Origin of the sequence: Stutzerimonas stutzeri KOS6, assembly GCF_000307775.2 — a bacterium.
In the GTDB taxonomy this organism is placed as follows: domain Bacteria; phylum Pseudomonadota; class Gammaproteobacteria; order Pseudomonadales; family Pseudomonadaceae; genus Stutzerimonas; species Stutzerimonas stutzeri_B.
Map to the genome: position 1 here is coordinate 521095 of NZ_KK020677.1, position 111992 is coordinate 633086.

Sequence of the window (111992 nt, forward strand, 5' to 3'; positions counted from 1 at the left end):
TGCGCCCGCCGCGTTGATGACCAACGGCACATCATTGCTGCCGGTGATCGTGATCGTGACGACTTGATCGATGTAAGCACCGAATTCATCGGTGACACGTGCCGTATAGGTCTGGGTGACTTCCTCGCCTTCCTTCAAGGCCTGCGTGGCGGCGAGGGTGTTATCGAGGGTATAGGTCCAGACGCCGGTCGCGGCATCGAGTACGAAATCGCCATAGGTGGTGCTCGGCGTGCCCTGCACGCTCCAGGTGCGGGTGGCATCGGCGTCCACATCGGTGGCGCTCAGCGTGCCGGTGGCGACGGTGCCATCGTCCAAGGGGCCGGCTTCGCTGACGTTGCCTACCAGCGCGCCGAGCGTATTGCTTATCACCGGCGCATCATTGGTACCGTTCAGGGTGACGGTGACGGTCTGGGGGGTGCCATCGACGGTGAGTGCCGTAAAACTGTCGTAATACACGACACCGGCGGCGAGTGCGTTGTTCGCATCGGCGCTATATGTCCAGACACCGTTGGCATCAATGCTGAATACGCCATGGCCGTTGCTTCCGGCGACCTGAGTCTGGACCTGAAACTGTCCGCTGCCTTTGTTGCTTGTCAATGCTGCGCCGACATTGAGGGGCGAATCTGTTTCAGTGACCTTTGCCGTGTTGATGCCGCCGATCAGCGTGATGACTTGCGGTTGCTCCGCTGGTGGGGGCAAGGGAGTGACGCTGGTGCTGATGGGCGCAAATGGCGCGGCAGGCAAGGGAGAGGAAAAAACCGGCGTTGTGACGGGGAGGGGGGCAGGGCTGGGGCCGGAAAAAGGCGCCGTAGCTGCGCTGTTGGAGAACGGAGCGCCCGCATTGAAACCGGAAAAAGGCGCGATCGAATGGCTTCCGAAGTTCGTATTGCCGAAGGAACTGCCGGGAGCACTGCCACTGGTGGAACTTGCGATAGTGAAAGACGAGCCAGGATCGGCGCCTGCACCCGTTGCGCCAGGCCCCTCGGTCAGCCGCGAGATCGCAGAGGTTTGAGCAGGAGTCGGAGCGCCGAGCTGCGCGTCCTGAATACCTCCGGCCTGCAATACGATCGCCTCGCCCGGTAGCGAGATCCGGGACACGATGCCGGCGCTCTGTATGAAGATTCCGCTATTGCCCTCGAGCGCCGACACGTTGGAGTTGAGCGCCATGACCGTGGTTTCGCCATTCGAGGCGTTGACATGAACGCCAAAGTTCTGGCCGCGGCCGTCCATCAGCCCCGCCGGGGTGCGAATGAAGATACGAGCGCCGCTGACATCCAGGTTTTCTAGGATGACCGCGCCGATACGGACATCCATGGTAAGCGTCGATGTATCCGCTCCCGCTTGTTCGATCAGTTCGTGCTGCAACTCCACGCTTGAGTTGGCGCCTATGGTTGCGGTAACTACCGGCTTGTTTGTGTCCTGAGGCTCGGTTTCGACGAATTCGAGTTTTGCCTTGCCGTCCCCATTGCTGTCGATGATGTCGCCATCCAATAAGGCATCACCTGGCTTGAGGTCAGTTTCATTGTTGTTGCGAACCAGCCGAATGCTGCCGGTCGCTTCCCTGACGTGGGCGACGATGATTTCTGCATCCGAGCCGGCGACGCTGCCGTCACTTCCGGACGATGTCGGAAGCGGCGCTGCCGCGAGGTGGGGGAAATTCGCGAGCAGTATTTCGCTACTGAGCGCAACAGATGAACCGGGAGCGGTAAATACCGCCTTGGGGTCATTGAAGAAGTCGGGGATGACGGTTGTCTCTCCATTGGCCGATGTGTATATCAGATTGTTGCCATCGCGCAACAATGTACCGCCATCCAGCCCTGCGAAATTGCGGCCGGAGTTGTTTTGTGCAGTCGACGGTACGGTATCTGTAATATTGTCGGTGGCCATGGACGATTCTATTTTTAGGTTTCGTTAGACCGAACTTGGTCATGTTTCGCGTGCTTACATGGCGCGCGGAAATTTCTAAGTGTCGAAGGCGGGACGCTTCGCTCCGGAAGGGAGTGCCGACATTTTTGCGCAGCGGCTTTGATGCTCGGTCATAGCGCTGCAGCTTATAGGCGGTTTGTAAAACAATGCCGTTCTGAAAAGGCGAGTTTCACGGCAAACGCACTTCCTCGGGAAATCACCTCGTCGCGAGGATATGAGTTTCCACTTGTAAAGTGTCTGAGCAAATCTGAGCAGGGAGGGCGCTCTTGCGTTCTTGTCAGGCTGACAAGGGTGAAACGCCGCTCGCCAGGGGGCGGTGGATGATCTTGATCTCTTCGTAGAAGCGGTAGCCAATGCCGCGAAGAGTCGTCACGGGCAACTGGAGGCCGCACGCCTGTTCCACTTTGCGCCGCAGTCGGCGCATCTGTGTGTCCAGGCGGCGTTGGTCATATTCAAGAAAGTCTTCACCTAGGGCGAGTACGATCTTCTTGCGGCTGACGGCTTCGCCGCTCGCCGCCAATGCCAGCATTACAGTGAGGTCTTGCGCGGAAAGTGGGATAGGTGGGAATCCGGGCGGGATCAGTCGCGGTGGCGCCGTCGATAGTTGCCAATGTTTCACGATCTCCGGAACGTCTTGCGGCAAGGCTTGCATGGCCTCGAGGCGTTTGCGCTCGGTGATGTCACGCGCTACGGCGATGCGCCTCTGATCCGCCTCCGACCATCGGGCCGACCAGTTTATATGGACAATCTCGCCGTCCTTGCGCACGTAGCGGTTTTCGAAATGAAATTGCAGATACCCGGCGTGGACTCTTGCGGCGGCTTCCAGTGTTCTCTGGCGGTCCTCGTGGAAGACAAAGTCGATCATCGGTTTGCCGATCATTTCTTCGGGGGTATAGCCGAAAATTCGCTCGCACGCACCGCTGACGGAGACGAAGCAGCCCGTCGCATGGTCGACGACGCAGATAGCATCAAGCAGGAAGTCCAGAATGTTCGAGTAATCGGCAAAGTTACTATTTTTCATGACATCAATGAAAAACGGACACAGAGGAGCCGAAGCGAGCAATCTGTCGGGGAGCGATGAAGGAGTTGACGAACAGGCATAAGTGAACTGCAGGATACTTGCCGTATTGTTTGCTCAGAAAGCGGAAGTCAAGGCGGCGCCCATATGAACCCCTCGGGGAGATCCCTTCAAGGGACAGCTTGGTTTGATGAAGCTGTATGGTCGTCTAAATTACTGGCTACTGAGCACAATTATTTTATTTATATTTATTTCAGGCACGGCAGTCTAACGTCGAGGTTCCAGGTAAACAAGCTGCGAAGATCTTCTGGAAAGCGTCCAGCAGCTGGACGAGATTCACCGTGGCGGACGTCAGCCCTCGCGTGAGTTCGTTGTCGAGTCGCTGCAGGTCAAAGAGATCCGCAAGCCGACGCGATCCAGTCGGACCGGCAAAGGCGTTGCTCCGCGCCATCCATAGCGATCCGAGGCTCGTCGTCCAGACGCTTTCTTTCGTCTGATGCTAGTACGGCTGGACCTTTTCGACACTTCTTCGACACCACCAAAAGCCAGAAACAATAAGGCCCTGTAAGCACAGGGCCTTATTGTGTGGTGTCTGGAGCGGGCGAAGGGAACAGCACCCGGTCGCTAACTCGTTTATTACGAACGTTTTTTCCGATCCAAGCGTCACGGAATGGACTCGATTGTGGACTCAAGTCTTCGGCCTGGTCAACGCAGGCCGTTGCGGGTGATCCAAAGCGAGCCAAGCACATCCATCAACAGCCAGAGCATCGGATTTCATACCGAAGTCTATCTGTCCACTGGCACATCACGCCACAGGCCGCTACGGACAGGTGAGCTGCGTCCTCAAAGGATTGACTCATCATCGACAGGCCCGGTCCCGCCCGCCTTTCGCCCGCTCGATGAACCGCTTCATGGGCTCCGAGGGTTCGCCCCGGCGGCGCAGCAGGTAGGTAGAGAGCACCGGTGGGCTGCCGGCCAAGGGACGAATGGAGATGTCCGGGCGCTGTAGCGTCTGCACCTGCGAGGCGATGGCGAAGCCGATGCCGTAGCCGGCACCGACCAGGGTCAGCATCACGCCCAGGCTGGTCACTTCATCGACCAGCTTGAGCGGCGTGCCTGCGTCCTGCAGCAGCGCTTGAATCTGATGGCGGCAGCCCGATCCCGATTCGGGATGGCACAGAACCAGCGGGAACTTCAGGGCTTCGGCCAGCGGCACCTGCACGTGTGCCAGCAAGGGGTGGCGTGCGGGCACGATCACCGACAGCGGATCGGTCCACACCGGCTCGGCGACGAGGCCATCATGTACCGCGTTTGACAACGCAAAGCCGATGTCCAGCAGATCGTCGTGCAGCGTCTTGAGCTGCTGCGCGAACGGCAGCTCGAAGACGCGAATCTCCATCTCGGGCTCCTCCTCGCGGCTGCGTGCCAGCAAGGTGGCGATGCGGGGCTGCGCCAGGCCGTCGCAGATCGCGATGCGCAGATGGCCCTGGTAGCCCTGTGCCGCCGCCTTGGCGCTCTTGACTGCCTGCTCCACGGTGGCCTGCACGCGCCGGCATTCGCCGAGGAACACCTGGCCGGCCCAGGTCAGCCGCGTCAGGCGTGTGCTGCGGTCGAACAACTGCACGCCAAGCTGGCTTTCTAGGTCGCGCATCGCACGTGACACAGGCGATTGCTCGATGCCCAGACGCTCGGCTGCCCGGGCCAGATGCAGTTCTTCCGCGACTGCGATGAAGTAGCGCAGCAATCTGAAATCCAAGGCCACCTCCTGTTCGTCTTCTTCTGGTTCGGCCTCTCGGGCGCCAGCATCTCCATCCACATCCCGCCCACTTACGCCCCGCCAGGCTTGCGATGTGCCGGCGCCCTTCCGCCAATGAGGTGCGGAGGGCGACGTTTGCGCCCGCTAGAAATCGACCGTTGGCAGCCGTCTGAGATAGCAGTTCTGCTGTTCATCGAGACCTCTTTTTCGTGCTTCCCCTCTTGCGGCCTGGCTGCACAGTGGTAAGATAGTAATAGATTACTCACTTTTTGGGATGCAAGCAATGAGCGGACGCTCCAGGCATCTACCGGCTGATGAGAGGCGCGCGGCCACCGTCGAGGCAGTGGTCGACTTGGCTGCCGAACAGAACCCCAGCGACATCACGACCACGGCCATCGCGCAGCGCATGGGGTTGACCCAGGGAGCACTGTTCCGTCACTTCCCGACTAAAGACGCAATCCTGCAGGCGGTGATGTCCTGGGTTACGGAACGCTTGCTGGCTCGAGTAGACAAGGCCGCAGAAGGTGCTACGTCCCCCCTCGCAGCTCTTGAAGCGATCTTCAAGACGCACATCGACTTCGTGGCCGAGCACCCGGGGGTGCCGAGGATGCTCTTCGGCGAATTACAGCGGCCGGGGGAGACCCTGCCCAAGCAAATGGTGCAGACCTTGACCCGTCAATATGGTGAGCGGTTGCGTCGACTGCTCGAAGCCGGTAAGGCGCGAAGCGAGCTGCATTCAGAACTGGATGTGGACGCGGCCGTCGTCTTGTTCATCGGCACAATTCAAGGGCTGGTGATGCAGTCGTTGCTGGCGGGCGATGTAGCACGCATCCGCCGCGACGCGCCAGCCGTGTTTGCCATCTATCTCCGTGGCATCACGCACACCCGATGAAACGCCTTCCATCCTGCCGCCACGCAGTTCCTCGGTCAGCCGAGAGGCACACCACGGTCATGCGATCGCGTTGCGCCTCCAGCGCGAATCCGCGTCATTCAACACTCAGCCCGACCGCCCGGCGGAATGCACACGCACGCCGCGACGACGAAGGCCTGGGAGTTTCCCCGATCAAGTAAAGGCCATGAAGATGACCACTCATCCACAACGCAGCATCTGGCACTGGCTGATCTCCCTGCTTGCGATCGGCTTCGGTCTGCTCACTCTTCGGGAGGGCGGCGCCGTTCTGTTTGTCGACGGCGCGGCGCGCCAAGCCGCCGGCCACTATGTGCCCTTCGTGCTCTGGTTCAATTTTCTGGCCGGGTTCGCCTACATCGTCGCCGGCGTCGGCTTGTGGATGCGCCGGCGCTGGGCCGCGTGGTTGGCGATTGTCATCACGGTGGCGACCGCACTCGTGTTCCTCGCTTTCGGAGTGCATGTGGCTCTGGGTGGCGCCTGGGAGCGACGCACGGTGGTCGCCATGACGCTGCGCACGTTGGTGTGGGCTGGCATAGCGGCCATCGCCTGGCGCCGGTCAGCGGCGAATGCGCCGGTCGCACGCGAGCACTGAGCACCTTTATCCAGCGGAAACCCATCGATGAAAACTCCAAACCTCCTCTTCAAGAAAACCCGTTGGGTCGTGATCGCCGTCGTCGTGCTCGCTCTTGGCGGCGCACTGGCGTTCTGGTTGTCGCGCGACCATGGACAACAAGATGCATTGCGCCTCTACGGCAACGTCGACATCCGCGAGGTGCAACTGGCCTTCCGTCAGCCCGGGCGCGTGATGCAAATGGCTTTCGATGAGGGCGATGCCGTCAGCGCGGGCGCGCGCCTGGCGGCGCTTGACGCGCAACCCTATCGGGAAGCACTTGCGGCAGCACAGGCCCAGGTGCAGGTGGCGCAGGCGGAACTGGCCAAGCTGCGCCGCGGTCTGCGACCGCAGGAAATCACCCAGGCGCGCGAAGCCCTCAGGCAGGCCCAGGCGCTCGCCACCGAGACCGAGCGCAATTTCCAGCGCCAGAGTGGCCTGCTGGCATCTGGCGCCAGCAGCCAGCGCACGGTCGATGCAGCCCGCACGGCGCGCGACCAGGCAGCCGCTGGCGTCGAAGCGGCCAAGGCGGCCCTGTCGCAAGCATCCGAAGGTTTTCGCAAGGAAGACATCGCCGCGGCAGAAGCTCGCCTTGCGGCCGCACAGGCTGCCGCAGCGCAAGCCACGACAGCCTTGGCGGACACCGAGTTGATGGCGCCCAGTAGCGGCACCGTCATCGCACGAGTGCGGGAGCCCGGCAGCATGGTCGCAAGCCAGAGCGCGGTCTACAGCCTGAGCCTGGACAAGCCGGTTTACGTGCGCGCCTACGTGGGCGAGTCGGACTTGGGGCGCATCGCGCCCGGTACTTTGGTGCGCGTCAAAAGCGATTCATCAGAGAAGGTCTATCGCGGCCAGATCGGCTTCATCTCGCCGCGCGCCGAGTTCACCCCCAAGACGGTGGAGACGACGGATTTGCGTACGGATCTGGTCTACCGCCTGCGCATCGTCATCGACGAAGCCGACAGCGACAGTGCCTTGCGCCAGGGCATGCCGGTGACGATCGAGGTCGATGCGAAAGCCGGCACCCGTATCCCGGCGGGGGAGCGTTGAAATGCAGGCAAGCCCTGCTATCGCCGCCGTGCCTGCGGGTGCGGGCGAAGACGCTGCCATCGTCATCGAAGACGTGGACAAGCATTTCGGCGACGTAAAGGCGCTGCGGGGCTTGAGCGCGCGCATCCACTATGGACGGCTGACGGGTCTGGTCGGCCCCGACGGCGCCGGCAAGACGACGCTGATGCGGATTCTGACCGGCCTCCTGGTGCCGAACGCCGGCCACGTCACCTTGGCAGGCTATGACGTGGTCAAGGACAACGACGCCATTCATGTCGCCAGTGGCTACATGCCGCAACGCTTTGGCCTGTACGAAGACCTGTCGGTGATGGAGAACATGCGCCTGTATGCGCAGTTGCGCGGCATGGATGCGGACCGCAACGCCGATCTGTTTGCCGAGCTGCTGGACTTCACGCGGCTCGGACCCTTCACCAAACGCCTGGCCGGCAAGCTCTCCGGCGGCATGAAGCAGAAGCTGGGCCTTGCCTGTGCGCTCATGGCGCGGCCGAAGGTGCTGCTGCTGGACGAGCCGGGCGTGGGTGTCGACCCGGTCAGCCGCCAGGACTTGTGGCGCATGGTGCAGGCGCTGACCGATGAAGGCATGGCCGTGGTCTGGTCCACCGCCTATCTCGACGAAGCCGAGCGCTGCGAGAGCGTGCTGCTGCTGAACCAAGGGCAGCTCCTGTTCGATGGCCCGCCGCAGGAGCTGACCGCGCAGCTCGAAGGCCGCAGTTTCCGTCTGGAAGACGTCGGTGCCGAGCGCCGAGCGGTCCTGACCCAGGCACTCGACCTGCCCAGCGTGAGCGATGGCGTGATCCAGGGCGCCGGCGTGCGCGTGGTGTTGCGCGAGGGCGCTCAAGCGGAGCAGCTCCAGGCCCTGTCCGATCAGGCGCGAGTGGAGCTGGCGCAGGTGCCCGCGCGCTTCGAAGACGCCTTCATCGATCTGCTCGGTGGCGGCCCCGGCGGCACTTCGACGCTGGCCGAGCGTCTGCCGCCGGTTGAGCTGGGTTCCGACATTGCCGTGTCGTGCCGAAACCTCACCAAGCGCTTCGGCGAGTTCACCGCCACCGACAACGTCAGCTTCGAGGTGCAAAAGGGCGAAATCTTCGGCCTGCTCGGCCCTAACGGCGCCGGCAAGTCCACCACCTTCAAGATGTTGTGCGGCCTGTTGAAACCAACTGCTGGCGAAGCGCATGTGGTGGGCCATGATCTGCGCCGCGCCACCGGCGCAGCCAAGAGCCGGCTCGGCTACATGGCGCAGAAGTTTTCGCTCTACGGCCTGCTCTCGGTGCAGCAGAACCTGGAATTCTCGGCCGGCGTCTACGGACTGGAAGGCAACACCCGGCGCGAGCGCATTGCCGAGATGATCGAAACCTTCGATCTGGGCGACTGGCTGTCCGCCACGCCCGATTCCCTGCCGCTGGGCCACAAGCAGCGCCTGGCATTGGCTTGTTCGCTGATGCACCGGCCGCCCGTGCTGTTCCTAGATGAACCCACTTCGGGCGTGGACCCGATCACCCGGCGCGAATTCTGGACCCACATCAACGGACTGGCCCGCAAGGGCGTGACCATCATGGTCACCACCCACTTCATGGACGAGGCCGAATACTGCGACCGCGTGGCCATGCTCTCGCGTGCGCAACTGATTGCGCTGGATACGCCCGACGCGCTCAAACGTTCGGCGGTCAGCTCCGAACGACCCGACCCGACGATGGAGGACGCCTTCATTCACCTGGTGGAGTCGGCGGACCGCGAGCTGGAGGCCGCCACATGAACGGCACCACAAAGCACAAGGACGGGAATGGACCACAGCAGACCGACCTGCGCCATTTTGATCTGCGGCGCTTGATCGCCCTGGTCACCAAGGAAAGCTACCAGGCGCTGCGCGACCCCTCGACGCTGCTGATCGCGTTCGTGCTGCCGGTGGTGTTGCTGCTGCTGTTCGCCTATGCGGTGTCGCTGGATGCGAAGGATGTCCGCGTCGGCGTGGTGCTGGAGTCGCCCGGCGCTGCAGCGCAGGAGCTTGCGGCGGCCTTTGCCGGCACAAAGTTCCTGGATGCCCACTTCGCCCATGACCGGCGCGAAGTGGCCGACCAGCTGGTCTCAGGCGACCTGCGCGGCTACGTGGTGATCCCGCAGGATTTCGAGCAGCGGCTGGCCCAGCGTGGCAGCGAGCCGCTGGTGCAGATCGTCACCGACGGCTCCTACCCCAATACCGCCAACTACGTCGAGAACTACGCCCGCGGCGTGGTCCAGTCCTGGCGTGCCGGACTGGACGTCGGAGCACCAGCGCAGGCCGTCATGCTGGAACCGCGCTACTGGTTCAACCCCGAGCTGGAAAGCCGCCGCGCACTGATTCCCGGTGCCATCGCCATCGTCATGACCATCATCGGCACCATGCTGACTGCACTGGTGGTGGCGCGCGAATGGGAGCGCGGCACCATGGAGGCGGTGCTGTCCACGCCCGCCTCGGTGGCCGAAATCCTGATCGGCAAGCTGCTGCCGTATTTCGTGCTCGGCATGCTATCCACACTGGGTGCGGCGGCGCTGGCGGTGTTCGTGTTCGGCGTGCCGATGCGAGGCTCGCTGGCGGCGCTGCTACTGCTGTCGGCGGTATTCATGGTACCGGCGCTGGGTCAGGGTCTGCTGATTTCCTCATTGGCACGCAACCAGTTCCTGGCCGCGCAGATCGCGCTGTTCACGGGTTTTCTGCCGGCTTTCATGCTGTCGGGCTTTCTATATGAGATCGACGCGATGCCCGCGCCAATCCGGGCCATCACCCGGCTGGTTCCGGCGCGTTACTTCGTCGATTCGCTGAAGACGGTGTTCCTGGCCGGCGACATCTGGGCCGTGTTCCTGCCCAACCTTGCGGCCATGGCGGCGATCGGGGTGCTGTTCTTCGTGATCGCCAAGCGCGCCACGCGCAAGAACCTGGAGTGACGCGATGTTGACTTCCGCATTCTCGTTCACCCGCCTGCGCGCCCAGTTCATCAAGGAAGTGCTCAGCGTCCTGCGCGACCCGCGGAGCCGGATGGTGGTGTTCGTGCCGCCGATCCTGCAGTTGCTGGTGTTCGCCTTTGCTGCGACGCTGGAAGTGCGCAACGTCGATATCGCCGTCTACGATCAGGATGCGGGGCGCTGGTCGCACGAGTTGGAACAGCGCCTGGACAGCGCGCGCTTCATCACCCACGTCCGGCATGTCGACAGCCAGCAGCAGCTGCACGAGCTGATCGACCGTGGCGAGGTGATCGCCGCGCTCGCCATCCCGGTGGATTTCTCGCGCTCCATCGCTGCCGGCGAAAGTGGCCGCGCCCAGGTACTGGTCGATGGCCGGCGCAGCAACTCGGGGCAGATCACCGTGGCCTATCTGTCTACCATCGCCGCCGATGTCGGCGCTGAGGTCGTGCCCGACGCCCAGGCACCGACGCCAGTGGTCGTGCGCCACTGGTTCAACCCGAATCTGGTCTACCGCTGGTTCATCGTGCCCGGCCTCACGGGCATCCTGGCGCTGTTCAGCGCGCTGCTCATCACCTCGCTGTCGATTGCACGCGAACGCGAGCTTGGCACCTTCGACCAATTGCTGGTGTCGCCCACTTCAACGCCGGAAATCATCATTTCCAAATCACTGCCGGCACTCGCAATTGGCACCGTGCTGGGCCTGTTCATGATCAGCGCAGGCGTATTCCTGTTCGGCATCCCGTTTACTGGCTCGTTTGCACTTCTGCTCGCCAGCCTGGTGCTGTTCATCCTGTCGGTGGTCGGCATCGGCCTGATGATTTCCGCGGTCAGCATGACCCAGCAGCAGGCCATCCTGGGTGCGTTCGCCATCGGCGTGCCGGCGGTGCTGATGTCCGGCTTTGCGACGCCTGTGGAAAACATGCCTGTCGTCCTGCAATGGCTGGCCCAGGCCATTCCGCTAACCCACTTCCTCATCATCGTCGAAGGCAGCTTTCTCAAGGCTATGCCGCCCGGTGACATTCTCGCCAGCCTGTGGCCGCTGGCGGTCATCGCCCTTGCCACGCTGACGATGGCCACCGTATTCGTCCGAGGACGCCTGCAATGAAATCCAAGACCCGCACTCCCTTTCTTCGCGCAACCGTCACCGGCCTGACCCCAGGGCGCGTGCGTCCGCTCGCGCTGGCCCTGTCCTGCGTGCTGCTGACTGCCTGTGCGACCGTGGGCCCCGACTACCGCGAGCCGCCGCCGGTCGACGTCGGCAGCGGCTGGACCTTGCCGTTGGCAAGCGAATCCCAGTCCGCAGACTTGAGCCACTGGTGGTCTGCACTGGACGATCCGATCCTCGACCGCCTGATGGCCACGGCGCTGGCACAGAACCTGGATCTGCGCCAGGCTGCGGCACGCATCGATGAGGCACGCGCCCTGCGCGATCGCGTGGCCGGCGAGGCATTGCCCACCGTCGGCGCTGGCACGAGCGTCAACCGGCGCCGTCAAAGCGAGAACGGCCCCTTGCCCATCGGCTCCATCCCCGGTCTTGACGCCACGCAGACCATCTACGATGCGGGCTTCGACGCGGCCTGGGAAGCCGATTTGTTTGGGGCCAAGCGGCGCGCCATGGAAGGCGCCAGCGCCCGCCTGGAGGCGACCGAAGCCGAGGCACAGGGCGTACGCATGCGCATCGTGGCCGAGGTCGCGCGCACCTGGTTCACCGCCGCCGGCGCCCGCTACGAGTTGCACACACAACAGGCCACGCTAGATACGCTGCAGCAGACCTTGGAATTGGTGCGCCTGCGGCATGCGCTGGGCGACGCGTCGGCCGCCGACGTGGAGGCGGCGTACGCCCAATGGACAGCAGCCAACGCGCTTATCCCGGATATCCAGGCGCGCCAGCGCGCCGCGGTGCTCAGCCTGGGCGTGCTGCTGGGCGCACCGCCGGAGCGGGAGCTGGCACTGCTTGATGGCCCCTTGACGCCGAGCACGCTGCGGGCGCTGCCGGTGGGCGAGCGCGCAGATATGCTGCGCCGACGCCCTGACGTGCTGGCTGCGGAACGTCGCCTGGCAGCGAGTTCCGCCGACATCGGCGTGGCCACAGCCGAGTTGTTCCCCAAACTCTCCATCGGTGTCGGCGGCGGGTTCCAGGCGCTCAGTACGGGCAATTGGTTCGATGCATCCAGCTCGCGTTTTTCCATCCTGCCGCTGATTTCCTGGCGCCTGTTCGACGGTGGCCGCGTGCGAGCCGAAATTCGGGCACGCGAGGCAGCCGAGCGGCAGGCTGCGCTGGCCTACGAGCAGGCGGTGCTGGCGGCGCTGGGCGATGCCGAGCGCGCGCTGGGCGACTATCACGGCGGGCTGGACACACTGGAGCGCCGCGGCATGGCACTGGATGCCACGCGCGTGAGCTACGGCCACGCCAAGGCCCGCTACGCCGCGGGCGACATCGCCCTGGTCGAACTGCTGGCAGCCCAGCGCAGCCTGCACGAGGCGGAAACCGCAGCCGCGCGGGCGCATACCAACGCCGCCGTGCAATTGGTGGCGCTGTACAAGGCCCTTGGTGGTGGCTGGGACGTATCCACGACGGCATCGACCGCAACCCATCCGCTGCGGGGCGCTGCCGCCCCCGTCGCGTTTTCAAGCCGCTGATTCAACACAAGGAGACCGTCATGCAAATCAACGTTGGAAATCTCGACCGCATTGTGCGCATCGTCATCGGACTGATTTTGCTCAGTCTCCCATTGTGGCTGGACTCATCCTGGCGTTGGCTGGGACTCATTGGAATCATGCCACTCCTCACCGGCCTGGCAGGCCGCTGTCCTGGCTATCGCCTGCTCGGCCTCAGCACTTGCCCGATGCGAAAACCCGAGTGAACGCCCTATGAAACTCAGTTTTTTGGGCGCAGCCCGAGAAGTCACCGGATCGTGCTTTCTGGTCGAAGCGGCTAATGTCCGCTTCCTGGTCGATTGCGGCATGGTTCAAGGTGGGCGTATAGCAGCAGCACGCAACCACGAGCCGTTCGCGTTCGACCCGGCGTCCATTGACTTCGTCCTGCTGACCCACGCCCACATCGACCACAGCGGGCTATTGCCCAAACTCACGCGCGCCGGGTTCAAGGGGCCCATCTACGCCACGCCAGCGACGGTTGATCTGCTCGGGGTGATGCTGCCCGATAGCGCTCACATCCAGGAAAGCGATGCCAAGCGGGTTGCCAAGCGGCTCAAAGAAAAGACCGTGCCGCCACCCCTGTATACCCTGCAGGATGCACACGAATGCCTGCAGCAAGTACGAGGTATCGAATACGACCGGGAGTTCGCACCCCGCGTCGGAGTGCGCGCCCGCTTTCGTGATGCCGGACACATCCTTGGTTCGGCCATCGTGGAAGTGTGGATTACCGAGTACGGTTACCCCACGAAGATCGTGTTCAGCGGCGATCTGGGTCAGCCGGGACGCCCCATCCTGCGCGACCCGACACCCATTGAGGAAGCCGACATCCTCGTCATCGAGTCCACCTACGGTGACCGCCGGCACAAGGATTTTTCGGCGACCGAAGCGGACATGATCGGCATCGTCGAGAAAACCCTGTTCGAGCGCGGCGGCAATGTCATCGTTCCGGCCTTTGCGGTCGGCCGAACCCAGGAGGTGCTCTACCACCTACATCGTCTCACCTGCGAAGGGCGTCTGCAGCGTCCAATGGTGTTTGTCGATTCGCCGATGGCCACCGAGGCCACACGCATCACGCGCGAGCATCTCGAATTGTTCGACGAACAGGCGAAGCGGTTGGCCGGCTGGCACGCGCGCGGCGAGAACCTCCCATACCTGAGTTTCACAGCGAGCGCTGAGGAGTCCATGGCGCTGAACCGGATCCGCTCCGGAGCCATCATCATTTCTGCCAGCGGCATGTGCGATGCGGGACGCATCCGGCACCACCTGCGGCACAACTTGCCACGCCGCGAATGCAGCATCTTGTTTCCCGGTTTCCAGGCGCAGGGGACGCTTGGCCGGCGCCTGATCGAGGGGGCCGAACGCGTGCGCATCTTCGGTGAGGACATTCCGGTACGTGCTGCGATCCACAGCGTGGATGGCCTCTCGGCGCATGCCGACCAAAAGGCGTTGCTGGATTGGGCTCGGGGTTTTATTCACCCCCCGGCGCAAACCTTCGTGGTGCATGGGGAACTGTCCGCCGCCCAGACCTTCGCCGAACTCTTGCAACAGCAACTCGGCTGGCAGGTCACGGTGCCTGAGTATGGTCATGCGCTGCGCTGGCCGGACTTTCTGGCGCACGAGTGATGAAGCCCGCCGAAGATCTCGATGAACGCCTGCGCGCCATCCGCGAGTCGCCAACGTACCGTCTTGCGTACGAAGACATCGAGCTGCTTGGCCAGGAAGAACTGCGGCCGCTGCGACTGCAGCTCGAACTGCTCAAGCCTGACCGCATCCTGCACGAGCAAGGCATTCGCTCGACGGTAGTGGTCTTCGGCAGCGCACGCGTGAGCGATGCCGAGACGGCAGAAGCCCGTCTTGGCGCGCTGGAGCGTCAGGCGCGCGTCACTCCGGAGGATGTCGGGCTGAGGCAAGAGCTTGCCCGAGCCAATCGCCGGGTCGAACAGGCACGTCACTACGAGCAAGCGAGGCGTTTCTCGGGCCTTATTTCGGCGCGTTTCCAGCAGCAAAACCGCCGTGATTTCGTCGTCGTCACCGGGGGTGGGCCCGGCATCATGGAGGCCGCCAACCGCGGTGCTTTCGAGGTCGGCGCACGTTCGATTGGCCTCAACATCACGCTGCCCCACGAACAGGCACCCAACCCCTACATGTGCCCAAATTTGGCGTTCCGATTCCACTATTTCGCGCTGCGCAAGATGCACTTCTTGTTGCACGCCAAGGGCTTGGTGGCCTTCCCCGGTGGCTATGGAACGCTCGATGAGCTGTTCGAGGTGCTCACCTTGATCCAGACCGGAAAGATGCAGCGTATTCCGGTGGGGCTGGTCGGCCGTGCATTCTGGCGTCGCGTAGTTGATTTCGATCTTCTGCTCGACGAAGGCTATGTCTCTCCATCCGATCTCGACTTGTTCACCTGCGTAGACGAAGCCGAGGAAATCGTTAGTGCTCTCGAACGCTTTTACGTCAACAGGGCAGCAGGCGATGGGGCGACATGATCGGCGTCGACGGGTATTGCCGGAGCCTGTGCGGCACCAAGGTGCGGCAGCCGATGCAGTGCGTCATCTTGTTGATTGCGGGTGCATTGTTCAGCCCGATTTCTGCTTTTGGTTCCGAAGTCTCACTCTCTGCAAATCCTCCCTCCTGCTCGCCAGAGCAATCCCTGCGCTGGCGGGGCGGCACCCTGCGTCTGGAGAACGATTTGTTCACCGGCTCCGATCGCAACTACACCAACGGTGTCGCGCTAACAGCAGTCTCACGTGATCTGCAAGGCGGGCTCCGTCCGGAGTGCCTGCCTCAGCCGATTGGTTTGTACGCCCGCTTCATCGGCTGGGCTGATCCCGGGTTCTGGCGCGATTCCGGCGCCCAGACATCGTCGCAAAACCTCGTCGTGCGCTTTGGCCAGTCCATGTACACGCCCGAGAACAAGACGCGCACCGACGTGATTCCAGATGACCGACCGTACGCTGGTTTGCTCTACCTGGGTTTGGCGTGGAATCGCCGCATCCACCCACAAGCCGCCAGCTACGAAATGCTTGACGTGCGTGAGCTGACCCTGGGCGTGATCGGCCCCTGGTCGCTGGCCGAGCAATCTCAGGATCTGGTGCATCGGGCACGCGGCATTGAGCGATTTCGCGGCTGGGACAACCAGTTGCGCAACGAGCCGGCATTTCAGATGGCCATGGAACGCAAGTTCAAGCCGTACACGGAGGGTGCGGTCCGCCCTGGATGGGGCAGCGACGTGATCGGCAGCTATGCCCTGCGGGTCGGAAACATCGAAACCGCCGCCAGTACCGGCGTGGAGTTTCGCGCGGGCTGGAACATACCGAACGACTTCGGCAGCTATCCGATCCGCCCTGGCGCGGAGAACCGCCCGCCCTCTGGTGTTGCCGATCTGCGCACGACAACGCCGCAATCGGTCCTGGCGCCCAAACCTGGGGCACATGTCTTCCTGAACCTGGAGGGTAAAGCCGTCGCCTGGGACTTCTCACTCGACGGAAACATGTTCCGGAATAGCCACCATGTCAGCCGGCGGCCTTGGGTCGCGCAAGCAGCTCTCGGCATCAGCAGCCAATGGGTCGTTGCTGGACGTGGCGTGCGGCTTGCCGTGATGCGCGTTTGGAGAACCCGCGAGTTCGACCAGCAGGCGGGCTATCACGCATTCGGATCGATCGCGCTGAGCTTGGAATTTTGAGGACACCTGCAACCATTCGTTAGACCCAAAGCATTCGTCACAACATCAATGGAGAAATTCGTGAACCAGCCCTTGAAACCCAGATCGTTCTTCACAGTCTCGCTGTCCGTGCTCTTGGCAACCTTCGCCACGGCACTCGGTGCGCAGTCCGCAGAGGCGGCAAAGCCAATGGCGCTTCGTACCATAATGGAAAGACTCGGGCGCGACATGCAAGTCGTCACGGGCGCGATCTCCAAAGAAGACTGGCCACTGGTCGCCGAGCTAGCACCACGAATCGCCAAGCATGCCGAGCCGCCCATGTCGGAAAAGATGCGCATCCTTGCCTGGCTTGGGGCAGACGCTGGAAAGTTTCGGGGTCTTGATGGACAGGTGCATGACGCCGCGACCGCCATGGGCGAGGCCGCAAAGCGGAGTGACGGCCAAGCAGTCATCGCGGCTTTCTCCAAGACCCAGCAAAGCTGCCTAGCCTGCCACCAGAGTTACCGTCGCTCGTTCGTGGAAAAGTTCTATGGAAGTCGCTAGCAGGGGATGGCTACACCTGCTGACGGAAGACTAGCCCCTATCCAATCGATATACCTCGACGAGTTCCAGGTTCCCAAGAAGCCACCCGTTCAGCGATCACGGGTTCCTGCTTCACCCGCCGCAGCACTCGTTGGATCTGACGTGCATGACTCCCGCATGCATGTGGGTCACACGGCACCATCGGATAACGCAGCACCTCGTCCAGTGAGATACGTTTGTGCTTGAGCAGCGGATGCCATGCCGGCACCGCGACCATGAGGGGGTCGCTCCAAAGCACCTTAGCCACGATGCCGTCACCCACTTCACCAGACTGGGCCCTAGGTCATACAGATCGTCATGCAGCCCCTTGATTTGCTGCGACAGTGGCACCTCGAACAGGCGCAACTCGACTTCGGGCTCCTCCTGCCGGCATAGCGCCAGCAAGGTCGGCAAGCGCGACGGGGTGATGCCATCGGACAGCGCAATGCGTTGCTGACCGTGAAAGCCGTTGGCCGCTGCCCTCACGCTGTCGCGGGCTTGCTGCAAGGCAGTGAAGATGCGCGGCACATGTTCCAGGAATTGCTTGTCCGCCCGCGTCAGCCGCTTGCTGCGGCTGCTCCGGTCGCAGTGCTTCAGCAGCGCGGTTACAGGTGGCGATCTCGAAGTCGCCGAACATGCCCATCGACAGTTCATCCGGCGCGATGCCCGCTGGCGCGAGCTTCAGACGCCGCGCCGCCGCCCGTGTCGACAGACCAAATCGCTCGCCCTCGGGGAGTGACGTAAGACGCCGCGACTGTCTTCCTCGGGTCGCTGCGGCCACAGAAGACTAGCCGAGGCGCGCTGGCGCGAGTGCTCTAGCCATCCGCCATGACCGCCGCCCGCGCTCAAGCAGCGTTGCAATAACTCCGGACACCATTGCCCGCGTGCTGTGAGCCGGCGACGGCAGGCGCTGCAAGACATGCCGGTCTCTTCTCCGCACGCATGCGGCTCCCTACGATCATAAGGACTGGTCACGTCACGAAGGACTGCGCATGAACTTACGTCATCTTCGCTGCTTCATTGCTGTAGCCGAGGAACTGCACTTCGGTCGAGCCGCTCGGCGGCTGCACATAGAACAATCTCCCCTATCACGCACGATCCGCAAGCTGGAGACAACTCTAGGCGTGACGTTGCTCAGTCGCACGCCGCGTGGCGCAACCCTGACCTGGGCAGGGCGAGTCTTCTTGGAGGACGCCCGCCGCGTCATGTTGAGCGTTGAGCAGGCAGTGGCCAGAGCGAAGGCTGCTGCCTCCGGTTTTCAGGGCACTTTGCGCATCGCGCTGTCGAGAGACATAGGGCGGGCGAGGCTATCAGCACTGCTTGCGCTGTGCCGCGAAGAGTCGCCGCAGGTAAACATCCGGCTCTCCGAAGTACCGCTGACCGAACTCGTGCAGGGGCTGAACGCGGATCTGTTCGACGCCGGCTTTGCAATGGTCGATGAAGTGGAGGCCGGGATCATTGCTCAGCCGTTGTGGGCCGACCCCTTGGTAGTGCTCCTGCCCGCACGGCACCCGCTTGTAGCCTTCAAGGAAGTGCCGTTGCAGGAAGTGGTGAGCTATCCGCTGGTACTTTGTGATCCACGGGCATGCCAAGGTTGCGGTCGGCAGAGCGAACGACTGTTCCGCTCTGTCGATGTCCAACCGATTGTGGCCGAGTACGCCGCTTCTCACGGGCTGATGCTGACGTTGGTGGCCGCAGGGTACGGGCTAGGTTTTTCCACTGCCGCGCACTTGGCAACTTGCCAGCCGGCGGATGTTGTTGTCCGCCCGTTGGCCGATCAGAGCGCATCGATAACCACCTATCTGTTACGAACCGAGGGTGGTATGACGGAGCCGTTGCAGCGGTTCATCGAACGCGCCGAACGTGTATGCCATCAGGACGCAAGCACATCACGCGCGATCTGACGCAGATCTATCGAAAGGTGCGCGGCTAGTTTTCTCGGATTGCGCGATTCATCTTTGGTCTTGCGGCTGACCCGATCTGCATGGCTCATGCGCTGTACTGATGCCAGTTTCGACGCAATTGCTGCGCCCTTCCGTCCTCCGGCACTCGCCTGCGGGCTCGCCGCCGCGGTCATTTCACTGACGCGGAACGCATGAGCTTTTGCTGGTTGCAAACCGGCTCATCCTGTTGACGCATTGGCACTTTACGCCGTTGGAATTCCTACGGAAAACTTTGGCCAGGTTTCGGGTAAAGCGCGGCACCCATGCTTGACTCCAGGGGAGCGCGACCACCAAGCCGCGTGCCGGTCCAAAGGCAAAGCGCCCGCATCATGGTTGAGGAGTTTCAAGCGTAGCAAGATGTAGTTCGCCCTTAGCCGGCCGTCAGCGCCGATGCAACGCTTCCTTCCACGATCCCGGCCGGTCCTGCGCTTCATCCGGATTTCTGGGCAATCGCCTCGCCCACTTGGGCGGTGCGCGTCTGCCAGAGTTCGATCCGACGATGGGACGCACGCGACATGGAGAAATCGAGTTGCCTTGCCTTTGGCGCCAGGATCTACTACCGCCCGATCGAGGCGGCCGTCCGTTGGGCGGGACTGTTGCGCTTTGAGCCGCGGATTCTGGAAACGCTCGGGCCACGTGCCATGCCTGAGCCGAACGACTTTCCGCGCTGGCCCTTGCTGCGCCTTTTCTCCGAGCGCATCTTCGACGCATTGGCACACGATGAGCTTTCTTACGGCAAGGCAGGCATGGCGCAGGAACCTCAGCGCCCCGCACTCGACGATCCTGCGTTGATCGTGCGCCACGTCGACCTGAAGGCGTGGATGTCGCATTACTACCCCGGTGAGCGGCCTCCATTCCTGTTCGACGGCATCGAGCGCGAACTGCATCCTTCGGTGAGCGTCGCCATGCTGAACGTGTTGCTGGCCGATCGCGAGGCCGCCAAGCTGCAGCTTGCCGAACTCGCACAACTACATGCGGCGCTGAAGGCACAGCACGAAGCGTTGGCGAAGGAGCATGCCAGTAGCATTCGTGAGGGCGATGCGAGTGAACCGGGCCTGCGCAGCGAATCGACTTACCTGAACATCATTGGCGGCCTGCTGACATTGCTGTTGGGCAAGTCCCCCGCGGGCTCTGCCTACTCGTCCTTCCGCAACATGGATGCGGTGATCAGTGCGCTACTGGCCCACCATGAAGGGCGGCCCGGCATCAGCGAGCGAACGCTGTGGAGCAAGCTGGCACAGGCGCGTCGCCACCTGGAGGCATCGCGCTGAGCCTGTAACAGCAGACTGCAATTGCAGTTGCGTGTTCTGCAGTTGCAGTGAATCTCGCAGCAGCAGCATATGGAATGCGAGGCACTTTCTGAACAACGCCATCGAGCGTCAAGGAGTGCCTCTCATGTCTTCGCAGACCATCGCGCCGGCCTTGCCGCCCGAGCACCGCGTCCTGCGCCGCGCCGAGGTCGAAGCCAAGACCGGCTTCAAGCGCGCGCACATCTACAGCCTCATGAAGGAAGGCAAGTTCCCCAAGGCGCTGCGCCTGGGCGTGCGCGCGGTGGGCTGGGACTCGGTGGAGATCGAACAGTGGATCGCCGATCGCCTCAAAGAACGCGCCTGACGCTTCTTCTCGGTTCATGCCATTCGACGAGGAGAAGCCCATGCAGGTGGTGTCCATCATTTCGACCAAGGGCGGCGTGGGCAAGACCACGACGGCGGCCAACCTGGGCGGCTTCATCGCCGATGCCGGGCTGCGCGTGCTGCTGCTGGACCTGGACGTGCAGCCCACGCTGTCGAGCTACTTCACGCTGGACGTTCGCGCGCCCGGCGGCATCTACCAGATGCTGGCCTTCAACGAGCGGCGCATCGAGCAACTGGTGTCGCGTACCGTGATCGCGGGCCTGGACCTGGTGCTCTCCAACGACGACCGCGGCGAACTGAACACGCTGCTGCTGCACGCTCCGGATGGGCGCCTGCGACTGCGCCATCTGCTTCCCGTCTTCCGCACGCACTACGACTTGCTGCTGATCGACACCCAGGGCGCGCGCAGCGTGCTGCTGGAGATGGCGGTGCTGGCGTCCGACCTGGCGCTGTCGCCGGTGACGCCGGAAATCCTCGCGGCGCGCGAGCTGCGGCGCGGCACGCTGCAACTGATCGAGGACATCGCGCCGTATCGGCACCTGGGCATCGAGCCGCCGCCGCTGCGTCTGCTCATCAACCGTGTACATCCTGTGTCGTCGAATGCGCGGCTGGTCCAGCAGGCGCTGCGACAGGTGTTTCAGGAACAGGCCGGCGTGCAGGTGCTGGGCACCGACGTACCGGCCATCGAAGCCTATCCGCGCGCTGCGACACGAGGATTGCCGGTGCACCGGGTGGAGCGCCGGCAGCCGGCTGGGCGCACGGCGCCCGCGGCGTTGGAGACCATGCGCACGCTGGCCGGCGAGCTGTTCCCCGTGTGGCGGGAGCGCTTCGCGCTGGTCACCGGTCGGGCCGATGCGGGAGGGGCCGGCCATGGCGAGCGCGCATGAACTGGCGCGCGGCCGCGAACGGCTGCGCGCGCTGATCGAGTTCGCGCTGGGCGAAGGCTGGCGCGTGGTTCGCACGTCCGGCGGGCACCTGGAATTCACGAAGCAAGGCTGCGCGTCGATCTACACCAGCTCGACGGCGAGCGACCACCGTGCCGACCGCAATGCCCGCGCACAGCTTCGCCGCGCCGACCGGCAAGCGCAGGAGAATGGCCGTGGCTGAGCTGACGCCGCAGGACATGGCTGCCAAGCTGCTGGCCACCGGCTTCGAGCGCAGCGGCCCTTCGGCCGCGACCTTGAGCGACCCCATCGCCGACACGCCGATGGTGGTGACGCTGGACCAGTTGCGGCCCTACGACCACGACCCACGCGTGACGCGCAACCCGGCCTATGCGGAGATCAAGGCGTCCATCCGTGAACGTGGGCTGGACGCGCCCCCCGCGATCACGCGCAGGCCGGGCGAGGCGCACTACATCATTCGCAACGGCGGCAACACGCGGCTGGCGATCCTGCGCGAGTTGTGGAGCGAGACCAAGGAGGAACGCTTCTTCCGCATTGCGTGCCTGTTCCGCCCGTGGCCGGCGCGCGGCGAAATCGTGGCGCTGACCGGGCATCTGGCCGAGAACGAGCTGCGCGGCGGCCTGACCTTCATCGAGCGGGCCTTGGGCATCGAGAAGGCGCGCGAGTTCTACGAGCAGGAAAGCGGCCAGGCGCTGTCGCAAAGCGAACTCGCGCGGCGACTGACGGCCGACGGCTATCCGGTGCCGCAGTCACACATCAGCCGCATGAACGATGCGGTGCGCTATCTGCTGCCGGCGATCCCGACGCTGTTGTACGGCGGATTGGGCCGGCATCAGGTGGACCGGCTCGCAGTGCTGCGCAAGGCGTGCGAGCGCACCTGGGAGCGGCGTGCGCTGGGCCGGCCGCTGACCGTGGACTTCGCTTCGCTGTTTCAGGATGTGCTGTCGCAGTTCGACACGCAGCCGGAGGGCTTCTCGCCCCAGCGCGTGCAGGACGAACTGGTGGGTCAGATGGCCGAGCTGCTGGAAGCGGACTACGACACGCTGGCATTGGAGGTCGATGACAGCGAAAGCCGTCAGCGAGTATTGACCAGCGAGCCGGCCGCGCCGAACCCGGCAACGCCTGTCGCACCTGCGGCGCCAGCCATCACGCCGCAACTGTCGCCCGCGGCGCCAACGCCACGGGACACCTCGCCCGTCGCGCCACCGGCAGAGACACCCTCGGCACCACCTGCCGCTGCACCAAACGCCCGGGACGGGCAGCGCGACGAGCGCCTGCAGGGGCACATCGTGACGCCGGCCCCAACCACCGAGCGCCTGCAGTCCATCCAGAGGATGGTCGCGGATCAGCTCGGCGACAAGCTACCCGACTTCGAGGCCGACGCGCTGCGTGCGATCCCGGTGCAGGTTGGCGGGCTCTTTCCCATCTCGGATGTCTGGTACATCGAGCCGGGCCTGGACGTGCCGGATCGCCTGCGCGTGCATATCGCGCAGTTCGCTCGCGAGATCGCGGGGGAAGCGGCGGTGGGCGACCACATCGAAGCCAGCGATGGCGGCATCGGCTTCGTCTGCGTGACGCCGGCCGTGGGCCAGGCGAAGGCGCTCCCGGCGTTCGCGCGTGCGATGCTGACCCTGCTGCACGCGCTGAGCACCGCGCCGGCACCCGCGACCGGGCTGGACAGCGCGCGGCTGGCCGATGACCTTGGGCCGCTGCTGCATGGTCACGGCGGCTTGGTCACGCGCCTGAGCGATGCCGGGCTGGTAAAGCTGTTCCGTCTGCTGCGCCTGGCGCGCCGGCTGCTGGATCTGGAAGCCGGCGTAGCGAGCCAGGATTCCTGAGCGCAGGAGGCTCCCGTATGTCGGCACCGCACCCGCTCAACCAGGCCGTGATCGCCCAGGCCCTGCATGACCTGCGCAACGGCCAGTTGCGCCGCTGCAAGGCCATGGGCTTCGGTGAGGAGGAGCTGGATGCGCTGAAGCACCCAGAACTCGTGAGCATGCTGGTGAATGCCACGGTGTCGTGGTGTTCGGTGTCGGTGAACCGGGAAGTGTTGAAGCGGCTGCTGAGCCAGGTGCACGACGTGGAGCGGGAGATCGCCACGGTAGACCGCATGCTGCGCCTGGGGGCGAGCACGGAGATGGTCAGCAAGTTCTACGGCCTCACGCATCAGGAAGTGGCGCTGCGCCGCGACATCCTCGGGCTGCCCAAGCGTAAGGGTCGGCATCCGGTGCTCGACGAGGCGCAGGACGTGGCCCTGTGGGAACGCTGGAAGGCCGGCGTCTCCGAGCGCCATATCGCCCTGACCGACGACATGGCGATGCTGGAGCTGACCATGGATCTGGCCGAGGCCATGACTCTGCCCATGTCGGTGCTCTGGTCGGCGATACGGAACTGGATCGACCAGGGGCTGGTGTAGGCCATGAGCACGGGTGGCGTACCACGGCGCGAAGGCCCCGTTGCGCTGTCCGCGCTCTTCGACGAGGCCCTGCAGCACCTGCAGCCGGCGCAGGGAACGGCGCCGGCCGCCGACGGTTTCCTCTACAGCGGCAACCGCCATGAGAGCGTGCCGCGCAGGCTGTTCCTCGACCGGCGCCTGACGCCGCTGGAGCGCAACGCCTGGCAGGTGTTCCGCCTGCAGCTCAACGACGACGGCGTGACCGCATTTCCCACCTACGACCAATTGCGCCCCTACCTGGCCTCGATGCCCTGCGCGGCGCAGGCATCGCACGAGACCGTGGCGCGCGCCCTGACGCTGCTGCGGCTGACGCGCTGGCTGAGCCTGGTGCGACGACGGCGCGACCCCAAGACCGGCCGCATCCAAGGCAACCTCTACGTGCTGCACGACGAACCGCTGTCGCCCTTCGAGGCGATGCAGCTCGATGCCGACTACCTCGGCCTGGTCAGCCAGGCGCTGACCCATGCCGCCAAGGCGGTGCAGATCGTGGGCATGAACACGCTCAAGGAAATTGCCGAAGACCCGCTGCTCAGCGGCCGCACGCTACCGACCCGCCTGCAGGTGCTGGCGCAGCGCATGACACGCCACGGCTTGGCGGCGGAGAGTTATCCACAGGAGGTCGCCGACTACGATTCCGAAGAAGGCCGAAATGCCTTTCTTCGGAATGCTGCGCGCCCGTCTTCGGAATCCGAAGCAGGGCCGGAACCCGCGCCGGACGGCTCTGTTGGGATTCCGAAGGAGGACCGTACAGTACGTAATGATCGTATAAATGAAGCACGTACAGTACCGTGCGCGAGGGCCTTGCAGAACCTGCGGCTGCCCGAGCGCTTCCTGCGCCTGAAGGACGAGCAGCAGGCGGGTGCGCTTGTGGCGCTGCAACAGGTGGACGAGGCGCAGCGCCAGGCGGTGCTCGACGAGTGGGCGGCGCGCTGTGGCGGCAGCACGGTGCGCAATCCGCCCGGCTACCTGTTCGGCATCATCCAGAAGGCGATCCGCGGAGAATTCCGTGCCTGGGCCGGGCAAGGCGATGCCCGCGCCATGTCCGGTCCGGCATCCGCTGTGTCAAAGGCCGCCGGTCCGGAGGTGGCACAGGCTCACATCACGCGCCTGCGCTCGCTGCTGGAGCGGCCATGAAGGCGGCACATTGCGCCATCCCCAAGGGATGGTTGCAACAGGAAGCCTTCCGATCAATACGGACCGGGCAAGGAAAAGCCTGCCGGACGCTTGCTGGCGTATTCATTTTTGCGTATGTTGAATACAACAACGGCAACAGGAGCCAGACATGCCCCGGACAACGACCACGACCATGACGGTTCGCCTCAGCGGACCGCTCAGCGATTTCGTCGCCGCCAACGTGGGCGAGCATGGCGACTACGAGAACGTCAGCGAATACATGCGCGACCTGGTCCGCCGCGACAAGGAACGCAAGGAGCAGGAAGCCTTCGACCGGCTGAAGGCCGAGCTAGCCCATGCCTTTGGCGCCCCGGAAACTTCGTATCGTCCCCTGACCGCCGCCGACGTGACCGCGCGCAACCAGGGCTGACGGTTGTGGCCAAGGTCCTGGTCCAGGAGGCGGCGTCCTGGCGGCTCGACGAGATCTACCGCTACACGCGCGATCGCTGGGGCACCGAGCAGGCCGATCGCTACATCGCCGGGCTGTTCGAGGCCTTCGACGGCATCGACACGCACCGGACATCGTCCAGGCCCGTCCCGGCCGAGTTCGGCATCGAAGGCTACTTCTTCCGCTACGAACGGCACTTCGTCTACTGGCGCCGGCTCTCGAATGGCGACATCGGCATCGTGACCATCCTGCACGAGCGGATGCACCAGATCGACCGATTCCGGGACGATTTCGGTTCATGACCGGACAGACCGACGGCGATCTCCTGGACCGCCAGCGCGAAGTCCAGCGCGTGCTCGGCCGTTGCATGCTCCGCCTCCAGCAATACGAGCGCCTGATCAAGACCATCGTGGCCCACCACGACCTTACGGGACCGGCCCACGCACTGGCGTCGACCCGCGCGGCGCGCATCGCCGATGCCGCAGGCAAGACGCTCGGCACCCTGGTCGGGCGGCTCTTGGGATCGTATGCCGTCATCGACGGAACCGACACATCCGCCGATTCGTTAGGCAACGCCCCGAAGACCTCATCTCGTTCAGCATGCGGATCCACCTGAGCCTGTCCGCGGAAGACTACGCCCAGACCCAGGACGGCCTGAGGGAATTGGTGTCGCTGCGCAACAATCTGGTGCACCACTTCATCGACCAGCACGACCTGTGGACTTTGGGCGGATGTCGTGAAGCGCACAAGGCGCTGGCCGCCGCCTACGCTCGCATCGACCAGCACTTCGAGCGCCTCCGGGGCTGGGCCGAACACATGGACCAGGCCAGGCGCCTGGCGGCAGAGTTTGTTCAGCCCGATACCTTCCGTGACCTGGTGATCCATGACATCGCCCCGGCTGACTCGGTGGATTGGCCGGCGGCAGGCATCGTCCGCGCCCTGCGCGAGGCCTCGGTCGAACTGGCCGTGGAAGGCTGGACACCCGTTGCCAGCGCAGGACGATGGATCACACAACGGTATCCCGAGCAGCAGCCTGCCAGGTACGGCTGTGCCGGTTGGCGGCAGGTGCTTGCACGAGTCGCGCCTGTTCGAACCGCGCCTGTTCGAACTGAGCTACCGTGACGTGGACGGGCAGCGTGCCGCCTGGTACAGGGCTCGCGCCCACTGTCGAAGTCGTGGTGCCGCATCGGCGGCTTTCCCCGTCCTGCTGTCATCTCATCAGGCTATCCCTATCCCCAGGGGATAGCCGGTACAGCCAGCCTTCCGGCAGCGAACAAACCGGGCGCACGCCGATTGCGGTTTGTTGACTTACGGCCTTCCGACCGATGCCGATGCTGGCGACTCGCCCCTTCACCGCGAGTCGCTCCCATGGCCAACGAACGCACAGAACCCCTGCAACTGAATCTCGGATCGCTGCGCAGCGCGATGTCGCTGACGCTGCACACGCACCACGCCTCGCGCATCTGGCACGGCCGTGCGCCGACCGAGGGGCGCCCCGGTATCATCGGACTCAACGGCTTCATCAGTGCGATGAACAGGATGAAGCGCGGCGCCGAGCAGGACGACCCGTACTCGGACTGGTGGATGTTGCGGATCGAGGACAAGCTCGCCGACACAAAGGCTCGCCTGCAAGAACTTCGCGAACAGGTGGACCAGGCCCTGGCCGATGTGCCAGCGGCGCTGTCCCTGGGCGAGAACATGAACGTGCAGCCGGTGAAGCTGCCGCTGTTCGTGAACGCCCAGCTCGGCTTCATGGCGGTGTATCTGCTGGCCGACTACGACGACCTGGCACGCAAACTCATCCTGGCGCACCACACGGCGCTGATCGATCGCAGCACCTTGGAGCGCTGGCTCAATGATGGTGCGCACGCGCTGCGCAGCCTGTTCTCGCTGGCCCAGCAGTACCGCTACTCGGGCACCACGCGCGACGACTTCGCGGCGAAGAACGCGGCGGCGCGAGCGGCGCTGGAGAAGTTCGGCGAGTTGCCGCAGGACGTGCTGGAAGGCACGCGCCGCTCGCGCTTCGCGCCACCCATCGCGCGGCGGTCGAACAAGCCCGGCACGCCGCCTGCTGAGCCTGCCATCGTGCCCGATGCGCAGGCTCCCACGGGTGGCGCAGCCGATGGTGCCGCGGGCGATGAGGGTGCTGGCGCATGACAGCATCGCCCCCTATCAGCCACTCCACGCGCTTCGTGGCGCTGGAACAGGCGGACTTCCAGCGGCTGGAACATGCAGGCTACCTAAAAGGCCTTTTACAGCCTTTTAAGGGTAAGGGGAGTCTGGAGACCTGGGCCAGCCAGTGCGCAGCGCTGCGCGACGACGTGATTGGCCTGGCGCAGCGGCGCGTGCTGCCCCAGGCGCGCGCCTATCCATTCAGTCTGCTCGACGTGCAACTGGCCCAGCAGGCCACTGGCGCAGGGACGACCTTCCTGCGCTGGCGCAACCTCGACCGTTCCTCCATGGGCGTGGCGTTGTGGGAGGCCCTGCTGGCCAACCCCGCGACGCCGGCCTCGCTGATCGACGAGCTGTACGCGATCGAACTGCAGCGCATCGTGCTGAACATGCAGATCAGCCTGACCCACAGCATCGCCCGCCAAGCCCTGGAATGCGCCAACAAGGCCGCGCAGGCCGAAGCGGCTTACCTGCGGCGCGTCCACGGGCATACCGCGTCCGTTCCACCCACCACCAAGGAGTCTCCATGAGCACGCACTTCGTCGGCGAGGGCAACATCGGTTCTGCGCCGGACTACCGCGAATTTCCGAACGGCAACGACGAGCCACGTCGGCTGCTTCGCCTGAACGTCTACTTCGACAATCCGATCCCGAAGAAGGACGGCGAGTACGAAGATCGCGGCGGCTTCTGGGCGCCCGTGGAGCTGTGGCACCGCGACGCCGAGCACTGGAAGACGCTATACCAGAAAGGCATGCGGGTGCTGGTCGAGGGCCGCACCGTGCGCGACGAATGGGAGGACGCCGACGAGAACGAGCGCGTGACGTTCAAGGTCGAGGCGCGGCGCGTGGGCATCCTGCCGTACCGCATCGAGTCGGTGGCGCTCAGCACCAAGCCGGCCGGCGGACAGTAATTCGCCCATCGCCGTTCCCCCGAGGGCGACTGTAGCAACCGTCATACGCCCACGATGCACCAGCGAGCTATCCCCAGGGGATAGCTCCAAGGTCGTCCACGGAGTTCCAGCCGCCCTCCCGAAACGACGCTCTTGCTGTGCCAGCTCCTACGATCTATGCACACCGCTGCGGCAACGAACCGCCTGCCGATCACAAAGCGGTGTCTGCATCAATCGACTTCCTTGCTGCCGGCATCTCCTGGCCCCGCCAAGCTGACGCCCATCCGATGAACCGCACATTTCCAAGGAGGCTTCATGCGCGTTTTCCTGTGCGAGAAGCCGTCCCAGGGCAAGGACATCGCCCGTGTGCTGGGTGCCGGTCAACGCGGCAACGGCTGCTACAGCGGCGCGGGTGTCGTCGTGACCTGGTGCATCGGTCATCTGGTGGAGGCGGTTCCGCCCGAAGGCTACGGCGAGCAATACAAGCGCTGGGCCATCGAGCAACTGCCCATTCTTCCTGAGCGTTGGCGTGTCGAGCCCAAGGCGGCGACCGCAGCGCAATTCAAGGTCGTGCAGCAGCTCGTCGCCAAGGCGGGCGAGCTGGTGATAGCGACCGACGCCGACCGCGAGGGCGAGATGATCGCCCGCGAGATCATCGACCTGTGCGGCTACCGCGGGCCGATTCAGCGCCTGTGGCTGTCGGCGCTCAACGATGCGTCGATCCGCAAAGCGCTGGGTGCGCTCAAGCCGTCCGCCGAGACGCTGCCGCTGTATTTCTCCGCACTCGCCCGATCGCGCGCCGACTGGCTGATCGGGATGAACTTGAGCCGCTTGTTCACACTGCTGGGGCGTCAGGCCGGCTATATGGGCGTGCTGTCGGTGGGGCGCGTGCAGACGCCGACGCTGAAGTTGGTCGTGGATCGTGATCGCGAGATCGCGCGATTCGTCTCCATGCCGTATTGGGCCGTGGATGTGCTGCTATCCCATGCCGGCCAATCCTTCACCGCGAGCTGGATACCGCCCGAAGGCAGCACGGATGCAGCGGGTCGCTGCCTTCAGCAGCCGGTGGCGCAGCAGGCTGCGGATCGCATTCGCGCGGCACGCGATGCGCAGGTCGTGTCGGTGGACACCGAGCGCGTGCGCGAGGCACCGCCGCTGCCATTCGATCTGGGCACCTTGCAGGAAGTGTGTTCGCGTCAGCTCGGCCTCGATGTGCAGGAGACGCTGGACATCGCGCAGGCGCTGTACGAGACGCACAAGGCGACGACCTATCCGCGCAGCGACTCGGGATATCTGCCCGAAAGCATGCTCGCGGAAGTGCTGGCGGTGCTCGATGCACTGCTCGCCACCGATCCCAGCCTGCGGCCCTTGATCGGCCAGCTCGACCGCAACCAGCGTTCGCGCGCCTGGAACGACGGCAAGGTGTCGGCTCACCACGGCATCATCCCGACGCTGGAGCCCGCCAACCTGTCGGCCATGAACGAGAAGGAACTGGCTGTCTACCGGCTGATCCGCGCCCATTACCTCGCGCAGTTCCTCCCGCACCATGAGTTCGACCGGACGGTGGCGCAGTTCTCGTGCGGCAGTCAGTCGCTGGCGGCCGTGGGCAAGCAGATCGCCGTCATCGGCTGGCGTGAGGTGCTGGCGACGCCGGGGCCGGACGATGCCGATGGCGAGGATGCGCAGCGCAGCCAGGTGCTGCCCGCCCTGCATGCGGGCCTGTCCTGCCCGGTCGGAAAGGTGGATCTCAAGGCGCTGAAGACGCTGCCGCCCAAACCCTACACGCAGGGCGAGCTGATCAAGGCCATGAAGACCGTCGCCAAGTTCGTGACCGACCCGCGCCTGAAACAGAAGCTGCGAGATACCACCGGCATCGGCACCGAGGCGACACGCGCCAACATCATCAACGGTCTGATCGGTCGCGGCTACCTGGTCAAGAAAGGCCGTGCCGTCCGCGCTTCCGATGCGGCATTCACGCTCATCGACGCGGTGCCCTCGGCCATCGCCGACCCCGGCACTACGGCGGTGTGGGAGCACGCGCTCGACATGATCGAGGCCGGCCAGATGGCGTTGGACACCTTCATCGAGAAGCAGTCCGTGTGGGTCGGTCAGCTCGTGCAGCAGTACCGCGGCGCGACGCTCTCGCTCAAGCTGCCGCCGGCGCCGGCCTGCCCGCAGTGCGGCGCGCCGATGCAGCAGCGCACGGGCAAGAGCGGCGCGTTCTGGTCCTGCTCGCGCTACCCGGACTGCAAGGGCACGCTGCCGATCGAGTCCCCGACGGGCCGGCGCAGCGCACCGCGCAAGCGGCGCGCTGCCTCCAAGGCGTCCTGATCCTCGCTTCCCCTGCCGCGCCGGCCACTTCACTGACGGCGAGGCAAACGTCCCGCACCGCGCGGGACTCCAAAGCGCGCGTCTCCTTCTGCAACGGTGTGCGCGCCCAGTCTGCCCGCCATCGGGCGACGGGGCGAGAAGGTCATTGCTCCACGAATCGCGCCCGCCGCCATTCCCTTGATCGGTGTGCCTTGCCTCGGTCACGAGGGGCTTCCTGACGCCTTGCCGCCGCGCGAGCCGTGAGGAGGCCCCTTGGGCCGAGGGTATTCCGTGCCGGTGCCCGCCGGCGGAACAACGGGCTCCCTTTGTGTGTGGATGCACGCCAGAGGTTTCCGGCCCCAGCCACGAAACGGGCCGGGTGCGATTGCTGACGCAGCGAACGGCTTTGACGACGGCCCGCGCTGACGCAGCCCACAGGTGGTTTTCCTTCCTCTCCAGCCGAAGGCCCGCATGGCCTTCGGCGCCCTGGTCCTTGCCTTGTCCCGTGACGCGGGCCTGCCCTAAAGCGGGCCGTCCGCGATTCGGTTTTCCCTGCGACGGCAGCCATGCCTCGCGCCCATCCTCACGCCATGCGTTGCTGACAGTCGTCAGCGGCATGCCCTGGCAGTCTCGGTCTTCAAGACTGCAACGCGGTTCGCCGCGTTGACCGATCCAGTCCGCTTCGCATCGCCCACCGCGGACGCTCGCCGGCCTGGCGACGATGCACTTTTCTCAACCACCCTAGGGGAACTCCATCCCCTGCGGGATGCGTGCTCCCCGACCCACCAAGGAGCACGGCATGTCTGAACCTTCCGCATCTTCCTCTGCAATCGCAGTACGCAGTAGTGCGCTGGCGCTGGCCTGGACCGGCAAGCGTTTGCCGCTACAGGTGCTGCGCAGCGCGGCCGGCCACTACATCGGCACGCAAGACGACGAAGGCCCGGTATCGCGGGAGTCCGTCGAGTATTTCCCGACCCACCTCGCAGCACAGCGCGCTCTGGATACCCATGCCTGGACACAGCGCGCTCACCCCTGATTCCCACCCTTCAAGGAGTTCTCTCATGAATCTGTCTTTACCCGAAGACGTGCTCGATCAGATGGCGCTGGAACAGGCGCACTTCGACGCTGCACCGCAGGCCTTCTTCGAGGCCTGGAAGCGCGGCGCGCAGATCGCCGGCCACGAGTGGTTCGGCGACGGCACACGCGAAGGTCTGCAGCGTGCCACCACCAAGTGGGACCTGCGGCCCAACATGCTGATGCTCAACGACGCCCTGGGCGTGCTGAGCAGCGGTCAACGCATGTTCCTGTCCGCGATGGTGAGCTTCTACAACTCCCGCGAGGGCGGCGCGATGCTCAAGCGTTGCGGCTTCGAGGGGCTGTCCGACTTCGGCGGCCTCGATCTGGAACGGCGCCAGGTCATCGCTGACCTCACGCTGCACTACAACGGCTGGTGAGCCGCGCCTGGCAACCCACCGTCCTTTCATCCCACCCCACGAGGGACATGCGTCCCCGTTCGGGGCCATGTCCCTCCTTCCTTTCGCAGGAGCGGCCATGTCCCGAATCACCATCTTCCACTGACCTGCACCGCCCGCCACCAGGGCGGCCCGACGCCGCGGCCGGCTGACCGGTTGCCACTTCATCCACTCGCTGGGGTTCAATCCCCGGCAGGGGATTGCCTCGGCCATCCTCTGCTGGAGGAATCCCATGTCTCATTCCAAAAACCCCTTCGTCCGCGGCTACGATGGCCTGTCCGTGCAGCGGCTGCTGGCGATTTCCTACGACGACGACTGCCCGCTGAGCTATCTGCCGCTGCACGTCTCGCAGTCGCACCTGCCGGACAGCGAGGTCGAGCGCCATGCCTGCGTCTTCTGCGACGACTTCGCGCTGATCACCGAGGGCCAGGACGTGCCGCCCGAGCTGGACGCGCAGTGCCCCAGCCACGGTCTCGCCCGAAACCTCGTCTACGCCGTCATGGCCGAAGAAGCCGGCCAACCGCTGCACGTCGCCGATACCTACTCCGAGGAAGCCGCGCGCGAGGTGGTGCGGCGCCTGCGCTTCGAGACCGGCTTCTACAGCCGTGCCTGGGAAATCAGTTCGGCGCACATCACCGAAGAGGCCGGCCGCTATCTGGCCAACCTGGCCGACATCGCCACGCCGAGCGGTTTTCTGTTCGTCGCCTTCCGCATCCCGTACAGCCCCGCGATCGGCGTGAAGTTGATCGCCACCCCCTGGACGGATGCGAACCTGCAGCATGTCGAGGGCATCACCGCCGAAGAGCTGCGGCAGGAGCACCGGGCCAAGGGCGTGCCGGAGTCCTTCGTGGAAGTGTTGCACCTGGCTGCGCTCGCTGACGTTCGCATGTTGGTGTTCGATGCCGACGCGCCCGTGCTGGACGGGCTGACGCTCTACGACGACGAGTAACCCGCAACCCATTCGAGCCCCACGTCGGGGCTCTTCTTTTTCGCGGAACGCGGTGCCGGCGCATTGCCGATTCCCAACGGACGGCCGCCGCCATGTGCCGCACGCTGGCCGCATGTTCGCTGGCGTTGCCGGCAGCATGCCCAGGTAGTCGAGACCTTCAAGACTGCGGCGCGGTTCGCCGTGCTGGTTGTTTCGTTCTCCGGGCGCATCCGCGTCCATCCACCTCACCCTCAAGGGACAGACCTCCCTTGCGGGCGGGAGTCCCTTGGTTGCCACAAGGAGTCTCCCCATGGATACCCAAGCCATCCGTGCACAGATGCCAACGCTTGTCGTCGGTCATGTGCCTTCCAACGTCCGTTCGTTCAAGTTCAACATCTTCGACGGCCAGCCCAAGGTTTCGACGCTGGGCTTTCACATCGACCCGAAGCCTTTCGAGGGCAAGGTCATCGCCACCACCGACGAGGCTATCGTCGTCAAGACGGGGCGAGCCGAGTTCGCGGTGCTCGATCGCACGCTCGTGACCCAAGTGCCCGACGAGGGCGCCAAGGTGCAGGTCGAACCCTATGTCAGACGCCGCTTCGACGGTCGGCGGGCGGACACGCCCGAGGAGCACACCGAGTTCACGGGCGACGGCCAGCCCTACACGGTGAAGCGGTTCGTGCTCGGGTCCGCACCGGCGAAGCTGCCGATCCCCGAGCCGCGCTGCCCCGACCTGCAGGAACTGATCGACCAACTGGAGCAGTTGCCCGCTCCCGACGGCTTCCGGCGCATCACCCACATGCTGGTGGACGCCGGTGCTCGGGACATCACCTGGGTCGATCCGCTGCCCGCCGACATCATCCGCACGCCACCGGCCATCGGCTTCACCGTCGCCACGATGAAGTTCCAGGGTCACGTCACCGTGCTGTATGAGCGTGGCCTCGACCTCTACGCGGTGGAGCTGCGCCGCGACGGCGAGCTGATTGAACGGGTCGATGAGGTGTTCTTCGACACCCTCGGCGAGACGCTGGAACGGCTGATCGACGACGGGAGCTGGCGCCGCATCCGAGTGCAGTGCCTGTTGTCGGGTCGCAAGGCTGTCCGGCACTGATCTCCCAGCAGCTTCCCGCCTTCGCGGCGGGAAGCCTCTCTTCCTGCATCCCTGGAGATCACACCCATGACTGTTCGATTCAAAGGCACGGAGCTGCGGCCCGTGCTCGCCGAAGCGGTGGCGAATCAATGCCGCGTCATCCTGGTCAAGGATCAGGGCGTGTACTTCCTGGCCGAGCGCGGCGAGCGCCGACCCGATGGTCGCCAGAAGACCATCGCCTATGCCGCCGGCTGCAACCCGGATGTCGATGCGTTCGATGACTGGTGGGAGCTGGCGCGCGCCGAGTTCGGCGGCGATGACTTTGGCGAGTTCTTCGATCCGCAGGAGGGCGTGTTTGCGCGCATCCTGCACAGCGAGGACGACCTCGACGTGTCCGCCACCACGACACACCTGTCGCTGCAGGCGGTTCCTCCGCCCAGCGGTAACTGACCGCCCATCCCTGGCCCCCGCTCCGGGGGCTTCTTTCTTCCCGGCAATGCGGACAGCCGCGAGTGCCGATTGCCGCTCGCATGCGCGCCGTCCTGGCGCCACGCTTCCGGCCATGTTCCGCTGACGTCCGTCAGCGACATGCCCAGGCAGCCACGATCTTCAAGGCTGCGATGCGGTTCCGACCGCGTTGATCACTCCAGTTCGCACCGGCATCCATGCGCGAACGGCCATCGGTTTTCGATGGCGATGCCACCAAGCTGTTCCATCAACCCACGCGGGGGTTCCACACCTTCCCCGCCTTGGGTCGGGTGTGTCTCCGCCTCTTTGTTCCCAGGAGATTCACCATGACCACTTCCAACGAAAAGTCCTACTTCGATCTGCACATCACCGGCCTCGGGTACCTCAATCGCATCCGCGAAGTGAAGCCCAAGAAAGGCGATGCGTTCCTGGCCTGCGACATCGCGGCTCTGAACGGTCCCAGCGATGACGTCTCGTATGTGCGTTTCGACACGCGCGTATCGGGTTCGGAAGCGCAGCACCTGGTGCGCCGCTGCATTCAGGCCGTCGACGCCGAGAAGAAGGTGATGATCGGCTTCCGCTTGGGCGACCTGTGGACCGACACCTTCACCTACTCCAAGGGCAAGCGTGCCGGCGAGCAGGGGGTGAGCCTCAAGGCCCGCCTGCTGTTCGTCAGTTGGATCAAGGTCGACGGCAAGCTCGTCTACAAGGCCGAACCCAAGCCGACCGAGACCGACGAGCGGGACCCGGAAGTCCCTGTGACGTCCGACGCGCCCGCCGCGCAGCAAGCCTCGGCACCGGAGCCTTCCAAGCCCCTCGCCGATGCTGCCGACGACGCTGCCGATGCCCCCGCATTGGCCGTTGCCGAGTCGTTCTGATCCGCAAGGCCCAATCCCCGGGGCCTTGTCTTCTCTTCGTCCCAGGAGACCTTCATGATCACCATCCCCGGCCAACTGGCCATCAAGACCATCCACGGCAGGAACGGCGACTTCAACGTCGGCCGCCTGGCGACCTCGATCGGCGAGTTCGTCGTGAAGAACGCCGAGCTCGATCAGTACCGCGAGGGCAAGTACGACGGTGATTTCGTCATCGTCGAGATTCGCCCCTCCACGTACAACGCCAACGGCCGCATGGTCATCGAGATCCGCGCCCATCTGGGCGGGATGACGCTGTCCAACATCGACGCCCTGAGCCGCGACGAAGCCCGCCGGCTGAGTCCGCAGGAAGTCGATCCGATCGACGAGGAAGCGCAGGCGCCCGTGCCGGCAACGCCCCCGGCCAAGCCGAAGGCGAAGCCGCGCAGTCCGCGCGATCCCCTGGTCGATACCACGCCGTTCGGCAGCGAACCGGCTCCCGTGTCCGCTGCGGCCTCGGCCGAGGCAGACGACGCGGCGCTGTTCGGTGCCTTGTGGCCCCTGGGCGAGACCGTGAAGCTCGATGCGACCGTGGATCGTCGTGTGCTGCGTCAGCAGCGAGACCGTCTCGACAAGCTGGGCTACGAGTTCGCTCCGTTGTCCCAGGACTGGCACCTCAAAGCTGCCTGATCCATCCGCCGCCTTGCGCGGCATACCGCCACCCGCCGGGGTTCTCCCCCGACGGGGAGGGCTCCGGCCTTTTCTTCAAGGAGACCCTCATGGGCTGGACCTTCGTTCGTCAGACGCGCGATCAGTTGATCCGCGAGCTGATCGCTCCGCAGGCGTCCGAACGCGCTTGCTGCGAAGTCATCGACCACACGCTGGACGGCGACGTTCTGTGGACCGTGGTTCGCGTCACCGCCAGGCAGGCGGGCGTCATGGGCCTCACGGCCGGTGAGTCCGTCTGCTACATCGGCTGCCACCTGCTGGAAAGCTCGGGCGGCGATTGGGGCTACAAGTCCCTCGATGAGTCCGTGCATCCCTACTACTACTCGTGCCCGCTGCGCTATCTCGACATGGCGCCGGTGCAAAGCCCCGAGTGGCGCGAGCGGGTTCACCGCTTCCACGCGGGCCGCGCTGTCTAGCGGAACGCATCTTCCTTCACCCAACCGGGGCGAGCATGGCCCCGCGGGCTGTGGTTGCTCCTTCATTTCCAAGAGGACATCACCATGCCTGCACCTTCTTCCGCGAAACCGCTGTACCGCATCGACGAATGCCCCGACCTCATGGCCGACGGTTGCGTCGGTGACGAGCAGGGCAATCTGGTCTTTCTCTCGATCTGGGCGCGCGACACCGCCGTTCAGGAGTTCCTCGCCCGTCTGACCCTCGGCCGGGATGAACAGGGGCTGGATCAGTTCCACGTCATCACCGAGCAGGGCGCATCCATCCCGGTCTTCGTCGGCAACGTCGAGAACCTGGAAAAGCGCATCACCCGCGCCTACCGGCGAACGCTGTTCGGTTCGCTGACGAATGTGTGGCTGTTCGATCGTCGCAGCGTGAAGCCAGACAAGGCCAACGCCAGCGCGCTGGCGCTTCTGCCCAGGGACTCCGCTCACCGGCTCGACCGGCTGTGGACGCTGGTGCAGGACACCTGCCCGCTGCCACTGCTCGACCACTGGCGCGACACCGTGCTGGAGCTGTTGCAGACACGGCGGATGCTGACCGGTCTTCCCTTGGCCCTAGGGCCACTGGAAGGCCATCGGCTGGCCCTCGATGTCCCGGCGCTGACGAAGGCGCTGGGCGAACTGATTCGCAACGGCACCCTCGGCGCCACGCAGTACGAACTGGCCGCGAACGCACCGCTTCGGCGTGTGGCGTGAGCCATCCCCACGGGCATGCGCGCCGCGCGTGCCCGCCTTCCCTCATCCATCATCAGGAGAAATCCATGGCACTCATGTTTCCGCGCCTGGCGCGCAATTTCATTCGTAACGGCTACTTCCCCACCGACGAGCCGACGCTGGAGCGGGCCTTGTCCGCACTGGCGCCGTCTCCCGGCTCCATGTCCATCCTCGATCCCTGCGCCGGCGAAGGCGTGGCGATTGCCGAAGCCGCCCACGCCCTCGGGCGCGAGCAGGTCCAGGCCTTCGTCGTCGAGTACGACGCCGAGCGTGCCCGCCACGCACGGCAACTGGTCGATCGCTGCATCCACGGTGACCTGATGGACACGCTGATCTCGCGCCAGTCCTTCGGGCTGCTGTGGCTGAACCCGCCGTATGGCGACCTGAGCAAGGACGTGAACGGCAACATCGGCTATCAGGGCCAGGGCCGTGCGCGGCTGGAAAAGCTGTTCTATCAGCGCGCGCTGCCGCTGCTGCAGTACGGCGGCGTGCTGATCTTCATCGTGCCGTCCTACGTGCTCGACCCCGAGCTGGTCGGATGGCTGACGCGCCACTTCGCCGACCTGCGCATCTACCGTGCGGTGGAAACGCAGTTCAAGCAGGTGGTGATCTTCGGTCGCAGGATTCGTCAACGCGACCAGGCGTCGGAGTCGGTCAAAGCCGTGCGCGGTCTGCTGCTGCAGATCGGACAGGGTGACGCCGAAGCCGAGGAACTGCCGCTCGAATGGCCGTTCCTGCCGTACACCGTCCCTGCCAGCCCGGCCGAGCCGGAGCACTTCTATCGCGTGACGATGGAGCCCGAGCAGTTCGCCGATGAAGTCGGCCGGCTACAAGGACTCTGGCCGGCGCTCGATACGCACCTGGGCGCCGCGCAGCAATCGCTGCGTCCGCCCGCGCGGGCCTTGTCGCACTGGCATCTCGCCCTGGCCCTGGCCGCAGGCGCGATCTCCGGCGTGGTGACGTCCAAGAGCGGGCGCGTGCTGGTCGTCAAAGGTGATACCCACAAGGAGAAGACCCTCCAGACGGAATACACCGAACGCGACGATGGCTCCGTGACCGAGACGCGCATCCTCACCGACAAGTTCGTGCCGGTCATTCGTGCATGGGACTTGACGCTGGGCTCGCCCACGTGGGGCGAAGTGCTGACCATCCGCTGATCCCTGTTCCCTGACGGTTCGCCGTCGCTTTCATCCACCCACCGGGGTCACGTTGCCCCGATGGGGTGCCGTGGCCCCTTCTTCCAGAAGGAGAAACCACCATGGCACTCGCAATCCTCAACCTCGCGTCACAAGCACGCTTTTCGCCCGGGCAGGTGGTCATGACCGCCGGCGTCGACGAGCTGGTCCGACAGGGCCGGCTCAACCCCACGCCGTACCTGCGCCGCCATCTTCATGGCGACTGGGGCGACCTGAGCGACGACGATCGGCGATTGAACGACGCTGCGCTGCAATCCGGTGAGGATCGTCTGTTTTCGTCCTACCAGGTCACGCGCGACCTGAAGCTTTGGATCATCACCGAATGGGATCGCAGCGTCACCACGCTGCTGTTGCCCAGCGAATACTGATCCGCATCCAGCGGCACCTACACGTTTCTTTGCCGCATCTTTCTTCCCACCCAGGGGCATGTCACCGCCCCGTGGGGGAGGTGCATGCCCCATTGCTCTGGAGCATCACCATGTCCCTCGATCTCGAAACCGTTCCCGAAACCGCTGTGCAGGGCGACCTGCTCGAAGCGGCCGCTTCACCCCTCACGCTCAGCCTGCAGGACTTCGTGTCCGAGTTCGGCGACGAGCTGCTCGACTCGCTCAACCGCGCCAATCCTCCGGTCTACACCGGCCAGGTGCGGGTGCATCGGCAACTGATCCTCGCCGCGCTGAAGCGCAAGCTGTTCCCGGCGCAAGCCGATGTGGTCCACACCGTCACCGAGCTGTTGGTCGATCGCGGCGAACGCGCCGCGATCGTCAATGGCGAGATGGGCTGCGGCAAGACGACGGTGGGTATTGCCACCGCCGCCGTGCTCAACGCCGAAGGCTACCGCCGCACCCTGGTGCTCTCGCCACCCCACTTGGTCTACAAGTGGCGGCGCGAAATCCAGGAGACGGTGGCCGGGGCCAAGGTCTGGGTGCTCAACGGCCCGGACACGCTGGTCAAGCTGCTGAAACTGCGTGAGCAGTTGGGCGTGCCGGCGCAGGGCCAGGAGTTCTTCGTCCTGGGCCGCGTGCGGATGCGGATGGGGTTCCACTGGAAGCCTGTCTTCGTTCGGCGGCGCACGCCTCACGGCGACGTGGGGGCCTGCCCGGCTTGCGGGCATGTCATCACCGACCTGGACGGCGAGCCTGTCAACACCATCGATCTAGAAGCGGAAGAGTCCCGCCGTAAATGCAGCCACTGCACCTCACCGCTGTGGACGCTGATCCGTCCCAGAGGTCTGTCCGCCAGCGACCAGTCCTCGACCGTGCTCAAGGCACTGAAGCGTATTCCAACCATTGGCGAAGTGACCGCGCAGAAGCTGATGCAGAAGTTCGGTGACGCCTTCCTCGCATCGATGCTCGGGGACAACATCCACGAGTTCATCAACCTGATGGATGGCAACGGCGAGCTGGTCTTCTCGGACCGGCAAGCCCATCGCATGGAACGTGCGATGGCCAACATGGAGTTCGGCTTCGGCGAGGGCGGCTACCAGCCGTCCGAGTTCATCAAGAGGCAGCTTCCCCAAGGCACGTTCGACCTGCTCATCGCCGACGAGGCACACGAGTACAAGAACGGCGGCTCCGCACAGGGCCAGGCCATGGGGGTGTTGGCGGCCAAGGCACGCAAGACGCTATTGCTCACCGGCACGCTGATGGGCGGTTACGGCGACGACCTGTTCCACCTGCTGTTCCGAGCCCTGCCGGGGCGGATGATCGAAGACGGCTACCGCCCGACGAAGAGCGGCAGCATGACCTCGGCCGCGATGGCGTTCATGCGCGATCACGGTGTCTTGAAGGACATCTACTCCGAGAGCACCGGCACGGCGCACAAGACGGCCAAGGGCACCAAGGTATCGGTGCGCACGGTCAAGGCGCCGGGCTTCGGTCCGAAGGGCGTACTGCGTTGCGTCCTGCCGTTCACCGTCTTCCTCAAGTTGAAGGACATCTGTGGCAATGTGCTGCCGCCCTACGACGAGGAGTTCCGCGAGGTCGCGATGGACACGGCGCAGGCCGCGGCCTACCGCGATCTGGCCGGTCGGCTGACCCAGGAGCTGAAGCAGGCCCTGGCGAAGCGCGACACGACGCTGCTCGGTGTGGTCCTCAACGTGCTGCTGGCCTGGCCGGACTGCTGCTTCCGGTCGGAAACCGTGGTGCATCCGCGCACGCGCAATACTTTGGCGTTCGTCCCCGCTCAGTTCAACGAGCTGGAGGTGATGCCCAAGGAACGCGAGCTGATCGAGATCTGCAAGCAGGAGAAGGCAGAAGGGCGCAAGACCCTGGTCTATTCGGTCTACACCGGCACGCGCGACACCACGTCGCGTTTGAAGGTGCTGCTGGAGCAGGAAGGCCTCAAGGTGGCGGTACTGCGCGCGAGCGTGGATGCCTCCCGCCGGGAAGATTGGATCGCCGAGCAGTTGGACCGCGGCATCGACGTGCTCATCACCAATCCCGAGCTGGTGAAAACCGGCCTGGACCTGTTGGAGTTCCCGACCATCGTGTTCCTCCAGTCGGGCTACAACGTGTATTCGTTGCAGCAGGCCGCCCGGCGCTCCTGGCGCATCGGCCAGAAGCAGCCGGTGCGCGTGATCTACCTGGGCTACGCCAACTCCTCGCAGATGACCTGCCTGGGGCTGATGGCCAAGAAGATTATGGTGTCGCAAAGCACGTCGGGAGACGTACCCGAATCCGGGTTGGATGTGCTCAATCAGGACGGCGATTCGGTGGAGGTGGCACTGGCCCGGCAGTTGGTGCATTGAGCGGTGCTGGACTTGGCGGCCCCTTCGGGGGCCGCTTTTCTTGTCAGGGTTCCTTTGGTGTTCTCACGGCGTACCGTCTTTGCCGCAGGGCAATAATAGTAGGTGCACACGGCGCAGATTTCTAAGCAATATGAACCCGCCGCGAGTGACCGTGAGCGCCAACCCATTATTCAGATTGAGACATCATTGAGCCGATTAACCGCATGTTACGCTCAAGCTCTGCCGTCGATTGATACTCGATCAGCTGAGTTCGTTCGGCGTCTTCTTCGACCGTCAGTCCACTCTGCGCTTGCTTGCGGTTCAGTATCGCCAGACGAAGGCCTCGGTGAACGGGCGTACTTGTGTCGCGAAGCCGACTCCAGAGTCCTTCAGCGGCTTCGACCTCACCAAATCGGATTTCGTATTTGCACCGTAGCCCAACCTGAGCGTCGTGGTTGATGGCACCAAATCGTTTCTGAAGTCGCCCGAGCGTGGTCAAAGCGCCTTCGCACTCTCCTGCCTCGATCTCGCAGTTCGCTAAATTGGCGAGAACCTCAAAGGGAGGGTGGGCTATCTTTTGGTCAGCGATACGGGCGAAGCGTAGTGCATCCTCAGGGCTCCCGTTTGCTTGTTCGAAGGTGGAGCGGCGATGCTCAGCGAATCCACTTGAATCAATGCGGTCAAGGATCTCAAGGGCGCGCTCAGCAGTAGGGAGATCGCCAAGCCTAAGCGCAATCGTGCATTTCAAATCAACTACATATGGGTTATGCGGAGACTGCTGCTCGGCCTGACGAATATACTCTTCGGCGGCTGGAAGATCCCCCGTTTCAAAAAAGCAGCTTGCCAGTTCCCGGTGGATGGCGACGCCTCGGCGGCCATTGGCGAGACTCTTCTTGTAAGCCTCGATCGCTTCAGGATACTCTCGCTTCCGTCGCGCGGCGAAGCCCCGCACGTAGTACGCCTCCTTAAGTTCACCGAGGCGAAGCAGCTCGCTGATATGCTGCTCTGCTTCATCATATCGCTCTTTCCGAATGAGAGCTTGCGCGACATAGCGTCGTACATCAACGCTATCGGGCCGCACGTCCAAGGCAGACGAACCGTACTTGATAGCGAGGTCGTAGTCTTGATCGTGATAGCTCCTAGTTGCTACGTTGATCAGATCTGCGGCAAATCCAATCGCGAATCGAGAGTCAGCCTGGCTTCCTGCAAGGAGGTTGGCTCGGAAAATCGTTTGCCCGAGATCAAGTCGTGCGTCATCGTCAGGCTCATCTGCCAGGTACGCTTCAAGAAGCTCGGCCACTTTCCTGGTATCGACGCGAAGTCCGCCAAATGCTCTGTATGCTGCATCACGGATGGGCTCTGAGATGCGATAGTGCATTCCGGCAGGCATAACAAACGCGAGGTCAAGTAAGAAGTTCAGATCATCGCTTGTATCGTGTGACGTTTGCGCGCAGTACGCCACAATGACCTGAAGTGGGAGAGGGCTGAAGCTTGATAGGATCTGCAGGATCGTCTGCATGCTCGGTGTTAGCGATCTGTTCTCCCTTAAGTGCCGGAGAAACTGTTCGGCATTAAAATTCACCAATGCACGTTGATCAGTTACGACTTGCGAGATTCCGCGAAGCCGAGCCTCATCAAGAATAAATCGTACAGCGGGAGGATAGCCACGAGCGTAGGTTGCGATTGCCGTAAGCGCGGTTCGATCGAATACCAAGCCGACGTCGCGTCCGGCGATACGCAACAGATTCTGCGTTGATGTTTGATCAAGTTCGGGGACGCGCACGGACGGGCACGGGTTTTCGGCAGGTCGATACAGCCTCCTGCTTGAAACGATCATGGCGTCAGTATCCCGATCAGACGAAATCGCGTTGTACAGCGCATCGAACTCGGGTCTCATCACGCCATTCTCGGCGGCTAGGGCGCCTTCGTCGACAAATATCGGCAACGTCCCCGCTTGGCAGGCCTGACGCAACAGAGAGGTTATCTCGTCGACCAAGTTCTCCTTCGCTTTTTGCTCTTGCTGCTTCAGAAAAGCCACCAAGTCGGAGATACCCCCTGGTGAAATCGCTTCGGCGACGCGGATCGATGTCTCAGGCAAGAGATCGCCCGCGTGGAGGTTAATTGGCAATATTGAGGCAAAGGATAGGTTGTCGCGTGCAATCGCTTGGACAAGCGAGCGTCTGCCGATACCCTTTAGGCCGTAAACGATTAGAGGCGGGCGGAAATTGGGATCTGTGAAGCCTGATATGGTTTCGAGCGATTGCTCGATCTCAGCCCTACGTCCGACAAAGTATCTCGGAATGCGCTCTCCAAGACGTTGACTGATGATACGCCGGATGTCGGTGGCGATCAGACCCGGCGATGCCTCTTTCCTGATGAGCGTTGCCCGCATCCATTCAGGAAGGTCGTCGTGGGTTAGCTCCTGATCAACGATATAGGTTGTCACCTTACTGAGTGCATTCTTGATGAGCGCTTCGGAAGCGAGTTCTATTTCTAATTTAACCCAATCTCGTTGGAGCGAGGCCCGGCTTGCAAACAGAATAAATACATCTGATCGATCGATGCCTTTGATGATGGCATCACGGAATTCATCGCCAACCGAAAACTCGAACTCGTCGTAAATGACGGCTGCGCGCCCGAGATTGCGCGCAACTTCTCTCACTATATGTTTGTCAACATGTCCGTGAGATAGAAAGGCTCTTGGGAACTTTGTCATTTTTTAATCTTAGTATATTTGGCTGCATGGCGGACGCTATTCGAAGCGCAAACCAAACAACCCTCCAGTATCGGTCGCATCAGTCAGCTTCGTGTCCATGACATGAGCGCGAATATCGAAGCCCGGCTTGAACCCCTCACGTGGCAGCACGTCCGAGTTCATCGTGACGATGTATTGAAAACCAGCCGCCTCCGCCCGTTCAGCACCAAGTTGCAATGCCTTTGCGATCTGACGCTCATCGACGCCGTCGAACAGATGACTGTCGTGAATCAGGAAGCCGGGGCCGCGCCCATTCTTCAAACTGATCTCAGTCAACATGAGATCGAAGCAGAAAATCTGCATGTTGGTGATGCCCTTGCTTCGCTGTCCATCGATATGGACCTCGAATTGCGGACCACCTCCAGTTTCGGAAATCGTCAGGCTACCGGCCTTTTCGTACAGGGATTCCGATAGCGACTCAAACGCAAGGATCGCTTCGCGGGTGATGTCGCTACGTTCATGGATGTCGTCGCGGAGCGCCTTGGTCAGATTGGCTCGCTTGATATCGAGTTCGGCCTTTGTGCTTTCTATCCGCTCGGCGGTTTCAAGCCGTTGGCGCAATCCTTCGACCTCGGCCTCGGCCCTTCCGGCTTCCTCACGCAAGGACACATAATGCTCAAGTGCCCCGCCGGAGCGCAGGACTCCCATGATCTGCCGGCGCCGACGGTCGCGCTCGGAGATCCTCTGATCCCGCTCGACAACCCGTGCCTCTGCCGAGGCGATCTCGGCATTCAAATGCGCGCGCCGGTTTTCGATGATGGCCCGATGGAAGAGTTCGACCTCATCAAAACGCCGCCGTACCATATCGGGCAGGACGACACCGGCTTCGGCATAGAGCTTCGTTACATCACCCAGATCCGGCGCGTCTTCGTCGGCCAACGATGCTCGAAGCTGTTGCAGGAGATTGCCATCGATCACGTTCTCTACGTTCAGGCTGTCGATCTCGCGCGTGATCTCATTGGCTTCCTGCTCAAGTGCCTTGTATTCAGGCACAACCTCAAACGTTTCGAGCTGGCTGCGGAGTCGTTTGGCGTGGGCCTCGGCGATAGTTAGCCGTGTCCGAAGATCGGCGGCCTTACCGAAGAAGCGGCCGAGGTCGCCGCTGCGGGCAGCCTTCCGTAATTCCTGCGCGACCTTTTCCTGCGCCCTCAGTTCCTGGAACCGGCCAGGAATGCTCCAATCGAGACCGAGCAAATAGCAGATCGAGACCTGCTGGTCCCAGCTTTGCTGCATCGTCGAATGCTGCATCGGCTGCTGGAAACCGCCGCCATTTTGCCGCCTGACAAAGTAGGAGAAGAGCGAACGGAACGACGGCTGGAAGCGCTCGACCTCATCGCCGGCCGAGATGGGCAAGCCAAACCAGAGATGCCCGAGATTGGCCTTCCAATTTTCGTTGGATAGCTCGAACAATCCGGCGCGCTGATCAAATTGCGGCGCGATCGGCCACGATTCCACAGCCCCGTTGACGAGGATGCGGCTAGGCTTGGTGCCACTGCGGGCGGCCGATACGGTCTCGCCGGCGATGTCGACGGTGACGTCGAAGGTCCAAGGTGCCAGCGCCTCCGAGCGGAAAATGTTCTCCTTGCGCACATCGGCTCCGAACAGGAAATGCACCAGTTCGATAAAGCTGGTCTTACCTGCACCGTTTCTCGACTGTCGGTCGTTCGCACCTTCGCTCTTGTCGGCGAGCAGGACGTTCAAGCCGGGCTTTAAGTTCAGCGCCTTGAAGGAAGCGAGATCGCTTCCAAAGCGTCGGATCATGGCCGAGTCCTCCGCACCAAGCCGCGATCGAACTCAAGCGCGCCGATCATGTAGAGCAGGTCCAGCGACAGGACGAACCACTGGTAATCAATTGGGGCATTGGGCGCGTGCAGGGAGCGACGGCCACGCACCTCGTCCCATAGCCGCGACATAGTCAGCGGCCGCTTAAGGATGTCGAGGACTTCTGCACCGACGCCAATGAGTGCGCGGTCGGAACGAACATGCTTCGTCGGCAGAATCATGACGCCTCCACGGAAGCAATCGGGTCTTCGAAGATGTCGCAGCTATCGAAGAAATAGGCGAGAACCGCTAGAGCTGCGCCCTGACGCTTGGGCTCGCCATTGAATCCGGCATAGTCCTGAAGATGCCTGAAGATCGTGTCGGCCGGCAGGTCGAGCGCCTTCAACTCCGCATAACGCAGACGGAAGGCTTCGGCGATGCGCTCACCGAGATCGGGGCGCGGGCTCTTGCGGAAGAAGGCATCGGCGAGAGCAGATTTGCGACGACCAATTCGCAGAAAGAGACCGGACTCATCCGAGAGCGCATTCTTCTCCAGCTTCTCTGACGAGGGCGGTGTCAGGGGTGGATCACCCGGATTAGGTTCCTGCCGTTGAAGCGCCTCGATAATTGGCACCAGATCAGACATGACAAGCCGGTCCACAATGGCGATTGAGGCGGCGGGGCCAAAGAGGGCCTGAAGGGCAGACAGATCAAGGCCCATGGCGAGCGTGAGCAGTTCTGGCTCGGACCAAGTCGCGATCTTGAGCGGCGCGTAGGCATTGCGAAGGCCATCGAGATGCTGAACGGCGTTAGGCGGCAGGCCACGGCCATCATTGTGGACGAGCACCCATTCCTGCATGTTGTCGGCCCAATGCACGCGGGCGCCATGGAAATCCTCATTGATCTTCGCGATAAGCTCGGTTTCCTTCATCGCCTCAGGCGCATAGCACTGGAACACCGAGCCCGTGCTAATCCGAAGTCCATCGCATTTCAGATCCCCATAAAGACCATAGGGGCGAACCTCCTCGAAATCGGGGCCGAAGGCGTAGCCCGCCAGACGCACGAACCAGTCCTGAAAAGCGGTACCCTTCTGGGTATGGAACGCCAAACGGAACCGATCGACGTAGATGGATCGCTGCAGTTCATCCATGGCGCCGCCTTGGCGACGATTCGTCATTTTTTCTCCGGGTCGACAGCTTTGCCGCCATGACAGCCGAAACTGTACCGAGATGATGGATGCGCAGCACCGGCCGTTCTGGCAGCTTGACAGTCAATTCCAGCTCCCCCCCGATGGCTTCGACATAGCTGCGTAACGTCGAGAGATACATGTCGGTTTGCTTCTCGATCTTGGATACCGATGGTTGTTTGATGTTCAGAGCAGATGCGATGTCGGCTTGCCCCTTGCCGGCGAGTTGCCGCAACTCTCGCAAACCTTCGACCTCGTGCGAAACCATAGGCTTGGGCGGCTCGTTCGGATCGCCTGATCCGCGGTTACGAGTAAAAGCCATCAAATTTCCCCATATTCAGAATCGAGGTACCAGCGATACAGAACCGCCACGACCCAGCCATGCAATCGACTCCAGCTCGGCCGGAGAAATATAGCCCGAAAGCTATATTGCAGTCAAAGAAAGAGGCTGATTCAAGTTGGCAATCCACTCTGGCTGCCTCAAATCGTCATCTATTGCTAATCATTAAATAGCGCGCATCATCTGGTTGGTTAGAAAGAAGATGGTTGAGCGCCGGTTCCCTTTCTTTGCTGCCTTCGACTTCTCACGCATCGAAGGTGTCGGCTCCGCTACAGGAGCCGAATCATGCATCGATCTTCACCTTTCCACCCCATTGTTCACCGACTGGCTACTGTCGGTCTACTTTCGGCTGGGGCTATGTTGGCGGCCGGCTGCGCCACCACGGAACAGCCGCAAGGACAGGCAGGGATCATCGAAAGCGCTGCGGACGAGCCTGCTCCGGGCCTGATCCTGATCGCCCGCTACGGCCGCTACACGCTGATCGAGCTGGTACCCGACGCCGCGCAGCGTGACCTGCTGCAGCAGGTCATCGACATCTCCATCCCCACCACGGCGGACGCAACCTTGGGCGATGCCATGCGCCACGTGTTGCTGCGCTCCGGCTACCGGCTCTGCGATGCGGCCGAGGCCGCCACGCTCTACGCGCTGCCGCTGCCTGCCGCACACCTGCGCCTGGGCCCGCTGATGCTGCGCGATGCCTTGCTGACCCTTGCCGGCCCCGCCTGGGAGCTGTCGGTCGATGACTTGACTCGCCAGGTCTGCTTCAGCCGGCGCGGTGCTCCCGCCTTCCTTTCCGCCAACCCGCCCGACACCGCCACGCCCGTGCCGGACGCCGACCGGCCCGACACCGCCACGCCCGTGCCGGACGCCGACCGGCCCGAGGAGCTGCAGCCATGACCTTTCCCCAAGCGTCATCCGAGCGCGATTCCCGCACGCGCTGGCTCAAGATCTCCGCGGCCTTCTGGCTGCTGCTCATCAGTGCCGTGGCACTCATCAACAGCGTCGGCTTGTCGCGGCTCGCCGAACAGACCCAGAGCACCGCACAGGATGCGCAGGTCAATGCGCTGGTCCTGCGCGTGGCCGATCTCGAACAACAGGCCGATGCGGACAAGCGCCGGCCGGCGCCGATCAGCCAGGCCGAATTCGCCACCGCGCGGCAGGCGCTGGACGAGCGGATGACGCGCCTCGAAGAGGCCGACGAGACGAGGGCCTTGGCCGTCGACCTGCAGACGCTGCAGGCGCGCGTGAGCGGAATCGAAACCCGCCTGGAGAAGACCCGGCAGGTGGCATCCGCCGCTCGCGCGCGCGCTCCGGTTGCGACGAAGCCCAAGGTGCCGGAGCCGCCGTTCCGGGTGCTCGGCGTGGAGCTGCGGGGAGGCGAGCGCTTTCTGTCGATCACCTCCACCGCCGCGGCCTCGCTCGCGGGCGCCCGGCTGCTGCGTGAGGGCGATGCCGAGGGCGGCTGGCAACTGCAGTCCATCGAGGCGCAGGCGGGCGTGTTCCAGGTGAACGGCCAGACGCAGCGCATCGCGGTGCCGTAGGAGGTGTCATGACCCCCACGCTCACTTCGTTCGCTGCCCCCCGAGGGGGCTTCAGCCTCCTTGAGGCGGCTCGGCGGAGGCTGACCATGATCCTGCGGTCGTTGCTCGCTGCCGTCGTCCTGTTCGCCGCCTTCGGCGCATCCGCCCAGCCGGCCCCGGTGACGAACTCGCGCATGGTGCCCGCCCAGGTGCAGCCGGGCGCCGATGCCGCGCTCGACGAGAGACAGGCGCGGGAGTGGGGGCTTCGCTCCGAGGAGTGGGCACGTTACCGGCAACTGATGCAGGGGCCGCTCGGGGTCTATTCGCCCCAGCTCGATCCGCTCACGGCGCTGGGCATCGAGGCCCGCAGCGAGGAGGAGCGCAGGCGCTACGCGGAGTTGCAGGTGCAGGCCGAGGCTCGGCGCGTCGGCAAGACGCTGGCCTACCAGCGGGCCTACGACGCGGCGTGGCAGCGCCTGTTTCCCGGCCAGCCGCGCGTGAGCCTGCCCGGCGCCAAGGCGCAGGGTGCCGGCAACACCGGCTCCGGGCGCCTGGCCGTCTTCGTCAAGGCCGACTGCGCACCGTGCGCGCAGCGCGTGCAGCAGTTGCAGGCGGCTGGCACGGCCTTCGACCTCTACATGGTCGGCAGCCGTCAGGACGACGCGCGCATCCGGCAGTGGGCCACCCAGGCGGGCATCGATCCGGCCAGGGTGCGCGCCCGCACCATCACGCTCAACCACGATGCCGGGCGCTGGCTGTCGCTGGGCCTGCCCGGCGAGCTGCCAGCCGTGGTGCGCGAGGTGAACGGCCAATGGCAGCGGCAATAGGTGCTCCGGGCCGGGAGCGTCGGCCGTCCCGCATCGCCATCCGCTGCGCCAGCGCCATGCTGCTGCTCACCACCGGCGGCTGGGCATTGGCCGCCCTGGCGCGGGAAGTGCCGCCGCCGGCCTATCAACTGGCGGCGCACCGTGCAGACGTGCCGGCGGCGGTGCTGTACGCGGTGGCCTTGCAGGAGAGCGGCGCCATGCTGCGCGGGCGCCTGATCCCCTGGCCGTGGACGCTCAACGTCGCCGGCTCGCCACAGCGCTATGCCACCCGCGCCGAGGCCTGCGCGGGGCTGCACCGTGCCCTCGCTCACACGCCGGCCAATCGCATCGACGCCGGCCTCGGCCAGGTCAATCTCGGCTACCACGCGCATCGCTACACGCAGCCCTGCGAGCTGCTGGACCCGTACCGCAACCTCGCCATCGCTGCGGAAATCCTGCGCGAACAGCACACGCCGGGCGAGGACTGGCTGCTTGCCATCGGCCGCTACCACCGGCCCGCCGGCGGGGCACCCGCGGCGCGCTACCGGCGCAGTGTGCATCGGCACCTGACCCGCGTGCTCGACCCCGACGTTCCCGTTCCAACCCTCCAGGCCACCACGCCATGAACCACATCGTCCTCATCGCCACCATCGGGCTGCTGCCCACGACCACCGTCTTCGCGCAGACCGCCTCTGCGCCGTTGATCGTCGACGAAGACCGCGGCGGCGACTCCGCGCTGCCGTACTACCAGTCGCTGAATCCTCAGCCGGATCAGGCCACACCGCCGGCCCCGATGCCGGCCCCTCGCGTGGGCAATGCGGCCGACGCCGAAGCCGCCATGCTGCCGGTGCGCTCGATGCAACTGTCGCCGGGCGAGGTGCAGCGCCGCGTCAACCGGGCGCCGGGCCTGACGGCGCTGTTCCTGATCGGCGACGACGAGCGTTCGCGCGCCTGGCTGCGGCAGCGGCAGACCGCGCTGCGCGAGCTGCAGGCCGTGGGCCTGGTGGTCAACGTGGAGTCGATGGCCGCGCTGACGGCGCTGCGCAGCCTGGCTCCCGGCCTGAGCCTCTCGCCGGCCTCCGGCGACGACCTGGCCCAGCGCCTGGGCCTGCGCCACTACCCGGTGCTCATCACGTCCACCGGCGTCGAGCAGTAGGTGCGCAAATGGCCCAACCGCATGCGGTCGAGGTTCTGCTGCGGCCAGCGGTGGAGCTTCATACCGTGGCGGTCTGCACCGGCGCCGCGATTCTGTGCCTGGTGGCACCGTGGTCGCTCGCGCTGAACCCGCTGCTCGGCCTGGGCTCGGCACTGGCCTTCCTGATCTTCGGCGCGATTCGCCTGCGCGATGCCTGGGCGATCCTGCGCTATCGCCGCAACATCCGCCGCCTGCCGCGCTACGTGATGACCAGCCGCGACGTGCCGGTGAGCCAACAGCGGCTGTTCGTCGGCCGAGGCTTTCGCTGGGAGCAGCGGCACACGCACCGGCTGATGCAGACCTACCGGCCGGGGTTCCGCCGCTATGTCGAGCCGACGGCGATCTACCGGGCCGCCCGGCGGCTGGAGGAGCGGCTTGAGTTCGCGCCGTTTCCCGTCTCGACACTGGCGCGCGCGTTGGCCTGGGACAGCCCGCTCAACCCGGCGCGGCCACTGCCGCCAGTCGGTGGACTGCCGCGCCTGCATGGCATTGAGCCGGCCGAGGTCGACGTCACCCTGCCGCTGGGCGAGCGCGTCGGCCACACCCTGGTGCTGGGCACCACGCGCGTGGGCAAGACGCGGCTGGCCGAGCTGTTCATCACCCAGGACATCCGCCGCAAGGTTGGTGGTCAGCACGAGGTGGTGATCGTCTTCGACCCCAAGGGCGATGCGGACCTGTTGAAGCGCATGTACGTCGAGGCCAAGCGCGCCGGGCGCGAAGGCGAGTTCTACGTGTTCCATCTGGGCTGGCCGGACATCTCGGCGCGCTACAACGCCGTCGGCCGGTTCGGGCGGATCTCCGAGGTGGCCACGCGCATCGCCGGACAGCTCTCGGGCGAAGGCAACAGCGCCGCGTTCCGCGAATTCGCCTGGCGCTTCGTCAACATCATCGCGCGCGCCCTGGTCGAGCTGGGGCAGCGGCCGGACTACCTGCTGATCCAGCGCCACGTCATCAACATCGACGCGCTGTTCATCGAGTACGCCCAGCACTACTTCGCCAGGAACGAGCCGAAGGCCTGGGAGGTCATCGTCCAGCTCGAAGGCAAGCTGAACGACAAGAACATCCCGCGCAACATGATCGGGCGCGAGAAGCGCGTGGTGGCCCTCGAACAGTACCTGTCCCAGGTGCGCGTCTATGACCCGGTGCTCGACGGCCTGCGCAGCGCCGTGCGCTACGACCGGACGTACTTCGACAAGATCGTCGCCTCGCTGCTGCCGCTGCTGGAGAAGCTCACCACCGGCAAGATCGCGCAACTGCTCGCACCGAACTATTCCGACCTGTCCGACCCGCGGCCGATCTTCGACTGGATGCAGGTCATCCGCAAACGCGCGGTGGTCTACGTGGGACTGGATGCGCTGTCCGACGCCGAAGTCGCGGCGGCGGTGGGCAACTCGATGTTCAGCGATCTGGTCTCGGTCGCCGGCCACATCTACAAGTTCGGCATCGACGACGGGCTGCCCGGCGCAGCGGCGGGCGCCAAGATTCCGATCAACGTCCACGCCGACGAATTCAATGAACTCATGGGCGACGAGTTCATTCCCATGGTCAACAAGGGCGGCGGCGCCGGCGTGCAGGTGACGGCCTACACGCAGACCTTGAGCGACATCGAGGCGCGCATCGGCAACCGTGCCAAGGCCGGCCAGGTGGTCGGCAACTTCAACAACCTGTTCATGCTGCGCGTGCGCGAGACCGCCACCGCCGAACTGCTGACGCGACAACTGCCCAAGGTCGAGGTGTACGCCACGGCACTGATGAGCGGCGCCACCGACAGCTCCGACCCGCACGGCAATACCGCGTTCACGTCCAACACCCAGGACCGCATCAGCAGCAACAGCGTGCCGCTGATCGAGCCGGCGCATGTGGTGGCGCTGCCCAAGGGGCAGTGCTTCGCGCTGACCGAGGGCGGCAACCTCTGGAAAGTCCGCATGCCGCTGCCGGCACCCGACCCCGACGAAGCCATGCCGAAGGATCTGCAGGAGCTGGCCGGCTACATGCGACAGCACTACGTCGAGGCTGGAGACTGGTGGGAGAACCAAGGCATCCCCGGCCTGCAGGACAAGGCGCTGCCCGACGACCTGCTGGACGACTTCAAGCAGATGGCCGCCGCTGAAGAGGCCGAACCATGAGCGATCCGGCCGTCGCGGCACAGCGCCAGCAGCAACGACAGCAGGGGCTGATCGCCGGCCTGGTCACGCTGCCGTTCCGCTTCTTCGGCGTGCTGTGCGGCGCGCTGCTGCTGTGCATCCTGATCGAATGCGTCGGCATGCACCTCTTCTGGCCCGATCAGGACTGGCGCCACGCGCAGGGCATGCTGCACTACGAGCTGGACCAGCTCTCCACGCATTTCACGCGCAGCGCGCTGGTGCAGGAGCCGGGGCGCACCGCGCACCGGCTGGTCGAGCAGGGCTACGACTGGCTGTTCGTGAAGAGCGGTCTGCTGGACTGGATACGCGACGCCTCGGCGCAGGCCAGCGCCGGCAGCCACCGCCCGACCAAGGATTTCCGCTACTACATCGGCTTGGTCTACGTGAACGTGGAGAGCTACCTGATCGCGGCGGCCTACACGACGTTGGTCTTCCTCGTGCGGCTGCTGGTGCTGTGCCTGACCCTGCCGCTGTTCCTGATAGCCGCCTTCGTCGGGCTGGTGGACGGCCTGGTGCGCCGGGACATCCGCCGCTTCGGCGCGGGCCGCGAGTCGGGGTTCATCTATCACCGCGCCAGGGCCAGCCTGATCCCGCTGGCCGTGCTGCCGTGGGTGACTTACCTGGCACTGCCGGTCAGCGTGAACCCGCTGCTGATCCTGCTGCCCAGCGCTGCATTGCTCGGCGTGGCGGTGTGCATCGCGGCGGCGACGTTTAAGAAGTACCTGTAGATCACTCTGGCTGCCAGGCGCAATCTGCCCAGTGCGCTTCGTAGCGTTTCATAAAGTCTTTCATCTCCCGGATGTTGACGGCAGGTTCGCGGCAGGCCCGGGCGCAGGTAGAAACGACATCCCGGTAGAACTCCGGAGCGACAGCCCTGATGCCGTCATAATTCATAAGCAAGTCCGGAAGACGCTCCGTGATATTTGCTCCGCGAGGTGCCATCACAATGCTCGGGGGCTCTCCATACGTATTGATCAACACGTATCGCCAGCTTGGGTCTGCAGCTCCCTGGCGAGGGACAATCTCACAGGGACGTGCGTCTCCGCCTTTGGAAATGGCTTCGTAGACCTCCTTGATGGCCTGGGGTTTGTGGGCCACCAGGACATAAGGCCCGGCCCCTACATAACTACCCATGCGTTCGTCGTATTCGATGCCGAGCAAGGCTTCGAGATCAAAGCGCGCATGCCGGTCCAGGGGAGCCTTTCCCGAGGTAAACCATTGAAGTTCCCGCAGGGTGATCCCGGCACACTTGGCAACGTCTGCAGGCGAATTGGGCCAGCACGCCACGAGGTTCTTGGCGATCTCGGCTGCGTAGTCATAGTCACTGTCGGCCCAGAAATCATCGTCCTCAACGATGTCCTCCGGTGCCTTCTCACCTGTCACCAGCCAAGTTCTGCCATCGAACCCGTCGAGGTTGAAATAACGGGGCTGATCGGGCGGCAGAGAGGTCTCCCAGGACGACATCCATGGACCGGGTTCCCAGTCGAGCCCAACTGTAATTGTTGGCACCGGTACTTGCGCCGGTAAGGCCAGCCACTGCTGGATTCTGTCCTCGACCTCGCGGCTGTTCACGCCTCTGTGACCATCCCTGAAACGAAAATCGTGGTTATTTTGAGCGTCCCGGCAAAGGGCCTGGATGGACCCGGTAAGAGACCGGTCTTTTCCGTCGTGCTTCCTCAGCAGCCACCGGCTGGAGTCCTGGGCTGAGCGCAGGGAAGCTGGAAGGGATTTCTCCTTGGCATCGGCGACCTCGACCTGGACTCCAATTCTTGCCATTTCCTCTACCAGTCCAGGGCTGGCCGTCGCGAGGTGGCGGTTGATCCGCAGAATGTCCGGTCGGCCACGCAAGCCCTCGGCGCTACGCCACGCATCCAAAAGAACATCCCGGAAGGCCCTGGGCTGATCGACCGGGGCAAAGGTCATCCACCGAATGGGCAACCCGGTAACGGTCAATCCATAGAGTATGAGGGGGCTGAGCCCGTACCGCTCTGCGTCCTTGACCTTGATCGGGTCCCGCACAGACACAATGCCGTGCTCCGGATGGCGAAAAAGGAACTTGGCAATCGCAACGTAGAAATGATGTTCTCTTGGTGAAAGCATCGCCTGTCGATTCATTCTCAAGTCAACCTGTTTCTACGGCCCGTTCTGTAGCGCTCAACCTGCCGCATCCAGGGCCGGATATCTGGCTTCCGCCACCGGTTTGAGACGTCACCTGGATCTGCGTGCTGATCCGCTCCTTCAAGGCGGGTACGTGTGAAATGAACGCCTATCAGCTTGCCGTCCTGCTGCAGGCCTGCGAGGGTTTCCAAAGCTGAAGTAGGCGAGTAGCCGCAATCTGGAGCCACTGGGGGCGCTCTGAAAACCATTTCGTCAGTGATGCCGATATCCCGCTCATGTTATTACCCCTCAGCTCGATTCGGCTTTTGTTTAATGAACGTCACCTCGAACGCCTTGCATGGCCGGTATTGCTGCAACCGATTTGCAAAGGTAAAGGCATCGTTCAACTCGTATCGCTGGAAAATATCGAGGCCTCGATCTAGGGAGATTTTCCAGCCGTGGTCGGTCACAATGTGGCGGGCATGGATAGTTCCGGTGCTGTCTAACTCCCAGGTGAAGTTCACGCCCACCGAGCTGGCGGACTCCTTCATCTTCTCGAAGTTTTCTTTCTGCTGTTCGCCTTTGAACTCGTCTTCCGTCGTCACCAGATGCACGGACACTTCCTCATCCGGAGCCTTGTGCTTGACCACGGTCTCCAAAAATTCCATGAAGTTGCGCATCTGGTAGAACAGGCGGATGTACGGATCGGTGACTGTGATTGCAGTCGCGTCCTTGAGATAAGGACCGAGCAGCGTATCGAAGGAGAGGCCTTTCTGGTTCTCCTGGAATGTAAGGTGCATTTCCTTGAGGACAGGCTCGGCCGGTGCCAGTGGTTCGGTTGGAACTGGCGGTAAGCTCGGTTGCGCAGCTTCTAAGATATTCCCGTCTTCACCCTCGGCGATGGTCTTGTGGTAGTAGCTGGGGTACCTCGTTACCGAGACCTTGCTTATTGAGAAAACGTTGGCCCGAGATCACAGCAAAGAGATGCTGAAATCTGTCCTGCATCGGCATTCTGGCTATATCTGCTGTCACCGCTTCATCCCCTTCACATCGGATTCAAATGCAGGGAAGTACAAAACATCCCTGCGGCTGCCTTGATGGATCAGATCCAACAGTCTCGGACTGGGCATGGCCGCATGTATCATGTTGTTGGCCGTTAGGAGATCGGCCTCGCGAAGTATCTTGAACAAGACCTGGCGCAATTTGCTTCGCGTCGCCGGGGTGATCTCATCCAGTTCTAAATGCCACTCGGATTTCCGGTTGAAGAAGGAATCAAAATCCTCGTGGGTCAGATCACTTTTCAGTGTGATGTATCGCTCTCGAAGCACTTCGACGGCAAAATCAGCGATGAATCTGTACCGACGGCAAACGGCGAGCCACAGGAGATAGGCCTGCTCTTGATGGCTGGCCTCAACAAGGAATTCAAGTTCGCCTTGAGTCAGCGCCCTAAGCCGAGAGACAACTTCGCGGCAGACTCGCTTGAGCGTATTCAGTGTTCTTGTCTGCAGTAAATTTTCTGCGATGACCTTGTCTCGAACAGAGTTCCAGTCGCCAAGATCAAGATACAGCGCGGCCAGCTTCACCGATTCGCGGTGAAAGAGACTGCCCGTTGTAAATGACATGCTGTATCTGTCGTTACTCATTCTTGGTCAGGATTCCTTTTTGTGATGTTCGGCAGCGCCACCGGCCTTCACCCATTCGTCCACCTCATCCTTCTTGAACTTCCAGAGGCGGCCCATGCGATGCGCGGGCATTTCATGTTTATCAATCCACTTGTACACGGTGTCATTGCTGACCCCGAGGTACTTGCAAATTTCACTTATCGATAACCAGCGGTCTTCCATCTCGGCCATTCCTCAAGCTCCTCGTGGGCGATTGGGGTTAAACCATGCGCTCGCCAGAGGCGAAGTAAGGGAGAGCAGGCGCAGTTCTCCCAGTTAAACCGCCTGAAAATATACCAGCCGGCAGACCGATGGCAAACGATCTTTGCCGATTAAAGCCGATTATCCGCTAACAGGGTCGATGCCAGGCGCCTGGTCCGAGCCGGCTTCCAGCGTCGATGCGCGGCATCCCGTAGGTTCAGGCAGGAATGAAGTGCGTCCGCACAGCACCGCCGCCATCACCACTGGTACGCCGCTACGCCAACCATCGAGGCAAATCGGGTGCACCGCCCGTTCCGATTCTTTGCGGCACACCCCGGCCCCACGCCGCAGCATCCCGCCATCCAGACGACTGCGGAACGGCGTGATGACATCCCTTGGCAACCCGACGACCCCTTGCCGCCGTGTGCCGGCCCTGGCCTTGGCGCTGATCATCGCGCTGGCCGGCGCATCGCCCGCATCGGCCGGCGATGCCACCGCTGAACACGAGCAACTGGCGGCCCTCGTCCGCCAGCTCAACCTGATCGACCGCCTCGCCGAGCACGCCGCCAATACCGCGCCGCAGGAACGCACCCGCTACCACTTCGACTACGCCCGACTGCGTGCCGACCTGAACCGCGTTCGCGCCGGCCTGCAGGACTACCTCGTGCCCCAGCGCGCCCAGCCGCGCGATCCCGTCCCGCTGGCCGGCGACTACGTCCGCCGCGACCGCGCCGACGACGAGGAGCCGTCGCCATGACGCCCTCTGCCGATCAGGTCGCCGCCTTCCAGGCCAACGGCGGCTTTGCGCCTTCGGCCGTCGCTGCCGTGGTGCTGGGCTTCGTGTTCGCCGTGTTGCTGCTGTGGGGCGTGTGGGCTATGCGCACCGCCTACGTCGGCTGGGCCGAGCACCGCATCACTGAACGTCAGTTCCTCGCCGTCGTCGTGCGCTTCGTGGCGATGTACCTGGTGCTGACCTTCTTCCTCCTCTCCTGACCGTCACGAAGGGCCATACGCCATGAACACTCCAACGACATCCCATCGCATTCCGTCCCGCATCGCCGCTCCGCTGCTGCCGCTGGCGCTCGCGGGCCTGCCGCTGTCGGCCTTCGCGCAGGGCCTGCCGACCATGGAGGACCCTTCGCGCGGCCAGGGCAGCGGCATCCTGCAGACCTTGCAGAACTACGGCTACGACATCGTGCTGCTGATCGCGCTGCTCGTGGTCGCATCGATGTTCGTCGGTGTCTGCTATCACGCCTACACGCGCTACTCGGAGATCCACACCGGCCGCGCCACCTGGGGCCAGTTCGGCCTGACGGTCGCCGTGGGCGCGATCCTCCTGGTGGTCGGCATCTGGCTGCTCACCAAGGCCACCGGCGTGCTGTGAGGGCGGCAAGCGATGGCCGTCCCTTCGGAGACCCCGCAAGACACGCTGGTGACCTTCCTGCCGCATCGGCTGAACCGCCAGCCGGTGGTCGTGCGCGGGCTGACCGCCGACGAGTTGTGGATCTGCACCGGCCTGTCGGCCGCCGCCGGGTTCGCGCTCGGCCTGCCGCTGGCCTGGCTCACGCACAGCATCGCCGTGGTGCCCACGCTGATCGTCGCCGGTATCGCGCTGGGCGTCTTCGTCGGTGGCGGCTTCCTGCGCGCGCAGAAGCGCGGCCGGCCCGACACCTGGCTCTACCGGCAGCTCCAGTGGCGGCTGGCATTGCGGCACCCGGCGCTGGCAGCGCTCCTGGGCGGCCAGCGCCTCATCACCCGCTCGGGCTACTGGACTACCCGGCGCAATGCCGATCGAGGTACGCCATGAGCCGTTTCAAGAACGAGGTTGCGCACCTGCAGGCGCACGTGAAGACGTTGCGTCTGGGGGCCGGCGCGTTGTTCGTGGTGGCGCTGCTGCTCGGCTTCGGTTGGTGGAGTGCGCCGAAGAGTCTGACCATCCATGTGCCGCCGGACTTGCGCTCGGGCAGCACGCGCAAGTGGTGGGACGTGCCGCCCGAGAGCGTGTATGCCTTCTCCTTCTACATCTGGCAGCAGGTACAGCGCTGGCCCACGAACGGCGAAGAAGACTACCCGCGCAACCTGCGCGCGCTGTCGGCCTACCTGACGCCGAGCTGCCGGGCCTTCCTGCAGCAGGACTACGAGTACCGGCGTGCCAGTGGCGAGCTGCGTCAGCGCGTGCGCGGCATCTACGAGATTCCCGGCCGCGGCTACGGCGATGATCCGGCCACGCGCGTCAAGGTGGTTTCCGACCGCGATTGGATCGTCACGCTCGACGTGAGCGCGGACGAATACTACGGCTCCGAGCAGGTCAAGCGCGCCCTGGTGCGCTACCCCATCAAGGTCGTCCGGCTGGACATCGACCCCGAGCACAACCCCTTCGGCCTGGCGCTGGACTGCTACGCCAGCGCACCCCAGCGCATCGAACCGTCGCCGACGCCGACCCAGGCCGGCGTGCCCGCCAATGCCTCCGGCCATCTGCAGGGAGACTCCCCATGAAGCCCGTTAACTGGTCGGCCCTGGCCGGCGTCCTGCTGATCCTCGGTTTCGTGCCGGCCAGCCAGGCCGTGGAAATCCTGCGTTGGGAGCGCCTGCCCCTGCCGGTGCCGCTGGTGGTCGGCCAGGAGCGCGTGGTCTTCATCGACCGCAATGTGCGCGTCGGCGTGCCGGCCAGCGTCGGCGACCACCTGCGCGTGCAGAGTGCGGGCGGCGCGATCTACCTGCGGGCGAGCGAGCCGATTCCGCCCACGCGGCTGCAACTGCAGGACGTGGAATCCGGCGCGCTGATCCTGCTCGACATCGCCGCCGAGCCGGCGAAGGACGGCCAGGCGCCGCTGGAGCCGGTGCGCATCGTGGAAGCGGAAGCCCCCGCGAAGCGCTACGGCGGCGGTGCAGCAAGCGGCGCGGACGAGCAGGCCGATGCGCCCGCGGACAAACCCCTTCTCCGGCGCGAAACGCCGGTACCGGTCGTGCTGACGCGCCATGCCGCGCAGAGCCTGTACGCGCCGCTGCGCACCGTCGAGCCGGTCGCCGGCATCGGGCGCGTGAACCTGCGCCGCGGCCTCGCGCTGGACACCTTGCTGCCGACGCTGCCGGTGCACGCGCGGGCACTGGTCGCGTGGCGCCTGGAAGACCAGTGGGTGACGGCCGTGCGACTCACCAACACCTCGGCGCGCTGGCTCGACCTCGACCCGCGCGCCCTGCAGGGGAACTTCGTGGCGGCGACCTTCCAGCATCCGAACCTGGGGCCGGCCGGTACCCCGTCCGACACCACGGTGCTCTATCTGGTCACGCGCGGCCACGGCCTGGCCGAGTCGCTGCTGCCGGCGCTGAGCCCGATCGACGCCAGCGTGAACCTGCCGCCGGCCGCCGCGGCCGGCTCGACCGGAGGAGCGCGCGATGAAGAGTAATCCGCTGCTCAAGTGGCTGCTGATCCCGATGGCGCTGCTGCTGGTGTTCGTCGGCATCAAGCTGTTCTCCGGCGCCCCCGGCGGCCAGCCCGCCCCCAAGGGCGCGGCCGGTACGCTCACGCCCGAGGAGATGAAAGCCCTGGGCATCGCTGGCGACACGCCGCGCGATACCGTCGCCACGCTGGTGGCCCAGGTGAAGCAGTTGCGCACCGAGCTGCAGAGCGCGCTCGGCGACAACAAGCAGCACAAGGCCGAGAACGAGCGCCTGCGTGCGCGGGAAGGCGCGATCGACCAACGCATCCAGAGCGCGCTGGAAGGCGAACGCAATCGCCTGGAGCAGGAGCGCACCCAGGTGGCCAGCGACAGGCAGCAGACCCAGTTGCTGCTGCAGGATCTGCAGCGGCAACTGGACGGCCTTGCCGGCAAGGGTGGCCCGTCCGACCTGCCCGTCGGGCTGGGGCTGGAAGAGGGTGATGGCCAGCGCTTCAACCGCGGCGCCGGTGGCACGCAGTGGGTCGAGCCCGACGATGCCAAGGTCGACGCCAGGAACGGCAGCAAGGAGCCGAGCTTTCCCCTGAGCTTCGGGCCGGGCCAGAAAAGCCTGTCGGCCGCAGTGGAATCGGTCGCCGACGTCGGCAGCCGCGCGGTGGGCGCATCCACGAAGGCGGTCTACACCGTGCCGTCGAACTCGACGCTCATGGGGTCGATTGCCATGACGGCGCTGATCGGGCGCGTGCCGATCGACGGAACCGTCAACGATCCCTATCCGTTCAAGGTTCTGATCGGCCCGGACAACCTCACGGCCAACGGCATCGACATCCCCGACGTGGCCGGCGCCGTGGTCAGCGGCACGGCCTCGGGCGACTGGACGCTCTCGTGCGTGCGCGGGCAAATCCGCTCGGTCACGTTCGTGTTCCAGGACGGCACCATCCGCACGGTGCCGGAGGACAGCAGCAAGGGCGGCAGCAGCGGCGGCAACGCGGGTCACAACGGCGCCAGCATCCAAGGCGGCCTGGGCTGGATCAGCGACCCCTACGGCATTCCCTGCGTCAGCGGCGAGCGGCGCAGCAACGCCCAGCAGTACCTGGGCAGCCAGGCGCTCATCACCGCGGCCGGCGCCGGCGCGGCCTCGCTCATCAAGTCCGACAACGGTAGCGTGGCCGTGGTCGCCAACAGCAACGGTTCGCTGGGCACCGTCGGCATCAGCGGCAACGAAGCGATGGGCCGCATCCTCGCGGGCGGCGTGCGCGACATGGCCGATTGGGTCAACAAGCTCTACGGCCAGGCCTTCGCGGCGGTCTACGTGCAGCCGGGCGCCAAAGTGGCCGTGCATCTGGAGCAGCCGCTCGACATCGACTACGACGCCAAGGGGCGTCGGGTCCACCACCGCACCGGAGAAGCCCATGCATCGGATCTGGATTGACGCGGCCGCCGTGCTGCTGGCGGCCACCCTGCTCGGCGGCTGCGCTACCAGCAAGGAGAAGCTGCTGCCGCACGGCGACAGCACCATGCTCGACATCTGGCATCAGGAGACCGGCGGAAGCGCGGGCGGCGGCCAGGCCGCCCGGCAACTGCTCGATGCGCGCCAGGGCCTGCGCCGGCCGCTGACCGAGGCCGATGTGCAGGCGGCGCCAGGCATGCAGGCGCGCTACACCCGTACCGCGCAGAACGAGATTCACCGCCAGTTCCACCGCCTGCCGAATCCCGACCTGGTGATGTACGTGTTCCCGCACCTGGCGGGCACCGACCCGGTGCCGGTGCCCGGCTACAGCACGGTGTTCCCGCTCTACCAGCGCGTGCAGTACGCGATGCCGGGCGAGCGCGTGGAGGACTACTGATGGCCTGGTCGCTGCCGTGGTCACGCAAGCCCGACGCATCGCCTGCTGACGCCGTAGATGCGGCCGATGATGCCTGGGCACGGCACGTAACGGCCTTGGCGGCACAGGGTGTCGCCGAGCCGGGCAGCGCGCTCGGCCGGGGCCGGCGCAGGCCGGCCACCCAGGCCGACCACGATGCGCTCTATGGGGTCGCGCCGTCGTTCGCGGACTTGCTGCCCTGGGTCGAGTATCTGCCCGACACCAAGTGCATGCTGCTGGAAGATGGCCAGTCGGTGGCGGCCTTCTTCGAGCTGGCGCCGGTCGGCACCGAGGGCCGCGAGATGGCCTGGCTGTGGCAGGCGCGCGATGCGCTGGAGAACGCCCTGCAGGACTCCTTCGACGAGTTGGACGACAACCCCTGGGTGGTGCAGCTCTACGCTCAGGACGAGGCCGACTGGGACAACTATCTGCGCTCCCTGGCGAACTATCTGCAGCCGCGTGCGCAGGGCAGCGCGTTCAGCGACTTCTACCTACGCTTCTTCGCCCATCACCTGCGGGCCATCGCCAAGCCGGGTGGCCTGTTCGAGGACACCACGGTGACGCGCCTGCCGTGGCGCGGCCAGGTCCGGCGCGTGCGCATGGTGGTCTACCGCCGCACGTCCGCGGCCCCGGCCTCGCGGCGCGGCCAGTCGCCCGAGCAGGCGCTGACCACGATCTGCGACCGCCTCGTCGGCGGGCTGGCGAATGCCGGCGTGAAAGCCCGACGTCTCGGCGCGGCGGACATCCACGCCTGGCTGATGCGCTGGTTCAACCCGAATCCGACCCTACTCGGCGCCACTGCCGAAGATCGGGAACGCTTCTACGCGCTGACCCGCTACCCGGAAGAGCGGGAGGAGGGCGAGATCGAACTCGCCGGCGGCACCGACTTCGCGCAGCGCCTGTTCTTCGGCCAGCCCCGCTCGGACGTGCCCAACGGCCTGTGGTTCTTCGACGGCATGCCGCATCGGGTGATCGTGATGGATCGCCTGCGCACGCCACCCGTGACGGGCCATCTGACGGGCGAGACGCGCAAAGGCGGCGATGCCATGAACGCGCTGTTCGACCAGATGCCCGAGGACACGGTGATGTGCCTGACGCTGGTCGCCACGCCCCAGGACGTACTGGAGGCGCACCTCAACCACCTCGCCAGGAAGGCCGTCGGCGAGACCCTGGCCTCGGAGCAGACCCGGCAGGACGTCCAGCAGGCGCGCGGCCTGATCGGCAGCGCGCACAAGCTCTACCGCGGCGCGCTGGCTTTCTACCTGCGCGGCCGCGACCTGGCCCAGCTCGATGCGCGCGGCCTGCAGCTCGTCAACGTGATGCTCAACGCCGGCCTGCAACCGGTACGCGAAGAGGACGAGGTGGCGCCGCTGAACAGCTATCTGCGCTGGCTGCCGTGCGTGTTCGATCCGGCTGCCGACAAGCGCCAGTGGTACACCCAGCTCATGTTCGCGCAACACGCGGCGAACCTGGCGCCGGTCTGGGGCCGCAGCCAGGGCACGGGGCATCCGGGCATCACGTTCTTCAACCGCGGCGGCGGTCCGATCACCTTCGATCCGTTGAACCGCCTCGACCGGCAGATGAACGCGCATCTGTTCCTGTTCGGCCCCACGGGCTCGGGCAAGAGCGCGACGCTCAACAACATCCTGAATCAGGTGACGGCGATCTATCGGCCGCGCCTGTTCATCGTCGAGGCGGGCAACAGCTTCGGCCTGTTTGGCGACTTCGCGGCACGGCTGGGTCTCACCGTGCATCGGGTGAAACTTGCACCCGGCGCGGGCGTCAGTCTGGCTCCGTTCGCCGACGCCTGGCGCCTGGTCGATACGCCGAGCCAGGTACAGACGCTGGACGCCGATGCGCTCGACGAAGACCAGACCGATGCCGGCATGGCCGTGGAAGGTGACGAGCAGCGCGACGTGCTCGGGGAGCTGGAGATCACTGCGCGACTGATGATCACCGGTGGCGAGGACAAGGAAGAAGCGCGCATGACCCGCGCCGACCGCAGCCTGATCCGCCAGTGCATTCTCGATGCGGCACAGCAATGCGTAGCGGAGAAGCGCACGGTGCTGACCCGCGATGTGCGCGACGCGCTGCGCGAGCGCGCCCGCGACGCCACGCTGCCTGAGATGCGGCGCGCCCGGTTGCTGGAGATGGCCGACGCCATGGACATGTTCTGCCAGGGCGTGGACGGCGAGATGTTCGACCGGTCCGGCACGCCGTGGCCCGAGGCGGACATCACCATCGTGGACCTGGCCACCTTCGCGCGCGAGGGCTACAACGCCCAACTCTCGATTGCCTACATCTCGCTCATCAACACCGTCAACAACATCGCCGAGCGCGACCAGTTCCTGGGCCGCCCGATCATCAACGTGACGGACGAAGGCCACATCATCACGAAGAACCCGCTGCTCGCGCCCTACGTGGTCAAGATCACCAAGATGTGGCGCAAGCTCGGCGCCTGGTTCTGGCTCGCCACGCAGAACCTGGACGACCTGCCGAAAGCGGCCGAGCCCATGCTCAACATGATCGAGTGGTGGATCTGCCTGTCGATGCCACCCGATGAAGTCGAGAAGATCGCGCGCTTCCGCGAACTCAACGCTTCGCAGAAGGCGCTGATGCTCTCGGCACGCAAGGAGGCCGGCAAGTTCAGCGAGGGCGTCATCCTGTCCAAGTCGATGGAAGTGCTGTTCCGCGCTGTGCCGCCCAGCCTCTACCTGGCGATGGCGATGACCGAGCCCGAGGAGAAGGCCGAACGCTTCCAGTTGATGCAGCAGCACGGCATCAGCGAGCTGGATGCCGCCTTCCGCGTGGCCGAGAAGATCGACCGTGCGCGGGGCATCGAACCTCTGACGCTGGACACGTTGGCCTGACGGGAGCAACACGATGCGCATGCCCTCATTCGCCCGCCGTCATCCCTGGATCGGTCTGCTGATCGTGGCGACGACTGGGGTTGCCTCGTGGATGCTGCTGCGCGCGCCGCATCCGGCAACCGAGCCCATGTCCCTGGCCGCCGCCGGGTCCGAAGCGTCGAAACCGGCCGGCCCGCCCTGGCTGTATGGCCGTGCCGATGCGCGCTTCACGGTGGTCGGGTACGCCGACCTGGAGTGTCCGTACTGCCGGACCTACTTCCCCGCGCTCAAGCGCTGGATCGACGCCCATCCCGAGGTGAACTGGCAGTGGCACCACCTGCCGCTGTCCATGCACGAGCCGGCCGCGACCGCCGGGGCACGCCTGGCCGAGTGCGCGGGCGAGACGGGCGGACATGCCACGTTCTGGCAGGCCGTGGCGTGGCTCTACTCGAATACCCGTGGCGACGGCCAGGGCCTGCCGGAGGGCCTGCGCTATCCCGACCTCACACCAACCATGCAGGGTTGTCTCGACAGCGATCGCCCCGATGCGGTCATCCGTGCCCAGGCGGCGGAAGCGGCACAGCAGGGCATCGCGGCGACGCCGGCCTTGCAACTGCGCGACCGCGAGTCCGGCAAGACCCTCCTGCTGCATGGTCCCGTCGAAGACGATGCCTTGCTGTCGGCCATCGATCTGCTCGCCGCCGGCAGCACGACCGCAGCCGAACCCACCCATTCCCCAGACATGCCCGCCGGCGTTGCCGGTGACATGCCCAGGTAGCCATCGATCTTCAAGGCTGCGGCGCGGCTCGTCCGCGTTGATCGAAACCCGTTCGCATCGCATCCCTTGACGCGAACAGCCACCGCACCCGCGGTGGTGGATGCCCGCTCGTCACCTGTTCCATCCCCATCGTCCCCAGGAGGGTTTGCCCTCCAGGGGCAGGCGCCCTCCGATCTCATCCATTGGAGGTTCGCCATGTCTCTCGTCATCGCCGACTCCCGCCCGGAGTCGCTCACCCTGATCGCCGCCCAGCACGAAGACTGGATCATCCGGCAGGCCATCACCCTGCTGGAGAACCGCGTGTTCAAGGCCGGTCCGGCGCTGGGCAGTCCCGCCGCCGTGCGCGACTACCTGCGCCTGAAACTGGTCGCGGAGCCGAACGAAATCTTCGCCGTCGTGTTTCTCGACAACCAGCACCAGGTGCTCGCCTTCGAGCCGCTGTTCAAGGGCACGGTCGACCAGACTTCGGTGTATCCGAGGGTGGTGGTCCAGCGTGCGCTGGCGCTCAACGCTTCGGCGCTGATCCTGGCGCATCAGCACCCCTCGGGGAACACCGAGCCCTCGGCCGCTGATCGTGCGATCACCGAGCGGCTGAAGAGTGCCCTGGCCACCGTCGATGTCCGGGTGCTGGACCACTTCATCGTCGGCAAGGGCAGCCCGTACTCGTTCGCCGAAGCCGGCTTACTGTAGTCCGCAGGCGTCCCTCCGGGGGCGCCTGTTCCTCTTGCCCCTCTCCACAAGAACTGCCATGAACGGTTCCGGTTGCCACCTTGGCGATGCGTTCTGATGGTCACGATTTCGGAAGCTTGCAAGCTTGCAAGCTTGCGGGATACGCGGCTGAACCGGCCTTTATTTGTTGAGAGGCACACCTTTACATGGCAGAATGTGCGTATTTTCTAGTTGCCAGCAACGCGAATGTCTGCCGTCACCGCCATCCAGTACACTCAGGATCAGATGCGCACGCTAACTGGCGTGTCCGCCGAAACGGTGCGGCATTGGCGCAAGACCGTGCCCTACTTGGCGTCCAAGACCGGGAAGGCTGCCCGATTCACCTTCGCCGATCTCCTTGGCTTGGCCGTTACCAATGAGCTGGTCAGCTCATTGGGCGTGCACATCGCCACCGTCAGCGTCGGCGTGGACGCGCTTTTTCGGTTGCTGAGCACCAGTGGCGCGTTGGCGCTGAACGGGTCTGTGGCGTTCGTGACGCCCACTTTGGCGAACCTGTGCGATATCGGCCCCGAGGGGGTTGGGCCGGCGCCGGCCCAACCGACTCTCGTGATCCCGCTCGATCCGTTGATCATGCGGCTTCAGCAGCACATGCTGCCGATCGTCCCGACGCCGAGCCAGGCAGCGTTGCCGTTTCCACCCGAAGCTATCCGGAGTAGGGCGTGAACACTGCCACGCTGGAACAGGTGCTCGCCGCAACCGGCTACCTGCCGGACGGGCGACCCGCGCCCGGCCTTCGGTTGGGGGCTGAGGCGCAGTCCTCGCGCCACGGCCGCGTTTTTGTTCCGGACGCATTGTGGCGCAGCGCGTCGTCGTTGACCGTCTACTTCAAGTTTGAGCAAAGCGCGCCTGCAGACGATCTGGTCAGCCAGTGGCGACGAGAGGTCTGGAACGAGGGGTTCGCGCCGTTGCTGTGGGTGATCTCGCCGCAGCGTATCGACCTGTACAACGGTTTCGGCACACCCGCGAAAGAAGGCGATGCCCAGAGACATTTGATTCGGCGTTTCGAGAACATCGAAGCTTCGCTTCATGAACTGGACGAGTTGGCCGGCCGACTGGCGATCGAGACGGGCCAATTCTGGGCCCAGGTGCCGGCCATCGATCGCAAGACCAGCGTCGATCAGAAGCTCCTGTCTGACCTTGGATGTCTCGAACGCGATTTGGTCGCAGGCAATCTCGCGCGCGATGCGGCGCAGGCCTTGATTGGGCGCGTGATCTTCACCCAGTACCTGATTGACCGCGAGATCGTCAGTGCGGCGCGGTTGAAGCGGGTATGCGGCCGCACGGCGTTGCCGGCGATCCTGCGCGACCGGCCAGCGACCAGCAAGCTGTTCGCATGGCTGGCCCAGACCTTCAACGGCGATATGTTTCCGCCCTCGTCGGTGAAAACGACACCAGCCGCTCACCATTTGACGCGGGTTGCGGAGTTCCTGGAGGCTGTCGATCCTGAAAGCGGGCAACTCAGCTTCTTCCCCTACCAGTTCGACGTGATTCCGGTCGAGCTCATCAGCTCGATCTACGAGCAGTTTGCACATGCTGAGCCGCAGACTGGAGGAAAGCGCACAGAAGCGTTGCGAAACGGCGTGCACTACACGCGACTGTCCGTCGTCTCGCTGGTCCTCGATGAGGTCATGGATGGTCTATCTGGACGGGAGTCGGTGCTGGATTTGACGTGCGGCTCCGGTGTCTTCCTGGTCGAAGCGCTGCGGCGCTTGGTTCATCTTCGCTCGCAAGGTCAGCCGCCCACGAGGGAGCTGATCCGCTCGACGCTCTACGGGCAGGTGTATGGCGTAGACATTAGCGAAGCCGCGATTCGCGTCGCTGCGTTCAGCCTGTACCTGGCTGCGCTTGAGCTGGACCCTGACCCGCAACCACCGCAGTCCCTGAAGTTCCAGCCATTGATCGGCAGGACATTGCTCGTCGGTGACGCTCGTACTGTCGAACGTGATGGAGATGGCAAGGCCGTGCTGGCGACGCCGACAGGGCTGAAGCAGTTCGACCTTATCGTGGGCAATCCCCCTTGGAGCTTTAGGGGGCAGACAGGAACCGAAGCGCGGCGCAAGACCAGGGTTGCGGGCGTACCTGCGCAACCGCGCGGTGAAGGCTTGGATTTCGTGTTGCGAGCGGCGGAGTTCTCACATGAGAAGACCCGTTTCGGCATCATTCTTAGCGCGATGCCGTTCTTCAGCCGCAGCGGCACCGGCATGGCAGCAGCTCAGCATGTGATGCGAGCCGTGGCTCCGATCACCTTGGTAAATCTGTCCAATTTGTGCAGTTGGCTCTTCGCGACAGCGGCTATGCCCGCAGTGGTTCTCTTTGCCCGTCATCGACCGAAGCAGCGAACGGATCAGGTCACGGTCGTTCAGATCCCGTGGACGCCCAGCGGTGCAAGGACTCATTCGTTCGAGGTGGCGCCGAGTGACGTCATCACTTTGACACTCGACGAGATCCAAGAACAGCCGTTGAAGCTCAAGGCAGCAGCCGTTGGCCGGCGCCGTGACCTCCTATTGCTGGATGACTTGACTTCGGCCCACAGAAATCTGGGCGAGCAACTCTCATTACTCGACACTACCTTCCAGGTTGGATTGATTCGCGGGGCCCCAGAGAATCAGACGCGCGATGCTCGCCCGCTAAAGGGATTGGATGTACTGCAAGTCAAAGACATGCAGCACTTCAACATTCCCGATGATTTGCCGACTTTCAGCCAATCGAAGGCACAATGGCCACGATCGCGGGAGATATATCAAGCCCCGCTTCTCATCGTGAAGGAAATGCTTCTGGGGAGTCCACGCGTCTTGGCGGCCGTCTCCGAGCGGGATCTCGTCTTCACGAACTCATACTTCGCAGTGTCTCTTCCGAGAGGGCACACGCGGACGGCACATTTGCTTGCCACCGTGTTGAGTTCTGCTTTTGCGACATGGTTCTTCTATCTGACCGCTGCAGAGTTTGGAATCTACAAGAGGAAGCTGCTGGCTCGCGACCTCAGCTTCCTACCGGTGCCTAATTTCACGAGCGCAGTGAAATCTGAGGCTGGCCAGCGCCTGCTGCAGATTGAGAAGAATCTGCGCGCCAACGGCACCGACGAGAGGGGATGGGCTGAACTGGACGAAGCTGTCTTCGATCTGTACGAACTGAACGATGCCGACCGAACTGTCATTCGAGACGGCCTCCTTCGCGCCGGGTGGCAATGGGAAACCGGCCGCGAATCATCCGTGGAGCCATCGGACAGTCGTACTGAGGTCACGGCGTATGCCAAGACGTTCCTGTCCGTTATCGAGGATTGGCTTTCCGTTCGCAATAAGCGGCACATGCGCGCCGAAGTGCTCGACTTGCCAAGCAGTTCGGCCTTGCGCGTCGTGCGCTTTGTCTTGGAAGAGGGGCCGGGTAATGCGAGCGTGAGCGTCGTGGCACCACAAGGCGAATTGGGTGAAGTACTGGCACGTATCGGCAGGCGCCTGAAAGTCAAGATTGCGACCGCGCTCAGTGCAGAGCGGGAATTGCGAGTGCACGGACGCAACGAAGTCGTGATCATCAAGCCAGCAGCGCGGCGCTACTGGATGGGCATAGCGGCACTGGAAGATGCCGATGCAGTGGTCGCGGAGAGCTTTTCAGGGGGCAAAGTTTGAGGATCCCCTATGAGACACCTCCTGCACTGGGCAGAGAGTTCATTGAACTTGAGCCCGAGGTTGTGGCGGTCATTCTGCTGACACTGGCCGCAGGTTGGCAGCGAGCATGCGCAGCCGAGGACGTGAATGCCAACGCTGGAGAGGTAATCATGACCGAGCGCCTGCGGGACGGGATGCGCATTGCGCTGAAGAACTCCCCGTGGAAGCAGATCATGGTGCTACCTGGCACGGAATCGCGATCTAAAAGCAACGTGATGCTACCAGACGGACGTACCGACATCCCGCTGGCGTTCGTCGAAATTTTCTTGCGCACGCAGGAGCATGATCCGCACGCGATCATCGAATGCAAACGAATCGCCGGGTCGGACACTCACTTGTGTCGAGAGTACGTCGTCGAGGGCATGGATCGATTCATCCAGGAGAAGTACGGCGAGAACCATGCTATCGGCTTCATGGTGGGGTACGTTCTTGCCGGCGTTCCTTCGGAATCCGCGGATGGCGTCAACGCTTACTTGAGAAGAGTTTCGCGCTCGGTAGATCGCCTCGCCCCGAGCGACATCAGTGACGGGACTTGGCAGAGCCTACACGCACGCTCCAAGCCGTCGATGCCGATTCGCTTACAGCATGCGTTTCTTGGGTTCGCGGGCACCTCAGCGTCCCGCACCTGATCTCCGCCTCCGACAGGAGGCAATCACAACGCTCACAACGGCATAGGGTATGAAACCGGCAGGGGCCGGATGCGGTTTCTTTGTCGCGCTAGATCGGCACTTGAAGTCGACTGTGACTTTGATCGACTCCAAGGACGCCCGATATGCCGGCCCCCGTCTTCAAGGCTTCGCCCCGGCTGCCGACCATCAGCATTGCGCCCGGACTGTGGGCAGTGCTGTTCATGTTTACCCAGACTGCAGCAGCCGACGTGCTCGTCGTCACCGACAGCCGTCATCCGGTGCAGGCTCCAGCCGGCGTGCGGATCATCGAGCTGGACCAGGCCACGCGCATCGAGGTCGAACTCGCCGCGCACCTACCGGCCGACCCGCAACAGGCTGCAGCCCTGGTGCGGCAGCGGTTGCAGGACGGTGGCGAGGCCCTTCAACGCCGCATCGGCCACGCCTACCAAGGTGTCGCGGATGCCTGGGGACTGGGCATCGCCAAGATTCCCGCCGTGGTGGTCGATCGACGCTACGTGGTCTACGGCGAGCCCGACGTGCCCCGCGCCGTCGCGCGCATCAACGCCTACCGGAGCGCGCAGCCATGAGCCTCCTGCTGGCACGCCGGCGCCTGCGCGCCACCGCCGCCTCGCTGCTGCTGAGCGCGGCCACGTCGACGTTCGCCCTGGACACCGCCACCATCGTCTCGTCGGCGCTGTCCCCCGACTGCCTCGAATACCGCGTGGTCGGAATCTGCTACTGGCTGTACTGCACGCCCTTCGGCTGCTCGGTTCGCACCTCCGTCAAGGTGCGCCACTACGTCCCCGATGCGGTGGTGTCGAGCTACTCGAACACCGGCGAGAACCCGTGGCTGGAAGTCAGGGCGATGAGCATGCCCAACCCGAGCGCCAAGGCTGGCGGTGACGGCACGACCAATCACGACAACGAGAACAACCTCGCCAAGTTTAAGAACGCCGATGTCATCGGCCATCCGGCCGGGATGGTGTTCAGCCAGTTCGCCAGCGCCTCCGGCTACACCTGCGAAGGCGCGGGCACGGCCTTCATGCCGTATCTGCTGAGCACGCTCGACACGATCGCCTGGCGCTACAACATCCCGGAAGCGTTCTACCCCGAAGCGCTCATCCCCGGCCGGCGCGAAATCGGTACGCGCACCGGCCTGAACCTCTGGGGCAACGTGTATCCCCGCGGTGGCTTCCTGCACCAGACCGACGACCACAAGAGCGGCGCCGTGGTCGCGCAGCGCGCGGGCGACATCGTGACGCGCCGCGGCCAGATCCACGTGTACCAGCCCCTGCTGGCCAACGCCCGCGACGGGTACTGGCCGGCCGGCGCGTTGATGGAGACCGACGCCTCGACGGGCAAGTGGCAGGAGCTGACGCCCACGCTCTCGAACAGTTGCGTGGTCTTCCCGCACAGCCGCACCCGCGTGCAGGCCCAGCAAGGCGACTACGCCTGGGCCTTGTGGCGGCCTTACTCCTGCTGCCGGCGCCGTGGCCAGGTCTTCCTCGGCAGCGTCGATTTCATGTGAGGAACCCACGATGAACGCCTCCCTCCCTGACTTCCTGCACCGCGCGAAATCGCCCTTGCGGGCCACGCTGCTCGTGGCGGCCATCACGCTGGTCGTCGGCGTCGCCTGGGCGCAGACGCGCATCGATCCCAATGGCGTGAACGTCAGCGGCAGCGTGATCGGCGACGACGTGCTCTACAGCATCGGCGGCGGCCGGGCCGTGTCGATGGGTGGTGCCGGCAACATGCAGAGCATCGGCGTCGGCGCCGGCTGGAACAGCAACCTGATCTGCGGCGACATGAGCATCACCACGACGCTGCAGAACCAGCTCAACGGCATCACCAACGGCTTCCAGACGATCATGAGCAACGTGATCCAGAACGCCACCAGCGCCGTGGCCTCGCTGCCGGCGCTGATCATCCAGCGCGCCGACCCGGGCCTGTACAACCTGCTCACCAACGGCATCCTGCAGGCGCGCCTGGATTTCGACCGCTCGAAGATGACCTGCCGGGCCATCGCCAATCGCATGGCGGACATGGCCGGCGGCCAGGCCGGCTGGGACCAGCTCGCCGAGGGGATGGCGCTGCGGGATGCGGTCAGCAGCACCGATGCCGTCTCCGCCATCGAGCAGGCCGAGTCCAACAAAGGGAACAACGGCGTGCCCTGGGTCGGCGGCGGCAACGCGGGCGGCTCCGGCCAGAGTTCGATCAAGGTGGTCGGCGACGTGACGCGAGCGGGCTACAACCTGCTCAACGGGCGCAGCGCCACCGATACCTCGTCGATCGCGCGCAGCGCCTGCAGCAACCGCCTGACCTGCCAAACCTGGTCGTCGCCTGGCGCGGCCGCGGACTGGGCGACCCGCGTGTTGGGCGAACGCGAGCAACGCACCTGCGAAAACTGCACGAAGACCCAGACCACGCCTGGCGTCGGGCTCACGCCAGTGATCCAGGAAGAGTACGAGGCCAAGCTGCAGGTGCTGCAGGAGCTGGTGACGGGCGCCCGGCCGACGACGCCGACCAATCTCGACGCGGCCGGCAGCAGCTCGCTGCCGATCACCCGCGGCGTGATCGAGGCCCTGCGTGATGAACCCGACCAGGACGTGCTGGGCAAGCGCCTGGCGTCGGAGGCGGCGCTGTCCAGCGTGCTGGAGAAGGCCTTGCTGCTGCAACGCACGTTGCTGACCGGCAAGAAGGAGCCGAACGTCGCCGCCAACGAACTGGCCGTGCAGGCGGTCGACCAGGAGAACAGTGCGCTGGAGCAGGAGATCAACAACCTCAAGACCGAGCTGGAGCTGCGGCGCACGCTGGCCGGCAACTCGGCGATGGCGATCATCCAGCGCCACAGCACCCGCGCTGCTGGTTCGCGCGGCGTCTTCGAGGGCGACACCACGCGCGACCGTCTGCGGGAAGTCCAGAAGCCGCGGAGCGGTACGCCATGAGCCGGCTGGCCTGGCTGCGGCTGCCATGGCTGTTCAACCGCCGCGTCGGCGTGGCGCTGCTGTGGACCTTGCTGGTGGTCGCCGCCGCGGTGGCGGTGAACATCGCCGGCATCCACGTCGTCGGCGGCGTCGAGGGCTGGCAGCACTGGCTGCAGGCGCACGCCGGCCACTTCTTCGTGTGGCGGCTGTGCCTCTACGGAGCGACGGCTTACGGCTGGTGGTGGATGCGTCGGCGCCTGTTGCGGCGGGAGCCGTCCCGCGAGACGCATCAGCGCCTGCTGCGCACGGAGATCGCGGCCGTGATCGCCGTGGTCGCGCTGGAAGCCAGCCAACTGCTGCGGCACGGCTGAGACCGGGAGGCAGGCATGACGCTCTACACCACGGACTACCTGGAGTATTACCTGACCCTGGTGGCTTGGGTGGTCAACAACGGCATCTGGAGCATCCTCGTGGCCAGCGGCGTGTTCGCGCTGCCGTTCGTGGCCATCGTGATCCAGGAATGGCTCAAGGCCCGCAGCGAAGGTGCGGACGAGGGCAACAAGGGCGTGCTGTCGTCGATGCGCATCGAGAACCGGGTGTGGGTGGCGATCGTGGTCATCATGTTCGCCGGCATCCCGTTCATCCCGGTGGATCTCGCCACGATCAGGTTCGACACCACGCGCTCCGCGCAATGCCAGGTCAGTGTCCCGCTGCCCAACGACACGGGCTGGTCCAACGTCTACACGGCGCTCAACGACCAGAGCGCGCTGGTGCCGGTGTGGTGGTTCTTCATGCACGCGCTGTCGAAAGCCGTGACGGGCTCCGCGGTGGCGGCGATTCCCTGCGGCACGGACCTGCGTCAGATTCGCATGGATGTGGATGCCACGCGCATCGACGACCCGGTGCTGGCACAGGAGGTCGCCGACTTCACGCACGACTGCTACGGGCCGTCGCGCGCCAAGCTGTTCATGAACCGGCCGACGCTCTCCGACGAGCAGATGAACGACGTCACCTGGATCGGGTCGAGTTACTTCCTCGACACGCCCGGCTTCTATGACACCTATCGCGCCAAGACCCCACGCACGGCCTGGCCCTACGACGCGACCCGCGATGCGGGTCTGGCACAGGTGGACAGCGGCGGCGGCTATCCATCCTGCCGGCAGTGGTGGGCCGATGGCGGCCAGGGACTGCGCAGCCGGCTGCTGGCACAGGTCGACCCGGACCTGCTGACTCGCATCGGGCGCTGGGTGGGCTTCCTGTCGCAGAGCGAGGTCAATGACTCGGTGATCCGCGCCGTGGTCGCGCCGAGGCAGCAGAAGATGAACCAGGGCGCCGTCTACACCGACTACGGCGGCCAGATCGACAAGACGCTGCCGAACATCGTCACGCGCGGCGCGAGCGACCTGGGTCTGACCGTCGGTTCGCTGGGCTTCTTTCCTGCGATGGACGTGGTGCGCCAGGCGCTGCCGATGGTGCTGACCATGCTCAAGATGGCGCTCGTCATCTGCATCCCGCTGGTGCTGCTGATCGGCACCTACGACCTGAAGACGGTGGTGACGGTGAGCTGCGTCCAGTTCGCGCTGTTCTTCGTGGACTTCTGGTTCCAGCTCGCGCGCTGGATCGACAGCACGATCCTGGATGCGCTCTACGGCTGGGGGTTTGGCGCGGACAGGCCTCACACGAACTTCGATCCGTTGATCGGTTTGAACAACGCCTTTGGCGACATGTTGCTGAACTTCGTCATGGCGATGATGTTCATCGTGCTGCCGACGTTTTGGGTCATGGCATTGGCTTGGGCAGGCGTTCGCACGGGAAATATCGTGCAGGGGTTGTCCACCGCCACCTCGGACGCCAAGGGCGCTGGGGGGCGTGGCGCTGGTATGGCAATGAGCGCCGTATCGAAGAAGTGACCGCCGTTCAGTCGTCGTCGGTCACATGCGGGTCGATGCGCCAGTCGCTCTTGTCATAAAGCCCGAAGCCGTTGGGGCCTTCCCTCCACTCGGGTTGCGGTTCCTCTTGATCAGGGTCGTCGTGCTGCACGAGCCATGCAGCAGTCACCGCAAAGGCGAGCAGCAGGGCCAGCCAGAACGCGGAGTAGAGCAGCGCACCGAGCACGGCGAGCTTGACGATCCAGAGCACCGCCGTCGCCGCGCCCGCAGGCACCCCGCGCGTCACCAGCCAGCCGGCGACACGCTGCTCGCGGCGCAGGTATCCACGCCAGGCACGGCCAGCCCCCCGGCCCAGCCGGTGGCTCCAGCGCCCGTTGTGCGTGTTGGCGGTCATGCTCATATGCCTCGGCTTCAGTGGTGCCTCACCTCGCGGAGCGGCCGGTCGTGGCCTGCCCTCCAGCATAGACCGCGATCAGGAGGGCGGGTTGCGCCCGGCAGAGCCGGGTTGGCTCGGGTCGTAGGTCGATTAGATTATGCACAACAAATCAAACCTTATGCTACTTTCCATGCACGTTCTTGCAATGGCTCTAGGGGTCGATTGGATTCTGTGTTATTTTTATAACATGGATCGAAATTCTCGGCACCAGGTAATCAAGCGACTGCAGGCGGGACTCTCCCGTGGGGCGCCGTTCGACCTTGCCACCCTGAGCCAGTTCGGGGTGTCGCCCCAGCTCGCCGCCCACTATGCCGACGGCGGGTGGCTCGTGCGCCTGGCCCATGGCGTCTATGCCTTCCCGAACGATGAGTTCGGGGTCTACGGTGCGCTGAAGTTCCTGCAACAGCGTGTGCCCGGCCTGCACGTCGGCGGCAAGAGCGCCCTGGCCCTGCAGGGTGTGCGGCACAACCTGGGCAGCCGGGAGACGCTGGTGCTGTGGGGCGACGGTCGTTTCGCGTTGCCGGCCTGGTTCACCTCGCGCTTTCCGGCCCGCTACGTCCACGCCCGCCTGTTCGACTGGCCGGACACGACGCTGGCCAGCAAGACCCTGACCACGCCGCCTGGCCTGCCCGAGGATCTGCGGGTGGCTGCCTCCGAGCGTGCCGTTCTGGAGCTGCTGTACGAAGCCGGCGTCAAGCAGAGCCTCGAAGAGGCCCGCAACCTCTTCGATGGACTGCGTTCCCCCCGCAAGGACTTGCTCGGACAACTGCTGTCCTGCTGCGCCAGCGTGAAGGCCGTGCGCCTGTTCCTCACCTGGGCGCGCGAGACCAGCCTCGTGGATGTCGATGCCCTGCTGGAGCAGTACCCGGTTCGCACCGGCAGCAACACGCGCTGGATGAGCCGGCTCGATGACGGCACCTTGCTAAGCCTGAGACCTCATGGATAAGACCTACGCGGACACCGTTCGCCTGCTGCTGGCCGTCGCGCCCGACGTGTTCGCCAACCACATCTTCGCCATGAAGGGCGGCACGGCCATCAACCTCTTCGTGCGGGACATGCCGCGCCTGTCGGTGGACATCGACGTGGTGTACCTCCCGTGGCAGACGCCGCGCGACGAAGCGCTGCAAGCCATCAACCAGGAGCTGGCCGCCATCGCCACGCGTGTTGTACCGCTGGGCGTGCAGACACGCCTGGTTCGCGCCAAGGACCTGGGGGACACCAAGCTGATCGTCGAGAACGACGCCCACCAGGTGAAGATCGAGGTCAACGTCGTGTTCCGAGGCAGTGTGCTGCCCGTCGAGCGGCGGCCGCTGAGCGCCAGGACCAGCGATCTGTTCGGCGTCGAGTTCGAGCTGCCGGTTCTGGCACCGGACGAGCTGTACGCCAGCAAGCTGGTGGCCGCGCTGGATCGGCAGCACCCCCGCGACCTGTTCGACGTGTGGCAGCTCTTTGAGTCGGGCGGCATCAGCGACGGCATGGTCGAGTGCTTCGTGATCTATCTGGCGGGCCACAACCGGCCGCCCCACGAAGTGCTGTTCGGCAACGACAAGGACATCGCCGGCGAGTACGAGCGGGCCTTTGTCGGCATGACCGAAGTGGACTGCTCCCTGGAGACACTGCTCGACGCTCGCGCCAGGATGCGGCGCGAGCTGCCACAGCGACTGAGCACCGCGCACAAGCAGTTTCTGAGCGGGCTGGCGCGCGCAGAACCGGACTGGTCGCTGGTGCAGTGCCAGCACGCCGCGCAACTGCCGGCACTGCGCTGGAAGCTCGCCAATCTCGAAACCTTCCGCAAGCGCCGTCCCGACGACTTCGCAGCGCAATCCGCCGCCCTCGACACCGGCTTGGGCCAGAGCTGACGAACATCCCGCAGCGCCCCACTTGCCGGGATTGCCCCATGCCGCATTCATCGTGGCACCCGCGCAGCAGCGGCCCTATACCCAAAGGCTTCCGACAAAGGCCAAAGGGCTGAGAAGGGGCAAAGGAAGGGCGCCAAGGGGAAAGGCCCTATCCTGAAAAGGCCAAAAGGCGCCCCTGAGCAGCCCGTCATCCGGGGTTCGCCATGCTCTCGCTGTTCCAGCGCAAACGGGTGCCACCCACCGCCGGCACACCGCCCACCTCCGGCATCGAAACTCCAAAAGGGTCGATGCGGCCGGAGTCGGCCGCATCGCTGCTGGCCACGCCGCGCCGGCAGAAACTGCTGGAACACATCTGGCAGCGCACATCGCTCTCACGCCGACAGTTCGCCGCGCTCTACCTCGCCCCACTGGAGCGCTACGCCGAGCTGGTCCAGCAGTTCCCGGCCTCCGAGAACCACCACCACGCCTATCCGGGCGGCATGCTGGACCACGGTCTGGAGATCGTCGCCTATGCGCTGAAGCTGCGGCAGTCATACCTGCTGCCTGCGGGCGTCACGCCGGAGGCACAGGCGGCCCAGGCCGAAGCCTGGACCGCAGGCACGGCCTACGCGGCCCTGCTGCACGACATCGGCAAGATTGCGGTCGATCTGCACGTCGAACATGCCGACGGCAGCGTCTGGCATCCCTGGCACGGCCCGCTGCGAAAGCCCTACCGCTTCCGTTACCGAAAGGAGCGCGAGTACCGCCTGCACAGCGCCGCCACCGGGCTGCTCTACGCGCGCCTTCTCGATCGGGACATCTTCGACTGGCTCAGCGGCTATCCCGACCTCTGGGCCGCGCTGCTGTACGTGCTGGCCGGCCAGTACGAGCACGCCGGCACGCTCGGCGAACTGGTCGTGCAGGCCGACCAGGCATCGGTCGCCCAGGAACTCGGCGGCGATCCCAGTAAGGCGCTGGCGGCACCCAAGCATGCGCTGCAACGCAAATTGCTCGACGGCTTGCGCTACCTGCTCAAGGAGGAATTCAAGTTGAACCAGGCCGGCCCGGCGGACGGCTGGCTGACCCAAGACGCCCTGTGGCTGGTGAGCAAGACCGTCTCCGACAAGCTACGCGCACATCTGCTGTCGCAGGGCATCGACGGCATCCCGGCGAGCAATACGGCGGTGTTCAACGTGCTGCAGGATCACGGCATCGTGCAACCGACGCCGGATGGCAAGGCGATCTGGAAGGCTGCGGTCACCAGCGAGGCCGGCTGGTCGCACGCCTTCACCTTCCTGAAACTCTCGCCGGCGATGATCTGGGATGCCGCCGACCGGCCGGCGCCGTTCGCAGGCCGTGTGCAGGTCGAAGAGGAACAAGCGGAGCCGACGCCGCAGGCGCCGGCGGTGGCCGATGGGCCGCGCGCGGAAGGCATCGAAGCTGCATCCGCGAGCACGGCGCCGGTCGCATCCGCAGCCATGGACACCGGCGTGGCCGCGCTGCTCGACCTGCTGGGCGACACCGCTCCACCCACGGCACCGGAGATCCCGAGTTCCCCTGTTGCCGAGCCCGAGCCGGCCCCTTCGACCGTGCCCCCGCCGCAGATGGGCCTCGCGCCTTCCCAGGATCGCGCGGAGCCCTCCGGGGCGCACTTCATGGCCTGGCTGCGTCAGAGCATCCAGACGCGCAAGCTCATCATCAACGACGCCAAGGCCCTGGTGCATACCGTCGCCGGTACGACCTACCTCGTCAGCCCCGGCGTGTTCCAGCGCTACGCGCAGGAGTACCTTCAAGTCGTCGCGCTGGCCAAGCAGGAGAAGCTGGAGGGGTGGCAGTGGGTACAGAAGCGCTTCGAGAAGCTGGGACAGCACCGCAAGCAGCCGAGCGGGCTGAACATCTGGACCTGCGAAGTCACGGGGCCGCGCAAGTCGCGCCGGCTGCACGGCTACCTGCTCGCCAGCCCGGATGCGCTGTTCCAGGAGACGCCGCCAGACAACCCATACCTGCGGCTCCTGCATGAGGACTTCTTACCAAGCGCGAACCCTCTGTAAAACCTGCCCCCTATCCAAGCCGGGAATTAGCAATCTAGGTTGAGCAGGTCGTGAGCTGCATTAAGCGCATGCTGAGCGGCATCGCCCCCCATTTAGCAACCGATCACGGTTAAGCCCGCCTCCGCGAACCCATGCTGTGGGTAGGTGCCCGTTTTCGGCTCGTCTTATGAAAAAAGGTGAGCGTCCAGCCGTCCCATCGTTACTCAGGTTGAGACGCCGAGGGGCAACAGCTCCTCGATCTGGCTGTTGGGCCAGATGGGCAGTTTTTCCCGGGGTGTCCTTGAGCCAGGCGCCGGGCTCGAGACCGTTCAGTCTGGTGGTGGCCAGCACGCTCTGGATGGCGGCGGCGCGGTAGCTGCAGCCGGTCGTGTAGGGCCTGCAGTTTGGGCAGGGCTTTCTGTTCACGCAGCAGCTGCCGGACGGCCGCGTCGAGTGCGCGGGCGCGCCAATCGAGGGCATAGAGATCGGCGATGCGCCGCAAGGCCTCGGCTGTCACTGGGCTCCAGGTCGTTGCTGCGGTAGGCCCAGAGTAGGCTCAGATATAGGGGCGTTTGGTTTTCCCCTCGCCGGGATCGAGTTGCCGCAGAGGGTGTTTCATCGGCATGCAGCACCTGGCGTTGGAGCAATAAGGCGCGCAGCCGATCCACCAGGGGCTCAAGGCCACGCCGTAGCGCCCGACTCACTCGGCGAGGGCCGAACGGGCAGGGTGACGCCGTCACGGGCAGCGATCTGTTCGAGGCGGTAGAGCGGCAGGCGGTCAGGTCAGGCGCGGCCATGCCGCCTTCGATCACTGCCGGCGGAACCGGCGCGGCGCTGATGCTTTCGCACGGGCGGCAGGCTTATTGCGGGCGACTGTGCCAGTGGACGAAGGACCTGGCCAGGATCAGGTCGAGCTGCTCGCTGATGTCTTCGCCGATCTTGACCAGCGCGGCGCTGCATTCGGCGGCATGGAACTAGCGAAAACGGCCTTGATGCAGACGGCGCTGACCCAACCACACACCGGTGCCGTCCTACTGCGACAGCTTTAGCCGCGAGCCGTGCCGATTGCGAAAGGCATAGGTCGTGCCATCGCAGGGTGGTCGCCCGAGGGCCTGCTGAAGGTGCACCGAAAGCCCGTCGATCCCCAAGCGCATGTTGATCGGTCGGCCACCAGCCAAACCTGGGCCGGCATTCGCGTCAGGCCATCCCCCGCAGCAATCCGGCCAACCAGCTTGCATCGACGTCCGCCGGCAACGCCAACCGCCAGCCACTGGCATGCCTGCAGCAGCCACGCCCCGGCGGACGGCTCCAGCACTGCCACGGGCACCAGGGTAAGCGGCGTGGCCGCCCGCTTGCTGCGCCTGATCCAGTAGGCCAGTGCCTCGGGTTTGAGCGCATGCTACTGGCAATAAGCAACTGCGTCAGCCCGCTGTCCTGCCAGGCCTGAACATGCCGAGCCCAGGACTCGCGGCGCGCGTGCATCGTTTCCATATAAATCCCCTACTGGAAAAGCACAGGATGCAGGGCGGGGTGTTCGAGCAAAAAGGGGGGGGGACGCTTACTGTCGATACGCGGCGGCAGCCGCAAGACCGTCGCCGCGAGCAGCCTGTCCAGCACGCTCGAATACATGGATGAAAAGCGCATGCAGGCTGATACCGGTAGTTTGCGAAACGGCGCGGAGGATCAGCGCGGAGCTGGGCAGCAGCCAGGGTAGTTGGCTGCATGCCGAGAAGATCGGCGGCTTTTGCTGCCTGGTGGGTTCCGCGCGTTCGAGATTCGGGTTAATGAGATGGTCATCCCCACCCTCCGAGGGCACACTTTCGCAGGGTGTTTTATTTCGGAGGCCATCATCACGAGCGCAGTTGCACTGGTAGGGATTGATCCGGGCAAGCAAAGCTTTCATCTACACGGAAAAGACGGCTCTGGCCGGAAGATCTTTCGCACGAAAGCGACACGCCAGCAAATGATGCGATTGCTTGGCATCCTGCCGGCTTGCACGGTGGTGATGAAGCCTGCGCCGGAGCGCACTTCATGGCGCGCCAACCGACGGCGCTCGGGCATGAAGTGAAATTGATCTCGCCGCAGTTCGTGCGTCCTTTCGTCAAGGGCAACAAGAACGACTTCATTGATGCCGAAGCGATCTGGGAAGCCGCCTCGCGGCCCAGCATGCGCTTCGTCTCGCCCAAGACCGAGGCCCGGCAAACGCTTTCGGTATTGCACCGGATGCGTGATTCGCTGGTGCGTGATCGTACCAAGACGGCCAACCAGGCCCACGGTTTCCTGCTGGAGTTCGGCATCAGCCTGCCCAAGGGACTATCGCTGGTCAGACGACTGCCGAGCACGTTGGATGAGCATGAGCTGCCGCCTCGGCTGGTCGCACTCCTAACGCGCCTGCATCAGCATTCACGCTATCTGGACGGACAGATCAAGGCACTGGACAAGGAAATGACCACCCAGCTTGAGGAAGATGACCTGGGGAGTCGCTTGCTGACGATTCCCTGTGTCGGCCCGATCACGGCCAGCCTGTTATCGGCCGAAATGGCGATGGCAAGCAGTATGGCGGCAGCCGTGATTTCGCGGCATCGGTGGGGCTGGTGCCCCGCCAGCACAGCACCGGCGGTCGAGCCAATTTGCTGGGGATGAGCAAACGAGGGGACAAGAATCTGCGGCGACTTCTAGTGCAATGCGCCCGGGTCTAGCCGCAGCGCCTGAAGCATCAGCAGGGCGCCCTGGCCGACTGGGTCCGTTCGCTACGAGAGCGACGCCGCTCGAATCACTCGAATGTAGTGGTGTGCGCCCTGGCCAACAAGTTCGCCCGAATCGCCTGGGCGATCGCTGCCAACCACTCGGAATTCGAAGCAGGGCCAGTCGTCTACGCCGCCTGACCCGGCCATTACAGCTGTACCACGGAACACCCTTCCAGGTTTTGCGATGCTGAACAACCGATGACGTGAACGGCCACCGGCTTGGTGAAGAACCTGACATAAAAAACGGCTTTCGAAGCCGCCGGCTTGTCAGGATCACCAGGCGCGACTCTCATCGTGGCGCGAGGCAGCCCAAACGAGACGCCGGATAGATTTACGCAAGCCATAGAATCATCGCTGGTCAGTATTGCAGAAACGGGGTGACCGTAAATTTTTTCTTCAAAAAATCTCTTGCAGCACCCATCAGGCGGCGACCGCCGCCACCACCCCCACTCAAGACGCCAGAATCTTCCCCGGATTCATGATCCCGTGCGGATCGAGCGCGCGCTTCACCGTCGCGATCAAGGACAGCTCCGCCGGATTGCGGCTGTAGTGCAACCACGGCCGCTTGTGCAGCCCAATGCCGTGCTCGGCCGAGACCGATCCCGACAGGCTGCGCACGATAGCGTAGAATGCGGCCTCGATGCGCTGTTCGGTCTTGCGGTCGTCAGTCGGCAGCGAACCCACCACGATATGCACGTTGCCGTCGCCGACGTGGCCGAAGTAGATCGCCCGAACGCCGGGGAAATCGCGCGCCAGCGCCTCGCGCATCCGGGCCACGCATTCCTCGATGCCCGAGATGGGCGCGGACACGTCGAAGTTGATGGTGGGCGCGAAGGTGCGCAGCATCTCGGAGATGGCATCGCGCAGTTCCCAGAAGGCTTGGGTCTGCGTGTGAGATTGGGCCACGGCGGCGTCGGCGATCCAGCCTTCGGCCAGCGCGTGTTCCAACATCGCCTCGAAGCGCGCCGCATCCTCTTCGGGTGCGGCCGCCTGCAGGTCCAGCAGCACGTATAGTGGATACGTGGCCGGCAGCGGCGCGGCGATGCCGCCGGCGGTTGTGGCCGCGGCATAGTAGTCCTGCCACATCATCTCGAATGCGCTGACCCGGCCGCCCAGGAGCTGCTGCGCATGGCGCAGCAGCTTGATGGCCGAGCCGAAATCGGGCGCGGCTACCAACGCGGTATTGGCGCCCGAGACGCCCGGATGCAGGCGGAGCACGGCCTGCGTGATGATGCCCAGCGTGCCCTCGGTGCCGATGAACAGATGCTTCAGATCGGGGCCGGCATTGTTCTTGACCATCTTGTTCATCATGGACAGCACGGTTCCGTCGGGCAGCACGGCTTCCAGTCCCAGCACCAGGTCGCGCGCCATGCCGTAGCGGATCACGCGGTTGCCGCCCGCATTGGTGGCGATGTTGCCGCCGATCTGGCAGGAGCCGCGCGCGCCCAGGTCCAGCGCGAACAGAAAGCCCGCCGCCTGCGCGGCTTCCTGAACGACCTGCAGCGGCGTGCCGGCCAGCACGGTCATGGTGGCTGAGGCAGGGTCCAGTTCGACCACGCCGGACATGCGCTCCAGTGAAACGAGCACGCAGCCTTCTATCGGCGTGGCACCGCCGGCCAGGCCGGTCAGCCCGCCCTGCGGCACCACCGGGCAGCGTCCTGCATGGCATAATGCCAGCACGCGCGCAATTTCGGCGGTGTCGTGCGGGCGCACCAAGGCCAGCGGCCTGCCGCCTTCCTCACCGCTCCAGTCGTTCAGGTACCGGGCCTCGATGTCGGCGCCCGCCAGCACTTCGCCGATGCTGGCGTCGGCGCGCAGCGCGGCCAGAATTCGTTTAGGGTTCCAGGGCCCGGACGCCGGTTCCGATGCAGTGATGTTCATGAAGAGACTCCTCTTCCAGTTTATGGAACGGCCAGCGTGTCCAGCCTTTATGATGGGCGGCCGCGGATTCTGGGGAAAGAGCGAGTTACTAACCCGAAATTTTGTATCCGGACAGTCAAAAAGTTTTCCGATAAATATCCATGAAACCCATAACACGCTGATGCTTTTGTGTTTTTATGATGTCAGACAATACCCCGAAATATCATTGCGATGTTCGAATACTTTGTTCCTCATTAGTAACAGGCGAGGAAGTGGGTAGATTGGCAGTCGCTAAACATCCCAACCCCCACACCCTGCTGTCGCCATGCAGCGGCCAGGCGATTCGCCCATTCTTCGAGTGGCTCGGTGAGCACTGCCAGCATATCGAGGCGGTCGCCATGGACATGAACACCGCTTTCGACCTGGAAGTGCAGCGGCACTGCCCTCAAGCCGACGTGGCCTACGACCTGTTCCATGGGGTGGCGCGCTACGGTCGTGAGGTGATCGACCATAGTCGCGTCGACCAGGCCAACCTCCTGCGCGATAACAAAACAGCGCGCAAGGTGGTGGTCAAGCGCAGCCGCTGGCTGCTGCTGCGCAACGCTGAGAACCTCAAGGACGGCCAAGCCGTGCAGTTGCAGGAATTGCTCGCCGCCAACCAGCCATTGGCCCACGGTCTATCTGCCACCGCCAAACTGAACGGGCTTGCCGACCTAGCATCCATCGGCTGATCTGTTTCTCGCTCCGCTTATTACCGAAACCGCCTAAAGAGATCAGAAGGCCAGTCAATGCTGCTGATTTCCTTCTGGAAGCCAGCCGCATGATGCGTTCGGGCGCGAAAGTCGAAATCTACCTCTACCCCAAACTGGATGCCTCATGATGCCCTATGGCCGCCAAGCCCGCTGCCGCGCAGGCTTCGTCCTGCCCCTCGTCGGCCCCAGAGACGCCGATGCCGCCGATGCATTCACCATCGAGTAGGATCGGCAGGCCCCCGCCGAACACCACCAGCCGCTCGCGTCTCGGCAGGCCGATGCGCAGGCGCGGGTTGTCACCCAGCACGTCGAGCCAGTCGCGGGTGGGGAAGCCGAAGCTCACGGCGGTGTACGCCTTGTCTTCGGCAATTTCCCGTGAATGTAGAAAGGCGCCGTTCATGCGCAGATAGGCCAACGGCAGGCCGGAGTGGTCAACCACACAGACGTTAATGCGCACGCCTAGCTTCTCTGCATGTGCCACGGCCGCACGGGTGGCGGCATAGGCGGCTTCCCAGTGCAGCGAGCGTTGATTCGTTGTTCTCATGTGCCGGACTCTGTGCAGGAGGAGGCAGGCTCATCGACCAATGGCCTTGGCGCTTTCGCCGCCGATGCCGAAGTGGCCTTTGGGCATCTCGGTTATAATCACTCGCACGCTGGTCAGCGGCGCATCCAGGGAGCGCGAGATGGCCTCGCTGACTTCGCGAATGAGGGTTTCCTTCTGCTCGTCGCTGCGGCCTTCAAGGATGTGGATCTGGGCAATAGGCATGGTGTGCCTCCTGAAGAAGAGGCCGCCCGGGCAGGGCGGCCGGATGGCTCAGACGAAGCGCGCGGAGACGCTGCCAAGCCCCTGGTAGCGCACGGTGATGTTGTCGCCCGGCGCTACTGCGACGGCGGCGGTGATGCCGCCAGTCATGATGAAGGTGCCGGCCGGTATGTGTTCGTCGCGCTCTGCCAGCAGGTTGGCCAGCATGGCCACGCTGGACAGCGGATGGCCGAGCACTGCGGCGCCGGCACCAAGTTCCACCACCTCGCCGTTCTTCTCCATCACCACGCCGAGAGTGCGCAGGTCGACATCCTCGAGGTTGGCCATGCGGCCTCCGGTGATGTAGCGGGTCGACGAGGCGTTGTCGGCCACCACGCTGATCAGGTCGAACTTGAAATTCTCATAGCGCGAGTCGATTACCTCGACGGTGGGGATCACGTAGTCGACCGCGGCGATCACGTCGCCGATATGGCAACCAGGCCCGACCAGCGGTGCCTTGGTGACCACCGCGATTTCCGCCTCGATCTTGGGGTGGATCAGCTTGGAACAGTCCACCGTGCCGCCGTCGGGCACGCTGAAGTAGTCGGCGAGAAAGCCGTAGATCGGCGTCTCCACGCCCATCTGTGCCATCTTCGCCCATGAGGTCAGGCCCATCTTCAGGCCGACGATCTTGTTGCCGCGCTCCTCCTTGCGCCGGCGGATTTCCCACTGGATGTCGTAGGCATCGGCGAAGGTCATCTCGGGATAGTCGTTGGTGACCTTGTGGATGTCATGGGCCTGCAATTCGGCGTTCTCGATGTGCTCGGCCAGGGCCAGCACCTGCTCGCGGTTGAGGGTACGGTTCATGCGCTCACCTTCTGGTTCTGGCGGGCCCGGGACATATCCAGGGCGAGGTCTTCGATCATGTCTTCCTGGCCACCGACGGTGCCGCGGCGCCCCAGCTCGACCAGAATGTCGCGGGCCGGCACGCCGTATTTCTTCTCGGCGCGCTGGGCGAACAGCAGGAATGAGCTGTATACGCCGGCATAGCCCAGGGTCAGCGCATCGCGGTCGACGCGGATCGGCTGGTCCATCATCGGCACGACGAGGTCTTCGGCCACATCCATGATCTTGTAGAGGTCGATGCCGGTTTCCACGCCCATGCGCTTGCACACCGCGACGAAGACTTCCAGCGGGGTGTTGCCGGCACCCGCGCCTAGCCCTGCGACCGAGCCGTCGATGCGCGAGGCGCCGGCCTCGATGGCCGCCAGCGAGTTGGCGATGGCCATGCCCATGTTGTGGTGACCGTGGAAGCCGATCTCGGTGGCCGGGTTCAGCTCGGCGCGCAGCAGGCCGATCTTCTCGCTGACTTCATCGGGCAGCATGTAGCCGGCGGAGTCGGTGCAATAGATGCAGTTGGCGCCGTAGCTTTCCATCAGCCGCGCCTGCTCCAGCACTTTTTCGGCGCTGATCATGTGCGCCATCATCAGGAAGCCGACGGTATCGGCGCCCAGCTTGCGCGACATGCCGATGTGCTGCTCGGAGACATCGGCCTCGGTGCAATGCGTGGCCACTCGAATGGTGGAGACGCCACAGTCGAGCGCCATCTTCAGGTGGTCGACCGTGCCGATGCCCGGCAGCAGCAGGGCGGATACCTTGGCCTGCTTGAGGCGCGGGATCACCGCACGCAGGTATTCCTCGTCGCTGTGCGCGGGGAAACCGTAGTTGATCGAGCGACCGCCGAGGCCGTCGCCGTGGGTGATCTCGATCAGTGGCATGCCGGCGGCGTCGAGGCCGGTGGCGACCGCGATCATCTGCTCGAGGCTGATCTGGTGGCGCTTGGCGTGCATGCCGTCGCGCAGGCTCATGTCGTGCAGGGTGACGTTCTTGCCTTGCAGATTCATGGTGCGACTCCTTTAGGCCAGTGCCGCTTCACGACGTGGCAGTTGAATGGTGCCGCTGGCGATTTCCTCGGCGAACATCTCGCCGGTGCGCAGGGCGGCGGCGGTCATGATGTCGAGGTTGCCGGCGTACTTGGGCAGGTAGTCGCCCAGGCCCTCGACCTCCATGAAGATCGAGACGCGGTTGCCGTCGAATACCGGGCCATTCTTCAGCCGGTAGCCGGGCACGTACTTCTGCACCTCGGCGATCATCGCGTGGACCGATGCGGTGATCGCATCCTGGTCCGGTTCGGTTTCGGTCAGGCAGTGGATGGTGTCGCGCATCATCAGCGGCGGCTCGGCCGGGTTGACGACGATGATCGCCTTGCCTTCCTTGGCCCCGCCGACCTGCTCGATGGCGCCGGCGGTGGTGCGGGTGAACTCGTCGATGTTCTTGCGGGTGCCCGGGCCGATGGAGCGCGAGGACACGGTGGCGACGATCTCGCCGTAGGCCACCGGCTGCACGCGCGATACCGCGGCGACCATCGGGATGGTGGCCTGGCCACCACAGGTGACCATGTTGACGTTCATTTCCAGCGTGCCGACATGCTGCTTGAGGTTCACCGGCGGCACGCAGTACGGGCCGATGGCGGCCGGGGTCAGGTCGACCATCAGCACGCCCAGCTCGTTGAGCTTGCGGCTGTTCTCGGCGTGTACATAGGCGGAGGTGGCATCGAAGGCGATGCGGATATCGTCCTCGAGCACGTGCGGCAGCAGGCCGTCGACGCCCTCGGCGGTGGTCTTCAGGCCGAACTCGCGGGCGCGCTTGAGGCCATCGGACTCGGGGTCGATGCCGACCATCCAGACCGGCTCGATCCACTCGGAACGCAGCATCTTCATCACCAGATCTGTGCCGATGTTGCCCGGGCCGATAATGGCGGCTTTCAGTTTCTTGCTCATCAGGCTGTCCTCGATCAGATGAAGCGCACGGAGGCGCTGCCGATGCCGCCGATCTCGACGCGCATGAAATCACCGGCCTTGACCGGTTCCAGCGGAACCAGCGAGCCGGACAGGATCACTTCGCCGGCCTTGAGGCCAATGCCGAAGTGGCCGAGGGTGTTGGCCAGCCAGGCCACGCAGTTGACCGGCGAGCCGAGCGCAGCCGCTCCAGCGCCGGTGGAGAGCAGCTGGCCGTTCTTCTCAACCAGCATGCCGCAGGTGACCAGATCGACCTGGCGCGGTGAGACGGCCTGGTCCCCCAGCACGAACAGCCCGCAGGAGGCGTTGTCCGCGACGGTGTCCTGGATCTTGATCTTCCAGTCCTGGATGCGCGAATCGACCACTTCGAAGCAGGGGATCACGCATTCGGTGGCAGCCAGCACGTCGGCGTTGGTCACGCCCGGCCCCATCAAATCCTTCTTGAGGATGAAGGCGATCTCGCCCTCGGCGCGTGGCTGGATCAGCCGCTCGCTGATCGGCATTGCCTCGCCGCTGTTGTAGACCATGGCATCGGTGAGGTAGCCGAAGTCCGGCTGGTGCACGCTGAGCATGTTCTGCACGGCCTTGCTGGTGACGCCGATCTTCTTGCCGATCACCCGCTCGCCGGCCGCCAGGCGGCGTTCGAGCATGCGCAGGGAGATGTGGTAGGCGTCCTCGACCGTGATGTCGAAGCCGCGGCTGGTCAGCGGCGACACGGTCTCGCGCTGGACCATCGCCTGGTAGAGCTCGTCGCCGAGTTCGTTGATCAATGTCTTGTCCATATCGGTCTCTCTCAGGAATGGAGGGCGTCGGCCTCGGCGAGGAAATTCTCGACCAGGCGGGCGAAACGCTCGGCGTGTTCGATCTGGGTCCAGTGGCCGCAATGGCCAAAGACGTGGAGTTGGGCGTTGGGAATCCACTGCGCGAGGGTCAGCGAAGCCTGCAGCGGGATGATCCGATCCTCGCGGCCATGGATGACCAGGGTTTCGTGGGGCAGGGCGCGGATATCGGCCTCGTTGCTGGCCAGATCGTCGACTCCGTTCTGCCGTGGCGGCGGGAACATCGCGGCGAACGACTCCTGGAAGCCCGGGCGGATGCTGGCTTGGTAGCGCAGCTCGGCCAGCTCGTCGTTGACCAGGGTGCGGTCGTGGGCGAACAGATCGAGCAGCCTGCGCATGTTGGCCAGCGACGGCGTGTAGCCCCACGCCATTTCCAGCCCCTCGGTGATCGGAAAGGCCACGCCGACGCTGCCCATCAGCACCAGCCGGCGCACGCGCTCGGGGTGACGGATGGCCAGTGCCAGCGCCAGCCCGCCGCCGAACGAGTTGCCGACGATGTCGCCCTGCTGGATGCCGAGGGCGTCGAGCACGCCGATGGCATGCTCGACCCAGCGCGCCTGGCTGTATTGTCCATCGGCCGGACGTTCGCTGTAGCCGAAGCCGAGCATGTCCGGAGCGACCACCCGGCGCGTCTGCGCCAGCTGCGGAATGATCCCGCGCCAGTTGGCCCAGGCGGTGACGCCCGGCCCGGAGCCGTGGATCAGCAGAACCGGGAAGCCTTCGCCCTGATCATGCAGGTTGGTGCGGTAGCCAGCGGCGAGGATTTCGCGACCGATTTCAGGGCTTTGCTGCGGTGCGTTCATGGCCAGCTCCTCAGAGTTTCACACAGATGTTTTTCAGCTCGGTGTAGAATTCCAGCGAGTGCACACCCCCTTCGCGCCCGATGCCCGACTGCTTGCTGCCGCCGAAGGCGGTGCGCAGGTCGCGCAGGAACCAGCTGTTGACCCAGACGATGCCGGCCTCGATCTGCCCGGCGACGCGGTGGGCGCGCGAAGCGTTCTCGGTCCAGATCGCCGAGGCCAGGCCGTAAGGCAGGCTGTTGGCCAGTTCAATGGCTTCCTCCTCGCTGTCGAACGGGCGGATATGGCAGCAGGGGCCGAAGATTTCCTCGGTGACCACCGCCGAATCGTCGGTCAGGCCGGTCCAGATGGTCGGCTGCACCCAGGCGCCGCCGGCCAGGTGCGCCGGCATCTCCGGCACGCCGCCGCCGGTGACAACGGTGGCGCCGTCGTCGACTGCCTGCTGGTAGTAACTGAGGACTTTTTCACGGTGCTTGTGGCTGATCAGCGGGCCGAAATTGGCCTCTGGATCGTTCGGTTCGCCGATCTTCAACGCTTCGGCGCCGGCCTTCAGGCGGGCGACGAACGCGTCGAAGATCGGCCGCTCGACATACACCCGCTCGGTGCCCAGGCAGACTTGGCCGCAGTTGGCGAAGGCCGAGCGCAGGGTGCCCTCGATGGCCTTGTCCAGGTCACAGTCGGCGAAGACGATGCCGGCGTTCTTGCCGCCCAGCTCCAGCGACACCTGGCGCACGCCCTTGGCCGCGGCGCGCATGATGGTTTCGCCGGTGCCGGTCTCGCCGGTGAAGGTGTAGGCGTCGACGTCCGGGTGCTCGGTGAGGAAGGCCCCGGCCGAATCGCCGCCGAAACCGTGCACCACGTTGTACACGCCGGCCGGCACACCGGCGGCCTGCATCACCTCGCCGAGCAGGGTGGCGGTCAGCGGGGTTTCCTCGGATGGTTTTACCACCACGCAGTTGCCGCAGGCCAGGGCCGGGCCGACTTTCCAGGTCATCAGCAGCAGCGGCAGGTTCCACGGGCTGATCACGCCGATCACCCCCTTGGGCCGGCGCACGCCGTAGTTGAGTGCACCGGCGCCGTCCGGGGTGGCCATCTCGAAGGCTTCGGTCGGCACGTTCTTGATCAGGTCGGCGAACACCTTGAAATTGGCCGCGCCGCGCGGAATGTCGATGTGGCTGGCCAGGGATTTGGGCTTGCCGGTGTCCAGGCATTCGGCCTCGAGAAACTCATCGAAGCGCGCCGTGACGCCATCGGCCACGCGATGCAGAATCTCAGCGCGCTCGGCCACCGTCATCTTCCCCCATGGTCCCTTCAGCGCAGCGCGTGCCGCCCTGACCGCGGCGTCGACCTCGGCGCGGCCGGCCTCGTGCACGCGGCCGATCACCTGGCCATTGACCGGGTTGATGTCCTCGAAGGTGCGGCCGCTGGCCGAATCGACGAAGGCACCGTTAATGAAATGCTTGATCTCTTTCATCTGCGCAATCTCTGCAATAAGTCGAACCGAACCATCAGGTCAGCACGGTCATGAATCGTTCGTTGAGCACACGGTCGTGATAGAAGATCGCCTTGCCCAGGTCCTTAGCCAGCCAGGTCACCGGCTTGTGATCCGGATAGCTGTAGTTGCCGCCGCAGAACACCTCGCTGCGGTTACCGGACGGGTCGAAGAAGTAGATGGTCTTGCCGTGGGTCAGGCCATGACGGGTCGGGCCGATGTCGATAGAGGTGTCGGTCATGGAGATCAGGTCGGCGGCGCGAAGCACGTCTTCCCAGGTTTCGAGGTGAAAGGACACATGATGGAGGCGGCCTTTTTCCGGATGGTGAATGAAGGCCACGTCGTGGGCCTTGGTCGACAGACTGAGGAACTGGGCGACGCGCGTGCCATTTTCGTCCAGCACCTGTTCGGCCAGATAGAAGCCGAGCACCTTGGTGAACAGGTCATAGGTCGCCGGCAATTCGTCGCCATACAGTAGGCAATGATCGAAACGCACAGCCGCCATGCCTTTCAGATCGCGCGGCCATGCCTCGGGATTGACCTCATTCACACCCCACTTTCCAGTATATTCCTTGTCTGCATACAACTCGAAGTGATGCCCGGAGGGTGCCTGGAAGCGCACGCGCCGGCCACAACTGTTCAGCTCACCTGCGGGTAGCTGCTCAACGGCACAGCCATATGCCGTCAGATCCCGCTCCAGTTGCCGGAGAGCATCCTCATCCACAACCTTGAAACCCATAAAATCCATACCAGGTTCGTCGGCTTCGCGTAGCACCACGGAGAATTTGTCAACTTCGGTCCAAGCCTTGAGATAGACACGGCCCTGATCGTCACGGTCCATCTCGATCAGGCCCAGCAACTCGACGTAGTGTTCCAGGGCCTTGCTCATGTCCAGTACACGCAGCTGCACATGGCCGGGGCGCATTATACCTTTGTTCATGACGTCACCTTTTCTCTTTGTTGTGGGTCGACCGTATTTTCATAGCACGGCTTTGAATAACGCTCGATACATAGATCGCTACGGGCAAACAGTCGGCAGGCCAGGGCGTAGCCTTGTTCGCGGGCCTCTACCGGTACGTGCTTGCAGCTCATACGCCCGCATTCGTAATCACCGGTCAGCACCCGCACCTTACACAGGCCGCACCCGCCGCCGCGACAGCCAACTGGTAGGCAGTGCTTGTTCTGGGCCTCCATAGCACGAAGCACTGACTGCTGCGGCTGGCAGACGAAGCTCTCCCCATCAGGCCGTACAGTGATTTCAAAGACCGTTGGCATCCCGCCTCCGTCGACATGTGCGTCAGTGGGCACCGCTGCAGGACCTCCAAATACAAGTCCTGACCAGTTTGGCGATCGCTAGGGAAGTATTGATTGTCATCGCGGGAGCGCTGATTATTAAGGTGTAACGGAACGAACTCTTGTTATTGGTTTGCATTGTTCTCTCTAGCGATGCTCTTTGGCGCAGCATGTATGAAATCCTAATGGGTTACCGTGGTATCTGCGGTCCACTGGCACCAATGCGGTGGCTGCCTGTGCTTAGATCAGAATCTAACTATATTTACAGATCCAACGGCTCCCATGGGCGTCGGCCTAGCGGCTGAAACAAAGTGATATTTTGCACCTAGCACTAAACGCAAGCCTATGTGCATCACGTAACCCGTTCGCAGAAAACACTTCAATTACTCGCCTTCGAAACCTTAGCCACTATCGACACGGCCTCTTACCCTTGACGCAGCGCAATTTGCTCATGCGCCTCCCAGCCCATGCGCAGTCGGGCCTCAGCCACATCGGCATCGAGATCATGGTTCCATAGCCAGTCGAAACGAGTCGCCAGTATTTCCCCCACCAGCTGTTCGTCCGCACCTACAATGGGGTCGCGCAACTCGTATAACTCGCCGGTTTCCACAGTGGTTCGTTGCACACGACAGGCATGAGGGCGGCGCAGGTCGTCGTAAGCTCCAAGCAGCTCGGGGAGGTTGCCTGTTTCGGTCCGACTATCGCCCAACAGCCGGGCGAGGAAATAGGCGTCCTCAAGCCCTTGCCCTGCACCGGCCCCTTGGTGCGGCAGCATGGCGTGCGCTGCGTCGCCGATCAGGGCAACCCGACCGTGTACGTAGCCTGGCAGTTCCGGCAGGTCATGCAGTGCCCAGAGAGTTGGCGCCGGGATGCACCCCAGTAAGGCGCGCGGGGCATCGCCCCAGCCCGCGAACGCATCGAGCATCTCGCGCTGGCTCGCTTCCCGTACCCAGGGAGCGTCCGCGGGCCAAGTCGGTTCCGGCTGGCTACGGTCGGAGGTGAACGCTACCACGTTGACAATGCGGCCTTTTCTCACCGGGAAGGTAAGAATATGGCCATCGAGCCCTAAGTACATCTGCGGGACATCCACCAAGTGCTCGTCAATGCCCTTTATTCTAAAGGCTTCGCGCAGTTGCAGGCTATCTACCATGCCCCGGTATGCACAGGTACCGCTAAAACGTGGTTCTAGATGATCCAGCCCCTGACCTTCCAGCACATAGCTACGAAGCGCTGACTTAATGCCGTCGGCGCCGATTAGAAGATCGCAGCGGTACTCTGTGCCGTCGGCGAATAGCACTTGCAGTTCATCACCCTGCTGCTCGATTTGGGTGGCACGCTTCCTAAATTGGGCGATACCTTCTGGAAGGTGTCTTACTAGGGCGTCAAGGAAATCAGCCCGGTGTACAGAGGACTGACCTACGCCCGGCGCAATGGTGGCGCCTAGATAGCTAGCATCGCTACCGCGCCGCCATTCAAACCAAATATCCTCCCAAGGCTGCGGAGTCCGATCAGCAACCTGAAAGTAGGATTGACCCAAACCCAAACCGACAATGGCGCGCACTGCGTTAGGCCCGAAGGACACACCAGCACCGACTTCACCGAACGCCGGGGCAGCCTCGAATAGCTGCACATTAAGATGGGAGTGTTTGCACAAGCTCAATGCCAAGGCAAGGCCTGAAATTCCGCCGCCGACTATAGCGACGCGCAAGGCTGGTTTCTTAGCGTTCATGTCGTTCATGCAATACCTGTCATGACTTTATTATTGGGATATCTCCAACAGTAGCGAAGCCATAACTATTGATAAATACACTAATCCCTATATTATATATTCATAGTGAGAATGTCCGATGCTGCCGCTCTGGCAGGACCACGTCAACAGCATAGCGAGGCTCCATGGAACTGCATGACCTGGATTTAAACCTGCTGGTAGTATTCAACCAGTTGATGGTCGACAAGCGTGTCTCTATCGTCGCGCAAAGCCTAGGCCTAACCCAACCTGCCGTAAGCAACGCCCTGAAGCGCCTGCGCACCGCACTGCAGGACGAACTATTCGTGCGTACCCACCAAGGCATGGAGCCTACGCCCTATGCTGCACATTTAGCTGAGCCTATCGCCCATGCCATGCACAGTCTGCGCGAAGCGCTACATCACGAAGAGCGTTTCGATCCTTTAACCAGCGAGCGTACCTTCACCTTGGCCATGACCGACATTGGTGAGATATATTTCATGCCGCGGTTAATAGATGCGCTCACTCGTAAGGCCCCCCATTGCACAATCAGCACGGTACGCGGCAGCTCGGTGAGTTTGGGACAGTCGTTACTAGACGGTACAGTAGATTTGGCCGTAGGCCTGCTACCCAACCTACAGGCCGGCTTCTTACAGCGTCGGCTTCTCCATAACCGCTACGTGTGCTTGTGCCGTAAGAACCACCCGGCCACCAGAGAGCCACTGACCTTGGAGCGCTTCTGTGCCTACAGCCATATACGTGTCATCGCCGCCAGCACTGGCCACGGCGAAGTAGATTCCCATATGGCGCGAGCTGGCATCCGGCGGGACATTCGCCTAGAGGTTCCGCACTTCGTCGCCGTCGGCCATATCCTCCAGCATACGGAGCTACTCGCCACCGTACCTGAGCGCTTCGCTGACTGCTGTGTAGAGCCCTTCGGTTTGAGCGTGCTGCCAATCCCCATCGACCTACCAGAAATCCCCATTAACATGTTCTGGCACGCAAAATATCACAAGGACCTAGCCAACATCTGGTTGCGACAACTGATGTTCGAGCTGTTTTCGGATTGAGTGACAATCCGGGGTGATCGATACGTAAGCGTACGCCGAACTCACCTTGCGTGATTCAGGCAGGTACCCACTGATGCGGCAGCAGTTGGCCGATCTTACTGGCCCGCTGCGTAGGCAGTCGTGTCAGCACGTCCTTGAGATAGGCATACGGATCATGTCCGTTCATGCGGGCCGACTGGATCAGGCTCATGATCGCCGCCGCTCGTTTGCCGCTGCGTAGCGACCCGGCAAACAACCAGTTCGATGGACTTGCCCCTACCAAACCGGACACCAACTCCCCGTTGATGCTACTGCCAAGCGCCTGAATTCCCTCGGCGAGCGATATTTCAAAGCGCTGTGCGGATGCTGCTCGTTCTAATCAACATAAGCAGCCTCGACAAGGCCGCGACGTTAGCCCAGGTGGGTCAGTTTTACATCGGCCTTGACACATGCAGCTGCATACTTTCCCCTCAATATTCATGCCGGCGATGATATCTATACAAATTCGCTTATTTACTTATATAACAGCCTTCTCTATTTTTCACCCAACGGCATCATTAATGGGAGCGTGGTCAGAGCGGGCTCTCACGCCACGGCATGAGACGCTGCAACTCACCGCCCCTGTTAAGGAAACTCTGAAGAAGACTTCCTGATTTGGCAAAATGCCCAGACTCTCCACCCGCCCGAGTTTCCGATGAAGCAGATGACCTTCGCCGACGCCGAGTACGCCGGTAAGCGCAAGCAGACCCGCAAGGAATTGTTCCTGATCGAGATGGATCGGGTTGTGCCATGGAAGGGTTTGATTGCCTTGATCGAGCCGTATTACCCCAAGGGCGAAGGCGGCCGACCCGCCTATCCGCTGATGGCGATGCTGCGCGTACATCTGATGCAAAACTGGTTCGGCTACAGCGATCCGGCGATGGAGGAAGCGCTGTACGAGACCACCATCCTGCGTCAGTTCGCCGGGTTGAGACTGGAGCGCATTCCGGACGAGACCACCATCCTCAATTTCCGCCGGCTGCTGGAGAAGCGTGAGTTGGCGGCCGGTATCCTTGGCGTGATCAATGGCTACCTGGGAGATCGCGGCCTGTCGCTGCGCCAAGGCACCATCGTCGATGCCACGCTGATCAATGCGCCGAGTTCGACCAAGAACAAGGACGGCAAACGCGACCCGGAGATGCACCAGACCAAGAAGGGTAACCAATATTACTTCGGCATGAAGGCCCACATCGGAGTGGATGATGAGTCGGGTCTGGTACACAGCGTAGTCGGTACGCCAGCCAACGTGGCGGATGTCACTCAGGTCGACAAGTTACTGCACGGCGACGAAAACGTCGTTTGCGCCGATGCCGGCTACACGGGCGTCGAAAAGCGCTCCGAACATGAAGGCCGGGCGGTGATCTGGCAGGTCGCGGCACGCCGCAGCACTTACAAGAAGCTTGGCAAGAGCAGCCCGCTCTACAAAGCCAAGCGCAAGGTCGAGAAGGCCAAGGCGCAGGTGCGGGCGAAGGTCGAGCACCCGTTTCGGGTGATCAAGCGCCAGTTTGGTTACACCAAAGTTCGCTTTCGAGGGCTGGTGAAGAACACGGCGCAGTTAGTGACGCTGTTCGCCCTGTCGAACCTGTGGATGGCGCGCCGACATTTACTGGCGAATACAGGAGAGGTGCGCCTGTAATGTGGGAAATGGCCGGCGCGAGGTGCTCGCGGCGGCTAAAAATCCAGAAAAAATGGATGATTCGATCGTTTTTTAGACGAATCGCCGCTTTTAAAATTGGCAGGGCTGAAGTCAGCCAGAAATACGTGACTACTTCAGACCATCCTTATAAGAAAGAGATAATAATTATGAATGAAAAAGAAACCAATAAAATACGCCGCATTGCTGTGGTCGGTGGCGGCATCGGTGGCTTGACCTTTGCGATTGCGATGCGCCACCACGGTATCGACGTTGATATATACGAGCAAGCGGAGGAGTTGCGTGAGGTGGGTGCCGCGGTCGCATTATCCGCCAATGCCACGCGTTTTTATTATAACCACTGGGGTTTGGGCGAGGAGTTTGACGAGGCTGCGTTTGAAATCTCTGCTTTGATCTACCGGGACGGAAAGACTGGCCGTGAAATCGGCAGGCACGCCGGCGGGCTGGCGTATCGAGACCTTTTCGGCGGCCCATATCTCGGCATCCACCGGGCCGAGTTGCAACGAATCCTCTCCACCAAGGTGGGTATGGAACGCATCCACCTGAATAAACGCCTAGTAAATATCGATGACACTGGCGAACAGGTAGTGTTACATTTTAAGGATGGCAGCAAAGCGGAAGCCGATATAGTCATCGGTGCTGACGGGATGCGTTCCACCGTACGGAATTTGATGCTCGGCTATGAAGATTACATATACGCGGGGTACACAGCATTTCGTGGGATTGTTCCAATCGATAAAATACCGAGCATGCCTGATCCGACCGCTATTCAATTCTGGATGGGTGAGTCCGGCCACTGTCTTCACTACCCGATCGGCGGAGACAGAAAAGGAGACATCAATTTCTTTCTCGTAGAGCGCACTCCGACGACTTGGCCACTAAAACAGTCGACTGCGCCTACAGACGACGGTGAACAGCTACGCCTCTTCAAGGACTGGCATCCTGCTCTCGTCGAGATGATCGCTTCGAACACCTTGAAGACAGTAAATCAGCGATGGGGAATGGTTTATCGTATGACCCTTGGCCGCTGGAGCAAAGGTCGGGTAACGCTGCTCGGTGATGCTGCACATTCCCTAGTACCGCACCATGGACAGGGTGCCAACCAGTCGATCGAGGATGCCGTGGTCCTTGCTGACTGCATTGCCGCTGCGGGTTCCGCGTCGATTGCAGAAACCTTTGAACGTTACGAGCGACTGCGTCGTGGCCGGGCGCGCAAAGTTGTGTATGCGTCCGTGACCACTGGCGATATGTTGCACTTGCCACCGGGTGAAGAGAGGGATCGGCGCGATGCACGTCTTGCATCTCATGATGCCATGGTGCATCACCTCGATTGGATCCACGGCTTCGATGCTAGCGATCTCAACGAGCCGGATGAACGCCAGGGCGGCACCTGGTTGTGATGCGGGCTTTCTACGTCACCTCGGAATGTAATTTACCGTAGAAGACCTGTGGTGCAATGCTACTCACCTAAGCGGAGCAGCATTGCGATTAACCGGGAAGCGAGTTGTGGAAATCTTTACCATCCTGGGTCTTGATGGCCTAAGCCTCTTGGGGCACCTCTAAAAACACTCATCCGGACTGAGCCAGGATTCGAAAGTGCAGCTCCTTGGCATCCGAACGCCGACTTGGGCGCTCGCAGAGCGTCGTGAATGGCCGGTTGCATCACGCAACCGGTGCCCGGTTCAGGTCATTTCCAGCAGGCTCGACACTATGACGACGTTTATATGAGGTTCACTTGTGTTAGCCGTACCCGCTCATCCCTAGCTAATCTCCGCCTTGATGCTGGCAGATTCAGTCTGGCCTCGCGGTTCGACCTACCGAAATATCGGCGGTAACATTGTCCCAGAGCTTCAGACCCGGCTGTTACCGGCCACGCCTGTCTGGGTAGGGAACGAGTGGTGGAACAGTCGGTTCCGTCGGGCGTTAACCTGCGGAACAGAAACCCATGCGACTTTCGGGTCGCACTGCCGAAGTAATATTGGTTACCCTTCTTGGTCTGGTGCATCTCCGGGTCGCGTTTGCCGTCCTTGTTCTTGGTCGAACTCGGCACATTGATCAGCGTGGCATCGACGATGGTGCCTTGGCGCAGCGACAGGCCGCGATCTCCCAGGTAGCCATTGATCATGCCAAGGATACCGGCCGCCAACTCATGCTTCTCCAGCAGCCGGCGGAAATTGAGGATGGTGGTCTCGTCAGGAATGCGCTCCAAGCTCAACCCGGCGAACTGACGCAGGATGGTGGTCTCGTACAGCGCTTCTTCCATCGCCGGATCGCTGTAGCCGAACCAGTTTTGCATCAGATGTACGCGCAGCATCGCCATCAGCGGATAGGCGGGTCGGCCGCCTTCGCCCTTGGGGTAATGCGGCTCGATCAAGGCAATCAAACCCTTCCATGGCACAACCCGATCCATCTCGATCAGGAACAATTCCTTGCGGGTCTGCTTGCGCTTACCGGCGTACTCGGCGTCGGCGAAAGTGATCTGTTTCATCGGAAACTCGGGCGGGTGGAGAGTCTGGGCATTTTGCCAAATCAGGAAGTCTTCTTCAGAGTTCAGAGCCCAACATGTGCCGTATTGTTATTCAGCAGATCATGGCAGGGAGCCCGCCCAGCATGGTGAGCGAAACCCTGGAAGGATTGGCAGAGGATTTACGGCAATTTCACGCGCAAGGCTTGCTCAAATTCTGTCCGAAGGACACCGCTCAGTTGCTCTGGATGTCCGCCCTTGGTGCACTGACTTTTGCTGTCAGTGTGGAGAGTACCGCTCTGGAAGGCTCGGATGAGCCTTCCTTACAAAAAGCGCTGCTCGATATAACGCTGGATGCGTTATTCCAGCAATGATGAGATTCGGCAGCCCGGCCGCTTTGCTTGTTATGGCGCCGATGCCGAGTCTACTTCGACTGGCGAAAACTCTGCGGGTACCCACGAATAGCCGTTGCCTGTGCCCCGTACATGCCCCAGACCGGGGAAGGGGAGATGCGCGCCAGCCACCCAGAATTTTTCCTCGGAACTGAGAGCCAGCATCCTCATTCTGGAAGATCGGGCTTGTTCCTTGTCCCAGTCAGCCTCTATGACCACCTCAGGATGCTTGAACTGTACTGCATGGTTATGCAGCACGTCGCCCCAGACCATCAAGTTGTCATCACCAGCGCGGAAAAGATAACCGGTATGTCCCGGGGTGTGACCGTGGCTGGGCACACTTTCCACACCGGGGAGAATATCGGTTTTGAAACGCTGGAGTTTTTCCTCAACATATGGCGCCACTGCTGCACGCGCCATATTGAAGAACGGCTGGTCGGCTTCGGCGACATCATCCAATGAGGTATCCAGCCAGAATTCCGCTTCAGCCTGGGGAATATGAATGGTTGCATTGGGAAACACTGCGGCACCTTCAGCATCTGCCAGACCGCAGGAGTGATCAGGATGAAGATGCGTAAGAAGAACAGTGTCGACCTGCTCCGTCGTGTAACCCGATGCCTGGAGGTTTTCTTTCAGAAAGCCCATGGTCGAACCGAAACATGCTGCCGCCCCGGCATCCACCAGAATCAGATTATTGCCCGTATTGATGAGGTATCCATTTACAGCTGTCTGTATGCCGCTTTCGGCATCGATGAACATCGCATCCAGCAGGCTATCCAGACTCTCGGTGCTGATCCCCTGCAGCCATTCCGGATCAAGACGAACATAGCCGTCATACAAAGCGGTGACCTCTAGATCGCCCATATTCATCCGATAGTAACCGGCGACCTGCTGCGGCTGTGTGGCGACCGGCTCTGCGGTCACCGGCGATAATGCGATGCCGTTCATGAGGCTCGCACAGCCGACCGCTGCAGCGAACCGGTATAGGGTGCGTAACGTGGACATGAATTATATTCCCGGTTTGATGAATAATAATCATGAACGAGTGTATCGGCGATATAAGCGCGAATCAACGTTAGTGATGAAAACAGAGAGGCAGGCTCATTACTCCCGTAACTCAACCCGGTCGCGAAACTCCTCCAGCGCCTCCGGGTTGGCTAATCCCTCGGTATTTCGCACTGGCTGGCCGTGCACTACATTGCGCACGGCCAGTTCCACTATCTTGCCGCTGCGTGTGCGCGGTATGTCCTTTACCGCCAGAATGCGTGCCGGCACATGGCGCGGTGTGGCGTGTTGGCGGATTGCCGATCTGATCAGTTGTTGCAGCCCCTCATCCAATTCCACGCCGTCGCGTAACAGTACGAACAGCACTACCCGCACATCGTCCTGCCATTGCTGGCCGATGGCGACCGATTCCAGCACCTCCTCGATACGTTCCACCTGCCGGTAGATTTCCGCCGTGCCGATGCGTACGCCGCCCGGGTTGAGCACCGCATCCGAACGGCCATGGATGATCAGCCCGCCATGCTCGGTCCGCTCGGCATAGTCCCCATGCGCCCAGATGCCGGGGAAGCGTTCGAAGTAGGCGGCGCGGTAGCGGCTACCGTCGCTGTCGTTCCAGAACCCCAACGGCATGGACGGAAAATGCCGGGTACAGACCAGCTCGCCTTTCTCTCCGACTACCCGTTGGCCGGCCTCGTTCCATACCTCCACGGCCATGCCCAGGCCCGGGCCCTGCAATTCGCCACGCCAGACCGGCAGCAGTGGGTTGCCGAGGGCGAAGCAGGAGACGATATCGGTACCGCCGGAGATGGAGGACAGGCGCAGATCGCTTTTGATGTCGCGATAGACATAGTCGAAGCTCTCCGGGGACAGCGGCGAGCCGGTGGAGAGAATGCTGCGCAGACTGCCCAGGCGGTGGCTGCGTGCCGGTTGTATGCCGGCCTTTTCCAGGGCAGCGAGATACCGGGCGCTGACACCGAAGGCATTGATGCCCTCGGCGTCGATCAGGTCGATCAGCCGGGATTCATGCGGATGAAACGGCGAGCCATCGTAGAGCACCAGTGTGGCGCCGACCGCCAGGCCGGAGGCCAGCCAGTTCCACATCATCCAGCCGCAGGTGGTGTAGTAGAACAGCCGGTCACTGGCTTGCAGGTCGGTATGCAGGCCAAGCTCCTTGAGGTGCTGCAACAGAACACCGCCGCTGCGATGGACAATGCATTTGGGCGCGCCGGTGGTGCCGCTGGAATACAGGATATACAAGGGGTGATCGAAGGGCAGAGCGCGGAACTGCGGTGCGCCACCGGGCTGATAGAACTCCGCCCAATGCTGAACCGCCTGGATACAGTCGGGATGCGGTCCCTGAGCCCCGGCCGGGCCCGGCACGAGGATCAGTTGCTCGACCGTAGGTAGTTGGCGCAGCACTTCGGTGAGCCGGTCGGTCAGATCGATGGACTTGCCGGCATAGTGATAACCGCTGCAGGCGATCAAGACCTTGGGTTCGATCTGGCCAAAACGGTCAATAACACCCTGCGCGCCGAAGTCCGGCGAGCAGGATGACCACACCGCACCCAGGCTGGTGGTGGCAAGCATGGCGACTATCGCTTGCCACCCGTTGGGCAGGATGGCGGCAACACGGTCGCCGGGCATGATGCCGGCAGCTTCCAGGCTGCGCTGCAAGCCAGCCACATGGGCATTCAGTTCGGCAAAACTCAGTTGCTCGTGCACGCCGGCTTCGCTGATGCTGATCAATGCCGGCTGGTCATCCTTGCGCCGTAACAAATGGGCCGCATAATTCAGTGTGGCACCGCGAAACCAGCATGCATCCGGCATGGCAGGGCCTTCCTCAAGCACCTGCTGGGCGGGGGTGTGGAACTCGACCGCAAAGAAATCCGCCAACGCCTGCCAGAAGTCGGCGCGCTCATGAATGCTCCAATCATGCAGCTCGTCATAGCCCGCTAGGTGCAACCCGCAGCGCTGATTCACCTGGATGCGGAAGGCTTCCATGCGGCTCCGAGCGACGGCATCTCTGCTCGGTGACCATAGCGGTTGTGGCATGGCCATTTCTCCTTACTCCTGTTCGTGGGCCAGCAGGGCATGGGCTACCTTGGAGCCGTTGGGACGGCCTAACACATCACAAATGCGCTGGCCGGCCGCAACCAGTCGTTGCAAATCGACACCAGTGTCGATGCCCATGCCCTGCAGCATGTACAGCACATCCTCACTGGCGACATTACCGCTGGCGCCAGGGGCATAGGGGCAACCACCGAGCCCGGCGACCGAGCTGTCGAATACGCTGACGCCTTCCAGCAAGGCGGCATAGATGTTGCTCAATGCCTGCCCGTAGGTATCATGGAAATGCCCCGCCAGCTGCCGCCGGGGCACCTGTGCGGCGACCCGGTCGATCAGTCGGCTGGTGGCGCTGGCCACTCCCACGCCGATGGTGTCACCGAGGGATACTTCATAGCAGCCCATGGCGATCAGCTCGGCGGCGATGCTGGCGACCTGGCTCGGAGCGACGGCGCCGTCATACGGGCAACCCAGCACACAGGAAATGTAGCCGCGTACACGGATGTCCTGGCGCTCGGCTGCAGCCATGACCGGTGCGAAGCGCTGCAGGCTCTCGCTGATCGAGCAGTTGATGTTGCGTTGGGAGAAGCCCTCCGAAGCGGCGGCGAATACCGCCACTTCCGTCACGCCGGCGCCGATAGCTGCCTGCAGACCCTGCAGATTGGGTACCAGCGCGGTGTAACGCACGCCAGGACTGCGTTGGATGCCGGCGAACACCGTTGCGGAATCAGCCATCTGCGGCACCCACTTCGGCGAGACGAAGCTGCCGGTCTCGATATGGCTGACGCCGGCCTCCGTCAGATCGTTCACCAGCCGGACGCGATCCGTCACGCTGATCGGGTGGCGCTCATTCTGCAGTCCGTCCCGTGGGCCGACTTCAACCAGGCGTACGTGGTGGGGTAGGGGCATCGTTATCTCCGGCAGCCAAGCATGTCGAAGAGTATAGCGGCGCCCGGCGGTCCGGGCGGCTATTGAAAGTGTGCGGTTATCGAACATCACATCTGTTGGTCAGCAAGTGGATCTCCTATGCTGCGCTCGTCCAGTGATGGCGGGTCTAGGCCGATGCCTGGCTTGCCTACTCGCTAACAACAAAGTAACAAGGAGAAAAATATGAAGGCAGCCGTCTATTACGGACCGCAGGACATCCGCTGCACCCAGGTGCCTGATGCTGCGATCAAGGCCGATCACGAAATGCTGGTGAGAGTAGTCGCCACCTCCATTTGCGGTTCGGACCTGCACCTGTATCGCGGAGCGCTGGACCCCATCATGGAGAAAGGGGTATCCCAGACCGGCCATGAACTCGTCGGAGAAGTGGTGCAGGTGGGCAGGGCAGTCGGGCGGTTCAAGCCCGGCGACCGAGTCAGCATGGCCTATTCGGCCTCCTGCGGTCACTGCTATATGTGCGAGGTGGGTCAGACGGCGCATTGCGAGACCACGCACAATGCCGTTTATGGCTTTGGGCTTCCCTTCGGCAATCTGAACGGCACCCACGCCGAGGCGCTGGTGCTCCCCTACGCCGATACGCACACGATCAAGGTGCCCAAGGAGATTCCCGACGAGGCTGCACTCACGCTGTCTTGCAACCTGCCTACGGCGGTGATCGCCAATCGCCTCGCGGATATTCAGCCCGGGGAAACCGTGGCGCTGGTGGGCTGCGGTCCGACGGGGTTGATGACCCTCGACATCGCCATGCAGCGCGCCCCAGGCCGGATGGTCGCGCTGGACAAGATCGCCCACCGCCTGGAATACACCCGCAAGCAGGGTGCGGTCGCGATCAATGCAAGCGAGGAAGGCTGGAAGGAGAAGGCCCTCGCCGAAACGGGCGGCCGCGGCTTCGACAAGGTGATCGAAGTGGTTGGCTATCCCGAAGCCTTGCAGATGTGCCTCGACCTGGTACGCCCCGGCGGGACGGTGGTTGCTATCGGCGTGTTCTGCGATGACAAGTTCAACCTCAATCTGGCTGATGTGTTTCTACGCAACATCACGCTGCACATGAATGGTTTCGCCAACGCTCAGCCTTACATGTGGGAAGCCTTGAGGATGATGGAGACTGGAGTGGTGAATCCGGCAACCCTGTTCTCGCATCAGTTCAAGCTGGATCAAGTGGACGACGCGTTCAAGACATTCCACGAGAAAACGGATGGTGCCATGAAGATGCTGATCCGGCCTTGAATACGGCTCTTGGGGTAGCGATAGGGTGCGCCTGCCGCGCAGGCGAGTATTGGCAGTCGTATTTCTGGAGAACTTGAGCAGCGCGCTGGTGACCGACGACCGTGCCCGCCGGAGCCATGAGGTGGGCATCTCTACCAGGAAGCGTTTGCGAGCATGTTCCCGCCGCCGCGCCAACGCGGGATGGACATGCTGGCGAGTGACGAGTCGGACATTCAACAGCAAGGAGACCTTGATTGCCCAGGGGCGAGAGGATCGCGTGATTCTCCTCTCGAGTTCTTATCGCCTGTTTGAGCTGATTGATCGCGTCCCGTAGTATGTCTTCGGTCACTGCGGCCATTGGACGAAAACCAGCATGCCGCGACCTTCAATCGCCTGGTGAGTTTTTTTATTGCCGAGTAGTGACTCGGCTTGTCACCGGAGAAACCAGCGCCGCGTGGCAGTTTGCGGCGGCCCCGCGTAGGGCTGCAATTTGTAGCATGACCCAAAGGAGAAGCAACGATGAAGCTTTACTACAGCCCGGGAGCCTGTTCCCTGTCCCCTCATATCGTCCTCAATGAGGGGGGATTTTCCTTCGAGACGGAAAAGGTCGACCTCGCCACCAAGAAGACCGAAAGCGGTGGCGATTACACCGCCATCAACCCGAATGGCTACGTGCCAGCATTGGTGCTGAAGGACGGTGAGGTGCTGACCGAAGGGTCGGCCATCATCCAGTACCTGGCCGACCGCGTGCCGGAGAAGAAACTCACGCCGCCCGCTGACACGATGGAGCGTTACCGGCTGCAGGAGTGGCTCAACTTCATTTCCACCGAGCTGCACAAAGCGTTTGCCCCGCTATTCAACCCGAACGCGCCGGAGGAATGGAAAACGCAGATGAAAGACCTGCTTGCCCGGCGTTTTGACTACGTGTCAAAGAAACTCGACGGCAAACAGTATCTGATGGGTGACACCTTCACGTCAGCTGACGCCTATCTGTTTACCGTCCTAGGCTGGGGGCAGTGGGCAGCGGTTGATCTTTCACCTTGGCCAGTGCTGACCAGCTATGTCAGCCGCGTTGCCGCTCGGCCGGCCGTGCACGCAACGTTGAAAGCCGAGGGGCTGGTTAGCTGACGGATTTCAGAGCACGCCTTCTGTGAGGGCGAAGCCCCGCAAGTTAGACCTGTGGCGATGTAGAGGAAAAATATGGTTGGACACGGCTGTGGGCGCGACAGTTTGCGCCCACAGCCATGCCCACAAAGACAAACCTGTCTGTGTAGATTCAGACTCGCTCACCGTAGAAATGTATCCGTTAACTAAAAGTATCCATTTGATCATTACCGGATACGCGTCTTGCGCACTTAGCGAGAGGCCACATTTTAACAATGAGGGAAATCATGAAGATATTGATCGTATTGACGTCCCATGACACGTTGGGTGACACCGGCAAGAAAACAGGCTTCTGGTTGGAGGAGTTTGCAGCACCCTATTATGTCCTCAAGGATGCTGGCGCGGAAATCACGCTAGCCTCCCCGAAAGGTGGGCACCCCCCACTCGACCCGAAGAGCGAAGAGCCGGACTTTCAAACTGCAGCAACCGCTCGTTTCAAGCAGGACAAAGAAACACAGGCGGCCCTTGCCAACACCTCGAGGCTTTCAGCCATCAGAGCGGATGAGTACGACGCAGTTTTCTATCCCGGTGGGCACGGGCCGCTGTGGGACCTGTCTGGGGATGCCGACTCGGTCGCGCTGATCGAGGCAATGTATGCCGCCGGCAAACCGGTTTCCGCGGTCTGTCATGCGCCTGGCGTGTTGCGGTATGCCCGCAAACCGGATGGGAGCCCGATAGTCCAAGGCAAACGGGTGACCGGTTTCTCCAATAGCGAAGAGGCCGCAGTCCAATTGACTAATGTCGTGCCATTCCTGGTAGAGGACGAGTTGAAAAAACACGGCGGTGACTATTCCAAAGGACCCGACTGGCTCCCCTTTGCTGTAGTGGACGGAAATCTTGTTACCGGCCAGAACCCTGCCTCATCGGAGGAAGTCGCACATGAAGTGTTGAAAATGCTGCGATGATCTCTGGCGGTTCAAACTTGACAGTCTGGCCTGTGCCTTTCTCCGCCCTCGAAGGAGTTGCGCATCCGGCGACGGCGCTCCAATGAATGTTGTAGTGGTCAACTAATTCCGGACACCTCGATAGGTGGTTTCGACGCCATCGCCCGCTCGTAAACGGTCGGTGGCAGATATCCCAGTTTCGAGTGCAGCCGCTCGTTGTTGTAAAACCCAACGATGTATTCCACGATGTCACGTATCGCTTCTGCGTGATTGGCGTAGTCGCGGCGCCATACCCGCTCCATTTTCAAACTCAGAAAAAAGCGTTCCATCACTGAGTTGTCCCAGCAGTTACCTTTACGGCTCATGCTTTGCTGCATGTCATTTCGCGCCAGCAACGCTCTGTAGCTTGCGCTGGCGTACTGGCTACCGCGATCCGAGTGGGCGATCAGGCCAGGTGGCGGTTGACGCTGAGCAATTGCCAGCTGCATTGCACTACACACCAGCTCGGCAGGCATGTTCGGGGCCATGGACCAACCCACGATCTTGCGTGAGAACAAATCCAATACCACAGCCAGGTACAGCCAGCCGCTGCGGGTCCGGATGTAGGTAATGTCCGCTACCCAGGCCTTGTTTACCGCCTCAGGCTCGAATTGACGATTCAGTACATTGTCGGCAACTGGCAGGTCGTGCTTGCTATCGGTCGTGTGCACAAACTTACGCTTCCAAGCCGAACGCAGGCCGTTGGCACGCATCAAGCGACGAATTTTATAAACGCCGATTTCCATACCCTTGGCGCGCAACGCTTTACGTAACGGACGGCTCCCATAGCAGCCGCCACTCGCATCAAACGACGCTTTGAGCTGCACGGTCACGGGGCAAACCGATGCTGGCGTGTCGGCACGCCTGTTTGCCTCGTAGAACCCCGATCGGCTGACCCCCAGCAGCCGACAGACATACGCCACCGAATAAGCCTTCTGTTGCAGCTGCCGAACCAGGCGATACGTTACTTCAGCTCGCGGGCAAAGAAGGCGGTGGCTTTTTTCCTTAATGAGCTTCCCCCGTTGCCAACCAATGTGCAAGCGGGCTGCGCAAGATCACTGCCGGTCGTATCGATTGCGGCACTCGGCTTGATCGAGCGTCTCTACGTGCTGTCACCGGACCGCCTATCGCGAAAGTACGCGCACCAGGTTCTTCTCATCGAGGAACTGTCGGCGTTCGGCGTCGAGGTCGTGATTCCTCAATCACGCCATCGGCGCGACCCCGGAAGAGGCGCTGTTGCTGCAGATGCAGGGCATGATCGCTGAATACGAGCGCGCCAAGATCATGGAGCGCAATCGTCGCGGCAAGCTTCATGGCGCGAAGCGCGGCAGTGTCAATGTGCTCTCGACGGCGCCCTATGGGTGATCTGGCAGGTCGCGGCACGCCGCAATACTTACAAAAAGCTTGGCAAGAGCAGCCCGCTCTACAAAGCCAAGCGCAAGGTCGAGAAGGCCAAGGCGCAGGTGCGGGCCAAGGTCGAGCACCCGTTTCGGGTGATCAAGCGCCAGTTTGGTTAGTAAGCGCTCCATAAACCCCATCTTCAAACGAACCGATAGCCAGACGATGCTGCGCTCCTGATTTCTTTTCAGGAGCAGCTGCCATGATGCGTCCCGACGCCAAGGTGCAGAAGGTCTATCTCTATCCCAAGCCTGTCGACTTTCGTAAATCCATCAACGGCCTGGCGGCACTCGTCGAGTTGGATATAAAGGTGGAAGTGTTCAACCCGGTACTGTTCGTGTTCCTCAATCGCAGCCGCAACCAGGTGAAGATCCTCTATTGGGAGCGTAATGGTTTCTGCCTGTGGCTCAAACGCCTAGAGGCCGAGCGCTTCAAGACCAAGCCCGATGCCGGCGATGAGCCCATCGAGCTGACGGTCGACGAATTGAACTGGCTGCTCGACGGCATCGACCTCTGGCGAAACCGCCCTCATCAAGTCCTGACGCCGCGTTACGTGGCCTGAGCCGGTATAATCCACGGCCATGATTGCCGTGCCCGATACCCTTCCTGACGATCCCGACGCGCTCAAACAGTTGCTGTCGCAAGTGTTGCTGGCACGTCAATCTGATCTGAACAAAATCAGTCAACTTCAGGAACAGGTCGCTCTGCTGCGCCACAAACTGTTCTCGCCGAAGTCAGAGCGCAGCCCCGAGGATGCGCGACTCGCCGCAGTTGGCCATGTTCAACGAGGCCGAAGAGCTGGTCGAAGAGGGTGCTTGCACTGACGAGCCAGGCGGTGATGGAGCTGAGGCAGAAGAGGTTATGGTGCCGCTCAAGCGCCGTGGCAAGCGCAAGCCGCTGCCGGCCAAGCTACCGCGTATTGACGTCATTCACGAACTGCCCGAGCACGCGCTGACCTGCGAGTGCGGCTGCCGCAAGCAGGCCATCGGCGAAGAAACCAGCGAGCAGCTGGAGATCATCCCGATGCAGGTGCGGGTGATCCGCCATATCCGCAAGACCTATGCCTGCAAGGCCTGCGAAGCGGCACCGGTCACCGCCGACAAGCCAGCCCAGCTGATCGAGAAAAGCCTGGCCAGCCCCAGCGTGCTGGCGATGCTGCTGGCCACCAAGTACGCCGACGGCATCCCGCTGTACCGCTTCGAGAGGATGCTCAGCCGGCACGGCATCGACATCTCTCGCCAGACCCTGGCGCGCTGGGTAATCCAGTGCGGCGAACAGCTGCAACCCGTGATCAACCTGATGCGCGACCGGCTGCTCGACTACCCGGTGCTGCACTGCGACGAAACCCGGCTGCAGGTACTGCATGAGCCGGGTCGTGACCCCACCACGCAATCCTGGATGTGGGTGCAAAGCGGTGGGCCACCCGACAAACCGGTGATCCTGTTCGACTACTCATCCAGCCGTGCGCAGGAAGTACCGCTGCGCCTGCTCGCAGGCTACCGCGGCTACCTGATGACTGACGACTATGCCGGCTACAACGCCGTGGCCGCACAAGAGGGCATCGAACGCCTGGCCTGCTGGGCGCATGCGCGACGCAAGTTCGTCGAAGCACAGAAGGTGCAGCCCAAGGGCAAGACCGGGCGCGCCGACATCGTGCTGAACCTGATCAATAAGCTTTACGGCATCGAGCGTGAGCTGAAAGAAGCCGACGACAGCGGGCGCCTCGCCGCCCGCCAGCAGCGCAGCCGACCGATCATCGACCAACTTAAGACCTGGCTGGACAAGACCCAACCACAGGTCGCCGGACAGACCGCCCTGGGCAAGGCGGTGAACTACCTGGCCAGCAACTGGAGCCGCTTGGTGCGCTACCTCGAAGGCGGCCACCTGCCAATCGACAACAACCGCGCCGAGAACGCCATCCGCCCGTTCGTCATCGGCCGCAAGAACTGGCTGTTCAGCGACACCCCGAAAGGCGCCAGGGCCAGCGCGCAGATCTACAGCCTGATCGAAACCGCCAAGGCCAACGGCCAGGAACCTTACGCCTGGCTGCGCCACATCCTCGAACGCCTGCCGACCGCCAGCAGCGTAGACGACTGCGAAGCACTGCTGCCATGGAACTGCTCGCCAGCAACTGCATCCTGACTTGCGAACCTTGTTAGCGGTAGGTGGGTTTATGGAGCGCTTACGTCGCGGCACGCCGCAGCACTTACAAGAAGCTTGGCAAGAGCAGCCCGCTCTACAAAGCCAAGCGCAAGGTCGAGAAGGCCAAGGCG

109 protein-coding genes and 11 pseudogenes (1 of these 120 running past the window's edge) are annotated in these 111992 nt (G+C 63.4%); 84 read left to right on the forward strand and 36 right to left on the reverse strand.

Features of this window, described 5'->3' with window-relative positions; all coding sequences use genetic code 11:
* The 3 genes and pseudogenes from B597_RS47450 to B597_RS47725 all read right to left on the reverse strand — a co-directional run.
* The coding region (locus B597_RS47450) for a VCBS domain-containing protein (protein WP_031323737.1) at window positions 1–1887 on the reverse strand (1887 nt) is incomplete at its 3' end.
* A 316-nt stretch (window positions 1888–2203) separates the two neighbouring features.
* A complete protein-coding gene (locus B597_RS47720) occupies window positions 2204–2578 on the reverse strand; it encodes a winged helix-turn-helix domain-containing protein (RefSeq protein ID WP_226925009.1) in 375 nt (124 codons plus the stop codon).
* Window positions 2570–2947 (reverse strand): annotated as a pseudogene (locus B597_RS47725) (PAS domain S-box protein); the annotation flags it as partial. The gene B597_RS47720 and the pseudogene B597_RS47725, both read right to left, overlap by 9 nt.
* 304 nt (window positions 2948–3251) lie before the next feature.
* On the opposite strand from B597_RS47725, the pseudogene B597_RS47730 reads away from it, so the two are divergent.
* Window positions 3252–3441, forward strand: a pseudogene (locus tag B597_RS47730) (hypothetical protein).
* A 362-nt stretch (window positions 3442–3803) separates the two neighbouring features.
* Here the strand turns inward: B597_RS47730 and B597_RS42780 are convergent.
* Entirely contained in the window at window positions 3804–4700 is an 897-nt protein-coding gene (locus tag B597_RS42780; RefSeq protein WP_010792197.1) for a LysR family transcriptional regulator, read from the reverse strand.
* A gap of 283 nt (window positions 4701–4983) precedes the next feature.
* Between B597_RS42780 and B597_RS42785 the strand changes: the two genes are divergently transcribed.
* The 12 genes from B597_RS42785 to B597_RS42840 all read left to right on the forward strand — a co-directional run bounded on the left by B597_RS42785 (window position 4984) and on the right by B597_RS42840 (window position 17093).
* Window positions 4984–5592 (forward strand): TetR/AcrR family transcriptional regulator, encoded by a 609-nt coding sequence (locus B597_RS42785; RefSeq protein WP_014819566.1) that lies wholly within the window; start codon window positions 4984–4986, stop codon window positions 5590–5592.
* 184 nt (window positions 5593–5776) lie between these two features.
* Window positions 5777–6202, forward strand: a complete 426-nt coding sequence (locus tag B597_RS42790; protein WP_014819567.1) for a hypothetical protein — start codon at window positions 5777–5779, stop codon at window positions 6200–6202.
* A 27-nt stretch (window positions 6203–6229) separates the two neighbouring features.
* Entirely contained in the window at window positions 6230–7270 is a 1041-nt protein-coding gene (hlyD, locus tag B597_RS42795) for a secretion protein HlyD (protein ID WP_014819568.1), read from the forward strand.
* A gap of 1 nt (window position 7271) precedes the next feature.
* The gene (locus tag B597_RS42800; RefSeq protein ID WP_014819569.1) at window positions 7272–9044 is read left to right on the forward strand and encodes an ATP-binding cassette domain-containing protein; all 1773 of its coding nucleotides are present in this window, start codon (window positions 7272–7274) and stop codon (window positions 9042–9044) included.
* Window positions 9041–10210 (forward strand): ABC transporter permease, encoded by a 1170-nt coding sequence (locus tag B597_RS42805; RefSeq protein ID WP_014819570.1) that lies wholly within the window; start codon window positions 9041–9043, stop codon window positions 10208–10210. Before B597_RS42800 ends, B597_RS42805 begins: the two co-directional genes overlap by 4 nt.
* 4 nt (window positions 10211–10214) lie before the next feature.
* Complete coding sequence (locus B597_RS42810) at window positions 10215–11333, forward strand: ABC transporter permease (protein ID WP_014819571.1); 1119 nt, start codon at window positions 10215–10217, stop codon at window positions 11331–11333.
* Window positions 11330–12868, forward strand: a complete 1539-nt coding sequence (locus B597_RS42815; RefSeq protein ID WP_014819572.1) for an efflux transporter outer membrane subunit — start codon at window positions 11330–11332, stop codon at window positions 12866–12868. Before B597_RS42810 ends, B597_RS42815 begins: the two co-directional genes overlap by 4 nt.
* 20 nt (window positions 12869–12888) lie before the next feature.
* Window positions 12889–13092, forward strand: coding sequence for a YgaP family membrane protein (locus B597_RS42820; protein ID WP_010792188.1), 204 nt, complete (start codon window positions 12889–12891; stop codon window positions 13090–13092).
* Between the two features lie 7 nt (window positions 13093–13099).
* Window positions 13100–14509, forward strand: coding sequence for an MBL fold metallo-hydrolase RNA specificity domain-containing protein (locus tag B597_RS42825; protein ID WP_024162445.1), 1410 nt, complete (start codon window positions 13100–13102; stop codon window positions 14507–14509).
* Entirely contained in the window at window positions 14509–15375 is an 867-nt protein-coding gene (locus tag B597_RS42830) for an LOG family protein (RefSeq protein ID WP_024162446.1), read from the forward strand. The genes B597_RS42825 and B597_RS42830 overlap by 1 nt, the downstream gene beginning before the upstream one ends.
* Window positions 15372–16571: a lipid A deacylase LpxR family protein gene (locus tag B597_RS42835; RefSeq protein ID WP_031323741.1), complete on the forward strand. Its 1200-nt coding sequence runs from the start codon at window positions 15372–15374 to the stop codon at window positions 16569–16571. Before B597_RS42830 ends, B597_RS42835 begins: the two co-directional genes overlap by 4 nt.
* A 48-nt stretch (window positions 16572–16619) precedes the next feature.
* Entirely contained in the window at window positions 16620–17093 is a 474-nt protein-coding gene (locus B597_RS42840) for a cytochrome c (RefSeq protein WP_031323743.1), read from the forward strand.
* Window positions 17094–17169: 76 nt separating this feature from the next.
* On the opposite strand, the pseudogene B597_RS46650 reads toward B597_RS42840, so the two are convergent.
* Window positions 17170–17693: pseudogene (locus B597_RS46650) on the reverse strand (LysR substrate-binding domain-containing protein); the annotation flags it as partial.
* Window positions 17694–18103: 410 nt separating this feature from the next.
* Here B597_RS46650 and B597_RS42850 point away from each other — a divergent pair.
* The 28 genes from B597_RS42850 (at window position 18104) to B597_RS42980 (ending at window position 41635) form a co-directional block, all read left to right on the forward strand.
* Window positions 18104–19015: a LysR family transcriptional regulator gene (locus B597_RS42850; RefSeq protein ID WP_017244804.1), complete on the forward strand. Its 912-nt coding sequence runs from the start codon at window positions 18104–18106 to the stop codon at window positions 19013–19015.
* Window positions 19016–19569: 554 nt separating this feature from the next.
* Window positions 19570–20325: a hypothetical protein gene (locus B597_RS42855; RefSeq protein ID WP_010792182.1), complete on the forward strand. Its 756-nt coding sequence runs from the start codon at window positions 19570–19572 to the stop codon at window positions 20323–20325.
* 124 nt (window positions 20326–20449) lie between these two features.
* Window positions 20450–20668, forward strand: a complete 219-nt coding sequence (locus B597_RS42860) for an AlpA family transcriptional regulator (protein ID WP_010792181.1) — start codon at window positions 20450–20452, stop codon at window positions 20666–20668.
* A 40-nt stretch (window positions 20669–20708) separates the two neighbouring features.
* Window positions 20709–21575: a ParA family protein gene (locus B597_RS42865; RefSeq protein ID WP_014819578.1), complete on the forward strand. Its 867-nt coding sequence runs from the start codon at window positions 20709–20711 to the stop codon at window positions 21573–21575.
* Window positions 21559–21795 (forward strand): hypothetical protein, encoded by a 237-nt coding sequence (locus B597_RS42870; RefSeq protein WP_003294162.1) that lies wholly within the window; start codon window positions 21559–21561, stop codon window positions 21793–21795. The genes B597_RS42865 and B597_RS42870 overlap by 17 nt, the downstream gene beginning before the upstream one ends.
* The gene (locus tag B597_RS42875) at window positions 21788–23431 is read left to right on the forward strand and encodes a ParB family protein (RefSeq protein WP_023125208.1); all 1644 of its coding nucleotides are present in this window, start codon (window positions 21788–21790) and stop codon (window positions 23429–23431) included. The genes B597_RS42870 and B597_RS42875 overlap by 8 nt, the downstream gene beginning before the upstream one ends.
* Before the next feature lie 17 nt (window positions 23432–23448).
* Complete coding sequence (locus tag B597_RS42880; protein ID WP_003294161.1) at window positions 23449–24009, forward strand: DUF2857 domain-containing protein; 561 nt, start codon at window positions 23449–23451, stop codon at window positions 24007–24009.
* Between the two features lie 3 nt (window positions 24010–24012).
* Window positions 24013–25182, forward strand: coding sequence for an STY4528 family pathogenicity island replication protein (locus B597_RS42885; protein WP_003294159.1), 1170 nt, complete (start codon window positions 24013–24015; stop codon window positions 25180–25182).
* A 148-nt stretch (window positions 25183–25330) separates the two neighbouring features.
* Window positions 25331–25591 (forward strand): ribbon-helix-helix domain-containing protein, encoded by a 261-nt coding sequence (locus B597_RS42890; RefSeq protein ID WP_003451164.1) that lies wholly within the window; start codon window positions 25331–25333, stop codon window positions 25589–25591.
* A 5-nt stretch (window positions 25592–25596) separates the two neighbouring features.
* Window positions 25597–25911 (forward strand): type II toxin-antitoxin system RelE/ParE family toxin, encoded by a 315-nt coding sequence (locus B597_RS42895; protein ID WP_003294157.1) that lies wholly within the window; start codon window positions 25597–25599, stop codon window positions 25909–25911.
* Complete coding sequence (locus B597_RS47735; RefSeq protein ID WP_226925002.1) at window positions 25908–26225, forward strand: hypothetical protein; 318 nt, start codon at window positions 25908–25910, stop codon at window positions 26223–26225. The genes B597_RS42895 and B597_RS47735 overlap by 4 nt, the downstream gene beginning before the upstream one ends.
* Entirely contained in the window at window positions 26210–26731 is a 522-nt protein-coding gene (locus tag B597_RS47740) for an OST-HTH/LOTUS domain-containing protein (protein WP_226925003.1), read from the forward strand. Before B597_RS47735 ends, B597_RS47740 begins: the two co-directional genes overlap by 16 nt.
* Window positions 26732–26977: 246 nt before the next feature.
* On the forward strand, window positions 26978–27766 hold the full coding sequence (locus B597_RS42905) for a PFL_4669 family integrating conjugative element protein (RefSeq protein ID WP_003294155.1): 789 nt from the start codon (window positions 26978–26980) through the stop codon (window positions 27764–27766).
* Window positions 27763–28311 (forward strand): DUF3158 family protein, encoded by a 549-nt coding sequence (locus B597_RS42910; protein WP_004362273.1) that lies wholly within the window; start codon window positions 27763–27765, stop codon window positions 28309–28311. Before B597_RS42905 ends, B597_RS42910 begins: the two co-directional genes overlap by 4 nt.
* Window positions 28308–28691: a single-stranded DNA-binding protein gene (locus B597_RS42915; RefSeq protein ID WP_003141056.1), complete on the forward strand. Its 384-nt coding sequence runs from the start codon at window positions 28308–28310 to the stop codon at window positions 28689–28691. The genes B597_RS42910 and B597_RS42915 overlap by 4 nt, the downstream gene beginning before the upstream one ends.
* 294 nt (window positions 28692–28985) lie before the next feature.
* A complete protein-coding gene (locus tag B597_RS42920; RefSeq protein ID WP_003294153.1) occupies window positions 28986–31001 on the forward strand; it encodes a DNA topoisomerase III in 2016 nt (671 codons plus the stop codon).
* A gap of 778 nt (window positions 31002–31779) precedes the next feature.
* The gene (locus tag B597_RS42925; protein ID WP_003294151.1) at window positions 31780–32016 is read left to right on the forward strand and encodes a hypothetical protein; all 237 of its coding nucleotides are present in this window, start codon (window positions 31780–31782) and stop codon (window positions 32014–32016) included.
* Window positions 32017–32041: 25 nt separating this feature from the next.
* A complete protein-coding gene (locus B597_RS42930) occupies window positions 32042–32434 on the forward strand; it encodes a hypothetical protein (protein WP_003141051.1) in 393 nt (130 codons plus the stop codon).
* Window positions 32435–32684: 250 nt separating this feature from the next.
* A complete protein-coding gene (locus tag B597_RS42935; protein WP_003294150.1) occupies window positions 32685–33401 on the forward strand; it encodes a DUF5983 family protein in 717 nt (238 codons plus the stop codon).
* A gap of 289 nt (window positions 33402–33690) precedes the next feature.
* Window positions 33691–34491, forward strand: coding sequence for a hypothetical protein (locus B597_RS42940; protein ID WP_003294149.1), 801 nt, complete (start codon window positions 33691–33693; stop codon window positions 34489–34491).
* 66 nt (window positions 34492–34557) lie between these two features.
* Window positions 34558–34920 (forward strand): DUF3085 domain-containing protein, encoded by a 363-nt coding sequence (locus B597_RS42945; protein ID WP_003294147.1) that lies wholly within the window; start codon window positions 34558–34560, stop codon window positions 34918–34920.
* Window positions 34921–35264: 344 nt separating this feature from the next.
* Complete coding sequence (locus tag B597_RS42950; RefSeq protein ID WP_024162449.1) at window positions 35265–35816, forward strand: STY4534 family ICE replication protein; 552 nt, start codon at window positions 35265–35267, stop codon at window positions 35814–35816.
* A gap of 54 nt (window positions 35817–35870) precedes the next feature.
* Entirely contained in the window at window positions 35871–36482 is a 612-nt protein-coding gene (locus B597_RS42955) for a DUF3275 family protein (protein WP_003294141.1), read from the forward strand.
* 89 nt (window positions 36483–36571) lie between these two features.
* On the forward strand, window positions 36572–36937 hold the full coding sequence (locus B597_RS42960; protein ID WP_003294139.1) for a hypothetical protein: 366 nt from the start codon (window positions 36572–36574) through the stop codon (window positions 36935–36937).
* A gap of 84 nt (window positions 36938–37021) precedes the next feature.
* Window positions 37022–37672, forward strand: a complete 651-nt coding sequence (locus tag B597_RS42965) for a hypothetical protein (RefSeq protein WP_003294137.1) — start codon at window positions 37022–37024, stop codon at window positions 37670–37672.
* 65 nt (window positions 37673–37737) lie between these two features.
* Window positions 37738–38847, forward strand: a complete 1110-nt coding sequence (locus tag B597_RS42970; RefSeq protein ID WP_003294135.1) for a DUF6094 domain-containing protein — start codon at window positions 37738–37740, stop codon at window positions 38845–38847.
* 101 nt (window positions 38848–38948) lie between these two features.
* Complete coding sequence (locus B597_RS42975; protein ID WP_003294134.1) at window positions 38949–39254, forward strand: hypothetical protein; 306 nt, start codon at window positions 38949–38951, stop codon at window positions 39252–39254.
* A gap of 110 nt (window positions 39255–39364) precedes the next feature.
* On the forward strand, window positions 39365–41635 hold the full coding sequence (locus B597_RS42980; RefSeq protein ID WP_003294133.1) for a helicase-related protein: 2271 nt from the start codon (window positions 39365–39367) through the stop codon (window positions 41633–41635).
* Window positions 41636–41801: 166 nt separating this feature from the next.
* Here B597_RS42980 and B597_RS42985 read toward each other — a convergent pair whose 3' ends face one another.
* Genes B597_RS42985 through B597_RS43005 form a run of 5 tightly spaced genes read right to left on the reverse strand, consistent with a single transcriptional unit; the run spans window position 41802 to window position 47638 of the window.
* A complete protein-coding gene (locus B597_RS42985; protein WP_011805432.1) occupies window positions 41802–44330 on the reverse strand; it encodes a toll/interleukin-1 receptor domain-containing protein in 2529 nt (842 codons plus the stop codon).
* A gap of 36 nt (window positions 44331–44366) precedes the next feature.
* Window positions 44367–46130: an ABC-three component system protein gene (locus tag B597_RS42990; RefSeq protein WP_003294130.1), complete on the reverse strand. Its 1764-nt coding sequence runs from the start codon at window positions 46128–46130 to the stop codon at window positions 44367–44369.
* Complete coding sequence (locus B597_RS42995) at window positions 46127–46372, reverse strand: ABC-three component system middle component 6 (RefSeq protein ID WP_003294127.1); 246 nt, start codon at window positions 46370–46372, stop codon at window positions 46127–46129. The genes B597_RS42990 and B597_RS42995 overlap by 4 nt, the downstream gene beginning before the upstream one ends.
* Complete coding sequence (locus B597_RS43000; RefSeq protein WP_011805431.1) at window positions 46369–47280, reverse strand: ABC-three component system protein; 912 nt, start codon at window positions 47278–47280, stop codon at window positions 46369–46371. Before B597_RS43000 ends, B597_RS42995 begins: the two co-directional genes overlap by 4 nt.
* Window positions 47273–47638, reverse strand: coding sequence for an XRE family transcriptional regulator (locus B597_RS43005; RefSeq protein WP_023124346.1), 366 nt, complete (start codon window positions 47636–47638; stop codon window positions 47273–47275). Before B597_RS43005 ends, B597_RS43000 begins: the two co-directional genes overlap by 8 nt.
* 303 nt (window positions 47639–47941) lie before the next feature.
* On the opposite strand from B597_RS43005, the gene B597_RS43010 reads away from it, so the two are divergent.
* From B597_RS43010 to B597_RS43040, 7 genes are all read left to right on the forward strand, one after another.
* Entirely contained in the window at window positions 47942–48553 is a 612-nt protein-coding gene (locus B597_RS43010) for a PFGI-1 class ICE element type IV pilus protein PilL2 (protein ID WP_024162450.1), read from the forward strand.
* Complete coding sequence (locus B597_RS43015; RefSeq protein WP_003294122.1) at window positions 48550–49197, forward strand: hypothetical protein; 648 nt, start codon at window positions 48550–48552, stop codon at window positions 49195–49197. The genes B597_RS43010 and B597_RS43015 overlap by 4 nt, the downstream gene beginning before the upstream one ends.
* An 86-nt stretch (window positions 49198–49283) precedes the next feature.
* Complete coding sequence (locus B597_RS43020; RefSeq protein WP_014819590.1) at window positions 49284–50003, forward strand: TIGR03759 family integrating conjugative element protein; 720 nt, start codon at window positions 49284–49286, stop codon at window positions 50001–50003.
* A complete protein-coding gene (locus tag B597_RS43025; protein WP_011805428.1) occupies window positions 49988–50608 on the forward strand; it encodes a lysozyme family protein in 621 nt (206 codons plus the stop codon). The genes B597_RS43020 and B597_RS43025 overlap by 16 nt, the downstream gene beginning before the upstream one ends.
* Window positions 50605–51138, forward strand: a complete 534-nt coding sequence (locus B597_RS43030) for an integrating conjugative element protein (RefSeq protein ID WP_014819591.1) — start codon at window positions 50605–50607, stop codon at window positions 51136–51138. The genes B597_RS43025 and B597_RS43030 overlap by 4 nt, the downstream gene beginning before the upstream one ends.
* A gap of 8 nt (window positions 51139–51146) precedes the next feature.
* Window positions 51147–53303, forward strand: coding sequence for a type IV conjugative transfer system coupling protein TraD (traD, locus tag B597_RS43035; RefSeq protein ID WP_014819592.1), 2157 nt, complete (start codon window positions 51147–51149; stop codon window positions 53301–53303).
* A complete protein-coding gene (locus B597_RS43040; protein WP_003294205.1) occupies window positions 53300–54049 on the forward strand; it encodes a TIGR03747 family integrating conjugative element membrane protein in 750 nt (249 codons plus the stop codon). The genes traD and B597_RS43040 overlap by 4 nt, the downstream gene beginning before the upstream one ends.
* Before the next feature lies 1 nt (window position 54050).
* Here B597_RS43040 and B597_RS43045 read toward each other — a convergent pair whose 3' ends face one another.
* The 4 genes from B597_RS43045 to B597_RS43060 all read right to left on the reverse strand — a co-directional run bounded on the left by B597_RS43045 (window position 54051) and on the right by B597_RS43060 (window position 57271).
* On the reverse strand, window positions 54051–55436 hold the full coding sequence (locus B597_RS43045) for a hypothetical protein (RefSeq protein ID WP_024162451.1): 1386 nt from the start codon (window positions 55434–55436) through the stop codon (window positions 54051–54053).
* A gap of 284 nt (window positions 55437–55720) precedes the next feature.
* Window positions 55721–56218 (reverse strand): MIT C-terminal domain-containing protein, encoded by a 498-nt coding sequence (locus tag B597_RS43050; RefSeq protein ID WP_003294210.1) that lies wholly within the window; start codon window positions 56216–56218, stop codon window positions 55721–55723.
* 228 nt (window positions 56219–56446) lie between these two features.
* Entirely contained in the window at window positions 56447–57061 is a 615-nt protein-coding gene (locus B597_RS43055) for a DUF1819 family protein (RefSeq protein WP_003294211.1), read from the reverse strand.
* A gap of 6 nt (window positions 57062–57067) precedes the next feature.
* A complete protein-coding gene (locus B597_RS43060; protein WP_003294212.1) occupies window positions 57068–57271 on the reverse strand; it encodes a helix-turn-helix domain-containing protein in 204 nt (67 codons plus the stop codon).
* A 394-nt stretch (window positions 57272–57665) separates the two neighbouring features.
* On the opposite strand from B597_RS43060, the gene B597_RS43065 reads away from it, so the two are divergent.
* The 19 genes from B597_RS43065 (at window position 57666) to B597_RS43155 (ending at window position 76024) form a co-directional block, all read left to right on the forward strand.
* Window positions 57666–58037 carry an integrative conjugative element protein, RAQPRD family gene (locus B597_RS43065; protein ID WP_003294213.1) on the forward strand — a complete coding sequence of 124 codons (372 nt, stop codon included), beginning with the start codon at window positions 57666–57668 and terminating at the stop codon, window positions 58035–58037.
* Window positions 58034–58273, forward strand: a complete 240-nt coding sequence (locus B597_RS43070; RefSeq protein ID WP_003294214.1) for a TIGR03758 family integrating conjugative element protein — start codon at window positions 58034–58036, stop codon at window positions 58271–58273. The genes B597_RS43065 and B597_RS43070 overlap by 4 nt, the downstream gene beginning before the upstream one ends.
* Window positions 58274–58295: 22 nt before the next feature.
* The gene (locus B597_RS43075) at window positions 58296–58664 is read left to right on the forward strand and encodes a TIGR03745 family integrating conjugative element membrane protein (RefSeq protein WP_003294215.1); all 369 of its coding nucleotides are present in this window, start codon (window positions 58296–58298) and stop codon (window positions 58662–58664) included.
* Between the two features lie 12 nt (window positions 58665–58676).
* Window positions 58677–59087, forward strand: a complete 411-nt coding sequence (locus B597_RS43080; protein WP_003294216.1) for a TIGR03750 family conjugal transfer protein — start codon at window positions 58677–58679, stop codon at window positions 59085–59087.
* Window positions 59084–59776 (forward strand): PFL_4703 family integrating conjugative element protein, encoded by a 693-nt coding sequence (locus tag B597_RS43085; RefSeq protein ID WP_003294217.1) that lies wholly within the window; start codon window positions 59084–59086, stop codon window positions 59774–59776. The genes B597_RS43080 and B597_RS43085 overlap by 4 nt, the downstream gene beginning before the upstream one ends.
* The gene (locus B597_RS43090; protein ID WP_003294218.1) at window positions 59773–60687 is read left to right on the forward strand and encodes a TIGR03749 family integrating conjugative element protein; all 915 of its coding nucleotides are present in this window, start codon (window positions 59773–59775) and stop codon (window positions 60685–60687) included. Before B597_RS43085 ends, B597_RS43090 begins: the two co-directional genes overlap by 4 nt.
* A complete protein-coding gene (locus tag B597_RS43095) occupies window positions 60677–62110 on the forward strand; it encodes a TIGR03752 family integrating conjugative element protein (RefSeq protein ID WP_003294220.1) in 1434 nt (477 codons plus the stop codon). The genes B597_RS43090 and B597_RS43095 overlap by 11 nt, the downstream gene beginning before the upstream one ends.
* Window positions 62091–62525, forward strand: a complete 435-nt coding sequence (locus B597_RS43100; protein ID WP_003294221.1) for a TIGR03751 family conjugal transfer lipoprotein — start codon at window positions 62091–62093, stop codon at window positions 62523–62525. The genes B597_RS43095 and B597_RS43100 overlap by 20 nt, the downstream gene beginning before the upstream one ends.
* Window positions 62525–65413 carry a conjugative transfer ATPase gene (locus B597_RS43105; protein ID WP_024162453.1) on the forward strand — a complete coding sequence of 963 codons (2889 nt, stop codon included), beginning with the start codon at window positions 62525–62527 and terminating at the stop codon, window positions 65411–65413. The genes B597_RS43100 and B597_RS43105 overlap by 1 nt, the downstream gene beginning before the upstream one ends.
* A gap of 13 nt (window positions 65414–65426) precedes the next feature.
* The gene (locus B597_RS43110; protein WP_003292124.1) at window positions 65427–66170 is read left to right on the forward strand and encodes a DsbA family protein; all 744 of its coding nucleotides are present in this window, start codon (window positions 65427–65429) and stop codon (window positions 66168–66170) included.
* A gap of 195 nt (window positions 66171–66365) precedes the next feature.
* Entirely contained in the window at window positions 66366–66860 is a 495-nt protein-coding gene (gene radC, locus B597_RS43115) for a RadC family protein (protein ID WP_003292123.1), read from the forward strand.
* Between the two features lie 225 nt (window positions 66861–67085).
* On the forward strand, window positions 67086–67562 hold the full coding sequence (locus B597_RS43120) for a MerR family transcriptional regulator (protein ID WP_003292122.1): 477 nt from the start codon (window positions 67086–67088) through the stop codon (window positions 67560–67562).
* The gene (locus B597_RS43125; protein ID WP_003292121.1) at window positions 67559–70522 is read left to right on the forward strand and encodes an HsdM family class I SAM-dependent methyltransferase; all 2964 of its coding nucleotides are present in this window, start codon (window positions 67559–67561) and stop codon (window positions 70520–70522) included. The genes B597_RS43120 and B597_RS43125 overlap by 4 nt, the downstream gene beginning before the upstream one ends.
* A gap of 149 nt (window positions 70523–70671) precedes the next feature.
* The gene (locus tag B597_RS43130; protein ID WP_013721898.1) at window positions 70672–71190 is read left to right on the forward strand and encodes a hypothetical protein; all 519 of its coding nucleotides are present in this window, start codon (window positions 70672–70674) and stop codon (window positions 71188–71190) included.
* Window positions 71191–71333: 143 nt separating this feature from the next.
* The gene (locus B597_RS43135; protein WP_003292119.1) at window positions 71334–71777 is read left to right on the forward strand and encodes a TIGR03757 family integrating conjugative element protein; all 444 of its coding nucleotides are present in this window, start codon (window positions 71334–71336) and stop codon (window positions 71775–71777) included.
* Complete coding sequence (locus B597_RS43140; RefSeq protein WP_003292117.1) at window positions 71774–72718, forward strand: TIGR03756 family integrating conjugative element protein; 945 nt, start codon at window positions 71774–71776, stop codon at window positions 72716–72718. The genes B597_RS43135 and B597_RS43140 overlap by 4 nt, the downstream gene beginning before the upstream one ends.
* 10 nt (window positions 72719–72728) lie before the next feature.
* Complete coding sequence (locus B597_RS43145; RefSeq protein WP_003292116.1) at window positions 72729–74135, forward strand: integrating conjugative element protein; 1407 nt, start codon at window positions 72729–72731, stop codon at window positions 74133–74135.
* On the forward strand, window positions 74132–74485 hold the full coding sequence (locus B597_RS43150) for a hypothetical protein (RefSeq protein ID WP_003292115.1): 354 nt from the start codon (window positions 74132–74134) through the stop codon (window positions 74483–74485). Before B597_RS43145 ends, B597_RS43150 begins: the two co-directional genes overlap by 4 nt.
* A 15-nt stretch (window positions 74486–74500) precedes the next feature.
* Window positions 74501–76024, forward strand: a complete 1524-nt coding sequence (locus B597_RS43155; protein ID WP_024162454.1) for a conjugal transfer protein TraG N-terminal domain-containing protein — start codon at window positions 74501–74503, stop codon at window positions 76022–76024.
* Between the two features lie 7 nt (window positions 76025–76031).
* Here the strand turns inward: B597_RS43155 and B597_RS43160 are convergent, their stop codons facing one another.
* The gene (locus tag B597_RS43160) at window positions 76032–76403 is read right to left on the reverse strand and encodes a DUF3742 family protein (protein WP_003292113.1); all 372 of its coding nucleotides are present in this window, start codon (window positions 76401–76403) and stop codon (window positions 76032–76034) included.
* 223 nt (window positions 76404–76626) lie between these two features.
* Between B597_RS43160 and B597_RS43165 the strand changes: the two genes are divergently transcribed.
* The 3 genes from B597_RS43165 to mobH all read left to right on the forward strand — a co-directional run bounded on the left by B597_RS43165 (window position 76627) and on the right by mobH (window position 80328).
* The gene (locus B597_RS43165; protein WP_017244844.1) at window positions 76627–77385 is read left to right on the forward strand and encodes a type IV toxin-antitoxin system AbiEi family antitoxin domain-containing protein; all 759 of its coding nucleotides are present in this window, start codon (window positions 76627–76629) and stop codon (window positions 77383–77385) included.
* A complete protein-coding gene (locus B597_RS43170) occupies window positions 77378–78298 on the forward strand; it encodes a nucleotidyl transferase AbiEii/AbiGii toxin family protein (RefSeq protein WP_003292111.1) in 921 nt (306 codons plus the stop codon). Before B597_RS43165 ends, B597_RS43170 begins: the two co-directional genes overlap by 8 nt.
* Window positions 78299–78501: 203 nt before the next feature.
* Window positions 78502–80328, forward strand: a complete 1827-nt coding sequence (gene mobH, locus B597_RS43175) for a MobH family relaxase (protein ID WP_003292110.1) — start codon at window positions 78502–78504, stop codon at window positions 80326–80328.
* Between the two features lie 401 nt (window positions 80329–80729).
* Here the strand turns inward: mobH and B597_RS48000 are convergent, their stop codons facing one another.
* The 3 genes from B597_RS48000 to tnpB (B597_RS48010) form a co-directional block, all read right to left on the reverse strand.
* Window positions 80730–81104: an IS66 family transposase gene (locus tag B597_RS48000; protein ID WP_152028203.1), complete on the reverse strand. Its 375-nt coding sequence runs from the start codon at window positions 81102–81104 to the stop codon at window positions 80730–80732.
* A gap of 63 nt (window positions 81105–81167) precedes the next feature.
* Entirely contained in the window at window positions 81168–81254 is an 87-nt protein-coding gene (locus tag B597_RS48005) for a hypothetical protein (protein ID WP_376699742.1), read from the reverse strand.
* Window positions 81255–81338: 84 nt separating this feature from the next.
* A complete protein-coding gene (gene tnpB, locus B597_RS48010; protein ID WP_395538732.1) occupies window positions 81339–81584 on the reverse strand; it encodes an IS66 family insertion sequence element accessory protein TnpB in 246 nt (81 codons plus the stop codon).
* Between the two features lie 572 nt (window positions 81585–82156).
* On the opposite strand from tnpB (B597_RS48010), the pseudogene B597_RS46685 reads away from it, so the two are divergent.
* A pseudogene (locus B597_RS46685) lies at window positions 82157–83192 on the forward strand (IS110 family transposase).
* A 312-nt stretch (window positions 83193–83504) separates the two neighbouring features.
* Here the strand turns inward: B597_RS46685 and B597_RS43185 are convergent.
* Window positions 83505–84935 carry an FAD-binding oxidoreductase gene (locus tag B597_RS43185; RefSeq protein WP_003292106.1) on the reverse strand — a complete coding sequence of 477 codons (1431 nt, stop codon included), beginning with the start codon at window positions 84933–84935 and terminating at the stop codon, window positions 83505–83507.
* 308 nt (window positions 84936–85243) lie between these two features.
* Between B597_RS43185 and B597_RS43190 the strand changes: the two are divergent.
* Window positions 85244–85582, forward strand: a pseudogene (locus tag B597_RS43190) (ISL3 family transposase); the annotation flags it as partial.
* 187 nt (window positions 85583–85769) lie between these two features.
* Here B597_RS43190 and B597_RS43195 read toward each other — a convergent pair.
* The 11 genes from B597_RS43195 to salA all read right to left on the reverse strand — a co-directional run bounded on the left by B597_RS43195 (window position 85770) and on the right by salA (window position 95428).
* The gene (locus B597_RS43195; RefSeq protein ID WP_003292104.1) at window positions 85770–86210 is read right to left on the reverse strand and encodes a GlcG/HbpS family heme-binding protein; all 441 of its coding nucleotides are present in this window, start codon (window positions 86208–86210) and stop codon (window positions 85770–85772) included.
* 30 nt (window positions 86211–86240) lie between these two features.
* A complete protein-coding gene (locus B597_RS43200) occupies window positions 86241–86432 on the reverse strand; it encodes a 2-hydroxymuconate tautomerase (RefSeq protein ID WP_003292102.1) in 192 nt (63 codons plus the stop codon).
* 48 nt (window positions 86433–86480) lie between these two features.
* Window positions 86481–87275, reverse strand: coding sequence for a 2-oxo-3-hexenedioate decarboxylase (dmpH, locus tag B597_RS43205; protein WP_003292101.1), 795 nt, complete (start codon window positions 87273–87275; stop codon window positions 86481–86483).
* Entirely contained in the window at window positions 87272–88312 is a 1041-nt protein-coding gene (dmpG, locus tag B597_RS43210; protein ID WP_003450283.1) for a 4-hydroxy-2-oxovalerate aldolase, read from the reverse strand. Before dmpG ends, dmpH begins: the two co-directional genes overlap by 4 nt.
* A gap of 12 nt (window positions 88313–88324) precedes the next feature.
* Window positions 88325–89248: an acetaldehyde dehydrogenase (acetylating) gene (locus B597_RS43215; RefSeq protein WP_003292099.1), complete on the reverse strand. Its 924-nt coding sequence runs from the start codon at window positions 89246–89248 to the stop codon at window positions 88325–88327.
* Between the two features lie 14 nt (window positions 89249–89262).
* Window positions 89263–90048 (reverse strand): 2-oxopent-4-enoate hydratase, encoded by a 786-nt coding sequence (gene dmpE, locus B597_RS43220; RefSeq protein WP_003292096.1) that lies wholly within the window; start codon window positions 90046–90048, stop codon window positions 89263–89265.
* 11 nt (window positions 90049–90059) lie between these two features.
* Window positions 90060–90908, reverse strand: a complete 849-nt coding sequence (locus B597_RS43225) for an alpha/beta fold hydrolase (protein ID WP_003292095.1) — start codon at window positions 90906–90908, stop codon at window positions 90060–90062.
* A gap of 10 nt (window positions 90909–90918) precedes the next feature.
* A complete protein-coding gene (locus tag B597_RS43230) occupies window positions 90919–92379 on the reverse strand; it encodes a 2-hydroxymuconic semialdehyde dehydrogenase (protein ID WP_003292094.1) in 1461 nt (486 codons plus the stop codon).
* Window positions 92380–92413: 34 nt separating this feature from the next.
* A complete protein-coding gene (locus tag B597_RS43235; RefSeq protein WP_003292092.1) occupies window positions 92414–93337 on the reverse strand; it encodes a catechol 2,3-dioxygenase in 924 nt (307 codons plus the stop codon).
* Complete coding sequence (locus B597_RS46690) at window positions 93334–93672, reverse strand: 2Fe-2S iron-sulfur cluster binding domain-containing protein (RefSeq protein WP_003292091.1); 339 nt, start codon at window positions 93670–93672, stop codon at window positions 93334–93336. The genes B597_RS43235 and B597_RS46690 overlap by 4 nt, the downstream gene beginning before the upstream one ends.
* A gap of 442 nt (window positions 93673–94114) precedes the next feature.
* Window positions 94115–95428, reverse strand: coding sequence for a salicylate 1-monooxygenase (gene salA / locus B597_RS43240; RefSeq protein ID WP_014819623.1), 1314 nt, complete (start codon window positions 95426–95428; stop codon window positions 94115–94117).
* Window positions 95429–95583: 155 nt separating this feature from the next.
* Here salA and nahR point away from each other — a divergent pair, with 155 nt between their 5' ends.
* A complete protein-coding gene (nahR, locus tag B597_RS43245; protein ID WP_003292087.1) occupies window positions 95584–96486 on the forward strand; it encodes an HTH-type transcriptional activator NahR in 903 nt (300 codons plus the stop codon).
* A 55-nt stretch (window positions 96487–96541) separates the two neighbouring features.
* On the opposite strand, the pseudogene B597_RS0223780 reads toward nahR, so the two are convergent.
* Window positions 96542–96730: pseudogene (locus B597_RS0223780) on the reverse strand (transposase domain-containing protein); the annotation flags it as partial.
* A 429-nt stretch (window positions 96731–97159) separates the two neighbouring features.
* Here B597_RS0223780 and B597_RS43250 point away from each other — a divergent pair.
* Entirely contained in the window at window positions 97160–98140 is a 981-nt protein-coding gene (locus tag B597_RS43250) for an IS5-like element ISAch1 family transposase (RefSeq protein ID WP_014819624.1), read from the forward strand.
* On the forward strand, window positions 98140–99558 hold the full coding sequence (locus tag B597_RS43255; protein ID WP_003292084.1) for an FAD-dependent monooxygenase: 1419 nt from the start codon (window positions 98140–98142) through the stop codon (window positions 99556–99558). Before B597_RS43250 ends, B597_RS43255 begins: the two co-directional genes overlap by 1 nt.
* Window positions 99559–100124: 566 nt before the next feature.
* On the opposite strand, the pseudogene B597_RS43260 reads toward B597_RS43255, so the two are convergent.
* Window positions 100125–100646: pseudogene (locus tag B597_RS43260) on the reverse strand (IS5 family transposase); the annotation flags it as partial.
* A 122-nt stretch (window positions 100647–100768) separates the two neighbouring features.
* Here B597_RS43260 and B597_RS43265 point away from each other — a divergent pair.
* Window positions 100769–100996: a hypothetical protein gene (locus B597_RS43265; protein WP_003292082.1), complete on the forward strand. Its 228-nt coding sequence runs from the start codon at window positions 100769–100771 to the stop codon at window positions 100994–100996.
* Between the two features lie 30 nt (window positions 100997–101026).
* Here the strand turns inward: B597_RS43265 and B597_RS43270 are convergent, their stop codons facing one another.
* The 3 genes from B597_RS43270 to B597_RS43280 form a co-directional block, all read right to left on the reverse strand.
* Window positions 101027–101962: an MBL fold metallo-hydrolase gene (locus tag B597_RS43270; RefSeq protein ID WP_003292081.1), complete on the reverse strand. Its 936-nt coding sequence runs from the start codon at window positions 101960–101962 to the stop codon at window positions 101027–101029.
* A 156-nt stretch (window positions 101963–102118) separates the two neighbouring features.
* Window positions 102119–104071, reverse strand: coding sequence for an acetoacetate--CoA ligase (locus tag B597_RS43275; protein WP_003292079.1), 1953 nt, complete (start codon window positions 104069–104071; stop codon window positions 102119–102121).
* 12 nt (window positions 104072–104083) lie between these two features.
* Entirely contained in the window at window positions 104084–104992 is a 909-nt protein-coding gene (locus tag B597_RS43280) for a hydroxymethylglutaryl-CoA lyase (RefSeq protein ID WP_003292078.1), read from the reverse strand.
* A gap of 201 nt (window positions 104993–105193) precedes the next feature.
* Here B597_RS43280 and B597_RS43285 point away from each other — a divergent pair, with 201 nt between their 5' ends.
* The 3 genes from B597_RS43285 (at window position 105194) to B597_RS43295 (ending at window position 108303) form a co-directional block, all read left to right on the forward strand.
* The gene (locus B597_RS43285; protein ID WP_003292076.1) at window positions 105194–106255 is read left to right on the forward strand and encodes an alcohol dehydrogenase; all 1062 of its coding nucleotides are present in this window, start codon (window positions 105194–105196) and stop codon (window positions 106253–106255) included.
* A gap of 498 nt (window positions 106256–106753) precedes the next feature.
* On the forward strand, window positions 106754–107362 hold the full coding sequence (gene gstA, locus B597_RS43290; protein WP_003292074.1) for a glutathione transferase GstA: 609 nt from the start codon (window positions 106754–106756) through the stop codon (window positions 107360–107362).
* A gap of 263 nt (window positions 107363–107625) precedes the next feature.
* A complete protein-coding gene (locus B597_RS43295) occupies window positions 107626–108303 on the forward strand; it encodes a type 1 glutamine amidotransferase domain-containing protein (protein WP_003292072.1) in 678 nt (225 codons plus the stop codon).
* Between the two features lie 98 nt (window positions 108304–108401).
* Here the strand turns inward: B597_RS43295 and B597_RS0223790 are convergent.
* Window positions 108402–109325 (reverse strand): annotated as a pseudogene (locus tag B597_RS0223790) (IS3 family transposase); the annotation flags it as partial.
* A 250-nt stretch (window positions 109326–109575) separates the two neighbouring features.
* Here B597_RS0223790 and B597_RS47755 point away from each other — a divergent pair.
* From B597_RS47755 to B597_RS43315, 5 genes and pseudogenes are all read left to right on the forward strand, one after another.
* Window positions 109576–109686 carry a recombinase family protein gene (locus B597_RS47755; RefSeq protein WP_238537205.1) on the forward strand — a complete coding sequence of 37 codons (111 nt, stop codon included), beginning with the start codon at window positions 109576–109578 and terminating at the stop codon, window positions 109684–109686.
* A pseudogene (locus B597_RS43305) lies at window positions 109683–109835 on the forward strand (transposase); the annotation flags it as partial. The gene B597_RS47755 and the pseudogene B597_RS43305, both read left to right, overlap by 4 nt.
* An 86-nt stretch (window positions 109836–109921) precedes the next feature.
* Window positions 109922–110281, forward strand: coding sequence for an IS66 family insertion sequence element accessory protein TnpB (gene tnpB / locus B597_RS43310; protein WP_003292067.1), 360 nt, complete (start codon window positions 109922–109924; stop codon window positions 110279–110281).
* A gap of 19 nt (window positions 110282–110300) precedes the next feature.
* Window positions 110301–111861, forward strand: a pseudogene (gene tnpC, locus B597_RS0223795) (IS66 family transposase).
* A 44-nt stretch (window positions 111862–111905) separates the two neighbouring features.
* Window positions 111906–111992, forward strand: a pseudogene (locus tag B597_RS43315) (transposase); its annotated part runs 180 nt beyond the window's last position; the annotation flags it as partial.

What these genes read in the sequence shown, in the direction of transcription:
- B597_RS47720 (WP_226925009.1), bottom strand. Translation starts at nt 2,578, where the DNA reads ATGCAAGCCTTGCCGCAAGACGTTCCGGAGATCGTGAAACATTGGCAA.
- B597_RS42785 (WP_014819566.1), top strand. Translation starts at nt 4,984, where the DNA reads ATGAGCGGACGCTCCAGGCATCTACCGGCTGATGAGAGGCGCGCGGCC.
- B597_RS42790 (WP_014819567.1), top strand. Translation starts at nt 5,777, where the DNA reads ATGAAGATGACCACTCATCCACAACGCAGCATCTGGCACTGGCTGATC.
- hlyD (WP_014819568.1), top strand. Translation starts at nt 6,230, where the DNA reads ATGAAAACTCCAAACCTCCTCTTCAAGAAAACCCGTTGGGTCGTGATC.
- B597_RS42800 (WP_014819569.1), top strand. Translation starts at nt 7,272, where the DNA reads ATGCAGGCAAGCCCTGCTATCGCCGCCGTGCCTGCGGGTGCGGGCGAA.
- B597_RS42805 (WP_014819570.1), top strand. Translation starts at nt 9,041, where the DNA reads ATGAACGGCACCACAAAGCACAAGGACGGGAATGGACCACAGCAGACC.
- B597_RS42810 (WP_014819571.1), top strand. Translation starts at nt 10,215, where the DNA reads ATGTTGACTTCCGCATTCTCGTTCACCCGCCTGCGCGCCCAGTTCATC.
- B597_RS42815 (WP_014819572.1), top strand. Translation starts at nt 11,330, where the DNA reads ATGAAATCCAAGACCCGCACTCCCTTTCTTCGCGCAACCGTCACCGGC.
- B597_RS42820 (WP_010792188.1), top strand. Translation starts at nt 12,889, where the DNA reads ATGCAAATCAACGTTGGAAATCTCGACCGCATTGTGCGCATCGTCATC.
- B597_RS42825 (WP_024162445.1), top strand. Translation starts at nt 13,100, where the DNA reads ATGAAACTCAGTTTTTTGGGCGCAGCCCGAGAAGTCACCGGATCGTGC.
- B597_RS42830 (WP_024162446.1), top strand. Translation starts at nt 14,509, where the DNA reads ATGAAGCCCGCCGAAGATCTCGATGAACGCCTGCGCGCCATCCGCGAG.
- B597_RS42835 (WP_031323741.1), top strand. Translation starts at nt 15,372, where the DNA reads ATGATCGGCGTCGACGGGTATTGCCGGAGCCTGTGCGGCACCAAGGTG.
- B597_RS42840 (WP_031323743.1), top strand. Translation starts at nt 16,620, where the DNA reads ATGGAGAAATTCGTGAACCAGCCCTTGAAACCCAGATCGTTCTTCACA.
- B597_RS42850 (WP_017244804.1), top strand. Translation starts at nt 18,104, where the DNA reads ATGAACTTACGTCATCTTCGCTGCTTCATTGCTGTAGCCGAGGAACTG.
- B597_RS42855 (WP_010792182.1), top strand. Translation starts at nt 19,570, where the DNA reads ATGGAGAAATCGAGTTGCCTTGCCTTTGGCGCCAGGATCTACTACCGC.
- B597_RS42860 (WP_010792181.1), top strand. Translation starts at nt 20,450, where the DNA reads ATGTCTTCGCAGACCATCGCGCCGGCCTTGCCGCCCGAGCACCGCGTC.
- B597_RS42865 (WP_014819578.1), top strand. Translation starts at nt 20,709, where the DNA reads ATGCAGGTGGTGTCCATCATTTCGACCAAGGGCGGCGTGGGCAAGACC.
- B597_RS42870 (WP_003294162.1), top strand. Translation starts at nt 21,559, where the DNA reads ATGGCGAGCGCGCATGAACTGGCGCGCGGCCGCGAACGGCTGCGCGCG.
- B597_RS42880 (WP_003294161.1), top strand. Translation starts at nt 23,449, where the DNA reads ATGTCGGCACCGCACCCGCTCAACCAGGCCGTGATCGCCCAGGCCCTG.
- B597_RS42885 (WP_003294159.1), top strand. Translation starts at nt 24,013, where the DNA reads ATGAGCACGGGTGGCGTACCACGGCGCGAAGGCCCCGTTGCGCTGTCC.
- B597_RS42890 (WP_003451164.1), top strand. Translation starts at nt 25,331, where the DNA reads ATGCCCCGGACAACGACCACGACCATGACGGTTCGCCTCAGCGGACCG.
- B597_RS47735 (WP_226925002.1), top strand. Translation starts at nt 25,908, where the DNA reads ATGACCGGACAGACCGACGGCGATCTCCTGGACCGCCAGCGCGAAGTC.
- B597_RS47740 (WP_226925003.1), top strand. Translation starts at nt 26,210, where the DNA reads ATGCGGATCCACCTGAGCCTGTCCGCGGAAGACTACGCCCAGACCCAG.
- B597_RS42905 (WP_003294155.1), top strand. Translation starts at nt 26,978, where the DNA reads ATGGCCAACGAACGCACAGAACCCCTGCAACTGAATCTCGGATCGCTG.
- B597_RS42910 (WP_004362273.1), top strand. Translation starts at nt 27,763, where the DNA reads ATGACAGCATCGCCCCCTATCAGCCACTCCACGCGCTTCGTGGCGCTG.
- B597_RS42915 (WP_003141056.1), top strand. Translation starts at nt 28,308, where the DNA reads ATGAGCACGCACTTCGTCGGCGAGGGCAACATCGGTTCTGCGCCGGAC.
- B597_RS42920 (WP_003294153.1), top strand. Translation starts at nt 28,986, where the DNA reads ATGCGCGTTTTCCTGTGCGAGAAGCCGTCCCAGGGCAAGGACATCGCC.
- B597_RS42925 (WP_003294151.1), top strand. Translation starts at nt 31,780, where the DNA reads ATGTCTGAACCTTCCGCATCTTCCTCTGCAATCGCAGTACGCAGTAGT.
- B597_RS42930 (WP_003141051.1), top strand. Translation starts at nt 32,042, where the DNA reads ATGAATCTGTCTTTACCCGAAGACGTGCTCGATCAGATGGCGCTGGAA.
- B597_RS42935 (WP_003294150.1), top strand. Translation starts at nt 32,685, where the DNA reads ATGTCTCATTCCAAAAACCCCTTCGTCCGCGGCTACGATGGCCTGTCC.
- B597_RS42940 (WP_003294149.1), top strand. Translation starts at nt 33,691, where the DNA reads ATGGATACCCAAGCCATCCGTGCACAGATGCCAACGCTTGTCGTCGGT.
- B597_RS42945 (WP_003294147.1), top strand. Translation starts at nt 34,558, where the DNA reads ATGACTGTTCGATTCAAAGGCACGGAGCTGCGGCCCGTGCTCGCCGAA.
- B597_RS42950 (WP_024162449.1), top strand. Translation starts at nt 35,265, where the DNA reads ATGACCACTTCCAACGAAAAGTCCTACTTCGATCTGCACATCACCGGC.
- B597_RS42955 (WP_003294141.1), top strand. Translation starts at nt 35,871, where the DNA reads ATGATCACCATCCCCGGCCAACTGGCCATCAAGACCATCCACGGCAGG.
- B597_RS42960 (WP_003294139.1), top strand. Translation starts at nt 36,572, where the DNA reads ATGGGCTGGACCTTCGTTCGTCAGACGCGCGATCAGTTGATCCGCGAG.
- B597_RS42965 (WP_003294137.1), top strand. Translation starts at nt 37,022, where the DNA reads ATGCCTGCACCTTCTTCCGCGAAACCGCTGTACCGCATCGACGAATGC.
- B597_RS42970 (WP_003294135.1), top strand. Translation starts at nt 37,738, where the DNA reads ATGGCACTCATGTTTCCGCGCCTGGCGCGCAATTTCATTCGTAACGGC.
- B597_RS42975 (WP_003294134.1), top strand. Translation starts at nt 38,949, where the DNA reads ATGGCACTCGCAATCCTCAACCTCGCGTCACAAGCACGCTTTTCGCCC.
- B597_RS42980 (WP_003294133.1), top strand. Translation starts at nt 39,365, where the DNA reads ATGTCCCTCGATCTCGAAACCGTTCCCGAAACCGCTGTGCAGGGCGAC.
- B597_RS42985 (WP_011805432.1), bottom strand. Translation starts at nt 44,330, where the DNA reads ATGACAAAGTTCCCAAGAGCCTTTCTATCTCACGGACATGTTGACAAA.
- B597_RS42990 (WP_003294130.1), bottom strand. Translation starts at nt 46,130, where the DNA reads ATGATCCGACGCTTTGGAAGCGATCTCGCTTCCTTCAAGGCGCTGAAC.
- B597_RS42995 (WP_003294127.1), bottom strand. Translation starts at nt 46,372, where the DNA reads ATGATTCTGCCGACGAAGCATGTTCGTTCCGACCGCGCACTCATTGGC.
- B597_RS43000 (WP_011805431.1), bottom strand. Translation starts at nt 47,280, where the DNA reads ATGGATGAACTGCAGCGATCCATCTACGTCGATCGGTTCCGTTTGGCG.
- B597_RS43005 (WP_023124346.1), bottom strand. Translation starts at nt 47,638, where the DNA reads ATGGCTTTTACTCGTAACCGCGGATCAGGCGATCCGAACGAGCCGCCC.
- B597_RS43010 (WP_024162450.1), top strand. Translation starts at nt 47,942, where the DNA reads ATGCATCGATCTTCACCTTTCCACCCCATTGTTCACCGACTGGCTACT.
- B597_RS43015 (WP_003294122.1), top strand. Translation starts at nt 48,550, where the DNA reads ATGACCTTTCCCCAAGCGTCATCCGAGCGCGATTCCCGCACGCGCTGG.
- B597_RS43020 (WP_014819590.1), top strand. Translation starts at nt 49,284, where the DNA reads ATGATCCTGCGGTCGTTGCTCGCTGCCGTCGTCCTGTTCGCCGCCTTC.
- B597_RS43025 (WP_011805428.1), top strand. Translation starts at nt 49,988, where the DNA reads ATGGCAGCGGCAATAGGTGCTCCGGGCCGGGAGCGTCGGCCGTCCCGC.
- B597_RS43030 (WP_014819591.1), top strand. Translation starts at nt 50,605, where the DNA reads ATGAACCACATCGTCCTCATCGCCACCATCGGGCTGCTGCCCACGACC.
- traD (WP_014819592.1), top strand. Translation starts at nt 51,147, where the DNA reads ATGGCCCAACCGCATGCGGTCGAGGTTCTGCTGCGGCCAGCGGTGGAG.
- B597_RS43040 (WP_003294205.1), top strand. Translation starts at nt 53,300, where the DNA reads ATGAGCGATCCGGCCGTCGCGGCACAGCGCCAGCAGCAACGACAGCAG.
- B597_RS43045 (WP_024162451.1), bottom strand. Translation starts at nt 55,436, where the DNA reads ATGAATCGACAGGCGATGCTTTCACCAAGAGAACATCATTTCTACGTT.
- B597_RS43050 (WP_003294210.1), bottom strand. Translation starts at nt 56,218, where the DNA reads ATGCACCTTACATTCCAGGAGAACCAGAAAGGCCTCTCCTTCGATACG.
- B597_RS43055 (WP_003294211.1), bottom strand. Translation starts at nt 57,061, where the DNA reads ATGAGTAACGACAGATACAGCATGTCATTTACAACGGGCAGTCTCTTT.
- B597_RS43060 (WP_003294212.1), bottom strand. Translation starts at nt 57,271, where the DNA reads ATGGCCGAGATGGAAGACCGCTGGTTATCGATAAGTGAAATTTGCAAG.
- B597_RS43065 (WP_003294213.1), top strand. Translation starts at nt 57,666, where the DNA reads ATGACATCCCTTGGCAACCCGACGACCCCTTGCCGCCGTGTGCCGGCC.
- B597_RS43070 (WP_003294214.1), top strand. Translation starts at nt 58,034, where the DNA reads ATGACGCCCTCTGCCGATCAGGTCGCCGCCTTCCAGGCCAACGGCGGC.
- B597_RS43075 (WP_003294215.1), top strand. Translation starts at nt 58,296, where the DNA reads ATGAACACTCCAACGACATCCCATCGCATTCCGTCCCGCATCGCCGCT.
- B597_RS43080 (WP_003294216.1), top strand. Translation starts at nt 58,677, where the DNA reads ATGGCCGTCCCTTCGGAGACCCCGCAAGACACGCTGGTGACCTTCCTG.
- B597_RS43085 (WP_003294217.1), top strand. Translation starts at nt 59,084, where the DNA reads ATGAGCCGTTTCAAGAACGAGGTTGCGCACCTGCAGGCGCACGTGAAG.
- B597_RS43090 (WP_003294218.1), top strand. Translation starts at nt 59,773, where the DNA reads ATGAAGCCCGTTAACTGGTCGGCCCTGGCCGGCGTCCTGCTGATCCTC.
- B597_RS43095 (WP_003294220.1), top strand. Translation starts at nt 60,677, where the DNA reads ATGAAGAGTAATCCGCTGCTCAAGTGGCTGCTGATCCCGATGGCGCTG.
- B597_RS43100 (WP_003294221.1), top strand. Translation starts at nt 62,091, where the DNA reads ATGCATCGGATCTGGATTGACGCGGCCGCCGTGCTGCTGGCGGCCACC.
- B597_RS43105 (WP_024162453.1), top strand. Translation starts at nt 62,525, where the DNA reads ATGGCCTGGTCGCTGCCGTGGTCACGCAAGCCCGACGCATCGCCTGCT.
- B597_RS43110 (WP_003292124.1), top strand. Translation starts at nt 65,427, where the DNA reads ATGCGCATGCCCTCATTCGCCCGCCGTCATCCCTGGATCGGTCTGCTG.
- radC (WP_003292123.1), top strand. Translation starts at nt 66,366, where the DNA reads ATGTCTCTCGTCATCGCCGACTCCCGCCCGGAGTCGCTCACCCTGATC.
- B597_RS43120 (WP_003292122.1), top strand. Translation starts at nt 67,086, where the DNA reads ATGTCTGCCGTCACCGCCATCCAGTACACTCAGGATCAGATGCGCACG.
- B597_RS43130 (WP_013721898.1), top strand. Translation starts at nt 70,672, where the DNA reads ATGACCGAGCGCCTGCGGGACGGGATGCGCATTGCGCTGAAGAACTCC.
- B597_RS43135 (WP_003292119.1), top strand. Translation starts at nt 71,334, where the DNA reads ATGCCGGCCCCCGTCTTCAAGGCTTCGCCCCGGCTGCCGACCATCAGC.
- B597_RS43140 (WP_003292117.1), top strand. Translation starts at nt 71,774, where the DNA reads ATGAGCCTCCTGCTGGCACGCCGGCGCCTGCGCGCCACCGCCGCCTCG.
- B597_RS43145 (WP_003292116.1), top strand. Translation starts at nt 72,729, where the DNA reads ATGAACGCCTCCCTCCCTGACTTCCTGCACCGCGCGAAATCGCCCTTG.
- B597_RS43150 (WP_003292115.1), top strand. Translation starts at nt 74,132, where the DNA reads ATGAGCCGGCTGGCCTGGCTGCGGCTGCCATGGCTGTTCAACCGCCGC.
- B597_RS43155 (WP_024162454.1), top strand. Translation starts at nt 74,501, where the DNA reads ATGACGCTCTACACCACGGACTACCTGGAGTATTACCTGACCCTGGTG.
- B597_RS43160 (WP_003292113.1), bottom strand. Translation starts at nt 76,403, where the DNA reads ATGAGCATGACCGCCAACACGCACAACGGGCGCTGGAGCCACCGGCTG.
- B597_RS43165 (WP_017244844.1), top strand. Translation starts at nt 76,627, where the DNA reads ATGGATCGAAATTCTCGGCACCAGGTAATCAAGCGACTGCAGGCGGGA.
- B597_RS43170 (WP_003292111.1), top strand. Translation starts at nt 77,378, where the DNA reads ATGGATAAGACCTACGCGGACACCGTTCGCCTGCTGCTGGCCGTCGCG.
- mobH (WP_003292110.1), top strand. Translation starts at nt 78,502, where the DNA reads ATGCTCTCGCTGTTCCAGCGCAAACGGGTGCCACCCACCGCCGGCACA.
- B597_RS48000 (WP_152028203.1), bottom strand. Translation starts at nt 81,104, where the DNA reads ATGGCCGCGCCTGACCTGACCGCCTGCCGCTCTACCGCCTCGAACAGA.
- tnpB (WP_395538732.1), bottom strand. Translation starts at nt 81,584, where the DNA reads ATGCCAGTGGCTGGCGGTTGGCGTTGCCGGCGGACGTCGATGCAAGCT.
- B597_RS43185 (WP_003292106.1), bottom strand. Translation starts at nt 84,935, where the DNA reads ATGAACATCACTGCATCGGAACCGGCGTCCGGGCCCTGGAACCCTAAA.
- B597_RS43195 (WP_003292104.1), bottom strand. Translation starts at nt 86,210, where the DNA reads ATGAGAACAACGAATCAACGCTCGCTGCACTGGGAAGCCGCCTATGCC.
- B597_RS43200 (WP_003292102.1), bottom strand. Translation starts at nt 86,432, where the DNA reads ATGCCTATTGCCCAGATCCACATCCTTGAAGGCCGCAGCGACGAGCAG.
- dmpH (WP_003292101.1), bottom strand. Translation starts at nt 87,275, where the DNA reads ATGAACCGTACCCTCAACCGCGAGCAGGTGCTGGCCCTGGCCGAGCAC.
- dmpG (WP_003450283.1), bottom strand. Translation starts at nt 88,312, where the DNA reads ATGAATCTGCAAGGCAAGAACGTCACCCTGCACGACATGAGCCTGCGC.
- B597_RS43215 (WP_003292099.1), bottom strand. Translation starts at nt 89,248, where the DNA reads ATGAGCAAGAAACTGAAAGCCGCCATTATCGGCCCGGGCAACATCGGC.
- dmpE (WP_003292096.1), bottom strand. Translation starts at nt 90,048, where the DNA reads ATGGACAAGACATTGATCAACGAACTCGGCGACGAGCTCTACCAGGCG.
- B597_RS43225 (WP_003292095.1), bottom strand. Translation starts at nt 90,908, where the DNA reads ATGAACGCACCGCAGCAAAGCCCTGAAATCGGTCGCGAAATCCTCGCC.
- B597_RS43230 (WP_003292094.1), bottom strand. Translation starts at nt 92,379, where the DNA reads ATGAAAGAGATCAAGCATTTCATTAACGGTGCCTTCGTCGATTCGGCC.
- B597_RS43235 (WP_003292092.1), bottom strand. Translation starts at nt 93,337, where the DNA reads ATGAACAAAGGTATAATGCGCCCCGGCCATGTGCAGCTGCGTGTACTG.
- B597_RS46690 (WP_003292091.1), bottom strand. Translation starts at nt 93,672, where the DNA reads ATGCCAACGGTCTTTGAAATCACTGTACGGCCTGATGGGGAGAGCTTC.
- salA (WP_014819623.1), bottom strand. Translation starts at nt 95,428, where the DNA reads ATGAACGACATGAACGCTAAGAAACCAGCCTTGCGCGTCGCTATAGTC.
- nahR (WP_003292087.1), top strand. Translation starts at nt 95,584, where the DNA reads ATGGAACTGCATGACCTGGATTTAAACCTGCTGGTAGTATTCAACCAG.
- B597_RS43250 (WP_014819624.1), top strand. Translation starts at nt 97,160, where the DNA reads ATGAAGCAGATGACCTTCGCCGACGCCGAGTACGCCGGTAAGCGCAAG.
- B597_RS43255 (WP_003292084.1), top strand. Translation starts at nt 98,140, where the DNA reads ATGTGGGAAATGGCCGGCGCGAGGTGCTCGCGGCGGCTAAAAATCCAG.
- B597_RS43265 (WP_003292082.1), top strand. Translation starts at nt 100,769, where the DNA reads ATGGTGAGCGAAACCCTGGAAGGATTGGCAGAGGATTTACGGCAATTT.
- B597_RS43270 (WP_003292081.1), bottom strand. Translation starts at nt 101,962, where the DNA reads ATGAACGGCATCGCATTATCGCCGGTGACCGCAGAGCCGGTCGCCACA.
- B597_RS43275 (WP_003292079.1), bottom strand. Translation starts at nt 104,071, where the DNA reads ATGCCACAACCGCTATGGTCACCGAGCAGAGATGCCGTCGCTCGGAGC.
- B597_RS43280 (WP_003292078.1), bottom strand. Translation starts at nt 104,992, where the DNA reads ATGCCCCTACCCCACCACGTACGCCTGGTTGAAGTCGGCCCACGGGAC.
- B597_RS43285 (WP_003292076.1), top strand. Translation starts at nt 105,194, where the DNA reads ATGAAGGCAGCCGTCTATTACGGACCGCAGGACATCCGCTGCACCCAG.
- gstA (WP_003292074.1), top strand. Translation starts at nt 106,754, where the DNA reads ATGAAGCTTTACTACAGCCCGGGAGCCTGTTCCCTGTCCCCTCATATC.
- B597_RS43295 (WP_003292072.1), top strand. Translation starts at nt 107,626, where the DNA reads ATGAAGATATTGATCGTATTGACGTCCCATGACACGTTGGGTGACACC.
- B597_RS47755 (WP_238537205.1), top strand. Translation starts at nt 109,576, where the DNA reads ATGATCGCTGAATACGAGCGCGCCAAGATCATGGAGCGCAATCGTCGC.
- tnpB (WP_003292067.1), top strand. Translation starts at nt 109,922, where the DNA reads ATGATGCGTCCCGACGCCAAGGTGCAGAAGGTCTATCTCTATCCCAAG.